The organism is Nocardioides montaniterrae, assembly GCF_054782655.1.
Window position 1 is genome coordinate 331758 of the sequence record NZ_BAAGSB010000002.1, and the last position, 109548, is coordinate 441305.

Below are 109548 nucleotides of genomic sequence, written 5' to 3' on the forward strand. Positions count from 1 at the left end.
TGACGGTGTCCGTGGACACCCTCATTGACCCTTGTCGGCGTACTTGGCCTCGGTGGCGGCCTTCGCGGGGCGCCACCAGGCCTCGTTGGCGCGGTACCACTCGACGGTCGCGGCGAGGCCGGCGTCGAAGTCGTCGTAGCGGGGAGCCCATCCGAGCTCCGAGCGCAGCTTGCCGGACTCGATGGCGTAGCGGCGGTCGTGGCCGGCGCGGTCGGTGACCCACTCGATGTCGTCCTCGGGACGACCGAAGGCCCGCAGCAGGGCGCGGACGACGTCGACGTTGGCCTTCTCGCCGTCGGCACCGATCAGGTAGGTCTCACCGATCCGACCGCGCTCGAGGACGGCCAGGACCGCGGAGGAGTGGTCCTCGGTGTGGATCCAGTCGCGCACGTTGAGGCCGTCGCCGTAGACGCGCGGCCGGCGGCCGTCGATGAGCTCGGTGATCTGACGCGGGATGAACTTCTCGACGTGCTGCCAGGGGCCGTAGTTGTTGGAGCAGTTCGAGATCGTCGCGCGTACGCCGAACGACCGGACCCAGGCGCGGACCAGGTGGTCCGAGCCGGCCTTGGAGGCCGAGTAGGGCGAGGACGGGGCGTAGGGGGTGGACTCGGTGAACCGCTTGGGGTCGTCGAGGTCGAGGTCGCCGTACACCTCGTCGGTGGAGACGTGGTGGAAGCGGACGTCGTGCTTGCGGACGGCCTCGAGCAGCACGAACGTGCCGACGATGTTGGTCTGGATGAACGGCGAGGGGTCCGAGAGGGAGTTGTCGTTGTGCGACTCGGCGGCGTAGTGGACGACCGCGTCGGAGGCAGCGACAAGGGGGTCGACGAGGGCCGCGTCAGCGATGTCGCCCTCGACCAGGGTGACCCGGTCGGCGGGCAGGCCGGCGAGCGAGTCGCGGCTCGCGGCGTACGTCATCTTGTCGAGGACGGTGACCTGCGCCGAGGTGTTCTCGACGAGGTGACCCACGAAGTTCGACCCGATGAAACCTGCCCCGCCAGTGACCAGGATGCGATTCATATGGGGCATGCTAACGAGCATGCGCGGGATCATCTTGGCCGGCGGCACGGGGAGCCGACTCCACCCCATCACGCACGCGATCAGCAAGCAGCTGATGCCTGTCTACGACAAGCCGATGATCTACTACCCGCTCTCCACGCTGATGCTCGCGGGCATCCGCGAGGTCCTGGTGATCACCACCCCGCACGACGCCGACCAGTTCAAGCGGCTCCTCGATGACGGCTCGCAGCTCGGCGTCGAGGTGACGTACGCCGAGCAGCCCAGCCCCGACGGCCTGGCCCAGGCGTTCCTGATCGGCGAGGACCACCTCCAGGGCGGCACCGCGGGCCTGGTCCTCGGCGACAACGTCTTCTACGGTGCCGGCCTGGGCGGCCACCTGCGTCGGTTCGAGAACATCGACGGGGGAGCAGTGTTCGGCTACCGCGTCGCCGACCCGACGGCGTACGGCGTGGTCGAGTTCGACGCCGACGGCGTCGCGATCTCGCTGGAGGAGAAGCCGGCCAAGCCCAAGAGCAACTACGCCGTCCCCGGCCTCTACTTCTACGGCGACGACGTGGTCGAGAAGGCCAAGTCGCTCCGGCCGAGCCCGCGTGGCGAGCTGGAGATCACCGACCTGAACCGGCTCTACCTCGAGGAGGGGCGGCTGCAGGTCGAGGTGCTCCCGCGGGGGGCCGCCTGGCTCGACACCGGGACCGTCGACGACCTCAACGACGCCTCCAACTACGTCCGCGCGATCGAGAAGCGCCAGGGCACCAAGGTGGGCTCGCCCGAGGAGGTCGCGTGGCGGATGGGCTACATCGACGACGCCCGGCTGGCCGAGCTGGCCGAGCCGCTGGTGAAGTCCGGCTACGGCAGCTACCTCCTCGATCTGCTCGAGAACCGGGACTGAAACCCCGAAGGCCTGAAACGGACCGTTTCCTCCCCGTCTAGGGTCGTGCCCATGAAGGTCCTCGTCACCGGCGGCGCCGGCTACCTCGGCTCCATCACGTCCAAGGCCCTCGAGCAGGCGGGCCACACGCCCGTCCTGGTGGACAACCTGCTGTCGGGTCCGAGGGCGTACGTCGGCGACCGGATCTTCTACGAGGGCGACATCGCCGACCGGGCACTGATCCGTCGGGTGATCGAGGAGCACCCCGACATCGAGGCGACCATCCACATGGCCGCGCGGATCGTCGTGCCGGAGTCGGTGGAGCTTCCCTACGAGTACTACCGCGACAACGTCGCCAAGTCGCTCGAGCTCTTCGACGAGCTGGCGGCGCTGGGCAAGACGCGGATCATCTTCTCCTCGACCGCCTCGCTCTACGCGCTCACGCCGGAGTTCGAGGTCCGCGAGGGCGACGCACTGGCGCCCATGTCGCCGTACGCCCGGACCAAGCGGATGATGGAGCAGGTCCTCGAGGACATGTCCGCGGCCACCGACCTGCGCGCGATCGTCCTGCGCTACTTCAACCCGATCGGCTCCGACCCCGACCTCGAGACCGGCTACCACCTCCGCGACGCCACGCACGTCGTGCCGCTGATGGCGCAGGCCGCGCTCGGCCAGCGCGACGTCTTCACCCTGACCGGCGTCGACCACCCGACCCGCGACGGCACCGGCATCCGTGACTACATCCACGTCTGGGACCTCGCCCGCGCGCACGTCGCGGCCGTGGAGAGGTTCGACTCGGTCCTGGCCACCACCGGCGAGACGACCACCTACCTCAACGTCGGGGGCGGCGACGGGGTCACCGTGCGCGAGCTGCTCGGCGCCGTCTCCGCCGTCGTCGGTCACGACGTGCCGTACGTCGAGGCGCCCGCCCGTCCCGGCGACGCCGTCGGCGCGTTCGCCAACGCCGACCGCGCCCGTGAGCTGCTCGGCTGGCAGACCGAGCTGTCCCTCGAGGAAGCCGTGCGCTCGTCGCTGGCCTGGGGCGAGAAGCGCCGCTCCATCCTCGGCTACGACTGATGCGGGTCCTCGCCGCGTGCGCGGTCGTCGTGCTGCTCACCGTCGGGTGTGACGCCACGGACCTGTCGGTCTCGGCAGGCTCGACCACCTCGGCAGGCTCGACGCCCTCGGACCCGGCAAGCTCGACCACCGCTCCGTCGCTGGTCGGGAAGGTCGTGGTGATCGATCCCGGCCACCAGCTCGGCAACCACAACTTCCCCTCCGAGATCAACCGGATGGTCGACGCGGGCGGGTTCGAGAAGGCGTGCAACACCACCGGCACGGCCACCAACGCCGGCTACCCCGAGGCCACCTTCGCGTGGCGTACCGCGCTGCAGGTACGCCGCCTGCTGCGAGACGACGGCGTGACCGTGCTGATGACCCGGCACTCCAACCGTGAGGACCGCTGGGGTCCCTGCATCGACGTACGCGGCCGGCGGGGGAACCCCGGCCGCCCCGGGCCCACGGCCGACATCAAGCTCAGCATCCACGGCGACGGCTCGTACGCCGACGGTGCCCACGGCTTCCACGTCATCGCGCCCGGTGCCGGCGGCCGGACCTCGGCCATCGCGGCGCCCTCGCTGGCGCTCGCCCGCACGGTGCGCGACCGGTTGGTGGCGGGCGGGTTCGCCACCTCGACGTACCGCGGCACGGACGGCATCGACGTGCGCAGCGACCTCGGCACCCTCAACTGGTCCGAACGGCCGGCCGTGATGCTCGAGGCCGGCAACATGCGGGCCCAGCGCGACGCCGCCTGGATGACCTCCGCCCGAGGCCGGCTGCGGCTGGCGCGGGCGCTGGTCGCCGGGCTCGAGGGCTACTTGCTGCGCCGAGCCACCTGACGCCGCCTGCTGCGGCGCAACGAGTGGCGCTCGATGTGCGGGCAGCGGTTGCCGTGCTTGAGATGGCAGCGGAGGCTGCGCCTGAACCTGCGGAACCCGGGCATGACTGACTCCAGTGAAACGGCACGTGCAAGGGGGAGGGGTGGAGCCCGAGATTCCGTCCTCAGCCTAGCCAGCGGGTCCCAAGCTGTCCGCGAGTTCTCAGGCCTCGACGTCGAAGGAGGCCATGCCGTCGAGCACCGCGCGCACCAGCGGGATCTCGTGGATGCGGTAGATGCCGGTCGCGCCGAGGTGCGCCAGGACCGTGAAGACGCCCTCGGCGCTGCGGAACTGGTCCTCGAAGATGTCGAACGCGTGCGGCATCGCGTGGCAGATGGGTACGCCGAGACGACGCAGCCGGAACGTGTGCAGCAGCGCCGTCGCCTGGTACTGCGCACGGGACCGCTGGTCGCCCAGCCGGAAGCCGAAGCCGAGGCCGGGGTCGATCGCCACGCTCCGCACACCGGCCCTGCGGGCGTCCTCGATCCGGTGGTGGAAGGTCTCGAGCATCCGGGGGATCGGGTCGGCCTCGACGTCGCTGCCGTCGAGGGCCCGCGCGTGCGGTCCGAGGACGTGGCACAGCACCAGCGACGCGTCGTACTCGGCCGCGAGGTCGAACATCTCCTGGTCGACGTGCGAGCCGGTCAGGTTGACGACCTTCGCGCCCGCCTTGAGGCCGGCCAGCACGACGACCGGGTCGTAGCCCTCGATCGAGGTGGGTACGCCGTCCGCGGCCAGCTGCTCGATGACCGGGACGATGCTGCGCGCCTGCTCCTCAGGGGTCACCGCGGCAGCCGTCGCGCGGCTCGACTCGGCGCCGATGTCGATCAGGTGCGCACCCTGCACGGCCTGGACGCGGCCCTTGCGGATCGCCGACTCGGTGGTGACCGCGATCGACTCGCGGTAGGTGGAGTCGCGCGACAGGTTCACCACGCCCATCAGCACCGGCCGGGTGTCGGTGTCGAAGGTCTGGTCGCCGATGGTGAAGGGGGCGACCGGGGTCTCCAGGTCGTCGCGGTGGCGCTCTGCGAGGCGGGCCAGGTCGAGCAGGGTGATCATGCGGGCGCCTTCACGTAGCGGTTCATCAAGAAGCCCTCGCTCATCAGCGCGTGGGCCAGGTCGAAGCGGTGCGGGGTCGCCAGCACGCTCGTGTGCGGGGTCTCGCCGGTACCGGCCATCAGCGGCGCGACGGTGATGTCGAGCTCGTCGACCAGCCCGGCCGCGGTCAGGTCGAGCAGCAGGCGCGGCCCGCCCTCGCAGACGATCCTCTGCAGACCTCGCTGGGTGAGGGCATCCAGGATCGCCTCGGGCGTGGTGGCGTCGAGGACCGCCAGGTCGGCGTACTGCTCGGCAGTGGTGCGCCGCGCCGACGGTGCGTCCCGGTCGGTGATGACCAGCGGACGCTGCGCGGACTCCTGCCAGATCGGCAGATCCCACGGCAGGTCCAGCGAGCCGCTGACGACCGCGACGACCGGGGCGTCCAGCTGACCGGCGGCGCTGCGCAGGGCGGCGTCACGCTCCTTGGCGACCATCGGCGTGTAGCGCTCCGCCCGCAGCGTCTGCGCCCCCACCAGCACCGCGTCGGCCAGCCGTCGCGCCGTGTTGAACACCCGCATGTCGGCCTCGGAGCCGAGCGACCCGCTCAGCCCGTCCGGCCCCGCCGCGGCACCGTCGAGGGTGGTCAGCATCATCGCGCGCACCCAGCGCTCGCCGTCGGGCCAGGGGTACGCCGCGAGCAGGTCGTCGTCCGTCAGGGACCGCTGCGCGACGCTCGTCTGGTGCAGGTCGGACATTCCTGCAGGTTACTGGCCGCCCGTGGAGGAGGATCATGGGAGCGGCGGTGAACCGAACGGAGTCCGCCGTCGTGTCCTCCTCGGAGGTAGGCCGATGTCCGGTGACCCGGAGCTGATGCAGGCGCTGCACGACGACCACGCGGCAGCGCTGGAGCGGTACGTCGCGCGCCTCACCGGTGACCGGGACCGGGCCGCCGACGTCGTCCAGGAGGCGCTGCTGCGGGCGTGGCTGCACGACATCGCGGACGACGGCCGACCCGTCCGGGCCTGGCTCTACACCGTCGCGCGGCACCTCGTCGTCGACGAGGCGCGCTCCGCGCGGGCACGCCACGAGTCGGCCACCGCCGAGCTGCCCGAGACCGAGCGGACCATCGAGCCCGACCGCGTCGACGCGCTGTTCGACGCGATGCTCGTCGGCGACGCGCTGGCCGGGCTCAGCACCGAGCACCGGGCCGTCGTCGTCCGCGCCTACTACCGCCGCCAGAGCATCGCGGAGATCGCCGACGAGCTGGAGATCCCGCCGGGCACCGTCAAGTCCCGCCTGCACTACGGCCTGCGCGCGCTGCGGCTGGCGCTGCAGGAGAGGGGAGTGACGCGATGAGCGACCGCTACGCCGACTGGGATGCGGCGTACGTCCTCGGCGCGCTCTCGCGCGACGAGCGCCTGGAGTACGAGGACCACGTGGACGGGTGCGCCCGCTGCGCCGCCGCCGTCGCCGAGCTCGGGATGATGCCGGGGCTGCTCCGGCTCGCGCCCGCCCCGGTGGTCGAGCCGTCGGCGGACGAGCCTGCCGAGGCCCCGGCGCCGCCACGCTCGACCACCCTCCGCCGCCGCTGGGCACTCGCCGGGCTCGCGGCCGGCGTGGTGCTGGCGGTCGGGGTCGGCGTACCCCTGCTGCGGCACGCGCCCGACGCCCCCGGCGGCCACACGGTCACCCTCGCGGCGCTCACCGACGCACCCCTCGCCGCGACCGTCACCCTCACCCCGCACGCGTGGGGCACGGAGGTGGCGATGACCTGTGCCTACACCGGCGAGTACGGCGCCCGCCGCCCCTACGCCCTGTATGTCGTCGACACCGCCGGCCACCGCCAGCTGGTGTCGCGCTGGCGCTCGGGGCCTGGCGACACGGCCCACACGTCCGGGGCCACCGACCTGCCGGTGGCGGACATCGCGCGGGTGGAGCTCCGGCGCGCAGGCGGCCCGGTGCTGCTGGCCGACGACGTCCAGTCCTGACGCACCGGCCACGGGGAGCGGGCCGGCTGAGACACTGGCGCGCGTGAGCGACCTGATCATCGACCGGGCGCGCCCCGGCGTCGTGGATGTGACCTTCAACCGGCCCGAGCGGCGCAACGCCTTCACCCAGGCGATGTACGCCGAGATGCGAGCCCTCTGGCAGGAGCTGGCCACGTCTCGCGAGGTGCGGGTGGTCGTGCTGCGCGGTGAGGGCGGCAAGGCGTTCGCGGCCGGCAACGAGATCAGCGACTTCCTCGAGGCCGACGCGGTCGAGTACGAGACCTGGATCCGGGAGATGCTCGAGGGTCTCTTCGCGCTGCCCCAGGTGACCATCGCGGCCGTCGACGGCGTCTGCGTCGGCGGCGGACTGGCCGTCGCCACCAACTGCGACCTGCGGGTCGCCACCTCGTCGTCGCGCTTCGGCTACCCGATCGCGCGCACGCTCGGCAACGCCCTCTCCACGCCGGTGCTCTACCGCTGCGCGGAGGTCTTCGGGGAGTCCCTGACCCGCGAGATGCTGCTCGCCTCGCGGCTCGTCGGCGCCGATCGCGCCCACGCCGCCGGTGCGCTGACCGCCTGCGTCGCTGATCGGGAGGCGCTCGATGCTCAGGTGTCGGAGCTCGTCGACGGGATCCTGCAGGCCTCGCCCGTCACCCTGCGGGTGACCAAGCAGCAGCTCGCCGCGCGCGCGGCCCTCGTCGAGACGGCCCCCGCCGGCGAGGAGGCGCTGCTGCGCTCCGTCTACGGCGGCCCTGACTTCGCCGAGGGCGTCCGGGCGTTCCTGGCCAAGGAGAAGCCGGCCTTCAAGGGCTGACCACTTCGACTGGAAGCTGGCGTCCAAAGACGCGGCTTCATGCCGCGTCACGTCGAGCTTGTCGTCGTAGTGGTCCGGGCCCCTGGCGGATGACGTCGATGATGGTGTCCCGGACCAGCGCGGGCTGAAGCATGATGTCCTCCCAGCAGAACCGCAGCACCACGTAGCCCGCTCGCACGAAGGCGGTGTAGCGCCGCACATCGCGGCGGTAGGCCGGTCGGCCGCCGTGGAACTCGTAGGACTCCGCCTCGATGACGAGTCGGCGGTCGTCGTCGACGAGATCCGCGCGCCCGATGTCCTGCACCCAGATCTGCGGCTCGACCGACAGCGTGGGGATGTCGAGACAGATCGCCCTGAGCACCGACTCCATCGGGTTGGCCGCCTCAGCGGTGGCCTCCGTCGCCACCCGGATCGCCCGCGCACGACCGATGCGGGGCGACCGCTCCGCCAGGTCCAGCAGCTCGCGCGGCCCGACCTCGCGACTGCGGAGCGCGGAGTCGGCGACGGCCAGCGCGTCGTCGAAGGGCAGGAAGCGGGCGCAGTCGATGACCGTCCGCGCGGGAAGGGTCAGCCGATCGGCCAGCTCGCGAGCCTCGACATCGCCCCAACGGAGGTCCACGCCCGAACGGCGCTCAGGACTCACCTTCCGGTGGCGAGGTACCCACAGCATCGGCTGGGGCGGCGGCGTCTTGACCTTCCAACCGTGCGCGAGCGCGGCGCTGGTCAGACCGAGTGCGCCGTGCAGCCGGGCCGCGGCGACCCGGTCGCGCTCGGCGTCGCCGAGGGCGTAGACCCCGTGCGCGCGGCGCTCGATCAGCCTGGCGGCAACCGCAGCTCGGACCCGGCTACGTGTGGTCGCATCCACCAGCTCCGCATGGGTCGCCACGCCACCCAGGCGGCTGAGAGCGACCACTGCATCCACGTCACCACCCTCACCCAAGCCCGGGTTCTGCGCGAATGGCTCTCCATAGGCACCAAAAACACTGGAAGCTCGCGCCGTTTCCGCCCGATGGGGCGGCCGCGGCGCGAGCTTCCAGTTGTTGTGGCGCTACTTGTTGGCCTTGCGCGCCCGGGAGGCGGTCTTGGCCCGGTCGTTCTTGTCCAGGACGACCTTGCGGATGCGGGTCATCTCCGGGGTGACCTCGACGCACTCGTCGTCGCGGCAGAACTCCAGGCACTGCTCGAGGGAGAGCTCCTTCGGCGGGGTGAGCTTCTCGAAGTTGTCGGAGGTGGCGGACCGGATGTTGGTCTGCTGCTTCTCCTTGGTGATGTTGACGTCCATGTCGTCGGCGCGGGAGTTCTCGCCGACGATCATGCCCTCGTACACCTCGGTGCCGGGCTTGACGAAGATCGTGCCGCGCTCCTGCAGGCCGGTCATCGCGTGCGCGGTGACGGCACCGGCGCGGTCGGCGACCAGCGAGCCGTTGTTGCGCGAGCGGATCTCGCCGGCCCACGGGGTGTAGCCGTCGGAGATCGAGGACGCCATGCCGGTGCCGCGGGTCTCGGTCAGGAACGCGGTCCGGAAGCCGATCAGGCCACGGGCCGGGACGACGAAGTCCATCCGGACCCAGCCGGTGCCGTGGTTGGTCATGTTGTCCATGCGGCCCTTGCGGACGGCGAGGAGCTCGGTGATCGCGCCGAGGTACTCCTCCGGCGCGTCGATGGTCAGGCGCTCGAGCGGCTCGTGCAGCTTGCCGTCGATCTCCTGGGTGACGACCTGCGGCTTGCCGACGGTCAGCTCGTAGCCCTCGCGACGCATCTGCTCGACCAGGATCGCCAGCGCCAGCTCACCACGGCCCTGGACCTCCCACGCGTCGGGACGCTCGGTGGGGAGGACCTTGAGCGAGACGTTGCCGATCAGCTCGGAGTCGAGGCGGTCCTTGACCATGCGGGCGGTGACCTTGGAGCCCTTGAGCCGGCCGACCAGCGGCGAGGTGTTGGTACCGATGGTCATCGAGATGGCCGGGTCGTCGACCTTGATGACGGGCAGCGCGACCGGGTTCTCGGGGTCGGCGATGGTCTCGCCGATCATGATGTCCGGGATGCCGGCGATGGCGACGATGTCGCCCTGGCGAGCCAGGTCGCCGGGGACCCGCTCGAGGCCCTCGGTGATGAGCAGCTCGGTGATCTTGACGTTCTTGACGGTGCCGTCGGCCTTCATCCACGCCACCTGCTGGCCCTTGCGCAGCTCACCCTGGTGGATGCGCAGCAGCGCGAGGCGACCGAGGAACGGCGAGGAGTCGAGGTTGGTGACGTGGGCCTGGAGCGGCGCGCCCTCGTCGTACGACGGAGCGGGGATCGTGTCGAGGATCGTCTTGAACAGCGGCTCGAGGTTCTCGCCGTCCGGGATCACGCCGTTCTCGGGCTTCTCGGTCGAGGCGATGCCGGCCTTGCCCGAGGCGTAGATGACCGGGAAGTCGAGCGCGGTGTCGGAGTGGCTGTCGTCGAGCAGGTCCATGAACAGCTCGTAGGTCTCGTCGACGACCTCGTCGATGCGCGCGTCGGAGCGGTCGGTCTTGTTCACGACCAGGACGACGGGCATGTCCGCGTTGAGCGCCTTGCGCAGCACGAAGCGGGTCTGGGGGAGCGGGCCCTCGGACGCGTCGACCAGCAGCACGATGCCGTCGACCATCGACAGGCCGCGCTCGACCTCGCCACCGAAGTCGGCGTGGCCGGGGGTGTCGATGATGTTGATGTGCATGCCGCCCTCGGGGGCGTGCATGCCGTTGTAGGCGATCGAGGTGTTCTTCGCGAGGATCGTGATGCCCTTCTCGCGCTCCAGGTCACCCGAGTCCATGACGCGGTCGTCGACCCCGGACTCCATGTGGTGGGCGGAGAAAGCTCCGCCCTGCTTCAGCATGGCGTCGACGAGGGTGGTCTTGCCGTGGTCAACGTGGGCCACGATGGCGACGTTGCGGAGATCGGTGCGCAGGGTCTTGGACACGAGGACTCAGCCTATCCGCGAACAGGCGTGGGGCCTGCATCGCGGAGACGGTGGTCTGGCACACTGAACGGATGCAGACCATCGGCCTCATCGGCGGGATGTCCTGGGAGAGCAGCGCGGCCTACTACGAGCTGCTCAACCGTGGGGTGGAGGAGCGCCTGGGAGGTCTCAGCTCGGCGCAGACGGTGATGGCGTCGGTCGACTTCGCCCGCGTCACCGCGCTCCAGGAGGCCGAGGACTGGGACGGCGTGGCGTCGATCCTGGCCGGGGCCGCCCAGTCGGTCGAGCGCGCCGGTGCCGACTTCCTGCTGATGTGCACCACGACCTTCCACCGCGTCGCCGAGCAGGTCCAGGACGCCGTCGCCCTGCCGCTGCTGCATCTCGGTGACGTCGTCGCCGAGGCCGCCAAGGCCGAGGGCGTGGAGGCCGTTGCGCTGCTCGGCACCAAGTTCGCGATGTCGCGCACCTTCTTCACCGACCGGATCGCGTCCCACGGACTGGTCGTCTCGACGCCCGCCGAGGAGCACTTCGACGAGCTCAACCGGATCATCTACGACGAGCTGGTGCACGGGAAGGTGCTCGACTCCTCCCGCCGGACCGTCGTCTCGATGATCGAGGAGGTCTGGGACGCCGGAGCCGGTGGCGTCATCCTCGGCTGCTCCGAGCTCGAGCTGCTGGTCAAGCAGGCCGACTCCGAGATCCCGGTCTTCCCGTGCACCTCGCTGCACGTCGCCGCGGCGCTCGACCGGGCGCTCGCCTAACCCCGGAACACCTTGTGCTGGGCCGCCTGGGCGCGCGGCTTGATGACCAGCTCGTCGATGTTGACGTGGGCCGGCCGGGTCGCGATCCAGCCGATGGCGTCGGCGACGTCCTCGGCGACGAGGGGTCCGGGCACGCCGGCGTACACCGCATCGGCCTTGGCCTGGTCGCCGCCGAACCGCACCAGCGCGAACTCCTCGGTGTGGACCATGCCGGGCGCGACCTCGCTGATCCGGACCGGCTCGCCGCAGAGCTCCAGGCGCAGCGCGTTGGTGACGGCGCGTACGCCGAACTTGGCGGCGTTGTAGCCCGCACCGTTCTCGTAGGCCACGCGGCCGGCCGTCGAGCCGATGTTGACGATCAACCCGTTGCCGCTGGCGATCAGGGCCGGCAGCAGCGCACGGGTCACCTGCATCAGGCCGACCACGTTGACGTCGTACATCTTGCGCCAGTCCTCGCTGCTCGCCGCCGCGACCGGGGCGGAGCCGAAGGCGCCGCCGGCGTTGTTGACCAGCACGCTGACCTTCTCGCCCGCGGCCTGCGCCAGGGCCGCGACGTCCTCCTCCGAGGTCACGTTGCAGACGACCGCGCGGCCGCCGATCTCCGCGGCCAGCGCCTCGATCCGGTCGGCGCGACGAGCGGTGCACAGGACGTCGTACCCCTCCGCCGCCAGGCGGCGCGCGGTGGCCGCCCCGATCCCGCTCGACGCACCCGTGACGACCGCCAGACCCATGCTCATGGCCCGAGTCTGGCATCCCGGGAATGCCGTCGGGTACACGGTGGTTGACCGAATCGGGCCGGTCCCGGCCCGCCGTCTGGAGGTGTGCATGAGCGAGATCCGCCGTGTGGCGATGATCAGCCTGCACACCTCGCCGCTCGACCAGCCCGGCACCGGCGACGCCGGCGGCATGAACGTGTACGTCGTCGAGGTGGCCCGGCGCCTGGCGCGGATGGGCGTCGAGGTCGACATCTTCACGCGCGCGACGCGGTCCTCGCTCTCTCCCCGGGTCGTCGTCGGCGACGGGCTGACCGTGCACCACGTGCACGCCGGGCCGTTCGAGGGACTCTCCAAGAACGAGCTCCCAGGTCAGCTCTGCACCTTCGCCCGTGAGGTGCTGCGCGCCGAGGCCGCGCATCCGCTGGGCCACTACGACGTCGTGCACTCGCACTACTGGCTCTCGGGCCAGGTGGGGCTCCTGGCCCGCGACCGCTGGGGCGTGCCGCTGGTCCACTCGATGCACACGATGGCCAAGGTCAAGAACGAGGCGCTCGCGCTCGGCGACACCCCCGAGCCCGCGGCCCGCGTGATCGGCGAGGAGCAGGTCGTCGCCGCCGCCGATGTGCTGCTGGCCAACACCGACCTCGAGGCCAAGCAGCTGATCAACCTGTACGACGCCGAGGCCGGCCGGGTCGAGGTCGTGCACCCGGGCGTCGACACGTCCGTGTTCCGGCCCACCTCCGCGGCGGCGGCCCGCTCCGCTCGCGGGATCCCTGCGGATGCGCTGGTCCTCCTGTTCGCCGGGCGGATCCAGCCGCTCAAGGCTCCTGACGTGCTGCTGCGCGCTGTCGCCGCCCTTCTCGACCGGCGCCCGGATCTCCGGTCCCGGCTGGTCGTCCCGGTCGTCGGTGGGCCGTCCGGGTCCGGTCTCGACCGGCCCTCCGAGCTGGCCGAGCTGGCCGCCGAGCTCGCCATCGCCGACGTCGTGCGCTTCGTGCCGCCGGTCTCCCAGGCCGACCTCGCCGGCTGGTACGCCGCCGCGACCCTGGTCGCCGTACCTTCCTACAACGAGTCCTTCGGCCTGGTCGCCGCCGAGGCGCAGGCCTGCGGCACGCCCGTCGTCGCGGCCGCGGTCGGCGGCCTGACCACCGTCGTCGCCGACGGCCGCTCCGGCCTGCTGCTCGACACCCACGACCCGGTCGCCTGGTCCCATGCCCTGGAGCGCGTGGCCGGCGACCCGGCGTACCGTGCCAGGCTTGCCGCGGGCGCCTCGGTCCAGGCCGAGGAGTTCACCTGGGAGGCCACGGCCACGCAGACGCTGGACGTCTACCGCCGGGCCCGCGAGCTGATGCGCGAGGAGGTCGTGGCGTGAGCGCCGAAGCGATCGAGGTCGTCCGTGACTACCTCAAGGCCAACGAGATCGAGTACGACGAGGAGCCCGCCGGCGTCTTCTCGTTCGCGCTCCCCGGCGAGCGCAAGCTGCAGACGCCGGTCCGCGTCGACATCGGTCCGCACGCCCTCGGCGTGCACGCGTTCGTCTGCCGCCGGCCCGACGAGGAGTTCGAGCGCGTCTACCGCTGGCTGCTCGAGCGCAACCTCAAGATGTACGCCGTCGCGTTCGGGCTCGACCACCACGGCGACATCTACCTCGACGCGCGGCTTCCGCTGTCGGCGGTGAATCCCGCGGACCTCGACCGTCTGGTCGGATCGGTGCTGACCTACGCCGACGAGTCCTTCAACTCGATCCTCGAGCTCGGCTTCGCCACCTCCATCCGCAAGGAGTGGGAGTGGCGCAAGCTGCGTGGCGAGTCCACCGCCAACCTCGAGGCCTTCCGCGGGTGGCTCGACCCGGAGTCGTCTCACTCAGAGTGACCTAGAGGTCACGGTGGGTGAGACGCGCCGCCTCCATGGTGAGGTGGTCGCGCTCCGTGGTGCTCGTCGCCCTGCTGGCTGCTCGGGCGTAGAGGTCCGCTGCCCGGGCCAGGTCGCCGGCCTTCGCGTGGAGGTACGCCGCAACCGCGTCGTGACGGGGGATCTCGGGGTCGATCCTCGCCAGCTCCTTGAGCGCCAGCAGAGGCCCGTCCACCTCCGCGAGCGCGACCGTCCGGTTGAGGGCGACCAGGGGACTGGGGTCGATCCGCGCCAGCTCGTCGTACCACTCGAGGACCTGCGGCCAGTCGGTCTCGTCGTGGCTCGGGGCGTCGTCGTGGAGGGCCGCGATCGCCGCCTGTGCCTGGTAGGGGCCGAGCGCCTCCCTCGCCAACGCGCCCTGCAGGACGTCGACGCCCTCCTGGATCATCGCCGTGTCCCACCGGGTCCGGTCCTGGCGGGTGAGCGGGACGATCGCGCCGGTCGGGGTGTGCCGGGCGGCCCGGCGAGCGTGGTGGAGCAGCATCAGCGCCAACAGCCCGTCGACCTCGGGGTCGTCGGTCGCGGCGACCAGCTGACGGGTGAGCCGGATGGCCTCCTCGGCGAGGTCGACCTCGCCGGTGAAGCCCTCGTTGAAGATCAGGTAGAGCACCTTGAGCACCGCCGCGATGTCGCCCGGCCGGTCGAACCGCTGGCCGTCGACGGTTCGCTTCGCGCGGGAGATGCGCTGCGCCATCGTGCTCTCGGGCACCAGGAACGCACGCGCGATCTGGGCCGTCGTCAGGCCGCCGACCGCGCGCAGCGTGAGCGCGATCGCGGAGGCCGGTGTCAGGGCCGGGTGGCAGCAGCGGCTCAGCAGCAGGAGCGTGTCGTCGGCGTGCTCGGTGGGCCCTTGCGCCGGCTCCAGCTTGACCTTCCGCTCACGCGCGCGACGTGCGGTCTCCGAGCGCTGTGCGTCGATCAGCTTGTTCTGCGCCACCCGGATCAGCCACGCCTTGGGGTCGTCGGGCTGCTGGCCGGGCCACCGGCGTACGGCCTCGAGGAGGGCCTCCTGGACGGCGTCCTCGGCCGCCGCGAAGTCTCCTCCGCGGCGGACCAGGACACCGAGGACCTGCGGCGACAGGTCCCGAAGCAGCTGCTCCATCAGTGGCAGTCCGGGAGGACCTCGTCAGCCGTCATGAACGGCCGCACCTCGATCCATTCCTTGATCGGCCGACCGCCGGGGCCGGGGGCCGAGGAGAGGTACGCCGCCGCCTCGTACGCCCGCTCCTGCGAGTCGACGTCGATGATCATCCAGCCCGCGACGAGCTCCTTGGTCTCCGGGAAGGGACCGTCGGTCACGGGCGGCCGGCCCTCGCCGTCGTACCGGACGAAGGTGCCCTCGGGCGCCACCGCCTCGGCACCGACGAACTCGCCGCGCTCGCGCAGGTCGTCGGCGACCCGGTGCATGAAGCTGATGTGCGCCTCGATCTCCGCGGGCGTCCAGGTGTCCATCGACGCGAGCGGCTCGGCGGCGATGTCGTGGTCGCGACGGTAGTGCTTGAGCAACAGGTACTTGGCCATCGTGTTCTCCTCAGGTCCGAGGCGGCCGGTGCCGCCTTCTGACCCTAGGACGGAGCCGGCAACGGATCCTCGACATCGGCCACCAGCTCTTTGCGTACGCCGCTGCGGCGGCTGATCAGCACACCACCGATGCAGAGCGCGCCACCCACGAACGCCAGGGCCGGAGGCACCTCGTCGAGGAAGGCCCACGCCATCAGCGCCGTCAGGAACGGGACCAGGAAGGTCGACTGGCTGAACCGACCGGCGTCGGCGTGCGAGAGGGCGAACGCCCACAGCACGAAGCCGACCGCCGAGGGGAAGATGCCGAGGTAGCCGATCCAGGCGGCGTCCTGCGCGGTGAGGTGGCCGGCGGTGTGGACGGTCTGGGCAACCCAGGGCAGGCAGCCGATGGCGCCGACGGCGGTGTACCAGAACGTCAGGTCGAGGGCCTTCATCCGCCCCAGCAGCCGCTTCTGGGTGAGCACGCCGACCGCGAAGCCCAGCGCCGCCACCAGCGCCAGCGCGACGCCGAGCAGGTCACCGCGGCTGTTGCCCGAGGCCCGCGCGATCAGCGCGACGCCGCCGAAGCCGACGAGCATCCCGACGATGATCCACCGGGTCAGCCGCTCGTCGAGGAACACGGTCGCCAGCAGCGCCACCACGATCGGTCCGACCTGCACCACGAGCGCGGCCGTTCCGGCGTCGATGCGCTGCTCGGCGGTGTTGAGCGCGAGGTTGTAGATCGTGAACCAGCCGAGGCCGCCCGCGAGCACCAGCGGCCACTCGCGTCGGCTCGGGACCTGGAGGTTCCCGCGCCTGGCCAGCAGCAGGCCGAGCGCCACGGCCATGATGGTCAGTCGGGCGAGGGACAGCGGACCCGCGGGGACCGTGTCGCCGAGCGCCCTGATCCCGACGAACGCCGACGCCCAGAGCACCAACGTCGTCGTCACCGCTGCCAGTGGCAGCGCCTGGGTCCGGCTCACGGCTTCACGCTAGAGGTCGGCGCCGACACCGTCGCGCGGATAACGGACATCGCTGCGCGACATCCGGTCAGCCGGCGTACAACGCCTCGATCGCGTCGGCGTACTTCTCGGCGATCGGCTTGCGCTTGAGCTTCATGGTCGGGGTGAGCTCGTCGCCGCCGGGGAGCCACTCGTCCGGGAGCAGGTCGTACTTCTTGATCTGCTCGACGCGGGAGAGCCGGGCGTTGGCCTGCTCGACGGCGCTCGCGACTTCGGCGGCGATCGACTCGGCCGGATAGGTCGGCGCGACATCGGGATCGAGCACCAGCAGTGCCACGTTGTAGGGCCGCGCGTTGCCGATGACCACGGCCTGGCCGATCAGCGGGTGCGCGCTCTTGAGCGCCTGCTCGATGTTGGCCGGCGACATGTTCTTGCCGGCCGCGTTGATGATCAGCTCCTTCTTGCGGTCGACGATGGTGACGTAGCCGTCCTCGTCGATCGTGGCGATGTCGCCGGTGTGCAGCCAGCCGTTGGCGTCGATCGCCTCGGCGGTCTTGGCCGGCTGGTTGCGGTAGCCCTTCATCAGCAGCTCGCCGCGGATGAGCAGCTCGCCGTCCTCGGCGAGCGAGAGCTCGACGCCGGGGATCGCCTTGCCGACGGTGCCGATCCGGATGTCGTCGCGCGGGTTGATCGTGCCGCAGCAGGAGATCTCCGACATGCCCCACAGCTCGCTGATCGGCAGGCCCAGGTCGGTGAAGAACTGCAGCACCTCGCGCGCGACGGGCGCGGCGCCCGACACGGCCCAGCGGACCTCGTCGAGCCCGAGCAGCGCCAGGACCCCGGCCCTGGTCTCGGCCGGCAGGGCGGCCGGGTCGGTGATGCCCTTGGCCTCCAGCCCGGCCTTGATCTTCTCCCAGATGCGGGGGACCCCGCCCCAGACCGTCGGCTTGGCGTCGGCGAGCGCCCCGATGATGTCCTGCGGGTTGTCGACGTAGGTGACGGTGAAGCCGGTCGCGATGGCGGTGTAGTACGACGCCCAGCGGTCCGCGACATGGGCCATCGGGAGGTAGGACGTGGAGCGGTCCTCGGAGGTCACCGGGCAGACCGCAAGCGTCCCGCGCAGCTGCGCCAGCATGCTGCGGTGGGTGATCTCCACGCCCTTCGGCGGGCCCGTCGTCCCGGAGGTGTAGATCAGGGTCAGCACGTCGTCGGGACCGACCGCCCGCCACGTGGCGTCGAAGTCGAAGTCCGGGTCGCCGGCGGCCGCGAGGTCCTCGAGGCTGATCGTTCCCTCCCCGCCGTCGACGCTGACCACCGTGTCGAGCGCGACGCCCGAGCCGCGGACTGTGTCGAGGAACGCCTGCTGGGTGACGACGACCCGGTTGCCGGCGTCGCCGAAGAGGTAGGCGACCTGCTCGGGCGAGGAGGTGTTGTAGACGCTGAACGGGATCGCGCCGAGGTGCAGCGCTGCACAGTCGACGAGCGCAGCCTCGGGTCGGTTGAGCAGCATCAGCGCGACGCTGTCGCCGCGACGGACGCCCCTCGCAGCGAGCCCGGCCGCGAGCCGGCGTACCTGCTCGGCGTACTCGCTCCAGGTGAGGGCCACCGTGCCGCCCGGCGTGCGGAGCGCGACGCGGTCGGCGCGCCGGGTGGCGGTGTGCTGGAAGGCCTCGCAGAGCGTGCCGACGTCGAGGTCCATGACGGGATGGTGTCAGTCACCGGCCCCGCGCGGAAGGGTCACACGTCGAGCTTGTAGCCCAGGCCGCGAACGGTGATCAGGTAGCGCGGCTCGGACGGCTCGGGCTCGAGCTTGGCGCGCAGGCGCTTGACGTGTACGTCGAGGGTCTTGGTGTCGCCGACGTAGTCCGACCCCCACACGCGGTCGATGAGCTGACCGCGGGTGAGCACCCGTCCGGGGTTGCGCAGGAACATCTCCAGGAGCTCGAACTCCTTGAGCGGCAGGCGCTGCTCGGTGCCGTCGACGGTGACCACGTGGCGCTCGACGTCCATCCGGACCGGGCCCGCCTCGAGCGTGTCGGGCAGCAGCTCCGGGTCCTGGCCGCGGCGCAGGACCGCGCGGATCCGGGCCACCAGCTCGCGCGGGGAGTAGGGCTTGGTGACGTAGTCGTCGGCGCCGAGCTCGAGGCCGACCACCTTGTCGACCTCGTCGTCCTTGGCGCTGACCATGATCACCGGGACGTTGGACGTCTGGCGGATGGTGCGGCAGACCTCGGTGCCGGGGATGCCGGGCAGCATGAGGTCCAGCAGCACGATGTCGGCGCCGTTGCGGTCGAACTCGGTCAGCGCGGCGTTGCCGTCGGCGGCGACGGCGACCTCGAAGCCCTCCTTCCGGAGAAGGTAGGAGAGAGCCTCGCTGTAGCTCTCCTCGTCCTCGACTACGAGCACTCGGGTCACGGTCGATCCTCACTGTCCTCGGGGGTGTGCTGCGGAAGGGTCAGGGTGAAGGTGGATCCGTGCCCCGGCGCGGACCACACTCGCACGTCTCCACCGTGGGTGGCGGCGACGTGCTTGACGATGGAGAGGCCGAGGCCGGTGCCACCGGTCGAACGGTGTCGCGCCGGGTCGACGCGGTAGAAGCGCTCGAAGATCCGCTTGACCTCGTCCTCGGGGATGCCGATGCCCTGGTCGATCACGGAGATCTCGACGCCGTCGGCGACGGACTGGCGGGTCACCACGACGCGCGAGCCCGGGTCGGAGTAGGCCACCGCGTTGGCGACCAGGTTGGAGATCGCGGCGACGACCAGCTTCTCGCGGCCCAGGACCTTGAGGCCGTGCTCGCCCTCGGCGATCAGCTCGATGTCCTTGCCGCCGGCGTTGGTCGTGCTCGCGTCGACGGCCGAGGCGATGACCTCGTCGATCGAGACGGTCTCGGGGGAGTCGACCGGATCGTCGCCCTGTAGCCGCGACAGCTCGATGATCTGCTGGATCAGCCGGGAGAGTCGATCGCCCTCGTTGATCATCCGGTGGGCGAAGTTCCGCACCGCGTCGGGATCGTCGGTCGCGTCCTGCACGGCCTCGGCCAGCAGCCGGATCGCCCCGACGGGGGTCTTCAGCTCGTGGCTGACGTTGGCGACGAAGTCGCGGCGGATCGCCTCGACCTGGCGCTCGCGGGTCCGGTCCTCGACCAGCGCCAGCACCAGGCGCGACCCGAGCGGCGCCACGCGGGCGGTCACGTGCCGGTCCGGCCCGCTGCGCCGCGGAACGAGCAGCTCGGTCTCGCGGATCTGCCCGTCCCGGCGTACCTCCCCGATCAGGTCGGCGAGCACGCCGAACTGGAGCTGGGTCCCGCTGACCAGCCCCATGGCGTACGCCGGCGCGCTGGCCTTGACCACCGCGTCGCGCTCGTCGACGAGGACCGCGCTGCTGCGCAGGACCGAGAGGACGTCGGCGACGCCGGGCGGCACGAGCGGCTCGACGGGCGGCAGGTAGCGGCGCTGCTGGCGATCACTGAGGTGCCAGGCAAGCATGGCGCTGAACGTGACGAGTGCGCCGAGAACAGCGGCGAGAGCCGTCTGCGTCGTCGTACTCACGCTTGGATCGTACGGCGCGCCGAGGTCGGCGCCGCGAATCCCCGGACCCGACGTATCAGCTGTTCATCTGTGGTTCACCGGAGCCGCCGATCTGGACACCTGGCGCCCCTAGGCTCGGCGCTCATGCGCAACGCCTTCATCGACGAGCTCGAGACCACCTTCAACGACCTGGCCCTGATGTGCCGAGCGGTCGAGGTGGCCGTCAAGGACGCCACGACCGCGCTGCTCACGGCCGATCCCCGGGTCGCCGAGAAGGTCATCTCCGACGACGCCGAGATCGACCGGATGCGGGACCGGATCGAGGAGGAGGCGTTCGACATCCTTGCCCGGCAGCAGCCGGTCGCCGGCGACCTGCGCCTGGTCGTCGCCGCGCTGCGGATGGTCAGCGAGCTGGAGCGGATGGGCGACCTCTCGGTCCACGTCGCCAAGATCGCGCGCCTGCGGGTGCCGGCCGTGGCCGTCCCCGACGAGGCACGCCCGACGACCGAGCGGATGGCCGAGGTCGCCCTCGACATGGTCCGCCGCGTCGGCGCCATCATCACCACGCGCGACGTCGAGGCCGCCATCGCGCTCGGCCGTGCCGACGAGGAGATGGACCAGCTGCGCCGCCAGAGCTTCATCGAGCTGCTCGGCGACTCGTGGTCGCACGGCGTCGAGCCGGCGGTCGACCTCGCGCTGCTGGGTCGCTACTACGAGCGCATCGCCGACCACGCCGTGTCGGTGGCGAACCGGGTCGTCTTCGTCGTCACCGGTCACACCCCCTGATCAGCGGGGCCGCGCGGGCTACTTGCCCTGGTTGGCGACCGCGGCAGCTGCTGCGGCGGCAGCCTCGGGGTCGAGGTACTCGCCACCTGCGACGAGCGGCTTGAGGTCCTCGTCGAGGCGGTAGACCAGCGGCTGGGCCGTCGGGATGTTCAGCGCCGCGATGTCCTCGTCGGAGATGCCGTCGAGGTGCTTGACCAGCGCCCGCAGCGAGTTGCCGTGGGCGGTGACGAGGACGGTCCTGCCGGCCCGGAGGTCGGGCACGATCGCCTCTTCCCAGTAGGGGACCAGGCGGGCCACGACGTCCTTGAGGCACTCGGTCCGCGGCACCTCGATGTCGGCGTAGCGCGGGTCACCGGCCTGCGAGAACTCGTCGCTGTCGTCGAGCGGCGGCGGCGGGACGTCGTACGAGCGACGCCACAGCTGGAACTGCTCCTCGCCGAACTTCTGCAGGGTGTCCTTCTTGTTCTTGCCCTGCAGCGCGCCGTAGTGGCGCTCGTTGAGGCGCCAGTCGCGCTTGACCGGGATCCAGTGGCGCTCGGCCTTGTCGAGGGCGACCGCGGCCGTGGTGATGGCGCGCCGGAGCAGGCTCGTGTGGACGACGTCGGGCAGCACGCCGGCGTCGGCCAGCAGCTGGCCGCCGTTGACGGCCTCGCCGAAGCCCTTCTCGGTGAGAGGTACGTCGACCCAGCCGGTGGAGAGGTTGAGCGCGTTCCACTCGCTCTCGCCGTGGCGGAGCAGGACCAGCGTGTAGGTCATTCGGCCGGGGCCTGGGACGGCGAGGGGTCCTCGCAGTCGAAGGCGGCGCTGCCGGACTCGGAGGACGAGGCCATCGGGGTGGCCGACCCGGTCACCTCGGACGGCGTGGTCGTGGCGGTCGCGGCCTTGGCACCCTTGGCGGCCTTGGCCGGCGCGCTGGTCGACGCAGCCGCGCTCGGGGTCGGGACGGCCGTGTAGAAGTGGCACGGCTTGACGACCGGGACGTCCATCTCGATGGTCTCGGTCTTGCCGCCACGGGTGAAGGTCAGCTGGACGTTGGTCAGCGTCGTGCCCGGCATGAAGGTGCCGGAGACCTCGATCGGGTCGCTGACGTCGGTGGCCAGGTTGATGCCGGCCATCGGGGCGACCTGGACGGGCTTGAACGCCGCGACCTTCAGGCCGTCGCCGGAGACGGCGGACAGCGAGGCGTCGCTGTTCTCCTGGTTGGAGAGCGCACCGATGAGGCGGCCCTGGTCCGGCGCGGAGGCCAGGACGCGGATGCCGAGCGCGTCGACGGAGGCGTCGCGGTTGTTCACACCGGCGCTGATGGTGTTCACGCGGTCGGTGGGGTAGTGGAACCCACAGGCGGACATGGACGCGGCGAGCAGTACGCCGAGAACGGGCGCAGCGATCGCGGACGAGCGACGGTGGAGCATTCGGACGGGCCTCCGCTGTGTGGTCACACGGGTGATACGGGCGGCCACACTCTAGCGGTCGATCAGCGCGACAGGCCGACCTGGGCGGCGAAGATGAGCAACAGCACCACGATCACGACCAGGTAGACCGCCGAGATCATCAGCAGCCGGTTGGCGCCGACCTTCATCGCCAGGCGCAGCGGCAGGGTGCGCCAGCCGTCCTCGTGGTCGGCCACCAGGCCCCAGACCGAGCGGAGGAAGTGGACGCCGATGCCGAGCAGGGCGGCGAGCACGACCATCGCCGTCTCGGGCGCCGGCCCGAGCGCACGGCCGCCCCATCCGCCGTACGACAGGTAGCAGGGGAGCAGCGCGAACGAGACCGCCCACGACCACCAGGAGAGCAGGCCGGTGCGGAGCATGACGTTGCCGAGCATGCCGACCGCGATCGAGGCGAGGTAGAGGCAGCCCGCGGTGATGCCGGTGGTGACGGCGAGCGGAACGAGGACCAGCGCGGCGACGACGATGGCGTACCAGACGGCGCCGGGCTCGAGGCGACCGTCGGCCAGCGGCTTGCCGGGCGTCTGGTGCTTCGTGTCCCGCTCGCGGTCGGTCAGGTCGTTGTGCCAGCCGAGGATGGCCGAGCCGACCAGGACGGTCACCAGGACCACGCCCACCTCGCGGGCCGAGCGGCCGGCGATCATCGCCACGGCGGCGAGGACCAGGGCGGTCGTGACGGCCTGCTTGGGGTGGGCCGCCTGGGCCAGGCTCAGGACGAGGGAGCCGCGTACGCCGCGTCGCGGCTTCTCCACCACGGGGTTCTCGTCGATGGGGAGGTCGTCGTCCTCGAGCAGGTCCTCCGGGTCGGTCCCGAGGTCGTCGTTCGCCATGCGGAGCAGTATGTCATCGGCTGGTCTGTGACCTGAGATACACAGCCATTCGCGTGTGTCAAGCCCTCGATTGCCTTGCTGACCTGCACAAACGCTTTCGGAGGTCCCGCGGTGCCGTGGTAAGATTGAGGCCTAGGAAGGGGTTTCACACATATGTCTTTCACCGTCGGCGAAACGGTCGTTTATCCGAATCACGGGGCTGCCGTCATCGAGAACATCGAGATGCGGACCATCAAGGGAGTGGAGCGCCAGTACCTCGTGCTCCGCATCGTGGCGCAGCAGGATCTGGTCGTGCGGGTTCCCGCAGACAACCTCGATCTGGTCGGCGTGCGCGACGTCGTGGACAAGGAGGGCCTGGACAAGGTCTTCGGTGTCCTGCGTGCCGAGCACGTCGAGGAGCCGACCAACTGGTCGCGTCGCTACAAGGCGAACCTCGAGAAGCTGCACAGCGGCGACGTCATGAAGGTGGCCGAGGTCGTCCGCGACCTGTGGCGCCGCGAGCGTGACCGTGGCCTGTCGGCCGGCGAGAAGCGGATGCTGGCCAAGGCGCGCCAGATCCTCGTCTCCGAGCTGGCCCTGTGCGAGAACACCAACGAGGACAAGGCCGAGACCATCCTCGACGAGGTCCTCGCGTCCTGACCTTGGACAACTGGTTCGAAGAGCAGCGTCCCGCGGCTTCCGGCGTCATCCTCGACGCCGACCGCGGGACGTTGCCATTTCTCCTGATCCACGGCGAGTCGCTGGTCGCCGCCGCCGCGTGGGCGGCCGGTGAGGCCGGGATCGAGCTGATCGACGCCACCGTGCCGCTGGAGGTGGTCGCCGAGCGCGACGAGCCGCTGGTGCTGCACGACCCGCTCTGCCCGATGACGCCGCCGTCCTTCCTCGCCGCCTGCGTGGAGCGGTCGCTGGAGACGGATGCGGTCGTCGTGGGCGTCCGTCCGGTGACCGACACCGTCAAGACCGTTGCCGACGGGGTGCTCGGTGGGACCGTCGACCGGGACTCGCTCGTCGCCGCGTGCAGCCCCGTCGTGCTGCCGGCCGAGGTCGTCGCCGACCTCGAGGAGCTGCCGACCACCGACCTCGTCGAGCTCCTGGCCCTGCTGCGCGAGCGCTACCCGGTCCAGCTGCTGGAGGCTCCCGCCGCCGCGCGACGCATCGGCTCGGAGGCCGACGTACGCGTCCTGGAGGCGCTCACACGCCCCGACGACGACCCGTCAGCAGGGCTGCTGCCGCGCTGAGGTCCTCGGCGTAGGTCACCTTGAGGTTCTCGGGTCCCGTCGGGACGGCGTGGATCGCGAGGTCGGCGTACCTCTCGACGGTGGCCGCCGTGTCGGTGCCCTCGAAGCCGTCCGCTGCGGCTCGCGAGTAGGCATCGAGCAGGTCCGGCGCCCGGAACGCCTGTGGAGTCTGTACGCCGACCAGGCCGGCCGTCCGTGGCGAGAGCCCAGGCAGGTCGACCGTCGGTACGGCGCCGCCGTGCGCGCGTGCCGTGCGGATCACCTCGTCGAAGAGCTCCGACGTGGCGAGCGGACGGGCGCCGTCGTGGATGGCGACGACGTCGATCCCTCCGGTCCTGATCCGCGCTTCCAGGGCGTTCAGGGCCGCCTGCTCGCTGGCGTGGCGGGTGCTGCCGCCCGTGGTGAGGAGGACTTCGTGCGCTCCCAGCTCGGGGGTGAGCGCTGCGCCGATCGCCGCCTCCTCGCCGGGCCGGCAGACGACGATCACGGTGGTCACCTCCTGGGCCTCCAGCGCCGCGAGCACGGACCAGGCCAGGACCGGCCGGCCGTCGAGGGGCAGCAGGATCTTGTTGCGATCCGCGCCGACGCGGGTGCCGGAGCCCGCCGCGAGGACGGCGACCGCGGCGCCCACTCAGCCGCCGATCACGAGGGCGTTCGCGATGGCGGCGACGCCCTCGCCCCGACCGGTCAGGCCGAGGCCGTCGGTCGTGGTCGCGCTCAGCGAGACCGGGGCGCCCACCACGTCGGAGAGCACCTTGATCGCCTCGTCGCGGCGGGTGCCGATGCGCGGTCGGTTGCCGATCACCTGGACCGCGACGTTGCCGATGGCGAAGCCCGCGGCGTGGACGCGCCGGACCGTCTCCTCGAGCAGGGCGGTCCCGGCGGCGCCGGACCACTCGGGCTCCGACGTACCGAAGTTGCTGCCCAGGTCGCCGAGACCCGCCGCCGAGAGCAGGGCGTCGCAGATGGCGTGCGCGGCCACGTCGGCGTCGGAGTGACCCTCCAGGCGCACGTCCTCCTCGGGCCAGGTCAGGCCAGCCAGGGCGAGCACGGGGTCGCCCCCGGCACGCAGGACGAGGCGGTGGACGTCGGTGCCGATGCCGACCCGGATGACAGGCGTCGGAGGGTTCGCAGTCACATATCGATCATGCACCAGACGGTTGTGCGCCAAGATGGGGGCGTGCTGAGGTCTCGTTGGTGGTGGTCGCTGGTCGGCGTGGTCGTCGGCATGCTCGGCCTGGGTCTCAGCTATCTCGCTGCTGCACTCCTGCGCGTGCGGGCCTCGCCGCCGGTCGCGGTCGCCGACTGGATCACCGCGCGGACGCCCGGAAGCCTCGCCCACTGGGCGATCGAGAAGTTCGGGACGCACGACAAGACGGTGCTGGTCAGCGGCATGCTCGCGGTGCTCGTCATCATCTTCGGCCTGCTCGGCTGGCTCGCCCGCAAGCGCTGGTGGGCGACCGCCGTCGGCTTCCTGGGCGTCGGCGCCGTCGGCCTGTTCGCGGTGCTCCGCGAGCGCGGCGCCGGCTTCGTCGAGGTGCTGCCCCTGATCGTCGGCGCCGGAGCCTGGCTCATCGGGTTCGCGCTGGCCTACGAGTGGCTGCGCCGCTGGGAGATCGTCGAGGAGGCCGAGGACCCCGATCACGACCCCTCGCACACCCGCCGCGCCTTCTTCATGGGTCTGGGCGGCATGGCCGTCCTCGCCGCCGCGTCCGGCGTCGCCGGCCGGTTCGCCGGCAGCGCCCGCCGCAAGGTCGAGCAGAGCCGCCGCCTGCTGCGGCTCGAGGGCGTCAGCCAGCCGCGCGTGCCGCGCGACGCCAGCGTCGGCGTATCCGGCGTCGGGCCGTGGATGACGCCGGCGCGCGACTTCTACCTGATCGACACGGCGTACATCAAGCCCACCATCGAGCCCGACGAGTGGTCGTTGCGCATCCACGGGATGGTCGAGAACGAGATCACGCTGTCGTACGCCGACCTGATCGCCCGTGGCCTGACCGAGGACTGGATCACGCTCAACTGCGTGTCCAACGAGGTCGGCGGCGACCTGATCGGCAACGCCTGGTGGAGCGGCGTCAAGCTCTCCGGCCTGCTGGCCGAGGCCGGCGTGATGCCCGGCGCCGACGCCGTGCTGCAGACCTCCGACGACGGCTGGACCTGCGGCACCCCGCTCGCCGCGCTGACCGACCACCGCAGCGCCATCCTCGCGGTCGCGATGAACGGTGCCCCGCTGCCGATCGAGCACGGCTTCCCGGTGCGGACCATCGTCCCCGGGCTCTACGGCTACGTCTCGGCGTGCAAGTGGGTGGTCGACATGGAGGTCACCACCTTCGACAAGGTCACCGGCTACTGGATCGACAAGGGCTGGTCCGAGCGCGGCCCCGTCAAGATCGCCTCCCGGGTCGACGTACCCCGCTCCGGGGAGCACGTGGCCGTCGGTCAGGTCGTCTTCGGCGGCGTCGCCTGGCACCAGCTCACCGGCATCCGCGGCGTCGAGGTGTCCCTCGACGGCGGACCCTGGACGGGCGCCACGCTCGGCGGGACCCCCGACCTCGACACCTGGGTGCAGTGGCGGGCCGAGCTGAGCGTCGACAAGGGTGACCACGAGGTCCGGGTGCGGGCCACCGGTCGCGACGGGGAGGTTCAGACCGGCGTACGCCGCGACGTGGCTCCCGACGGTGCCACCGGCTGGCACACGGTGCGGTTCTCGGCCTCCTGATCTGCGTCGTACCTGATCTTCTGGCCCTTTCTCGGGCTTATTTGGGGCCAAACGATCAGGTACGACGACAATGGGCCCGCTGTGAAGATCACCTATCCGCCGGACCTGCCGGTCAGTGCGCGCCGCGACGACATCGCGGCGGCGATCCGCGACCACCAGGTCGTGGTGATCGCGGGCGAGACCGGCTCGGGCAAGACCACCCAGCTGCCGAAGATCTGCCTCGAGCTGGGGCGTGGCCTGGACGGGAAGCTGGTCGGGCACACGCAGCCCCGGCGGATCGCGGCGCGATCGGTCGCCGAGCGGATCGCCTCCGAGCTGGGGGAGGAGATCGGGGAGACCGTCGGCTACCAGGTCCGGTTCACCGACCGGACGTCTGCCCGGGGCCGGCTCAAGGTGATGACCGACGGCATCCTGCTCGCCGAGCTGCAGCGCGACCGGATGCTCCAGCGCTACGACACGATCATCATCGACGAGGCGCACGAGCGCTCGCTCAACATCGACTTCCTGCTCGGCTACCTCAAGCAGCTGCTGCCGCGACGCCCCGACCTGAAGCTCATCATCACCTCGGCGACCATCGACACCGCGCGCTTCTCCTCCCACTTCGACGACGCCCCCGTCATCGAGGTGTCGGGGCGGACGTTCCCCGTGGAGATCCGGTACCGGCCCCTGGTGGTCTCGACAGGCTCGACCGACGATGGCCGCGACGAGGACGGGGAGGTCGTCGTACGCGACCAGACCGAGGCCATCGTCGCGGCGGTCCGCGAGCTCTCGGCCGAGGGACCGGGCGACGTGCTCGTCTTCCTGCCCGGCGAGCGGGAGATCCGCGACACCGCGGACGAGCTCTCCTCGATCTCGGACAAGCTCGAGATCCTGCCTCTCTACTCGCGGCTCTCGGCCGCCGAGCAGCACCGGGTCTTCTCTCCGTCCGGCTCGAAGCGGCGCGTCGTGCTCGCGACCAACGTCGCCGAGACGTCGCTGACCGTCCCCGGCATCAGGTACGTCGTCGACGCCGGCCTGGCCCGCATCTCGCGCTACTCCGCGCGGACCAAGGTCCAGCGGCTGCCGATCGAGCCGATCTCGCAGGCCTCGGCGAACCAGCGCTCCGGTCGATGTGGCCGCGTCGCCGAGGGCATCGCGATCCGGCTCTACTCCGAGGAGGACTTCGAGGCGCGCCCCGAGTTCACCGACCCCGAGATCCTGCGCACCAACCTCGCCTCGGTCATCCTCCAGATGACCGCCCTCGGGCTCGGGGACATCGCCCGGTTCCCGTTCGTCGAGCCGCCTGACCGGCGCAACGTCCAGGCCGGGCAGCAGCTGCTCGAGGAGCTCGGGGCGGTTGGTTTCGATACGCCCTCGCCTAGCGGCTCGGGCTACTCAACCAACGGCAGGGTGCGGCTGACCCGGCTCGGGCAGAAGCTCGCGCGGCTGCCGATCGACCCCCGCCTGGGGCGGATGCTGCTCGAGGCCGAGCGGCTCGGCTGCGTGCGCGAGGTGATCGTCATCGTCGCCGCGCTGTCGCTCCAGGACCCGCGCGAACGGCCGGCCGAGATGCAGGCCCAGGCCGACCAGCAGCACGCCCGCTTCAAGGCCGAGGGCTCGGACTTCCTCACCTGGCTCAACCTGTGGCGCTACGTCAAGGAGCAGCAGCGTGAGCTCTCCTCCAGCGCGTTCCGGCGGATGTGCAAGCGGGAGTTCCTCAACTACCTCCGGATCCGGGAGTGGCAGGAGTTCGAGTCGCAGCTGCGGCGGGTGGCCAAGGAGATGAAGCTCCAGGTCGGCGCGCCGGCCGACCTGCCTGATGCGGACGGCATCCACCAGGCGTTGCTGTCGGGACTGCTCAGCCACGTCGGGATGCTCGAGGAACGGGAGTCTCGGCCACCGGCGACCAAGGGCAAGCGTCCCGGACCACGGGAGTACCTCGGCGCACGCGGCGCGAAGTTCGCGATCTTCCCGGGCAGCGGCCTGGCGCGGAAGAACCCGGCGTACCTCATGAGCGCCGAGCTCGTCGAGACCGGCCGCCTGTGGGCCCGCCAGAACGCCGAGATCAAGCCCGAGTGGGCCGAGCGGCTCGGCGCGCACCTGGTCAAGCGCACCTACTCCGAGCCGCACTGGTCGACCAAGCGGCAGGCGGTGATGGCGCGCGAGCGCGTCACCCTGTACGGCGTACCGCTGGTGGCCGATCGCCTCGTCGACTACGGCCGGATCGAGCCGGCGGTGGCGCGCGCGCTGTTCATCCGGCACGCGCTGGTCCAGGGGGAGTGGTCGACCCGCCACCAGTTCTTCCACCAGAACCGGCGGCTGCTCGAGCAGGCCCAGGAGCTCGAGCACAAGGCCCGTCGCCGCGACCTGGTCGTGGACGAGCACACGCTCTTCGACTTCTACGACGCGCGGGTCGGCGCCGACGTCACCGGCGGCGTCCACTTCGACACCTGGTGGAAGGGCGCGAGCCGTCGTGACAGGCGACTGCTCGACCTCGATCCGGCGATGCTGGTGCGCGATGCCGCCGACGAGGTCAGCGCCGACGACTTCCCCGACCGGTGGGTGTCGCAGAGCCACGACTTCGAGGTGTCCTACAACTTCGAGCCCGGCGCGGCCGACGACGGCGTGCTGATCGACATCCCGCTCGCCACCCTCAACCGGGTCGACGACGACGACTTCTCGTGGAACGTCCCCGGCCTGCGCGAGGAGCTCGTCACCGAGCTGATCCGCGGCCTGCCCAAGGCGATCCGCGTGCAGTGCGTGCCCGCGCCGAACACGGCCCGCGAGTTCCTCGCGGCGGTGCCCCCGGGCGAGGAGTCGCTGCTGACCGCGCTGGAGCGCTACCTGCGCTCCGCCAAGGGCGTGCACGTCCCGCGCGACTCGTGGGACGTCGCCGGGCTCCCCGCGCACCTGCGGCCGACGTTCCGCGTCGTCGACGAGCGCGGCCGCGAGAAGTCGCGTGGCAAGGCGCTGGAGGACCTGAAGGCGCCGCTGACCGGTGACTTCACCCGGGCCCTGCGGGCCGTCGCGTCGGACAGCGGGCTGGCCAGGTCGGGGGAGACGACGTGGGTGTTCGACGACCTTCCCGAGGTGGTCCAGCAGAAGCGCGCCGGCCACGAGGTCTCCGCCTACCCGGCGCTCGTCGACGAGGGCTCGACCGTCGGGGCGGAGATCTTCGGGTCGGCCGCTGAGGCCGCTGCCCGGCATCGGCACGGGGTGGCGCGTCTGCTCCTGCTCGGTCTCGGCACCGCCCCGACCAAGGGCATCGTGGACGGGCTCTCGATGGCCGACAAGCTGGGGCTCGCCGGGTCGCCGTACCCCTCCGTCGACGCCCTCCTCGCCGATTGCCTGCGGTGCGTCGTGCTGGACGCGATCGGGGAGGACGCGCCCCGGACGGCCACGACGTACGACGAGCTGCTGGCCGCCCTGCGGCGCGACGCTCCGGCACGGGTCCGCGAGCTCGTCACCGGCATCGTGCTGCGGGTCCTGGAGAGCTGGCGCGAGACCGACAAGGCGCTGTCCGGCCGGGTCGACATCAACCTCCTGCACGCCCGCACCGACCTCCAGAACCAGGTCGCGCGGCTCGTCTGCGACGGGTTCATCGGGGCAGCGGGCAGTGCGCAGCTGAGTCGCTACCCGGCGTACCTCCTGGCCGTGCGGATCCGCCGCGACAAGCTCGCCGACGGCACCGCCGCGCTGTGGAAGGACCAGGAGGCGATGGGCAGGATCGGGTCGCTCCAGGACGCCTACCTGCACAAGCTCGCCGCGCTGCCCGAGGGCTGCCCGCCGGGGCCGGCCCTGGGCCGGGTGCGGTGGATGCTGGAGGAGTACCGCATCTCGTTGTGGGCACAGCAGGTCGGTACCGCCGGCCCGGTGAGCGACGTCCGGATCAGGAAGGCCCTCGATGGCGCGTGAGCACCACAAGCCCGCCCCGATGAGCGCTCGATTCTTCGAGAGCGTCGAGGGCGGTTCCGACCCCGCGCTGGTGGCCGAGGCGGGCGAGCGGGCGGCCGAGATCCTCGTGCGCGGCCCGCGCTCCGAGAGCGACGGCGCGGTCGCCGACCGCCTGGTCCACCTCGCCGACACCGAGGGCATGGAGGCCATCGCCGAGGTCTGGGCCGGTGCCCCGGCCGACTCGCTCGCGGGGTGCCTGTGGCGGCTCTACGTCCTGCGGAGCTGGGTGTACGCCGACCCGGCCGGTGTGGCGAGCGCGTTCGACCGCGGGCGGGCCAGTGACCGGTTCGCCGAGGTCGTCGCGGGTGTCGCGGACCCGCCCGGACCCGACGAGCTGCGCGCGATGATCGACGACGTGCTGCGCGGCATCGTCACCCGCGACTTCGCCGACGTGCTCCTCCGCGCGAGCGCCTTCGCCCGCATCATGGCCGCCGGACAGGCGGGAGACCCCGCGGTCGACGTACGCCGTCTGCTGGGGCTGGCCGAGCAGCTGGAGGCGGCCGGGCACGCCGAGCTGGCGGGTCCCTCACCCGGCACCCCCTAGACTTCGACTCGAGCACGCCGGGCCGCGGCAGCCCCGGGTCCCAAATCAAGCCGCTACGAGCGGCCATGCGCCGTGAGGCGCTCCCGGTCCGGCGTGCTCACCAGACGGGACCAGAAGGAAGACCAGGGGTAGATGACGGCGGAGCGCATGGGCTGGCGGACCTACCTCACCGTCGGAGTGGTCCTCGCCGCGGTCCTCACCGCGATGCTGCTGGTGCGCCCGCACCACCGCCATCACCACCACCGGAGCGCGGCCCCCGGTCCCGGCGAGCCGACCTCGTCGGTCGCCCCGACCCCGACGGACCTCACCCTGGGCGTCTACGGCTCCCCGGCCGAGCTCGCGACCTACCGCGGGCTGGCGTCGGCGTACCAGAAGGCGCACGCAGGGGTGCAGGTCGAGGTCAGGGCCTACGCCTCCCGGGCCGACCTGCTGCAGGCCGTCCACAGCGGTGCGGTGCCGGATGTCTACCTGCTCGACCGGTCCGACCTCAGCGGCGTGATCGACGCCGGCCTCAACCAGCCGCTCGGCACCATGCTGCCCGACCGTGGCGTCAGCCTGGGCGACAACTACTCGCGCGACGCGGTCGCCGCCTTCTCCGCCGACGACGACCTCCAGTGCATGCCGTTCACGGTCTCGCCGATGGTCATCTACTACAACACCGACCTGATCCACCTGCAGCGGATGCGCACCCGTGGCCTCTCGGTGCCGTCCTCGAGCGGTCTGACCTTCACGATGAACGACCTGCGCGCCGCAGCGCGGGTCGCGACCCGCGCCCGCGGCCACCACGCCGCCGGCATCGCCATCGCACCGACGTTGCAGGGGCTCGCGCCGTTCATCTACTCCGGCGGCGGACAGCTCTTCGACGACGACACCCACCCCACGCGGCTGGCCCTCGGCGACGACAGCTCAACCAACGCGCTGCGCAGCACCCTCGAGGTCCTGCGCGACCCGCAGCTCAGCCTGACCGCCGAGCAGCTCGGCAAGGACACCGCCGTCGACCGGTTCAAGGCCGGCCGCCTCGGCATGATCGCCGGCTTCCGTGGCCTCGTCCCGCAGCTCCGCGCCACCAAGGGCCTGCACTTCGACGTGCTGGCGATGCCGGTGATCGGCGACCACACCACCGTCGGGGAGTTCCGCGGGCTGTGCCTGGCCCACGGCAAGCACACCCAGGTCGAGGCCGCCGCGGACCTGCTGACCTCGCTGATCAGCGACGCCTCGATGCGCCGCGTCGCCCAGACTGGCTCGCTCGAGCCCGCCGACCTCCGGGTCGCGTACTCGAAGGCGTTCCTGCAGCCCACCCAGCAGCCCGCGAACTCGCTGGTCTTCACCCGGCTGCTGCGCTACATCGTGACCCCGCCGCTCGACGTCCCCTGGGGCCGCCTGCAGACGGCGGTCGCCGGCCAGCTCGATCAGCTGATGTCGACGCCGGTCCTCGATGACCTCGACGTACGCCTGGACAACATCGACAAGCGCTCGATGCGGATCCTGTCGCCGCCCACTCCGACGCCTTCTCCCAGCGCGTCGCCGACGAGCTAGTCGGACTCGGCTTCGAGGACCGCCCGGGCCAGGCTCGGGCCGGTCAGGCCGACCTGCCAGCCGCGGGCGCCCAGCTCACGGAGCTGGTCGATCATCGCCTCGAGCAGCGCGATCGGCTCGCGGGTCTTGGGCGGCGTCCACATCACGCGGCGCAGGTGGTCGGGGGTGAGCAGGTTCTCGAGCGGGAGGTCGTTGGTCTCGGCGATCTCCGCGATCGCGGCCTTGGCGACCTCCAGGCGGCGGGCGGCGACCGGGTCGCGGTCGGCCCAGGCGCGCGGCGGCGGCGGGCCCTCGTTGCGGCTCGCCCGGGTGGGGAGCTCGTCCTCCTCGAGGGCGGCAGCGCGGGCGATCGCCTCGAGCCAGTCGCTGGCGTGCCGGGACGCGCCCCGGCCGTGGAAGCCCTCGGTGCGCATGAGCGCGCCGCGTGAGGTCGGCATCGCGGTCGCGGCGGCGACCATCGCGGAGTCGGGGATCAGCCGCCCCGGCGTCACGTCGCGCTCACGCGCGATCTCGTCGCGGCGCTCCCAGAGCAGCTTGACGGCGGCCAGGTTGTGGCGGCCGCGAACCCGGTGCAGCCCGGACGTACGCCGCCACGCGTCCACGCGCGGCGTCGGCTCGAAGCCGCGGAGGTGGTCGAACTCCTGGGCGGCCCACTCGGCCTTGCCGGCCTCCTTGAGCTGGGCGGCCAACAGGTCGCGCAGCTCGACGAGCACCTCGACGTCGAGGGCGGCGTACTCCAGCCACGGCTCGGGCAGCGGCCGGGTCGACCAGTCGACCGCGGAGTGCTCCTTGAGCAGCTGCTGGCCCAGCAGGGTCTCGACCAGCGTCGCCAGGCCCACCCGCGGGTAGTTGAGCAGCCGGCCGGCCAGCTCGGTGTCGAACAGGGCGGTCGGTCGCAGGCCCACCTCGTTGAGGCAGGGAAGGTCCTGGGTGGCCGCGTGCAGGATCCACTCGGCGTCGCCGATGGCATCCTGGAGCAGGTCGAGGTTCTCGAACGGGATCGGGTCGATCAGGCCGATGCCCGCGCCCTCGCGCTTGACCTGGATCAGATAGGCACGGCTGGAGTAGCGGTAGCCCGACGCACGCTCGGCGTCGATCGCCACCGGTCCCGAGCCGGCCGCGATCGCGTCGCAGTACGCCGCCAGCGCCTCCTCGGTCTCGATGACCTCGGTCAGGCCGCCGGCGAGGCGGAGCAGCGGGGTCGCGACAGGCTCGACCGCCGCCTGGTCCTCGTCCATCGGATCGTCGGTCATCGGGGTGCGTCGCCTCGCTGGCCGCGTCGTGAGGGCATCACGGCGACGCCCTCGGGGACCGGCTCGAGGCCGCCGGCGGTGCACAGCAGCTCGCCCCACGCCTCGACGTGAGCGGTCAGGTCGGTCGGGTCGACGGGCGTCCAGGACGCCCGGATCTCGATCTGGGCGTTGCCGGGCTCGCCCTCCATCGTCCCGAAGCTCTCGGTCGCCACCCGGGTGACCGTGCCGGAGGCGGCGGTGTGGGCGACGCCCGCGGCGTCGAGCGCCTCCATCAGCCAGGTCCAGCCGACGTCGGCCAGCATCGGGTCGGTCGCGAGCTCGGTGTCGATCTCGGCGCGGCAGTAGGCCACGCAGCGGAAGGTGCCCTCCCAGGTGTCGTTGCCCGCCGGGTCGTGCAGCAGCACGAGGCGGCCGGTGGAGACCTCCTCGTCGTCCACCGTCACGTCCGCGGAGAGCGCCGCGGCGTACGGCGCGATGCGTTGCGGCGCGGGCATCTCCTCGCACCACACCTCGGGGCGGAAGCTCGCCGCCTGCAGGCAGGCGACGGCAGCCTCGAACTCCGGGGGGCCTCCGGCCGTGCCGGATCCCCGGTGAGTCTCCTGCGGGGCCACCATGACGCCAACACTAGGCGCTCCGGCGTACGGCGATGCGCGTCCCACGCCGTCCACCTGCGACCATGAGAGGCGTGAACGACCTGTCACAGAGTGCTTTCCTGGCGGCCGCGCGAGGCGAGAAGCCCGCGCACACCCCGGTCTGGTTCATGCGCCAGGCGGGTCGCGCGCTGCCGGAGTACCACAAGGTGCGCGAGGGCATCGCGATGCTCGAGTCCTGCATGAACGCGGACCTGATCACCGAGATCACGCTCCAGCCCGTACGCCGCTACGGCGTCGACGCGGCCATCTTCTTCTCCGACATCGTGCTGCCGCTCAAGGCGGTCGGCGTCGACCTCGAGATCAAGCCGGGCGTGGGCCCGGTCATCGCCTCCCCGGTGCGCACCCTCGCCGACGTCGAGGCGATCCCGGACATCACCCCCGAGCACCTGCCCTTCATCGCCGAGGCGGTCCAGAACCTCGTCGGCGAGCTCGGCTCGACCCCGCTCATCGGGTTCGCCGGCGCGCCGTTCACCGTGGCGTCGTACCTCGTCGAGGGCGGTCCGTCCCGCGAGTACGCCAAGACCAAGGCGATGATGTTCGGCGCCCCCGAGGTCTGGGACGCGCTGATGAGCAAGATCGCGCAGATCTCCGCCGGGTTCCTCGAGGTGCAGGTCGCGGCCGGCGCCTCCGCCGTCCAGCTCTTCGACTCGTGGGCCGGCGCCGTCAACCGCGACGACTACGTCTCGCACGTCCAGCCCTATTCCGCCCGGGTGCTGTCGCAGATCGGCGCGACCGGCGTACCCCGGATCCACTTCGGCGTGAACTCCGGTGAGCTGCTCGACCTCATGGGCGACGCCGGTGCGGACGTCGTGGGCGTCGACTGGCGGGTCAAGCTCGAGGACGGCATCCGGCGCATCGGGCCCGACCGCTGCGTCCAGGGCAACCTCGACAACACGCTGGTCTTCGCGCCGGACGAGGTGATGTTCGCGCGGGCCGCCTCGATCATCGACGCCGGTCGTGCTGCCAAGGGCCACATCTTCAACCTCGGCCACGGCGTCATCCCCTCGACGAACCCCGACCAGCTCAAGAAGCTCACGGAGTTCGTGCAGTCCTACCCGCTCGACTGACAGGCTGGTCGCCGTGCGGGTGGTCGTGGTCGGTGGGGGCATCGCCGGGCTGACCGCTGCCCATGAGCTGGTGCGTGCCGGAGCCTCGGTCGTCCTGCACGAAGGCAGCGACCGGGTCGGCGGGAAGCTGCGGGCCGGCTCCGTCGCGGGGGTGAGCGTCGACGTCGGCGCCGAGGCGATGATCAACCGGCGGCCCGAGGCCGTTGCGCTGGCTGCTTCGCTGGGGCTGCCGCTCGTGCATCCCACGTCCGCGACCTCTCGCATCTGGACCCGTGACGCGCTGCGGCCGCTGCCGCGGACGTTGCTGGGGGCGCCCGTGGACCTCGACGGTCTCGCTTCCTCCGGGATTCTCTCTCCTGCCGGCCTTGCTCGTGCTTCGGCGCAGATTCCGGTGGTGGTGTCGGACGACGTCGCGGTCGGTGCTGCCGTCGCCGAGCGGTTCGGCGACGAGGTCGCCGACCGGCTCCTCGAGCCGCTGCTGGGTGGCGTGTACGCCGGCCTGGCCCGGGACATCTCGATCCGCGCCGCCGCTCCTCAGCTGATCGGGCCGTTGGCGGCCGAGGTGTTCTCGGCCCCCACCGGGCCCGCCACGGCCGAGTCGCCGGTCTTCGCCGGCATCGAGGGCGGGATGTGGCGGCTCGCCTCCGCTCTTGCCTCTGCGATCGTCGAGGGCGGTGGGGAGATCCGGCTCGAGGCTCCGGTGACCTCCTTCGGGGACCTCTCGGCCGATGGGATCGTGCTGGCGACCCCGGCCGCTGCTTCGGCCCGGCTGCTCGGCGACATCGCGCCCGGCGCCGCCGCCGAGCTGGCCTCCATCGGCTACGCATCGACCGCCCTGGTGACGCTCGCGTTCCGTGCCTCCGAGGCCGCCGATGCGCTCGACGTCGGAGCCTCCGGCTTCCTGGTGCCGGCGGTCGACGGCCGCCGCATCAAGGCGTCGACGTACTCCTTCGCCAAGTGGGACTGGGTCCGTGCCGCCGGGGGTGACCTGCTGATCCTGCGCACGTCCCTTGGTCGCTTCGGCGAGGAGGCCTCGCTGCAGGTGCCCGATGCTGCACTGATCGAGGCGTCGCTCGCCGACCTCCGCGAGGCCACCGGTCTCACCGCCGCTCCCGTCGACGCCGTCGTCCAGCGCTGGGGCGGCGGGCTTCCCCAGTACGCCGTCGGCCATCTCGACCGCGTCGCGCGCATCCGCGCCGCCGTCGCCGAGGTCCCTGGGCTCGAGGTCTGCGGTGCGGCGTACGACGGTGTCGGGATCGCCCCGACCGTCGCATCAGCGCAGAAGGCCGTCGCGGCTCTCCTTTCCTGACCTGATCACCGTGGCGACCCCGCCGATCACGACGGCGCCGAACGTGGTGCCGATGAGTACCATGATGGCTCCCGCGACCCACATGCCGTCGTCGCTCACTGGGTCCGTCGTTGCGACGACGGTCTGCACCCACGCGGCCGTGAACGCGATCGGCATCAGCATCAGCGTGAGTGGGTGCACGCGGATCGCTCCGAGCAGTGCGACCGCGAGAAGGGTGCCGGCGCAGCCGATGACCTGCCAGGTCTCGTAGGGCCCGTGCCACTGACCGGCCGCGTTGCGCTGGTAGGTGTGGTCCCAGCCGAGCCATGCCCACCAGGATCCGGCGGCCCCCAGGCCGAGGGTGACAGCAGCGGCGATGCGGCGGGTTGGAGTTCTCATGCTCGAGGGTCCCGCTGCGCGATCGGCCGATGCGTGAGCACGGGTGCTCAGCTGCCCCGGCACAATGGGGTCATGACCGACCCGCAGGCCCACATCCAGAGCAACGCCGCCAAGATCAACGAGCTCAACGACACGATCCGCTTCACGATGTGGTCGGTCTTCAAGCTCGAGCGGGTGCTCGGTGGTGACGACGCGCAGCGCAAGGTCGAGGCGGGGGAGCTCGAGGCGTTCCTGGCCGAGCTCGCCGAGGCCGACGTGGTCGTGCGTGGCCTGTACGACGTCGCCGGCCTGCGTGCCGATGCCGACCTGATGATCTGGTGGCACGCCTCGACCTCCGACGAGCTGCAGGCGGCGTACCACCGCTTCCGTCGTACGGCGTTCGGCTCGCGTCTCGCGCCCGTCTGGTCGCAGATGGCGCTGCACCGCCCGGCGGAGTTCAACCGCAGCCACCTGCCGGCGTTCCTGGCCGACGAGCGGGCGCACGACTACGCGGCGGTCTACCCCTTCGTCCGCTCCTACGAGTGGTACCTCCTCGAGGACGCCGAGCGCCGTCGCCTGCTCGCCGAGCACGGCCAGATGGCGCGCGGCTATCCCGACGTCCGTGCCAACACGGTGCCTAGCTTCGCGCTGGGTGACTACGAGTGGATGCTCGCCTTCGAGGCGGACGACCTCACCCGCATCGTCGACCTGATGCGCCACCTGCGCGGCTCGGAGACCCGACGCCACGTGCGCGAGGAGGTCCCGTTCTACACCGGTCGCCGGGTCGAGCCGGCGGCTCTGCTGGAGCGCCTGCCCTGAGGCGCTGAGCTGTGAAGTGGGGCGAGGCTCAGAGGCCTCGCTCCACTTCACAACCTGATGCCTGTGGAGAGCGGACGCGCGATGTCGGCGCAATGCCGACACTGGTCCGATGGATGCGTGGCGGCGCGTGGCCGAGCAGCAGGCGGGGCTGATCACCCGAGCGCAGCTCAACGCGCTCGGGGTCCGTCGCTGGACCGTCGCGCAGCGGGTCAGGACCGAGCGCTGGCAGCAGGTCAGCTCTCGGGTCGTCTGCACGACGACCGGCGAGCTCACCCGCGAGCAGCGGGCGTGGCTCGGGGTGCTGCACGCCGGCGACGGGGCGCTGATCGGTGGCCTCACCACAGCTGAGGACCTGGGTCTCCGCGGGTGGCAGCGCGATGTCACCACCGTCCTGGTGCCCTACGAGCTGGGGAGGCCGACCCCCGTGGAGGGCATCCGGTTCATCCGCACGCGCAGAGATCTCGCCGCGATGCGGCTGCGGCGGTATGGCCTGCCTCGGTGCGGACTCGAGGCCGCGGTGCTGCTGTTCGCCGCGCAGGACCGATCCGAGCGGACCGCGCAGGGCGTGCTGGCTGCCTGCGTCCAACAGGGCCTGACGACTCCCGAGCGCCTGGAGGAGTGGGTGGAGCGCCTCGTGCCGCTACGGCGGAGCGCGCTGTTCCGGCGGACGTTGGCGGAGATCGCAGGCGGCGCGCAGTCGCTCGCTGAGATCGACGTGGCCCGGATGTGCCGGCGCGCGGGGCTGCGCCTGCCCGACCGGCAGGTCCGTCGCCGTGACGCCCACGGCCGGCTCCGCTACACCGACTGCGAGTGGCGGCTCGCTGACGGCCGCACGGCAGTGCTCGAGGTCGACGGCCTGTTCCACATGGACGTGGAGCAGTGGGAGGACGACATCGCCCGGCAGCGCGCGCTGACGACCCCGAGCCGTCTGGTGGTGCGCTGCACGACGCGTGAGGTGCGGGAGTGCTCGGAGGTGGTGGCCGCGGACCTCCGTCGTCTGGGAGTTCCACTCGCCGCCTGAGGGGTTGTGAAGCGGAGCGAGGCCCAGAGACCGCGCTCCGCTTCACGACCCCACCGAGAATTTAAACTTGCAAAGTCGAGTGATTTAGTGGACTATTGACCCATGTCCACCGACACCCACCCCACGCTCGACGTGGACCTCACTCGCGCGGGAGCCGCTCACGCATCGGCTCCCGCGCGAGTATCGGCACGGGCCGCGTTCCAGGAGGCCATCACCGATGGCGCGCTGCTCGTCGACATCCGGCCGGCCGAGGTGCGGTCGACGTACGGCGGCATCGCGCCCTGGATGTGCCCGTTGGTGATCGGGCCGGACGGCATCGAGCGGCTGCTCGACCCCCGCTCGGAGCAGCGGATCCCGCGGGCGGCGTACGGCCTGCGCGTGATCGTGGTCGGGCAGGCGGGTTACACCTCGTGGCTCGCGGCGCACTCGCTGCGGGCCCTCGGCGTCGAGCGGGCCACCGACCTCGACGGCGGGTTCCTCGCCTGGCGCGATGCCGGGATGCCGGTGATCGGCCCGGCACCCATCTGATTGGTCGTACGATCCGAGCATGCGCACCAAGCTCGCCGCCTTCGCCCTGACGGCCCTGGCCCTCGTCGTCACGGGTTGCGGTGCCGGGGACGACTCGGCCCGTGACAAGGCCACGGACCCGGCGCAGTCGGCGGGCCCGTACGTCGTGCTCACCCAGCCCACGTTCGCCGGCGGGCTGTTCGCCCCGCTGCACGACGGGCTGACCGGCCACATCAAGACCGCCGTCGACGGGACCGAGCTGGACGTCGACGTGCGCTACCGCGCCGGCGGCGCGATGGACATGGCCGGCCGGATGACTGAGGGCGGCGAGGTCAACGACATCGTCCTGGTCGACGGTGACTTCTTCCAGAAGGGCACCGGCGAGAAGCGCTGGAGCGAGTTCCCCCAGGACTTCGCCCGCGAGATGGTCGGTTCGCTCGACGACGCCAACCCGGCGAACGTCGCGGCCGACCTCAAGGCCGGCCTCCAGTCCGTGAAGTACGTCGGCAAGAGTGCGATCGGCAGCCAGAAGTACCACCTGTACCGGCTCACGATGAGCCGCTCGTGGGTGCTCTCCCAGGCCCGGGCCGAGGCGCAGCAGGCCGGCCGGAAGCCGCCGAAGGCCGCCGACGTGCCGGGCGTGAGCTACCGCGTCTGGCTCGACGACGACAACCTGCTCCGCCGGATCCTGGTCGACACCGGGCACAAGGCGATGCCGATGGACTTCACCGACTGGGGCGACCCGGTCAGCATCGAGGCGCCGCCCGCCAAGGACGTCGCCTCGCTCGACGGCTGATCCTGCGGACCGCTGAGTAGGCTCATGGGCATGGCCTATGACGTCGACAAGTCGGACCAGGAGTGGCGCGAGCAGCTGAGCGCCGAGGAGTACGCCGTCCTCCGCAAGGCGGGCACCGAGCGCGCGTTCACCGGTGAGTACACCGACACCGAGACCAAGGGCGTCTACCGCTGCAAGGCGTGCCAGGCCAAGCTCTTCGAGTCCGACACCAAGTTCCACTCCGGCTGTGGCTGGCCGAGCTTCTACCAGCCGCTCGACAACACCGCGGTCGAGTACATCGAGGACACCAGCCACGGCATGAAGCGGGTCGAGGTCCGCTGCGCCAGCTGTGGCTCACACCTCGGGCACGTCTTCCCCGACGGCTACGGCACCCCGACCGGCGACCGCTTCTGCATCAACTCGATCAGCCTCACCCTCGAGGCTGCGGGCGACGCCGACGCGTCATGACCTTCGAGGTCGCCGGTGACCGCTACGACAACTTCATGGGTCGCTACACCGCCGGCCTCGCCCCGCTGCTCGCCGACGCGGCCGAGGTCCGCTACGGGATGCAGCTGCTCGACGTCGGGTGCGGTCCGGGCGGCCTGACCGCCGAGCTGGCCGAGCGGGTGCGTCCCGCCGGCATCTGTGCCATCGACCCCAGCCTGCCGTTCGTCGAGGCCTGCCGCGCACGGCTGCCCGGCGTCGCCGTCGTCCACGGCACGGCCGAGGACCTGCCGTTCGACGACGACGAGTTCGACGCGAGCCTGTCCAGCCTCGTCGTCGGCTTCATGACCGACCCGCTCCAGGGCGTGCGCGAGATGGCGCGCGTGACCAAGCCCGGTGGAGCGGTGGCGATCTGCTTCTGGGACGTCTCGCGCCACCAGATGCTCTCGCTGGGCACCCGCGCGGTCCATGCTGCGCGTACGGACGCCGCACCCCACTTCGACGTGGTCGGCACCCGCGAGGGTGACATCAGCGGCCTGATGCGCGAGGCGGGGCTGGACGTCGAGCACGAGGGCGAGCTCCACGTCGAGGCGGCGTACGACGACTTCGACGACCTGTGGTCCTCGATCACCGGGGGTGCCGGGCCGCTCGTCGACGCTCTCGCGCAGCTGTCCGGCGACGAGGTGGCCCGGGCGCGCGAAGCCGCCCGCAGCGAGGTCCCGGACGGACCGTTCACGCTGACCGCCGTGGCTTGGTACGCCGTCGGCCGCGGCTGATCGCTACTTCTCGACCCGGTTGCCCTGCTCGTCCCAGTGCTCGGCGACCTTCTTGGAGGGCTGGACCCGCGGGGGCTCCCCGGGCATCTTGGGATAGTCCGGCGGGTAGTTGAGCTCGATCGGGTTCGCCTCCCAGAGCTCGAGCAGCGGCTCCAACGAGTGCGCCACCGAGTCGATGTCGGCCCAGGGGTCGCCGTCCTCCACCAGGTCGCGGACCGTGAACAGGTTCAGCTCGGCCGGGTCCGAGAGGTCGGCCAGCGCCGACCAGGACAGGGGAGTGGAGACGGGGGCGCCGGGCCGGGGGCGCAGCGACCAGGCTGAGGCGATGGTGCGGTCGCGGTTGTTCTGGTTGAAGTCCACGAAGATCCGCTCGCCGCGCTCCTCCTTCCACCACGCGGTGGTGACGCCCTGGTCGCGCTTCTCCAGCTCGCGCCCGAACGCGATCGCGGCGTGGCGGACCTCCTCGAAGGTCCAGCGCGGCTCGATGCGCACGTAGACGTGGATGCCGCGGTTCCCGCTGGTCTTGGCGTACGCCGTGATGCCCAGCGAGGCGAACGTCTCGCGGGCGACCCCGGCGACCCGCACCGCGTCGGCGAACCCCGTTCCCGGCTGCGGGTCGAGGTCGATGCGCAGCTCGTCGGGATGGTCGACGTCGTCGGCACGCACCGCCCACGGGTGGAAGGTCAGCGTGCCCATGTGGGCCGCCCACACGGCGGCGGCCGGCTCGGTGATGAGCAGCTCGTCGATCGGCCGGCCGTTGGGCGTCGAGACGCGGCAGGTCTCGACCCAGTCGGGTGCGCCCTTCGGCAGCCGCTTGGAGTAGAACCCGTCGCCCTGCTGCTGGCCCGTCGGTCCGACGGAGAGCTGCATGCCCTCGCGCCAGCCTCCCGGCCAACGCTCGAGCGCGACCGGCCGCGATCCGTTGGCGTGCATGAAGACCTCGCCGACGTCGGCGAAGTGCTGGGCCGCCATCAGCTTGGTGACCTCCGGGGTCCGCTCGGTCGCCTCGTAGATCACCCGGTCCGGGCTGGAGACCCGCACCTCCCGGTCGCCCGCAACGACGTACGCCTCCTTGGCCATGCGGGCAACGTTAGGGCCTGCACCCCAGGAATCAGCCCAGGGATCAGCCCAGAGATCAGCCCAGGGTCAGGCCGAAGGCGCGCAGCACCGAGGTGGCGTTGCGGGCCTTGCGCAGCGGCGCGGTGTGCGAGACCTGCGACAGCGAGCGGCTCAGGCCGTAGTGGTTCAGCGGGGTGCTGACCACCTTGCCGTTCAACGAGCGGTGCGCGACGACGGTCAGGATCCGGTTGCCGTCGCTGTGGTCGTCCTCGTCGGCGGTGATCACGATCGCCAGCCGGCCGCTGGTGAAGTCGGGACCTGCCAGCGCGCGGCCGACCTTGGCCTTCAGCCAGCTGTCGGCCACCGACAGCGAGCAGTCGTGCGCGTCGCTGCACAGGTTCGGGATCACGAAGCCGACGTTGGGCAGCCGGCCGTTGGTGACGTCGGCGGCGTACGCCTTGAGAGGTACGTCGAAGCGCCGGCAACCGCGCCGGGCGGCGGTGAAGTAGGCCCAGGCGTTGTGCTTGACGGCGTAGCGACCGGACGGGTCCAGGGCGCAGGTGGTCGGCATCGATTCGGCGTACACCTTGGCCCGCCGGCCGGCGGCGAGCGTGCGGCCGAAGACCGAACGCCCGGAGAGCGGGTGGCTGGCGGGCGACAGGTCGTCGCGGATGCCGAACGTCGAGCCGCCGGCCATGGCCAGGTAGTTGGGCAGCGACGGGTGGGTCACCGCGTGGTAGGCGGTCGTGTGGCCGTAGCGCTTGGCGAGTCGGTAGACCCACGGCATGCCGGCCCGCATCTCTGCCATCGAGTGGTTCTCCACGACGAAGACGAGGACCTTGGAGACCGAGCCGGCGACGCGTGGCGCGGTCGGCGCGGAGGCCTGGCGGGCCTCGCCGGAGGCGTGCGGGGCCGAGCCGCAGCCGGTCAGCAGGGTCGCCATGGCCAGGGCGATTCCGAGACGACGAACCATGTCCTCAGTGAAGCAGACCGGCCGCGCGGGCGACCTCGGCGTACGCCTCGGCGAGGCTGCTCACCGTCTCGTGGGCGTTCAGGCCGCTCGGGTTGGGCACCACCCACAGCTCGCTCGCGCCCCAGTCCTCGGGCTGGCGCCCCATGGTCGCCTTCGGCAGCCCGTACGCCGACCGGTACGCCGTGATGCCCGCGACCGCGACCACCTTCGGTCTCCGCTCGTCCACCAGTGCGCGAAGGACCGCGCCGCCCTCCTCCAGCTCGGCCCTGGTCAGCTCGGAGGCCTTCGCCGTCGCGCGGTGGACCAGGTTGGTGATGCCGATGCCGCGCGCGCGGATGCGGTCGCGGTCGGCCTCGGACATGCCGTCGGCCGGGTCGATCGGCTCGGTGATCACGCCGCCCTGGAGCAGCGCCGGGTAGAAGCGGTTGCCCGGGTGGGCGAAGTGGGTCTGCGTCGCCGCGGTCCACAGGCCGGGGTTGATGCCGACGAAGAGAAGCCGGAGGTCCTGGTCCGGACGCGGCAGGAGATCGGGCACGACGGCGTCGCGGAACGACTCGAGCTCCGCTCGGGAGAAGGTACGCCGGGCCACGGACCCAGCCTGCCGCACCGAAGGGAACCGCACGGTCCTGGGTAGCGTCGTACGACCATGACTCGGATCCTCGCCCTCGCCCTCGCCCTCCTGCTCGCGCTCACTGCCTGCGGCGCCAGGGCCACGCACGAGAAGTTGCGCTCCGACCCGCAGGTGAGGGTCGTCGGCGTCGTCAGCGCCCCCGGCGCCGGGATGACCCCCGAGCTCCGCCGGAAGGTGGCGGCGCTCGAGAGGCGGTACCGGCTGCCGGCGCACTCGCGCCTGGTCAGCCGGGTCGTCCACGTCGGCTGTCTGTCGGCGCGGGTGCAGGACGTCCACCTGACCGGTTCGGCCCGCGGGCCTGTCACCGTCAGCGCCGACGTGCACGACGCGAACCTCGACTGCATCACCGCACTCGCCAGCGCCGCGGTGATCATGGTCCCCGACGGGACGCCCGTCAGGGTCGCCGGAAGGTGATCCCGAGCCCGTTGCCGACCCGGCGAGGGGTGCCGTCGGAGGGTGCGTTGCGCACCCTCAGGTCACCCTTGTACGTCGTGACCATGGTGCTGGAGCCGCCGCCGTCGAGGTTGAGGCCGCTGGAGCAGCCGAGTGCGCGGAGCTTCCGCGCGATCTCGACCATCGTGTAGCCGTCGCTGGACTCCTGCCGGCCGTCGACGACGAGCAGGAACACCCAGTGGTGGTAGGGATCGATGCACACGGCGGTGCGGGGGTGCAGCTCGCGGTTGTCGGTCGCGGTGATCCGGCCGTCCTTCAGCACGATCTGGTTGCCGGTGATGGCCATGCGGGGGTCGTTGGCGACGGTGGGGCGCCACCAGAGGGTGTCGCCGACCGCCAGCCGGCGCAGCCGCTCGACGGCATGAGCGCCGCGGGCGACGACGTACTCACCGGTGATCGGCGTGCCCCGGGTGAAGACCTTCTTGACCTGCACGACCTTGTGGTCGACGACGTGCGCCATCGCGATGTCGGTGCGCTGTCCCTGCACCCAGGACAGGCCGGAGGTGGTGCCCCACTTGGGGGTGTAGATCCCGATCCCGCCGGGCCGCACCTGCGGTGAGTTCAGGTTGGTCAGGCCGAGGTGGGGGTACAGCGGCGCGTAGAGCTTGACCGGCTTGACGCCGATGTGCGGCACGCCCTTGCTGTTGACGAAGAACGCGTTGTTCCAGCCGTTGTCGATGCCGTGCTCGACCGAGCCGCCCCGCACCCCGAGCCCGAGCGGGGCGCCGGTCTCACCGATGTCGAAGAAGTCGCCGTTGACCGCGGCCACGACGCCACGGTCCTGCCGGGCCTGCCAGCGCACGGTCTGGACCATGTCGTGGTGCGGCGGCTCGAGGAGGCCGAAGCCGACGCCGGGCGTGCGCCAGTTGGCGCGGACGGTGTAGTAGCGGATCCGGCGTGAGCCGATCCGCTCGTCGTACGACGCGACGCGTACGCCGGGCCGCAGGTCGTAGCGGTAGCGCAGGGTGCGACGCGCGGGAGTCGAGCGCGCGAACCGCGGCATCGCGGGTACGGCGGGCCCGATCACCCGGTCGGAGGTCTGCCACGTGTGCGGGTCCGATCCGCGATCGCGCACCTGGGGTCCGGGGTGCGGTGGCTCGTCGGCCTGCACGCCGGGGGTCGCTCCGGCCACGGGGGAGAGGACGGCGACGAGGGCCAGGGTCAGCATCGAGGGGAAGAGACGCATGAATTCCAGGCTAGGCATGACACGCCTGCGGTTGGCGGACTTCCGGCGGCGTGTGCGGTGAAGATGGGCGGGTGACGGAGCCGTGGAACACCTTCGTCGAGGGCGACAACCTCGACGTGCTCGCCACGCTGCCCGCGTCGTCGTACGACCTCATCTACCTGGACCCGCCGTACAACACCGGCAACGGGTTCGCCTACCGCGACGCCTTCCGCGGCCGCCACGGCGCCGGGCTGGCCGGGCGCCACGAGGCCTGGCGGGAGTTCATCCGCCCTCGGCTGGAGGCCGCTCACCGGGTCCTGGCCGCGACCGGCGCGATCTTCGTCAGCATCGACGACCACGAGGTCGCCCACCTGCGGCTGCTGCTCGACGAGGTGTACGGCGAGGCCAACTTCCTCGCGCAGGTCGTGGTCGGCCTCAACCCGAAGGGCCGCCAGCTCGGCGCCGGCTTCGCCACCTCCCACGAGTACGTCCTGGTCTACGCCAAGGACGCGAAGGCGTGCGTGCTCGAGGCGTCCTCGACCGCGACCGTGGAGGACGCCGACTTCCCGCACGTCGCGCCCGACGGCCGCCGCTACCGTCGGCTCCCGCTGCGCAACACGAACAAGAAGTTCAACCCGCTGACCTCGCCGACGCTGCACTTCCCGGTCTGGGGCTCGCCGGAGACCGGTGAGGTGCGGGTCGACCCGTTCGAGGGTGCGGTCGAGATCAAGCCGGTCTTCGGTGACGGTTCACCCGCGGTCTGGCGGTGGTCGGCGCCACTGATCGCCGAGCGGCCCGACGACCTGATCTGCCGGGTGGTGCACGGGCAGGGCGGTGAGCGGATCGACGTCTACCAGCGCGACTGGCGCGTGCGTGAGGGTGGCCGGCGCAAGAAGCTGCGGACCATCTGGACGGCCGACGAGATCGGCTCGACCGACGTGGCGGTCAACGAGGTCAAGGCGCTGGTCGGGCCGGTGTTCGCCTCGCCCAAGCCGACCGGCCTGCTGCTGCGGATCCTCGAGACGATGCCCGCCGACGCGAAGGTGCTCGACTGCTTCGCCGGCTCGGGGACGACCGGGCACGCGGTGGTCCTCGCCAACCTCGCCGACGGCGGGTCGCGCACCTGCCTCTCGGTCAACGCCGCCGAGCCCGTCGTGGCAGGCTCGAGCGCCGACGTGGCCGGCTACCGCACCGTCTCCGAGATCACCCGCGCTCGCCTCCGAGCCGTGGATGCCCGGTACGGCGGCGGGTTTCACGACGGGTGCGCCCGGGAAGGAACGCCCGCGTGAGTGAGTACGCGACGCCGCCTGGCTGGTACCCCGACGGCGCCGGCTGGGAGCGCCGCTGGGACGGCACCAGCTGGACCGCCGACCGCCGGCCCATCGCGCCGCTCGGGCCGCCGCCGTCCTCCCCGCCGCCGTCGTCCCCGCCTCCGTCGGCTCCGCCGTCCTCTCCGCCGTCGTCCTACGGACACGTGCCGAGCGTCGGCGTACCCCAGCGTCCGGCGTACGCACCCGCGACGCCGTCGTACGCCGCCCCGCAGGGACCTCCGCCCAGCGGTCGGCGCGGCAAGGGTCCGATCGCCCTGTTCATCGCGCTCGGTGCGGTGCTGCTGCTCGTGGTGGCCGGCGCGATCGTGCTGGTCGCGGTGCACCCCTGGTCCAAGGATCCCCAGCGCCACGACACCAAGAAGGCGGACCCGAAGGGCGGCCTGGTCCGGGGCGACCTCAACGGCGACGGCCTCGGCGACGTCCGGGTCGTCATCGCCGACGACTACGACTCCTACCGCCAGGTCACCGGGACCAGCGACGGCACCCGCTTCCAGCTCGCCACCATCGGCGCGACGCCGAGCTACAACCACAACACTCCGGCGACCATCGACTTCAACGGCGACGGCACGCCCGACCAGATCGACTACACCTACGACGACGACAGCCAGCAGCTCTCGCTCTCCTCGACCTCGCCGGGATTCGGGATCGCGTCCTCGATGGCGGTGCCGTTCAGCAGCCTGCGCGAGTACGGCGACCCCGACGTGACCGTCGCCGGGGGTGACTTCGACGGCGACGGCTCGGACGACCTGGTCGTCTACGGCCAGCACAACCGCACCATCGACGCCTACGTGCTGCTCGGGCACGGTGACGGCACGTTCGACAGCCCGACCCGGTGGATCTCGATCCCCAACGCGATGACCACCGAGGGCGAGATCGCGGTCGGTGACTTCAACGGCGACGGCAAGACCGACCTGTGGGGCGTCCAGCCGATCGGCACCCTCACGGCCAAGGACTACCGCGAGGGCTACGTCGTGGGTGAGGACGGCTCGTCGATCTTCGCCTCCGACGGCAAGTCGTTCGGGCCGCCGCACCTCGTCCCGCTCCCGGAGGAGAGCCACCTCGGGTACGCCCGCAACCTCCTCACCGGTGACGTCACCGGCAAGGGCCACGACTCGCTGGTCGTCCTCGAGGGTGACAGCTACTACAAGACGCTCACGGTGACGGCGTACGACGTCAGCACGGGCGCCGCCAAGCCCGAGAGCGGCATGACCGTGGTCGACAAGTCCATCGGTGACCGCGACGTCCAGGGCGCCAGCCTCAGCGACGTGGATGGCGACGGGGACGCGGACGTCGTCTACCTCGCCAAGGGCTTGCGGCAGGCGAAGTTCTTCGGCTTCCGGGTGATCATCAGCGACGGCAACCGGCTCAACCCGTCGACCGGGTGGGGCGATGTCGCCCCGTGCACCGGCGACGCCTGCCGACTGGTGTCGATGCAGTAGCCGCCGGTGCGCGTCGGTCGGGGAAGCCTCAGACGACCTTGCTCGGCAGGACCTTCTTCGACGCCATCGCGACGACGTCCTGGTAGCGCGATCCGGTGAGCTTCGCGAACGTGTGCAGCGCGTGGGCGTCGATGCCGACGAGCACGCGGGCCTGGTTCTTGGTGATGCCCTTGACGATGATCTTCGCGGCCTTCTCCGGTGTCATCCGGGCGAGCTTCTCGTCGAACAGCTTCGCCGTCGCCGCCTGGTCCTCCTTGGCGGAGACGCGGGAGTTGCGGGCGATGCCGGTCTTGATGCCACCCGGGTGGACGACCGTGACGCCGACGTTGTCACCGGAGATGAGCAGCTCCTCGCGCAGCGCCTCGCTGAAGCCGCGGACGGCGTACTTGCTGGCGTTGTAGAGGCTCTGGCCGGGCATCGAGACCAGGCCGAAGAGCGAGGAGATGTTGACGACGTGGCCATCGCCGGACGCGATCAGGTGCGGCAGGAACTCCTTGGTGCCGTGCACGACGCCCCAGAAGTTGATGCCGATGATCCAGTCCATGTCCTTGTACTCGAGGTCGATGACGTCACCGGCGAGCGCGACGCCCGCGTTGTTGATGACGACGTTGACCTTGCCGAACTCACCGGCCACCGAGGCGGCGTACGCCGAGAACGCCTCGCGGTCGGCGACGTCGAGCTTGTCGGTGCGCACCGGCTTGCCGCCGGCCTTCTCGACGAGCTGCTTGGTCTCGGCGAGACCCGCCTCGTTCACGTCGGAGAGCGCCAGGAGCGCACCCTTGGCGCCGAGGTTCTCGGCGAGAGCGCGACCGATGCCGGAGCCGGCGCCGGTGATGACGACGACCTTGTCGTTGAGGGACTTCATGCGGTGACTACTTCCTTCTCCTGGACAGGCTGTACAAGGTACTGGTCGGCATCGAAGGCCGACAGGTGGCGCCGGAACGTGAACGTCTGTCCCGGCCAGAGGGTGGTGTTGTTGCCGAACTCGTCGAGGTACCAGGACGCGCAACCGCCGGTGGTCCACACCGTCGGCCGCATGCGGCGCAGCACCATCTCGCTCCAGGCGTCCTGCGCCTCGAGCGTCGGCTCGACCGTGGCGAGGTCGTCGCGGCGCATCGCCTTCACGGCCTCGACGACGTACCGCACCTGCGACTCGATGATGTAGATCATCGAGCTGTGGCCCAGCGCGGTGTTCGGGCCGACGAGCTGGAACAGGTTCGGGAAGCCGTGCACGGTGGTGCCCTTGTAGGCCCGCATGCCCTTCTCGGCCCAGGCCTGGGCGAGCGTCCGGCCGTCGCGGCCGGTCACGTGCTGGGCGATCGGCGGGTCGGTGACGTGGAAGCCGGTCGCGATCACCAGCACGTCGATGTCGCGGGCGGTGCCGGTCTTGTCGACGATGCCGGTCGGGGTGATCTCCTCGATGCCGTCGGTGATCAGCTCGACGTTGTCGGCCGCGAGCGCCGGGTACCACTTGTTGGAGACCAGGATCCGCTTGCAGCCGGCGCGGTACGACGGCGTGACCTTGGCGAGCAGCTCGGGGTCCTTGATCGCCTTGGCCATATGGGCCTTGCTCTGCGCCTCGATGACCTTCATCGCGGCGGGGAAGCGGGTGAACGCCGGCGCCCGACCCTCGAGGGTCGCGTAGACCAGGCCGCGGACGGCGCGCTGGACGCCGGGCACGGTCCTGAAGATCGTCTTCTCCAGCTTGCTGAAGCGCCGCTCGTTGCGGGGGATGATCCAGTTCGGGGTGCGCTGGTAGACGTCGACGTGGGCCGCGACCTTCTGCAGCTCGGGCACCAGCTGGATCGCCGAGGCGCCGGTCCCGATGACCGCGATGCGCTTGCCGGACAGCTCCACGTCGTGGTTCCAGCGGGCCGAGTGGAACGTCTCGCCGGCGTACGTCGTGATGCCCTTGATGTCGGGCAGGCTCGGCTCCGACAGGCCGCCGGCGCCGGCGATCAGGGTGCGCGCGGCGTACGTCGTCTGGCCGGTGGTCGAGCTCGTCGAGACCAGCCAGCGCTGCCGCGTCTCGTCCCAGGTCGAGCTCTCGACCGCGGTGCCGAGCACGACGCGGTCGAGGACGCCGGCCTCGGTGGCGACCTTCTTGGTGTACTCCCAGATCTCGCGCTGGGGGGAGTAGACCTTCGACCAGTCGGGGTTGAGCGCGAACGAGTAGCTGTAGAGCTGGCTCGGGACGTCGCACTCGGCGCCGGGGTAGGTGTTGATGTGCCAGGTGCCGCCGACGTCGCTGTCCTTCTCGATGACGACGAAGTCGCGCTCGCCGGCCTCGTCCAGCTTGATCGCGGCGCACAGGCCGGCGAAGCCCGCTCCCACGATCAGGTGGTCGACCAGGATCTCGTTGTTCATGACGGTGACGCTATTGCGCTTATTGAACAAGTGTCAATAGAGTCGTCTGCGTGACGACGGACACGACCAGGACCCGGCTCTCGCCGGAGGAGCGGCGCACCCAGCTGCTCGACCTCGGCGTACGCCTGTTCGCCACGCGGGACATCGAGGCCATCTCGATCGACGTGGTGATGGAGGAGGCCGGCGTCTCGCGCGGCCTGATCTATCACTACTTCGACTCCAAGGCGGGCTATCGCGAGGCGGTCGTGCGGTACGCCGCCGACGACCTGTTCCGCCAGACCGCCCCGCCCGAGGGCGGCGAGCCGCTCGAGCGACTTGCCGCCTGCATGGAGGCGTACGTCGCCTACGTCGAGGCCAATGAGCGCGGCTACCGCTCGTTGGTGGCTGCGGCCGCCGGCGGCAACGACGCGATGCGTGCGATCTACGACGCCACCTTCGAGGCGATGGGGGAGCGGTTCTTCCGCGAGGACCCCGCCTACGCCGTGCTCGAGTCCACCGCTGCCCGCATGGTGATCCGCTCCTGGCAGGCCATGGTCGAGCGGCTGGTCCTCGACTGGTGCGCCGACCGCTCCGCCATGCCGCGCGAGAAGCTGCTGGAGCTGGTCACCGAGTCCCTCGTCTCGCTCCTCGCCTTCCTCTGACCCGTCGTACCCGGACGGACCTGTGGGCTGCGGAGGCCGGTCGAGGGGGCCTCCTCAGTCTCTCCAGTCACACCCGTTCCAAGAGGTACGTCCGAGTACGAGCGGATGCATCACCAGTTGCCGTTGCTGTAGCCCGGGAGCGGGTGGGCGGCGTCGTGGATGACGTACGCCGTCCCGCCGGAGCCGTTGAGCCACGCGCGCTCGAACTGGGCGCGGTCGTAGGTGCGACGGACGCCGGCGTCGGTGCTGGCAGCGGGATCGTTGACCACCACGTCGCCGGTCCTGGTGAAGCCGGCGATGACGATCAGGTGGCCGTGGGTGGCGGAGATCGGTGCGCCGGAGAGCTCGCCGGGGCCGAACGCGACGGAGACGACGACCGGGATGCCGGCCGCGATGAACCGGCCCGCCTGCCGCAGGTTCGCCAGGCGGGTGACGAAGGCCTGGCCGGCCCGCGGACCGGCGTACGCGGTGTTGAACGGCCAGTTGCCGGTGCCGTCGTAGCGGTGGTCGTAGGTGCCGCGCGCGGCGTGGTCGACCCAGCGGTCGGGGTAGGTCTGCGGCACCCAGTCGTAGGCGCCGGCGTGCGGGAGCTTGCCGTAGTAGGCCAGCACCATCGAGGTCGACGTCGGCGAGCACCACGCCTCGCCGCCGCCGCCCCACTTCGGGAACTCGCCCCGGTGCGTCATCTGCGAGAACTGCGGCACCGGCAGGACGCGTCCGTCGCCCGGGCCCGGCCGTGACGTCGCGCCGGCGCTGGCGGGCAGCCGCGATGCCATGCCGGCGACGAGGTCGACGGCGGGGGTGGCGGTGGTCCCTGTGCGGCGCATCAGCGACACCCTCAGCTGGTACGCCGAGAGCCCGCCGGTCTTCCAGGTGTCGACGTCCACGGTGGTGCCGTCGTCGGGCTGCGCGCCGAACGACGTACGCCGGACGTGGGCGTCGCCCATCGCCCAGTCGGCCAGCATGTCCCAGCTCGTGACGGTGCGGGACGCGCTGCGGCCGCGGACCTCGACGCGCAGCCAGGTGTCGCCGGGGGTCGTCGCGGTCCACGACGCCACGAGGTTGGTGAAGGAGAAGCCCGGCGTCTTCCACGGCGAGACCCAGGTGGCGGCGTCGTAGGTGTGCCCGCCCCTGGTGCGGTGGCCGGTGACCCGGTCGAGGACCAGCTTGCCGTCGTGGACGGCGGTGCCCGACCGCGTGCCGCTGCGGAACGAGTCGGCGGTGTCCCACTTGTGCAGGTCGATCTGCCGGGTTCCCGAGGAGGCCAGCGTGACCGCGTCGTCCGACGGGCTCTGGGCCGTGGTCGCGGTCAGGGCTCCGAGAGCCAGGAGGGACGTGGCGGCGTACGAGATGGCTCGGCGCATCACTCGAGGTTACGTCACATCCGTCACTCCAGTCCCAACCCGGGTGGCTAGGCGTGGCGCTCGTGATGAGGGCCCCCGCGCGCGGAGTCAATAGACTCGCCCGGTGACATTCCGGCTCTACGACACCGCGACCCGCGAAGTGCGTGACTTCGTGCCCTTGCAGCCCGGCAAGGCGTCGCTCTATGTCTGTGGCCTGACCGTCCAGAGCGAGCCGCACGTCGGCCACGTGCGCTCCGGCGTCAACTTCGACGTGCTCCAGCGCTGGCTGCGCGCGTCGGGCTACGAGACCACGTTCATCCGCAACATCACCGACATCGACGACAAGATCATCGCGAAGGCCGAGGCCGCCGGGCGCCCCTGGTACGCCCATGCGCAGGTCATGCACCGCGAGCTCTCCTCGGCGTACGCCGCCCTCAACGTGGCGCCGCCGACGTACGAGCCGGCCGCCACCGGGCACATCCCCGAGATGGTCGAGCTGATCTCCACGCTGATCGAGCGCGGGCACGCGTACGCCGCTCCCGACGGCTCGGGCGACGTCTACTTCGACGTACGTTCCTGGAAGCAGTACGGCGAGCTCACCCACCAGGGCATCGACGACATGTCCGCCGCTGAGGACGCCGACCCGCGCGGCAAGCGCGACTCCCGCGACTTCGCCCTCTGGAAGGGCCGCAAGGACTCCGAGCCCGAGACCGCCAGCTGGCCGAGCCCGTGGGGCCGTGGCCGCCCCGGCTGGCACATCGAGTGCTCGGCGATGGCCGGCAAGTACCTCGGCCCGGCCTTCGACATCCACGGCGGCGGCCTCGACCTCCGCTTCCCCCACCACGAGAACGAGCAGGCCCAGTCGCGCGCCGCGGGCGGCGACTTCGCGAGCTACTGGATGCACAACGCCTGGATCACCACCGCCGGCGAGAAGATGAGCAAGTCGCTCGGCAACTCGCTGACCATCCCGGCCGTGCTCGACCGGTTCCGCGGCATCGAGCTGCGCTACTACCTGGTCGCCGCGCACTACCGCTCGCACGTCGAGTTCAGCTTCGAGGCGCTGGAGGAGGCCGCCGTCGGCTTCCGCCGCATCGAGGCGTTCCTCGAGCGCGCTGCGGTGGTCGAGCCGGCCGCGATCCCGGCGGCATTCCGCGCCGCGATGGACGAGGACCTTGGTACGCCGGGCGCGATCGCTGTCCTGCACGACACCGTGCGCGAGGGCAACCGCCAGCTGGCCGCGAACGAGGACGTCACGGCCACGGCGGGCGCCGTCGTCGCGATGCTCGACGTGCTCGGCCTCGACCCCGCCGACCCGGCCTGGGGCCCGGCGACGAGCTCCGACGAAGCCCTCACCAACGCCGTGGACGCCCTCGTCCGCGGCCTTCTCGACCAGCGCGCCGCGGCGCGTGCGGCCAAGGACTGGGCCGCGGCGGACGCCGTACGCGACCAGCTCAAGGCCGCCGGCATCGAGATCACCGACACCCCCGATGGACCGAAGTGGAGCCTCTCTGATGGCCGGTAACTCCTCGCGCCGAGGCGCGATTCGCAAGACCAGCAAGAAGGACAGCGCCGGCTCCGGCGGCCAGGTCCGTCGCGGCCTCGAGGGCCGTGGCCCGACGCCGAAGGCGGTCGACCGGCCCTACCACAAGGCCCACAAGATGGCCGCCGCCAAGGAGCGGGCGCAGGGCAAGAAGCCCCAGCGCCGCCGCAACACCGGTGACGCGGAGTGGATCGTGGGTCGCAACCCCGTCGTCGAGGCGCTGCGTGAGGGTGTCCCGGTCACGGCTGTGTACGTCGCCGAGGGCATCGAGCGGGATGGTCGGACCCGCGAGGCGTTCCGCCTGTGCGCCGAGATGGGCGTCGGCCTGATGGAGACCTCGCGTCGCGAGCTCGACCGGATCACCTCCGAGGCGGTCCACCAGGGCATCGCGGCCAAGGTGCCGGCGTACGAGTACGCCCACCCGGACGACCTGATCGAGCGGGCCGAGCTGGCCGGCGAGCGGCCGTTGATCGTGGTCCTCGACCACGTCACCGACCCCCGCAACCTCGGTGCGGTGGTCCGTTCGGCCGCCGGTTTCGGCGCCCACGGCGTGGTCATCCCCGAGCGCCGTGCGGCCTCGATGACCGCGTCCGCGTGGAAGACCTCGGCCGGCGCCGCCGCGCGCATCCCGGTCGCCCAGGCCGTCAACGTCACCCGTCAGCTGCAGGCGTTCCAGGAGGCCGGCTGCTTCGTGATCGGCCTGGCCGCCGGCGGCGACCTCACGCTGCCCGAGCTCGTCGCCGACGTCGAGCTGACCACGGGTCCGCTCGTGGTCGTCGTGGGCTCCGAGGGCGACGGCCTCTCGCGCCTGGTCGCCGAGACCTGCGACCGACTGGTGTCGATCCCGATGGCGGGTGTCCTCGAGTCGCTCAACGCCGGTGTCGCGGCCTCGGTCGTCCTGTACGCCGTCTCCGACGTCCGCTCGCGATGAAGCTCGCTGTTCCCTCGCTCGGCACCGTCACGCTGGCCGCGCGCGTCACCGTCGCCGCGCTGAGGCCCGTCGTCACCCGCGCCGACCTGACCGCCCTGCAGCACCTGCCGTTCGTGCTCACCCACCTCGACGACGCCGCGGTGGTCGCGGCGGCCGTCGGGGACCCGGTCGGTACGACGGTCCGCGCCCCCGGCGCGGCGCTGCGGCTCGGTGTCATGGGCGCGCGGGTGCCCGGCCGAGTGGTCGGCCGGGCACTCCACCGCTGACGCGGTCCGCGCTCAGCTCGAGGGGAAGCCGGGGTTCACCGCTCCGCGCCAGGCACCGGTCGCGACGCCGCGCTCCTCGATGAACTCCTTGAAGCGCTTGAGGTCGCCGCTCGTCCGGGTCTCGACGACCTTCAGCGCATCGCCCGCCTTCTCGACGATGCCCTCGGGCTCGAACTCCATCCGCAGGGTCACCTGCGTGGTGCCGTCGGGGATGTTGGGCCGGAACGAGACGGTGCCGTCGTTCGTCGTACCGTCCAGGGCGCGCCAGGTGATCCGCTCGTCCGGCGTCTGGTCGACGATCTCGGCGTCCCACTCGCGCGTCACGCCGGCGATGCTCGCCTTCCAGTGCAGGTGGGTGTCGTCGAGCTGACGCACCTCCTCGACGCCCTCCATGAACTCGGGGAACGTCTCGAACTGCGTCCACTGGTCGTACGCCTCGCGAACCGGTACGTCGACCGTCACGGACTTCTCGATCGTGCTCATGCGAGCTCTCCTCCTGTTGTCGGGTGCGATGTCCTGACCAGGCGGTACCCGACAGTGGCGGAGCATGCGGGGAGTGGCTCCCCGGGTAGGAATCGAACCTACGAGAACTGGATTCAAAGTCCAGGTGGCCGTGCCAGCAGACCAACCGGGGAACGCCGCCGGAGCGGCAGGGATGACTCTAGTGACTGACGGACGTTCCTCAGTCGTCGGTGCTCGGCGCGCGCCCCGGCGAGGCGGATCGACGAGGGCTCAGGCGCCCTGCGAGGCCGCCCACTTCTTCTGGGCCCGCTCGGCGGAGCCGGGGATCAGCTTGAACAGCATCTTGGGCACGGCCGCCTTGAAGACGTAGGTCTTCCCGTCGACCGTCAGCGTGTGCTTCGGGTTGCCGTCGGGAGCCTTCTCGGCAGGGGCGCCGGCGGACAGCGCGAACGCGCACTTGCCGCCGAACTCGGGCTGGGGAGAGGTCTGCTCGCTCATGTCGCCCAGCGTAGGGACGTCGGCTCCGACCAGGGGCCTACGCTTGAGGGGTGAGCGAGCAGCTGACCGTCATCGTCCTGGCCGCCGGCGGCGGCACCCGGATGAAGTCCAAGACCCCGAAGGTGCTGCACCGCATCGGTGGTCGCTCGATGATCGGCCACGTGCTGCACGCGGTCGCGGGCCTCGAGCCGCACGGCGTCGTCGCCGTCGTCGGTCACCAGCGCGAGCTGGTCGCGCCGCACGTCAGCGAGGCATTGCCGGGCGTCGTGCTCGCCGTCCAGGAGGAGCAGCTCGGCACCGGCCACGCGGTCCGGATCGCGCTGCAGGAGATCGGTGGTGTCGGGCCCGAGGGCACCGTCCTCATCGCGTACGGCGACACGCCCCTCCTCGAGGGTGACACCCTGCGTGAGTTCGTGGCGGCCCACAGGGGCGCGCAGGCCGCGGTCAGCATCCTGTCCGGCATCGTCGAGGACCCGCACGGCTACGGCCGGATCGTCCGCTCCGAGGACGGCACGGTCCAGGCGATCGTCGAGGAGAAGGACGCCTCCGACGAGCAGCGCGCGATCACCGAGATCAACTCCGGCATCCTCGCCTTCGAGGCCCGCTTCCTGCTCGACGCGATCGGTCGGATCGGCAACGCCAACGCCAACGGCGAGTACTACCTGACCGACGCCATCGGCCTGGCCCGTCAGGCCGGCCTCCCGGTCGCCGCGCACGCGATCGCGGACACCTGGCAGACCGAGGGCGCCAACGACCGCGCCCAGCTCGCCGCGCTCGTCGCCGAGCTCAACCGCCGCATCGTGACCCGATGGATGAAGGCCGGCGTCACGGTCACCGACCCCGCGACGACCTGGATCGACGCCGACGTCGACCTCGCCGCCGACGTCACGCTGCTGCCCGGCGTACAGCTCCTCGGGACCACCAAGGTCGAGGAGGACGCGATCATCGGCCCCGACTGCACCCTCGAGGACTGCGAGATCGGCGCCGGCGCCCGCGTCGTACGCACGCATGCGCAGCTCGCGGTGATCGGCATGGAGGCGACCGTCGGACCGTTCTCCTACCTCCGCCCCGGAACGATCCTCGGTGCCGCCGGCAAGATCGGCGCCTTCGTCGAGACCAAGAACGCGCAGATCGGCAACCGCGCCAAGGTCCCGCACCTCTCGTACGTCGGCGACGCCGAGATCGGCGAGGACACCAACATCGGCGCGGGCACGATCTTCGCCAACTACGACGGCGTGAACAAGCACCGCACGACCGTCGGCCGGGCCGCCAAGACCGGCTCCAACAACACCTTCGTCGCGCCGGTGAGCATCGGTGACGGCGCCGGCACGGGGGCCGGGACCGTCGTGCGCCAGGACGTCCCGGCCGGTGCCCTCGCGGTCAGCGCCGGACCCCAGCGCAACCTCGCCGGATGGGCCGAGCGCAAGCGTCCCGGGACCGCCCAGGCCGCCGCCGCTGCGGCGCAGGGTGGCGACGGTCACGGTGAACCGGACGAAAACGGACGGGGGCTTGGGGGAGACCCCGGCCAACCGGCACAATCCTGAACAGCACCTTCCACAAGGCGACACTGGCACGGCGACACTGGGGAGCCCACGCGTGAGCGGACTGAAGAAGACCACCGAGAAGAACCTGATGGTCTTCTCCGGACGGGCACACACCGCTCTCGCCGAGGAGGTCGCCGCGATCCTCGGGACCCACGTCGTCCCGACCGAGGCACGCGACTTCGCCAACGGCGAGACCTACATCCGCTACGAGGAGAGCGTCCGCGGTTGCGACGCCTTCGTGATCCAGAGCCACACCAGCCCGATCAACAACTGGATCATGGAGCACCTGATCATGGTCGACGCGCTCAAGCGCGCCTCGGCCAAGCGGATCACGGTCGTCATGCCGTTCTGGGGCTACTCGCGCCAGGACAAGAAGCACCGCGGCCGCGAGCCGATCTCCGCCCGGCTCATCGCCGACCTCTTCAAGACCGCCGGCGCCGACCGGATCATGTCCGTCGACCTGCACGCCGACCAGCTCCAGGGCTACTTCGACGGTCCCGTCGACCACCTGATGGCGCTGCCCGTCCTCACCGCGTACATCAAGGACAAGTACGGCGACCAGGAGCTCGCCGTCGTCTCCCCGGACGCCGGCCGGATCAAGGTCGCCGAGAAGTGGGCGAACAAGCTGGGCGACGTACCCCTCGCCTTCATCCACAAGACCCGTCGCATCGACATCGCCAACGAGGTCGTCGCCAACCGCGTCGTCGGTGACGTCAAGGGCAAGATGTGCGTCCTGACCGACGACATGATCGACACCGGTGGCACGATCGTGAAGGCCGCCGAGGCGCTGATGAACGAGGGCGCGGCCGGCGTGATCATCGCCGCGACCCACGCCATCCTCTCCGACCCGGCCGTCGACCGGCTCAAGAACAGCACCGCCACCGAGATCGTCATCACCGACACGATCCCGGTGCCGCCCGAGAAGCAGTTCGACAAGCTGACCACGCTCTCGATCGCCCCGCTCGTCGCGCGCGCGATCCGCGAGGTCTTCGAGGACGGCTCCGTTACCTCCATGTTCGACGGCCACGCCTGAGCGCCACAGGACCACTCGGCACGCACGTCTGCTGCGTTGGCGCCGCTCGACGGCCCGCTCCGCTCAAAGGCCGCCTTCGCGGCGCCGCCTTGCATCCGCACGCACCGAGCGGCCCTGTGACGCTCAGGTGGTTCCCAATGCGCGGTCGAGGTCGTCGAGCAGGTCGTTCCACGTCCTGGCCAGCACCGTCGGCACGTCGCGGTGGAGCACCTCCGCCAGCCGGTCGCGCAGCTGGCGGCGCCGCTCGGTCGGCAGCGCGAGCACCGGGAACGCGCGGCCGATGATCCGGCTCATCGCCTGACCCGAGGTCCGGGCCAGCGCCAGCCCCTCGTCGAGGTAGCGCTCGAGGTAGGGGTCGACCAGCTCGGCCGAGGTCCAGAACCCGTTCGCGACGGCGGTGAGCTCGTGGTTGCCGAGCTCTCCCGACATGAGCTTCTGCCAGGCTTCGGCCTTGGCCTGCGGCGTGGCGATCGCAGCCCGCGCCGTCAGCTCGGCGAGGTGCCCGGACACGGTCCGGTCGCGTGCCGTCTCGTCCTCGATCGGCTCGGGGTGGCCCAGCTCCGCGAGGCGGCGTACGACGATCCAGCGCACCTCCTGGTCGACGTACGCCGGACCGCCGGCCAGCCAGGAGCGCAGCAGGTCCACGTCGAGGCTGGTGCTCGCCAGCGTCCGGGCCGCGACGGGGTGCAGCACCTCGTCGGCGGTCAGCGCCGACTCGGCGACCGCCGCCAGGCTCGCGCCCAGTGACGCCGCGGACTCCGGGTCGGCGTACAGCTTGGCGATGCGGGCGGACATGCCGAGCACGGCCTCGAGGATCACGGGGTGCCGCTCACGGGTCAGGTGGCGGTCCAGGAGCGCGCCGAGCCGGCTCAGGTCGCTGGCACGCGACTCGACCCGCTCCAGCAGCTGCCACCACAGCAGCGCGCGGGTCAGCGGCGTGGCGAACTCGGACAGGTGCGCCTCGACGAGGGCCAGCGACTGCTCGTCGAGCCGGACCGCCGCGAACGTCTCGTCGCCGGCGTTGACCACGACCGCGTGCCCGGCGAGGTCGTCGAGCCGGACCGGCTCGTCGGCCAGGTCGACGCGGACGCGAGCGACCTCGGCCGCCGCTTCGTCGTACGCCACCACGGTGAAGGTGTGCGGCCGTGAGCCGATCCGCGTCAGCACCGGGACGTCGCCGTCCCGCGACACCGCGATGGTGTCGAAGCCGGTGCTGCGCAGCCACTGCTCCGCCCAGCCGCGGACGTCCCGGGAGGTCGAGGCGTCCAGCGAGTCGAGGAAGTCGGCGAGCGTGGCGTTGCCGAACGCGTGCGCCGAGAGGTGCCGGTTGACGCCGGCGAGGAAGTCGTCGCCCAGCCAGGTGCCGAGCTGGCGGAGCACCGCGTTGCCCTTGGCGTAGGTGATCATGTCGAAGTTGGCGAAGGCGGTGTCGGCGTCGGGCATCGCCTCGGTGTCCTCGGCGACGGGGTGGGTCGACCGCCGCAGGTCCGCGCGGTAGCCGGTCGGCTTGCGGGTGAGTGCGGCACCGGTCCAGGCGTCGTCGTAGCCGGCGGCGACCGCGGCGACGTCGTAGCCCATGAAGTCGGCGAACGACTCGTTGAGCCAGGAGTCCTCCCACCACCGCATCGTGACCAGATCGCCGAACCACATGTGCGCCATCTCGTGCGCGATGGTCGTCGCCATCTCCTGGCGCTCCAGGGCGGTCGGCACGCCTTCGACGAGGTACTCGTCGCGGAACGCCACGCAGCCCGGGAACTCCATCGCGCCCCAGTTCAGGCCGGGCGTGAAGACCTGCTGGTAGTCGTCGAAGGCGTACGGCGCCTCGAAGACGCTGGTGTAGTGCTGGAAGCAGGTGCTGGTGATCCGGCGCAGCTCGGCGGCGTCGCGGCGCAGCGCCGGCTCCTGCGAGGCGCGCGCCCACCAGCCGAACGGAATGGTCCCGCCGGGCGCGCCGGCGTACGGCTCGTCCCAGATCTCCCCGACCCACGGGCCGGCCGCGACGAAGAAGAGGTACGTCGCCACCGGGGGAGTCGTGCCGAACCGCCAGGTGGTGGTCCCAGCGGTGGTCGCGACCGAGCCCGCGGACGGGCCGTTGGCCAGCACCGTCCAGTGGCTGGGTCCGCTCACCGCGACCGTGAAGGTGGTCTTGAGGTCGGGCTGGTCGAAGCAGGGCAGCACCCGGTGCGCGATGTCCATCGCGGTGAACGCGCAGACGTAGCGCTCACCGTCGGCCGGGTCGACGGTCACCGTCATCCCGTCGCCGTCGGTGACGTAGGGCATCGTCGCGTTGACGCGCACCGTGTTCTGGGCGGCCAGGCCGGACAGGGTGATCCGCTCCCCGTCGTACGCCGCCTCGCGCCCGTCGACCAGCACGTCGCTGGCGCCGGACAGCTCGAGGAACGTCGTCGCTCCCGGCGTCCTGCAGGCGAACGCGATCTCGGCCTCGACCGTGTACTGCTCGGTGGAGGTGAGGTCGAGGCGGACGGTGGTGTGGACGTCGGTGATCAGCGTGGCGCGCTCGCGCGCCTCGGTCAGGTTCAGCGGCACACCGCCACCCTAGGGAGCCACCGGTGGTCGAGCCCGCCGAGACCCGGTGCGGATTCGCGTTGATCCCCGCTGGTTGCCTATTCTTTGCAGGTTGCCTCGGCGAGGGAGCATCGATGATGACTCCGTGATCGACAGGGCCCGTTGATCGGGACTGTCGTGTCTCGCCGGGCCCGCGATCCACAACTTTCCCCCGAGGAGCACCATGAGCACCGAGATCATCAAGGCCGACCTGCGCACCGAGTTCGGCAAGGGCGCCGCCCGCCGCACCCGCCGCGAGGGCAAGATCCCCGCCGTCCTCTACGGCCACGGCAACGACCCGGTCCACCTGGCGATGCCGGGCCACGACACGATGATGGCGCTCCGCCACGGTGGCGCCAACGCGGTCATCGAGATCGAGGTCGACGGCTCGACCCAGCTCGCGCTGACCAAGGCCATCCAGGTCGACCCGGTCCGCCGCATCCTCGAGCACGTCGACTTCATCGCGGTCAAGCGCGGCGAGAAGGTCACCGTCGACGTCCAGGTCCTCACCGTCGGTGACGCCGAGCGCGGCACGATGGTCCAGATCGAGAACAACACCGTCCAGCTCGAGGCCGAGGCCACGCACATCCCCGAGTCGGTCGAGGTCGACATCGAGGGCCTGCCGGCCGGTACCCAGATCCTCGCCGGTGCGCTGACCCTGCCGAAGGGCTCGACGCTGCTGACCGACGCCGAGGTCCTGATGGTCAACATCACCGAGGCCCAGGAGGCCGACACCGGTGAGGAGGCCGCCGAGGCCGAGGGCGACGCCGAGGGTGAGGCCGCGTCCGCCGAGGGTGGCGACTCGGAGTGATCTCCTTCGGTCGACTCCGGTGGTTCCTGGGTCGGCTGATCTCCCCGGTGCGACACGTCGCACCGGGGAGTTTCCCTTCCCAGGTGGACGAGCCTGCCGAGACCTCGGCGGTCGAGCCCGCCGAGACCTCTGACGACGACCAGGAGCCCGAGTGACCGAGACCGAGGTCTGGCTCGTCGTCGGCCTGGGCAACCCGGGCCCGACGTACGCCGGACACCGGCACAACATCGGCTACCTGGTCACCGACGAGCTCGCCGCGCGCATGGGCGGCTCGTTCAAGCGCCACAAGGTCGGTCGCGCCGACGTCGTCGAGGGCCGCCTCCAGCCCGGCGGTCCGCGGGTGGTGCTGGCGCGCCCGCACACCTACATGAACGAGTCCGGCGGCCCGGTCAAGGCGCTGTGCACCTTCTACAAGATCGCGCCCGACCACGTCATCGCGATCCACGACGAGCTGGACATCGACTTCGGCACCCTGCGCTCCAAGCTCGGCGGCGGCGACAACGGCCACAACGGCCTGAAGTCGATGCGCTCCTCGCTCGGCACCGGCGACTTCTACCGCGTGCGGGCCGGCATCGGCCGCCCGCCGGGTCGCCAGGAGGTCGCCGACTTCGTGCTGTCGAACTACTCGACGGTCGAGCGCAAGGAGCTGCCGTTCCAGATCGACACCGCCGCCGACGCGGTCGAGTCGATCATCACCGAGGGCCTCGAGAAGGCCCAGCAGCGCTTCAACTCCTGATCTCAGCGGCTGCGAGGCCCGCCGCCACCGAGGCGGACGCACGCTCGGCGTCATCGCCGAGCCCGGCGAACAGAGTGACGAGCAGCTCGGCGAGGATGCGCTGCCGACCGGTCTCGGGGCGGACGTGACCGCTGGTCTCCAGCAGGGTGTACCCGTGGACGCTGCTCCACCACAGGAACGACGGGTTCGCCTCCGGGCGTCGGGAGATCCGGCCCAGGTCGGCGGCGCGTGCCAGATCGGCCCCGATCCGGTCCAGGGTGCCCTCGCGCCCGGCGCGCAGCTGGTCGGGAGAGGTACGCCGGTAGCGCCCCAGGGGGGTGGTGCCGAACATGACGCCGTACAGGTCGCGGTGCTCGGCGGCGAACCCGACGTACGCCATCGTCCGCTCGGCGACGTCGCGCAGCGGGTCCTCGGTGGGCGCGACCGCGGTGAAGCGCTCCTCCAGCAGCCGGAACCCCTCGTCGACGACTGCCTCCAACAGCGTCTCCATGGAGCCGAAGGTGCTGTAGACCGCCATCGTCGAGGTCCCGGCGACTGCCGTCACGCGGCGCGCGGAGAAGCCGGCGGGCCCCTGGTCGGCCAGCACCCGAGCGGCAGCGGCGACGAGGGACTGGCGCCGGTCGACTTGGCCGCCGGCGGACGCCATGGGATCCTTGCTCATAACGACCGTTATACAGGAGGCTCCCCTTGACCCGAGATCGGCTCGCGAGGATCGGCTGGATCGCCGTCGCCTGCTGGGTGGTGCTCTACGCGCCGATGGCACTGGAGTACATGGCGCGGTTCTTCGGCCCGGGCCCGCAGCTGTGGGACCACGTCTACTCAGGGATCGCCGGCAGCGGCCAAGCGTTGGGAGCGGGATCGATCCACGCGGTGCAGGACCAGCACTATCGGCAGCACGCCGCGGTGATGGTGATGCACACGACCCTCGGAGCGCTCGCGATCCTCGTCGCCGTGTTCCAGATCAGCGCGCGCAGCCGCCGGCGGATCGTGGTCCACCGCTGGCTGGGCCGGGTCCAGGTCACGCTCGTCGTGGTGGCGATGTCCGCGGCGATGGCCTTCCTCGTGGCGGTCGGACCGTCGGGGACCTTCGACGGTCCAGCCTTCAACGCGCAGCTGTGGGCCCTCGCCGTCGGGACGCTCATCGGCACGGTCCTGGGATGGATCGCGATCCGTCGACGGCAGGTCGGGCCGCACCGGATCCTGATGACCTACGCCTTCGCGCTGCTGTGCACTGCACCCTTCCTCCGGCTCGGCTACCTGGTGTTCGGCGTCGTGTGGCCGCACGGCACCCAGGAGGTCAGCAACCTGGCCGGGGCCGGGATCCTCGCCTTCCTCGCACCCTCGTCCGGAATCGTGGTGGCCCGCTTCGTCCCGGCGCCACGGTCTCCACGGCTGGCTGCTCGAGAGCTCTCGCCGGTGGCACGGGCCGGTTTCGCGGCCCTCTGCGTCATCGGCGTCGCTGCGCTCGGCTGGCAGTACGCCGAACACTTCTCTGGCCTCGACCGGGTGAGCTGCTGCTGGTGGGTCGCCGCGGCGATCGTGACGCTCGTGTCGCTCCGTTGCCGAAGGGCGGCGGCCGACCTGAGCGCGCGCCGGGACTGGGGTGTCTACCTGGGCTGCCTCCAGCTCGCCTTTCCGGTCACTGCGGCACTGTGGGCGGTCTTCGGTGCGGCCTGGGGAGTCGAGCGCGGCTACTACGCCGCCCTGCTCACCGGACCAGCGCTGGCCATCAGCGTCGGGGTCCTCGTGGTCGCCGCCAGCCGTTGGCGGCTCCGCCCCGCCGAGGCGAAATCCGCGGTCCGGGCACCGGTCCGCGCGACCCCGGACGTCGCGACGCCCTAGGCTGACGCCGTGACTTTCGACGCCGGTACGCCGTCCCCCGAGGTCGTCGCTGACGACCACCAGCTCGCCGCCTGGCTGGCCGAGGCCGCCGGGCAGCGCCTGCTCGAGGTCCGCCAGGAGGGTCTGCAGGGCAAGGAGCTCAAGGACGCCGGCGACCTCGCCGCGCACAACCTGCTGATGGAGCTGCTCGCGACGTACCGTCCCGACGATGCCGTCCTCTCCGAGGAGGGCAAGGACGACAAGGCCCGCCTGAGTGCCTCGCGGGTGTGGATCGTCGACCCGCTCGACGGCACGCGCGAGTTCTCCGAGCCGCCGCGTGACGACTGGGCTGTGCACGTCGCCCTCTGGGAGAACGGCGAGCTGACCGTCGGCGCCGTCGCCCAGCCGGTCATCGGCGAGACCTTCAACACCGGCACCCCGCCGGTCGTCCCGGCGGGCACCGCCGAACGCCCGCGCATCGCCGTCTCCCGCAGCCGTCCGCCGGCCTTCGTCGCCGCGCTGGCCGCCGAGCTGGACGCCGAGCTGGTCCCGATGGGCTCGGCCGGCGTGAAGATGATGTCCGTGGTGCGTGACGTCGCGGACGCCTACGTCCACGCCGGTGGCCAGTACGAGTGGGACTCCGCGGCCCCGGTCGCCGTCGCCCGCGCGGCCGGGCTGTTCACCAGCCGCGTCGACGGCAGCGAGCTGCGCTACAACCAGGACGACGTCTACCTCCCCGACGTGATCGTCTGCCGTCCCGAGCTCTCCGAGCAGATCCTGGCCTTCATCAAGGCCCACGGAACCGAAGCCTGAGTTGAGCAGGCACCCCGGCGAGCGCAAGGGCGCGATCGACTGGCCCCTGGTCTTCGCCGGGGCCGGTGCGGCCGTCACGGTCGCGGTCGTGCTGTCGTCGTTGGGTGCGGCCGGGACCCTGGTCGGGGCGGCCCTCGGCAGCGTCACCGCCACGGTCACGACCGCGCTCTACAAGCGCGGCATCGAGACCAGCCACCGCAAGGCGGCCGCTCAGGCGGCCGCACTGTTCCGGGCCGGGTTCGCCCAGCAGGCCGCTGAGGCCGGCGACGTCGCCGCCGACTCCGTCGACCTGATGGTGCCCGCGCCCTCGCCCGAGGCTCCGCAGCGCTGGGCGCTGCCGTGGGGCCGGCTGCTGGTCATGGCGGCCGCGGTCTTCCTGTTCGCGCTCGTCACGATCAGCGCCGTCGAGCTCCTCGCCGGGCGGAGCATCTCGGCGATGTTCGGTGGTGACAACACGCGGGGTACGACGGTCGTGGAGGTGTTCCACAAGGGCGGGCACCAGCCGGCTCCCGCGCCGCCCACGGTCACCACGACCGTGACCGTCCAGCCGACGCCGACCCTGTCCACACCGGTGTCCACGCCCAAGCCGTCGACGACCCTGACGCCGTCCGAGCCGCCCAGCCCGACGACCGGCAGCCCGACGACCTCAACGGCCGCGGCGAGCCCGACGTCGCAGGCGACGCCCTAGAAGACGTTCAGCGGCCGGAACTGGACCGAGATCCGCGGGCCGGCCGAGGCGACCTTGGGGACGGCGTGCTCCCACGTGCGCTGGCAGCTGCCGCCCATGACGACCAGGTCGCCGTGGCCCATCTCGACGGCGATGCTCTCGCCGCCCGAGCGTGGCCGGAGGCAGAGGCGACGCGGGTCCCCGAGCGAGACGATCGCGACCATCGTGTCCTGGGTGCTGCCACGACCGATGGTGTCGCCGTGCCAGGCGACGCTGTCGCGGCCGTCGCGGTAGTAGCAGCAGCCTGCCGTGCGGAACGGCTCGCCGAGCTCGTCGGCGTAGTGGGCGGAGAGCGCCTCGCGGGCCTGCGTCAAGGCGTCGTGGGGGAGGTCCTCGCCGATCATGTAGGTGTGCACCAGGCGCGGTACGTCGACGACGCGGTCGTACATCTGGCGCCGCTCCGCGCGCCAGGGGACGTCGGTGACCATTCGTGCGAAGACGTCGTCAGCGCCCGGGAGCCAGTCGCGTGCGACGTCGATCCAGGCCCCGTCGGTGAGCGGCATCCGCTCGATCGCCTCGCACCCGGGACCGGCGTCCGCCTCCGGGGCGAAGAGGGCCGTCTGGAAGTCCATGCTCGGACGCTAGCACGAGATCGAACAGGTGTTCGGGAGCGGCCGCGTGCCGCTGGCGGGTAAATCTTTTCCGTTTTGCGACGGGGCCGGTGCTCCCGCCCCTAATCTCTGGCCGAGGAACTGTCCAGGGGGATCAGGTTGAAGACGACGGCGCTCAAGCACGTGGCGATCCGCGAATACGTCCGTGCTCTCGTCGCGGACAGCGCGCCCGGTGCCGCCGCACCGTCCGAGCGCGACCTGGTCGACCGCTTCGGCGTGGCTCGCATGACCGTCCGTCACGCCCTGGACGCCCTCGTGTCCGAGGGTGTCCTGGAGCGGTTCCCCGGCCGCGGCACGTTCGTCGCGCGCCGCCAGCGCGTCCGCACCCGGGTCACCGGTCTCAGCGAGGAGCTCGAGCGTCGCGGCCAGGTCGCCGAGTCACGCAGCATCATGGCCGTGCGGTGCCCCGCGCCGCTGCGCATCGCCCAGGCGCTCGAGGTCGAGCCGGGAAGCCAGGTCATCCGGTGGCGTCGGCTCCGGCTCGCCGACGGCCGGCCGCTGTGCCTGACCGACACGTTCCTCAACGAGGTGCTGGTGCCGGACTTCCTCGACGGGGACCTCCCCAGCAGCCTGTACGCCGACCTGCAGCGACGCGGTCGCCGCCCGAGCTGGGTCGAGGACGCGATCAGTGCGGCCGGTGCGTCCGCGGACGACGCCAGGCTGCTCGAGCTCGACGAGGGGGCGGCGGTCCTGCGCCAGTCGCGGCGCGCGCTCTGGGGCGAGCGACCGATCGAGCTGTCGCGCACGATCTACCGCGCCGACGCGCACGTCTTGTCGCTCCAGCTGGAAGCCTGATCGATCCGGCGCCGCGCGTGCGGCAGGATTGACCCATGACCGCCGACGCCGCACGTGCCGAGCTGCTCCGACTCCGGTCGAGCATCGACAACCTCGACGCCGCACTCGTCCACCTCCTCGCCGAGCGCTTCAAGTGCACCGAGCAGGTCGGGCGCCTGAAGGCGACCGCCGGCATGCCGCCGGCCGACCCGGCCCGCGAGGCCGTGCAGATCGCCCGCCTGCGCACGATGGCCGAGACCTCCGGCCTCGACCCGCACTTCGCCGAGCAGATCCTGGGCGTGATCATCGCCGAGGTGATCCGCAACCACGAGCAGTTCGCCGGCGAGACCGACTGACCGGTCGGTTCAGTCCAGCCCGCAGGTGTGCAGGCCGTCGGCGATCAGCGCCCGCTTGCCCGCCTCGCTCATAGGCAGCTCGAAGCTGCCGGTGACGCCCTCCGCGCGCAGGGTCAGCCGGAACGTCGCGGCGGTGCCGCCCTCGGAGAACGCGTGGCCGTCGCAGCGGACCGGCTCGACGGGAAGACGCACGTCGTCGTTGCCGAGGGTGGTCCGCGGTGCCCAGGCGCCGCCGTGCTCGGGCCCGAACAGGTATGTGCCGTTGACGGCGAGGAGCCGCACGCGGCCGGGTACGCCGGTCCGGCGTACGTCGAGCGTGAGGTTGCCACCGGTCACGGCCGGTGACCACGCGAGGCGGACCATCCGGGTCACCGCGAGCCGGAAGCACTCGGCGGCGACGTACCGTCCGAGATCGGCGTTGACATCGGTCACGGGTCGGTCGGTGACGCGGCCCGCGGCGGTGATCGTGAGGGTTCCGGAGCCCCCTGTGCGGGCCGGGCGCGGGCCGTCGCAGCGGGGTGCGGGCAGGGGCAGGGGGAACTGGCGATGCGAGGTCGGCGGCATCGCGCGGAGCCGCTCGGCGGTGATCGGCGAGGTCAGCCGGGCGTCGCGGTAGACCATCCGCTGCGGGTGGACCGTGCGTGCCGTGCCGTTGGTGATGAGGACCTGCACCTGGTCGTGGGCGCGGTCGTGGGACGACTGGGTCATCGCGACGTCGAGGCGGCCGCTCGGCGGCAGGGTCGGCGTCGCGATCATCGTGATCGACGGCGACGCGCTCGGGCGCGCGTCCGGCGAGGAGCCGCAGGCGGCCAGGAGCGCCCCGGCCGCGGCCAGGGTCGCCGCGATGGCGGTCCTAGACCGACAGGTCGTCCGCATCGACGATCCGGTAGGCGTAGCCCTGCTCGGCGAGGAACCGCTGGCGGTTCTGGGCGAACTCGGCGTCGACGGTGTCGCGGGCGACGACGGTGTAGAACCGCGCGACCTTGCGCTCGCCGTCGGGTCCGGGAGCACCGGGGCGCAGGAGCCGACCGAGCCGTTGCGCCTCCTCCTGGCGTGACCCGAACGAGCCAGAGACCTGGATGGCCACCTCGGCCGACGGCAGGTCGATGGAGAAGTTCGCGACCTTGGAGACGACCAGCAGCGAGATCTCGCCGGTGCGGAAGCCCTCGAAGAGCCGCTGGCGCTCCTTGACCGACGTCTCGCCGGTGATCACCGGGGCGTCGAGCTTGTCGGCGAGCTCGTGGAGCTGGTCGATGTACTGCCCGATCACCAGCGTCGGCTGGCCGGCGTGCTGGGCGAGCAGCGAGCGCACGACGCCGATCTTCTCCGGCGTGCACGCGGCGAGGCGGTAGCGCTCCTCGGCCTCGGAGGTCGCATAGACCAGCCGTGCGCTCTCCGGCAGGGTCACGCGCACCTCGACGCAGTCGGCCGGGGCGATCCAGCCCTGCGCCTCGATGTCCTTCCACGGGGCGTCGTACCGCTTGGGGCCGATCAGGGAGAACACGTCGCCCTCGCGGCCGTCCTCGCGCACCAGCGTCGCGGTCAGGCCGATCCGGCGGCGTGCCTGGAGGTCGGCGGTCATCCGGAAGATCGGCGCCGGCAGCAGGTGGACCTCGTCGTAGATGATCAGGCCCCAGTCGCGGGCGTCGAGCAGCTCGAGGTGCGGGAACACGCCCTTCCGCTTGTGCGTGAGCACCTGGTACGTCGCGATGGTGACCGGGCGGATCTCCTTGACCGAGCCGGAGTACTCGCCGATCTCGTCGGCGGTCAGGCTCGTGCGCTTGACCAGCTCGTCCTTCCACTGTCGCGCGGAGACGGTGTTGGTGACCAGGATCAGCGTGGTCGCCTGGGCGTGCGCCATCGCCGCCGCGCCGACGATCGTCTTGCCGGCGCCACACGGGAGCACGACGACCCCGGAACCGCCGTGCCAGAACGACTCGGCCGCCTCGGCCTGGTAGGAGCGCAGCTCCCAGCCGTCCTGGGCGAGCTCGATCGCATGGGCCTCGCCGTCGACGTACCCGGCGAAGTCCTCGGCCGGCCAGCCCAGCTTGAGCAGGGCCTGCTTGAGGTTGCCGCGCTCGGAGGGGTGGACCGCGACGGTCATCTCGTCGAGGCGCTCGCCGAGCATGCCCTGCACCCGCTTGGCGCGCAGGACCTCCTCGAGCACCGGCTTGTCGGTGGTGCGCAGCGTGAGCCCGTGGACCGGGTCCTTCTCCAGCGTGAGCCGGCCGTAGCGCGCCATCGTCTCGGCGACGTCGACCAGCAGCGCGTGCGGCACCGGGTAGCGGCTGTAGGTCAGCAGCGTGTCGACGACCTGCTCGGCGTCGTGCCCGGCCGCGCGGGCGTTCCACAGGCCCAGCGGGGTGAGCCGGTAGGTGTGGATGTGCTCGGGCGACCGCTCGAGCTCGGCGAACGGCGCGATCGCCTTGCGGCACTCCTGGGCCTGCTCGTGGTCCACCTCGAGCAGCAGGGACTTGTCGCTCTGCACGATGAGGGGTCCGGCGGTCACCCACCCAGCGTACGGTCCTGCAGGTTTCCCAAGGGATGCAGGGAAGCCTGCGCATCCCCGTGGTTGCAACGCTGGGGGAGTGCAGGTTCGGCTGCATCCCTTGGGAAACCTGCAGCCCTCAGGAGACGGGCTCGACCTTCGTCACCCGGTGGATCGGGAAGTGCCGCTCGATGTCGGCCTCGTCGACGTCGTACGCCGTCAGCTGGCCACCCTCGACCGAGACGGGCCGGACCTCGCGCTCGATGACCAGGCCACGGTTGTCGAGGTGCCCGATCCGGACCGTCGCGCCGCGCTCGATCGCGTCGCGCAGGGCGGAGAGCGCGGTGGCGGGGGAGCCCGAGGTGGCCGGCCGGGCCGCGGCCTCGGCGTCGCCCTCGCGCAGGTGGCGCAGTGCGACCGCGACCTGCGCCGCTCGGCGTGCGTCGCCCGCGGCTGCGGTGGGGCCGCTCGACTTCGGGGTCCGGGCGCGCAGCGAGTCGGCCGCGCCCACGCGGACGACCCCGTCGGCGCCCTCGACGACGGGGGAGAGGCCGAGCTCGCGCAGCCGCGGCAGGAGTACGTCGACCGGGGTGGTGGTGACGACGACGGTCGGCGCGATCCGGCGCAGCCCCAGGGCCGGGGCCTTCGGGTGGCGCAGCAGCTCGGCCAGCGCCACCTCGTCGTCGGATCGGATGAAGCCCGTGGCGACGCCGACGCGCAGCCGCCCGAAGGAGCGGACGGTGTCGTCGACGAGGTACGACAGCGGCTGCGGGACCTCGGTGCGCGACGAGGTGGCCAGGAACGCGTGGATCTCGGCGCCGCTCCAGCCGATGTCGAGGGCGCGACGGACCGAGTCGCGGGTGAAGCGGTAGACGGTGGCCGAGCCGTGCGACTCGAGGTCGGCCAGCTGCTGGAGCTGGCGCTCGAGCGGCGACTCGAGGGGACCGGGCGCCACCGCGGTCAGGTCGGCCTGGATCAGGACGTGGTCGACGGGCGGGGGGAGCAGCGCGTCGAGCCGCTCGGCGGGGTCCTCGCCCGCGGCGAGGAGGCGGCCGAAGCTCGACAGCGCCTCTGCCCCGGTGATGCCCAGCAGGGCGGCCTCGGCGACGGCCCAGCCGATCAGCTCGGGACGCGTCCGGGGGCGCCGTGGCCGCAGCCAGGTGAGGCGGGCGATCAAGGAGGGGAGACCGGTGCCGGCGGCGAGCGCCTGCGCTTCGGGCAGCCCGGCGAGCTCGGTGAGCGCCATCGACTTGGCCTCCGGCATGCCGATCGCCGACAGCTCGGGGACCAGGGCGTTCCAGGTCTTCCCGTCCGGCCCGCGCTCACCGACGAGCGAGGGCAGCCGGGTCGAGGCCAGCCAGGCCTTGGCGAGCCGGGTCCAGCGCTCGGCGAGCGTTCCGTCGCGCCACCGGTCGTAGGCGTCGGACGGCACCCAGACCGGGTTGCCGTCGCTGTCGGCCCTCGTCGCCGCGAGGCCGGCCGCGACCGCGACCTCGATCAGCACCGCCGCCTCACGCTCGGTGATGCCGAGGTGGCCGGCCGTCGCCTTGAGCTCGCGCGCGGTCAGCCCGGTCGTGCGCAGCGCCGCCCCGGGACGGAGGCCCCACCAGTCGAGCAGCAGCTCGGTCCGGCGTACGACGTCCGTGGCGGAGCCGAGCGCCGCGTTGTCGACGAGCCGGGCCATGACCGGCGCGGTCGCGATCTCGGGCACCACGTCGATCGGGCCCTCCCGTCCGTCCCGCAGCGACGGGGTCGCCGCCAGGAGGTCGGCGGCGCCGCGGACGGCGCGCAGCCCCTCGGGCGAGTCCCAGGCGAGCGCGAGGCCGCGCAGGCGCGCCATCACGCCGTCGACGTACGCCGCCTCCGCGTCCAGCCGGTCTCGCAGTTCGGCATCGGTGGTTTGACCCGCCGACACGAGGGCATCAAGCACCAAGAGCTCGCCACGCGTCAGGATGTCGAGTGCGCGCGAGATCGAGTTCTGAGCGGTCGCTCGCGAAGCCAGGTGACCGAAGTCGGAAGGAGCGGGAGTGGCGAGGTCGGGTCGGTCCGCAAGCAGGCGGGCGACGTCCGCGTCGGCCCACGAGCGCAGCTGGTCTGCCAGCGATCGGTGCCGTTCGGTCTCCACGGGAGCAACGCTATCCGCCCCGCTGGGAGCCACCCGATGAGCACCGTCGAGCTGCACCACGGAGCGGCCACGGACGTCGGCCTGGTCCGCAAGGTCAACGAGGACTCCTACCTCGCCGTGCCCCCGGTCTTCGTCGTCGCCGATGGCATGGGCGGCCACCAGCACGGTGATGTCGCGAGCCGGTTCGTCATCGAGGAGTTCGAGCGACTTGCCGAGCGCGGGGTCAGCGACCTCGACGACCCCGCCGCCGCCCAGGCCGTCGCGACCATCCTGGCGATGGTGCAGCAGCGCATCGCGGCGTACGACGCCTCCTCGGGGACCACCGCGGTCATCGCCGTGCTCCTCGAGGGCTCCGGTGTGCCCCGCTGGCTGCTCGCCAACGTCGGTGACAGCCGCGTCTACCGCTACGACGAGGGGGAGCTCCAGCAGGTCAGCGTCGACCACTCGGTGGTGCAGGAGATGGTCGACTCCGGGCGGCTCACCGCCCAGCAGGCGCACACCCACCCCAACCGCAACGTGATCACCCGCGCGCTCGGCGGTGCCGACAACCACGAGCCCGACTTCTTCCTGCTGCCGCTGGTCACCGCGGAGCGCATCATGCTCTGCAGCGACGGCGTCCACGGCATGATCGACGACGTCCGGATGGCCGAGATCCTGAAGGACTCCCACGACCCGCGCAACGCCGCGGAGAGGCTCGTGGAGGCCGCGGTGGCTGCCGGTGGACGTGACAACGCGACCGCGGTCGTCATCGATGTGGTGGGATTGGCCCACGACACGACGTACGACTCGGATGCGGAGCGTCTGAGTCTGGAGGAGAAGCTGGGAGCACTCCCATGACCGAGATGAACACGAACAACACCGACGAGCAGCAGGTCGAGGGGTCCGACCGCCAGCTCTGGTCCTTCCGGTCCGGCTCCTGGTACTCCGTCCTCGGCGACGAGGTCGCCGTCCTCCTCCCCGCCGAGCAGAAGGAGTACGTCGGCGCGCTCTGGTCGCTCGTCGACGGCGGCGGATCCTTCGACGAGGTCCTCGACGCCCTGCTGGCCTCCGGCCTGAGCAAGCTGCCCGGCTTCGCGCTCGTCTCCACCAGTGCCGGCCCGGTCCGGGTCCTGGTGCGCGGTGAGGGCGTCCGGGTCACCGTCGCCGGCGCCCAGGGTGAGGTCGTCGTCGACGGCGCAGCCGGTGGCACCTGGACCGAGCGCACCATCGAGGGCGTCACCGCGGTCTCCGTCGTCGTCGACGATGCTGCCGGCGCGGACTTCACCGTTCCCTCCGGACTGTTCCGGGCCTCCCGCCTGGACCGCCCCGCGGTGGCTCCGGCGGCCGAGCCCGCCCCGGTGGCCGAGCCCGCCCGGCTGGCCGAGCCCGCCCCGCTGGCCGAGCCCGCCCCCGTAGCCGAGGCCGCCCGCGTGGTGGAGCCGGCCGAGACCCCCGAGTCCGCCCCGGTGGCCGAGCCTGCCGAGACCCCCGCGCCCGTCCCGACCTTCGGCGCCGCGCCGGCGTTCGCGCTGGCGCCGGTCGACGAGCCCGCCGAGCCGCCGGCTCCCGTCGAGGAGCCGGAGACCGAGCTGATGGACCTGCCGGCGGAGCAGGCACCCGCTGAGTTCTCGCCGCTGGAGAACGACGGATGGACCGAGCCCACCTTCGCCGGCGACCCGCTGTCCGGGCCGATCTCGCAGCCGGGCCTCCCGCCGGCCGCGCCGGTGCCGTCGCTCGACGCCGACACCCTGACCCCGCCGCCGCTCCCGCCGCCGCCGATCGGTACGCCGACCGGCGCGCACGCCATGCCGGTGACCCCGCCGCCCCCGCCGCCGCTCCCGCCGGGCGCGGGCCCGGTCGCCAAGCTGCAGGTGTCCGACGGTCAGACGATCCTGGTCGACAAGGTCGTGCTGATCGGCCGTGCGCCCGAGGCCCGTCGGTTCAGCATCACCGAGCAGCCCCAGCTGGTCACGGTCCCGAGTCGCCTGCACGAGATCTCCTCGACCCACATCGAGGTCCGTCCCGGCACCGGCGCCGACCAGGGCACCGCGGTCGTGACGGACATGGGCTCGACCAACGGCACGGTCCTCGCCCAGCCCGGCATGCCCCCGGAGGACCTCAAGCCCGGCATCGCCGTACCCCTCCTTCCCGGCGCCATCGTCAACCTCGGCGACGGGATCACCATCCAGGTCAGCCGCCCCTGACCTTCGCATCTCGGGAGCGAATCGATGTCACACGCGGCTCTGCCGTCCTCGACCACCGGCGCGGTGCCGGCGGGTCTCGAGCCGCGCCTGCTCGCCTTCGCCGTCGACCGCGCGATCGGGTGGGGGCTCTCGGCCGGCGTCGCGGTGCTGGTCTGGAAGCTCGCGGACACCTCGGTCCTGGTCGCGGTGCTGGTCTTCGTCGGCACGCTGGTCGTCCTCGGGGCGATCGCGGCCGTGGTGACCGGCACGCTCGGCACGTCCGTGGGCAAGGCGGCCTTCGGCCTTCGCGTCGTACGCCGCACCGACGGCCGGCCGATCGGGGCCGGGCCGGCGCTGGTGCGGGGTGCCGTGCTCGGTCTCGGTGGTCTGCCCACCCTCGGCCTCGGTTGCGCGGCGCTGGCGCTGACCGCGGTCGGTGACCCGCAGGGCGAGCGACGCTCGGCCCACGACCGGATCGGCGACGCGATGGTCGTCGACGCACGCCCGCGCCGCGAGGTGGTGGTGGCGCCCCAGCAGGGCCCGCAGAAGGTCGTCAACCTCACCGCGATGCGGCTGCTTCCCGACCCGACGCCCGCGTCGATCGCCCACCTCTCGGTACCGACCGCCGAGCCGACCCCGCAGCCCGCCCACCCGAGCGCGGCCGCGCGCTCGGCGGTCCCGGCGCCGACCACGGCCGCCGCCGACCTCCCGCCGCGGCGCATCGCGACCGAGCGTCGCTGGCGGGTCAGCTTCGACACGGGGGAGTCCTTCGCCGTCGAGGGCCTGGCCGTCGTCGGGCGCCGTCCTGAGCCCCGCACCGGTGAGACCGTGCGCCACCTGGTCACGCTGCCGTCCGACGACATGTCGGTCTCCAAGACCCACGCCCAGTTCCAGGTCGCCGCCGACGGCGCGCTCGTGGTGATGGACCGCGGCTCGACCAACGGCTCCTTCGTCGTACGCCGCGGTCATGCGCGCCCGCTCAACCCGGGCCGCCCGAGCACGCTGATCGACGGCGACGAGGTCCGTTTCGGTGACCGGGTGATGAAGGTCGTCCAGGAGTCCTGACCCGCCCGCACTAGGCTGATCAGAAGTTCCGGCGGGTCCACCGCCGACCCGCGTGTGAAGGAAGGTCGAGCCGTGCCCAGTGGCAAGGTGAAGTGGTACGACGCCGAGAAGGGCTTCGGCTTCCTGTCCCAGACCGAGGGTCCCGACGTCTACGTCCACGCCGAGGCGCTGCCCGACGGCGTCACCAACCTCAAGCCGGGAACGCGTGTCGAGTTCGGCATCGCGCAGGGCCGCCGTGGTGAGCAGGCCCTCCAGGTCACCGTGCTCGACGCCCCGCCGTCGGTGAGCCGCAACCGCGCCGAGTCCAAGCGCCGCAAGCCCGAGGAGATGGTCCCGATCGTCGAGGACCTGATCCGGCTGCTCGACGGCGTCGGCGAGGCCTACCGTCACGGCCGCCACCCCGACCGCAGCCACGCGGCGCCCGTCGCCAAGCTGCTGCGCGCGTTGGCCGCCGAGCTCGAGGCCTGAGCAGCTAGCCGACCGGCGGCTGCTCCGGCTGCGCGTCCAGCCGCGGCATCACCACGGTGACGACCGCCCACGCGAGCAGCACGGCAGCGGCGATCCCGAGCCCGAGGTGCGGCTTCATCGGCATCACGATGCCGACGAAGCCCCCGATCACCCACGCGAACTGGAGCGTGGTGTCGCCGCGCGCGAACGCGCTGGCGTGCGCCTCGGGAGGTACGCCGGTCTGGATCGTCGAGTCCAGGGACACCTTCGCGAGGTACTGCGCGAGGCCGGCGGTCACACCGAGCACGAGCAGCGCCGGCAGGTTGTAGAAGAACGCCGCCACGATCACCACGGCCACATCGGCCAGCAGCGCCGCGACCACCGTCGCGGCGGGGCGGATCTTCTTGGCGAGCGAGGCGACGACGATGCCGATCGTGTTGCCGACGCCGGCCGAACCGATCACCAGCGCGATCAGCAGCGCCGCACCGTGGGTCCATCCCGGCACCGGGTGGAAGCGCAGCAGGAACGCGAAGTACATCGTCAGGAAGCCGGAGAGGAAGCGCGGGCCGCAGTTGACCCGCAGCGCGAACGCCACTGCCGGAGGTACGCCGCGGCGCGTCCGCCGGCCGGTCCGCTCCGAGCGCGGGACCACCTGCGAGACGCCCGTCTCGCCGGCGCTCGAGTCGACCCGCTGCGGCAGCCGGATCGCGAGCACCGTGCCGATCGCGAACACCACGAACGCGTAGCGCAGCACCCACTCCGGCCCGAAGATCGCGGCCAGCCCGGCCAACGGTGCACCGATCGCCGCACCGACCAGGCCCGCGAGCGCGACCCGGCCGTTGGCCTTGACCAGCGTGATCTCCGTGGGGAGCAGCCGGGGGACGGCCGATGCCCGGGTCACGCCGTACGCCTTGGAGGAGACGAGCACGCCGAGCGCGGCGGGGTAGAACCACGCCGACTCGTTGGCGATCGCGCCGGCGAGCACCCAGCAGAGGAACGCCCGGACGGCGAACGTGGTGCCGATCGCCCAGCGGCGACCGTGGTTGAAGCGGTCGAGGAACGGCCCGATCAGCGGCGCGACGATCGCGAACGGAAGCATCGTCAGGCCCAGGAAGAGCGCGACCTGGCCGCGCGCGTCGCTGGTGGCGCCCGCGAAGAAGACCGTGCCGGCCAGGGCGATGGTCACGGCCGCGTCGCCGGCGGCGTTGGCCGAGTGGAGCTCCAGGAGGCGGTTCAGGCCGGACTGGCCGGCGCCTTGCGCATCGGCGGCCCGGCGGGCCTGCATGCCGGCGTACCGACCGAAGCGGCCGGTGGTGCGGGCGACCGCGCGCAGCCCACGGCCCGTCGCGCGTGCGCCGGTGCCGAGGCCGTGGCCCACGGCGGCGGCGCGCTGATGGCCCTCGCCCGTCTCGGGCGGCAGGTCGACGTCGTGCTCCACGGTCCTATCTTGCCCGTCCCGGGGTCGCCACCCCGACGTGACGTGCGAACGCGCGATGGGGGATGCTGTGCCCGTGGCCATCCTCGAGCGCAAGGCGGACAAGCCCGACGCAGCGACCGTCGCAGCCGTCGACGTCGCACGCGACGCGCTGCTCGAGCACATCCCCGCCACTGACATCGGCGAGCACCTCGGGCACCTCCTCGACGGTCCGCGCGTGACCACCCACCTGTTCGCCTGCACCCGCAAGGGGTACGTCGGCTGGCAGTGGGCCGCCACGGTCACCCGCGCGAGTCGCCAGAAGAAGATCACCGTCGTCGAGACGGTGCTGCTCCCCGGGGAGGAGGCGATCACCGCGCCGGCGTGGGTCCCCTACCGCGAGCGCATCCGCCCCGGCGACCTCGGTCCCGGCGACCTGCTGCCGGTCGACGACGACGACCCGCGCCTCGTGCCGACGTACTCCTTCGGCGACGACGACCTCGACACCGACGCCAAGGCCCAGATCCGTGCCGTCGCCAAGGACCTCGGCCTCGGCCGTGTCCGCACGCTCTCCCCGGAGGGCCGCGACGCTGCCGCCGAGCGCTGGTACGACGGCGATGGCGGCCCCGACTCCCCGCTGGCCAAGGTGGCTCCCGAGACCTGCTGGTCCTGCGGCTTCCTCGTCCGTCTGCGCGGTCCGCTCTCCCGCGACTTCGGCGTCTGCGCCAACGGCGACGCCAACGACGACGGCAAGGTCGTCGCGTTCGGTCACGGCTGCGGCGCCCACTCCGAGGTCCGCCTCAGCAAGAAGCAGCAGCCGCTCCCGCCGGCGCCCCCGGTCCTCGACACCATCGGTGTCGACGACATCGAGATCCTCTAGCCCGATTCCGCTCGATGGAGTCGCCGGGTGGTGGGTTCCTGGGCGTGAGCTCCGTAGTCAGGCACCTGCCGCCGCCGCTACGGACTATGGGTCACTTGGCCCATAGTCCCTACGTCCTCGCCGGCAGGGTCGGGGAATCGTGCGAGTGGTCATCGGGACTATGGGCCAAGTGACCCATAGTCCGTTCATGCGGCTGCGGCAGGTGCCCGCCTAGGAGCTCACGCCCAGGAACCCACCATCAGAGGTGGACGGGTTCAGGCGGCGCCCGCGAGAACCCAGACGGCGTAGTCGTCGTTCGCGGGCTCGAGGGCGTAGCCACCGAACCGGTGCTGGACGACCAGCCCCGCGCTCTCCACGTCGGCGACGAAGTCGGTCGGCGCGTAGACGCGCGCGGTCGAGGGGCCCTGGCGCAGGTGGAAGCCGACCAGGATGCGTCCGCCCGGCGCGAGCAGCTCGCGGAGGCGGGTGAGGCAGGCGACCTCGGTGTCCTCGCCGACGTAGACCATCACGTTGCCGACGACGACCAGCAGGTCGAACGTCCCGACGGCCGCGGGGGAGAGGCCGAGGATCTCGTGCGGCAGGACCTCGACGTCGGGATACGTACGGCGGGACTGCTCGGCCAGAGCCGGGTCGGGCTCGGTGGCGAGGACGTCGTGCCCGCAGGCGCGGAGGTACGCCGAGATGCGGCCCATGCCCGAGCCGACGTCGAGGATCCGGGCCTCGCGGCGTACGAGCGCGTCGGCGAGGCGACCCTCGCCGACGATGTCGGCACCGTCGGCCGCCAGCTGGGCGAACCGGGTCGAGTAGCCGCTGTTGGCCTTGCCGCCCGCGGCCCAGCGCGTCGGCGGCAGGCGGTCAGCCACGGGTGCGCGCGCGCTGGATGCGGCGGCGCTTGCAGTACTCCAGCCCGAGCAGGCCGAGGCCGACGCCGGCCAGGCACATCCACAGCAGCCAGGTGCGTCCGCTCGTCTCCAGTCCGTCGTAGAACGGCAGGAGTGCAATGAACGCGAGCGCGAAGAGCGCCGTGCCGACCTGGACGGTGCGGACGCCGTCGACGTCCAGCGGCTCGACCGGGGCGATCAGGTAGGTGCGGTTGCCGATCTCGTGCTGCGTCGGCTGTTCGTCGCGGAGCTCCACGTCACGAACGTTACCTCTCCGCAACCCGCAGGCCCTCGCCGCGAGACGTCGGGCCTGACATGCTGCGGTTCCGTGAGCTACCAGTCCAACAGCTACGACGCCAGCCCGAGCACGGGCGTCCTCGAGCGCCTCTTCCAGATCCAGCAGCGCGGCTCGACCATCGGTCGTGAGGTGCGCGGCGGTGTCGTCACGTTCTTCACGATGGCCTACATCGTCGCGCTCAACCCGCTGATCCTCGGCTTCGCTTCCGACCACGGCGGTCACTTCCTCGGTGGTGGCGCCGGCCACGGCGAGAACATCCCCGCGATCGCCGCGGGCACCGCCCTCGTCGCGGGTGTCATGTCGATCCTGATGGGCGCGGTCGCGAACATGCCGCTCGCCATCGCGACCGGCCTGGGCCTCAACGCCTTCCTGGCGTTCTCGGTCGCCAGCCAGATGACGTGGGCCGACGCGATGGGCCTGGTCGTCATCGAGGGACTGATCATCCTGGTGCTCGTGCTGACCGGCTTCCGGACGGCCGTGTTCCGGGCGGTCCCGGCGGAGCTGAAGGTCGCGATCTCGGTCGGCATCGGCCTGTTCATCGCCTTCATCGGCTTTGTCGACGCGGGCTTCGTCCGCCCGGGTGCGGGTGGACCCGTCCAGCTCGGCGCGACCGGCGAGCTCTCGGGCTGGCCGGTCTTCACGTTCCTGATGGGCCTCGCGCTCGTCGTGGTCCTGTGGGTCCGCAAGGTCAAGGGCGCGATCCTCATCTCCATCATCGCCACCACGATCCTGGCGATCGTCATCGAGGCCCTGGCCGGCGTCGGCGCCCGCGGCGACAAGAACCCCGGCGGCTGGGGCCTCAACGTGCCGAAGCTCCCGCACGACGTCGTCGGTACGCCGGACCTGGGCACGGTCGGTCACTTCAGCCTGCTCGGCTCCTTCCAGCATGCCGGCGTCGTCACCGCGCTGCTGCTGCTGTTCACTCTCGTCCTGGCCGACTTCTTCGACCTGCTCGGCACGATGACCGCGATCAGTGCCGAGGCAGGGCTGCTCGACGAGAACGGCATGCCGCCTCGGACGGGCCGGATCCTGGTCGTCGACGCCCTGGCCGCCTCGGCCGGCGGCATCGGCGGCGTCTCCTCCAACACCGCCTACATCGAGTCGGCCTCCGGTGTCGGCGAGGGTGCGCGCACCGGCCTGGCCTCCGTCGTGACGGGCCTGCTGTTCCTGGTTGCGATGCCGTTCACCGCGGTGGTCGAGGTGATCCCGAGCGAGGCCGCCGTGCCCGCGCTGGTCCTGGTCGGCTTCCTGATGATGCAGCAGGTCAAGGGCATCGCCTGGGACGACCTGGAGATCGCCATCCCGGCGTTCCTGACGATCGTGCTGATGCCGTTCACCTACTCGATCACGGTCGGCATCGGCGCCGGGTTCATCTCCTACGCGCTGATCAAGCTGGTCAAGGGCAAGGCGCGCGACGTCCACCCGCTGCTGTGGGCGGTGGCCGCGCTGTTCGTCGTCTACTTCGCGATCCACCCCATCACCGCCTGGCTCACCTGAGCCGTCGGGGTAGGGGAGAGGCCGCGTCCGCTCGGGCGCGGCCGCTCTCGGCAGCTTTAGTTAGCAAAGGTAATGAGCTAGGCTAAAGACATGCCTGACACCGGCCTGGTCCCCGAGCTCCGCAGCGGCGTGATGCGGCTGCGTCGCCGCCTGCTCGCCGAGCGCGATCCCGCCAACGAGCTCAGCTTCGGCGCGATGGCCGTGCTGGGCGCCCTGTACCGCCTGGGCGAGCTGACCGTCGGCGCGCTCGCCGCGCACGAGCGCGTGCAGCCGCCGAGCATGACCCGCACGGTCAACTGCCTGGTCGACGGCGGGTACGCCGCGCGCGCCGCCCATCCGACGGACGGGCGCCAGGTCGTGGTGAGCCTGACCGCGAAGGGCCGCGAGGCGCTGCTGGCCGACCGTGCGCGCCGCGACGAGTGGCTCGCCGTACGCCTCGCCGCCCTCGATCCCGACGACCTGGAGGTCCTGCGCCGCGCGGCGCCGCTCCTGCAGTCCCTCGCCGCCTCCGACTGAACCCCGCTGCCGAACCGAGCCCCTGAGGAGCAATCACGAGCCCCACGTTCCGATCCCTGTCCCACCCGAACTACCGCCTCTACCTGGCGGGCAGCGTGGTGTCGAACACCGGCACCTGGATGCAGCGCGTCGCCCAGGACTGGCTGGTCCTCTCGCTCCCGGGCAACGGCGGCACCGAGCTGGGCATCACGACCGGCCTGCAGTTCCTGCCGATCCTCCTGCTCAGCCCGTACGCCGGCGTGGTCGCCGACCGCTTCCCCAAGCGCCGCCTGCTGCAGCTCACCCAGGCCACCATGGCGCTCGCCGCGCTCGCTCTCGGCACCACCGCGGCCGCCGGTGCCGCGCAGACCTGGCTGGTCTACCTGCTGGCGTTCGCGCTCGGGCTGGGAGCGGCCTTCGACGCCCCGGCCCGTCAGGCCTTCGTCTCGGAGATGGTCGGCCCGGAGGACGTCTCCAACGCCGTCGGCCTGAACTCGGCCTCGTTCAACACCGCGCGCATCATCGGACCGGCGCTGGCCGGTCTGCTGATCGGCGCTCTCGGCGGAGGGGCCACGGCGACGGGCTGGGTGATCCTGCTCAACGCCGTCTCCTTCATCGCGGTGATCGTGCAGCTGCAGCGGATGGACGAGCGCTCGCTGCACAGCCCGCGTCGTGTGGCGCGCGGTCCCGGCATGCTGCGCGAGGGCGTCGCGTACCTCTGGGGCCAGCCCAAGCTCCTGATGGTGCTGGTCGTGGTCGGGTTCGTGGGCATGTTCGGCATGAACTTCCAGATGACGTCGGCGTTGATGGCGACCCAGGCGTTCGGCAAGGGCGCGGGGGAGTACGGCCTGCTCGGCTCGGCGATGGCGGTCGGGTCCCTGTCCGGCGCCCTGATGGCGGCGGGCCGCGTCCGGATCCGGCTGCGCCTGATCCTCGGCGCCGCGGTCGCGTTCGGGGTGGCCGAGATCGTCGCTGGCCTGATGCCGGGGTACGTCGCCTTCGCGCTCTGGTGCCCGGTCCTGGGCCTGAGTGCGATCACGCTGCTCAACTCCGCGAACGCCACGATGCAGCTCGACTCGGCCCCTGCCGTGCGCGGCCGGGTGATGGCGCTCTACTTCACCGTCCTGGCCGGCGGCACCCCGATCGGCTCCCCGGTGATCGGCTGGATCGGGGCCCATCTCGGGCCGCGCTGGACCCTCCTGGTGGGCGGCTCGATGGTGCTGGTCGGGGTCGCTCTGGCCCTGCTGGTCAAGAGGTACGCCGAGGCGCGGGTCGGCCGCGTGGAAGAGGCGGCGGAACGGGTGGTGGAACAGGTGGTGGATCAGGCGGAGATCGAGCCGATTCACGCGGGAACGGGCGATTTGGCAGTTGTTCCGGCGCCCGACTAATCTCGTACCTCGTGTCTGGTCACCCGGATACTTCGCGCCTGCCCTCTCCGGCCCCTGCCGGGCGAGCGCCTGTGCGGCACGAGCAAGAAGCAGCATTCCGAGCCGAGCAAGTCGCTCGGCCGAGATGAGCAACAGGAAAGGGAACCACCAAGGTGCCCACTATCAACCAGCTGGTCCGCAAGGGCCGCCAGGACAAGGTGTCGAAGACCAAGACGCCTGCCCTGAAGGGGTCTCCGCAGCGCCGTGGCGTCTGCACCCGCGTCTACACCACCACCCCCAAGAAGCCGAACTCCGCCCTCCGGAAGGTCGCCCGTGTGCGCCTCTCCTCCGGCGTCGAGGTCACCGCTTACATCCCGGGTGAGGGTCACAACCTCCAGGAGCACTCGATCGTGCTCGTTCGCGGCGGTCGTGTGAAGGACCTGCCCGGTGTCCGCTACAAGGTCATCCGCGGCGCCCTGGACACCCAGGCCGTGAAGAACCGCAAGCAGGCGCGCAGCCGCTACGGCGCGAAGAAGGAGAAGTAGAATGCCTCGTAAGGGCCCCGCTCCTAAGCGCCCCCTCGACGTCGACCCGGTCTACGGCTCGCAGCTGGTCACCCAGCTCGTGTCCAAGGTCCTCAAGGACGGCAAGAAGCAGACCGCTCAGCGGATCGTGTACTCGGCTCTCGAGGGCACTCGCGAGAAGACCGGCACCGACCCGGTCGTGACCCTGAAGCGCGCGATGGACAACGTCCGCCCCGCCATCGAGGTCAAGTCCCGTCGTGTCGGTGGCGCGACCTACCAGGTCCCGATCGAGGTCAAGGGCACGCGTGGCACCACGCTCGCGCTGCGCTGGCTCGTCGGCTACGCCGCCGACCGTCGTGAGAAGACCATGGCCGAGCGCCTGATGAACGAGATCCTCGACGCGAGCAACGGCCTCGGTGCCGCTGTGAAGAAGCGCGAGGACACCCACAAGATGGCCGAGTCGAACAAGGCCTTCGCGCACTACCGCTGGTGATCGTCCCGGTCGGGTACGCCGAATCGGCGTACCCGACCGGTCACCGCATCCCGACCAAGCACCACCTGCTCCACCCACCAACCTAAGGAACGCTGACTCACGTGGCAGTCGAAATCACGACGGACCTGAACCAGGTCCGCAACATCGGCATCATGGCGCACATCGACGCCGGCAAGACCACCACCACCGAGCGCATCCTCTTCTACACCGGTATCTCCTACAAGATCGGTGAGGTCCACGACGGCGCAGCCACGATGGACTGGATGGAGCAGGAGCAGGAGCGCGGCATCACGATCACGTCGGCCGCGACGACCTGCTGGTGGAAGAAGCACCAGATCAACATCATCGACACCCCCGGTCACGTCGACTTCACCGTCGAGGTGGAGCGCGCCCTCCGCGTCCTCGACGGCGCCGTCGCCGTCTTCGACGGTGTGGCCGGTGTCGAGCCCCAGTCCCAGACCGTGTGGCGCCAGGCCAACAAGTACGCCGTCCCGCGGATGTGCTTCGTCAACAAGCTCGACCGCACCGGTGCGGACTTCTACCGCGTCGTCGACTCGATCATCGAGCGCCTCAACGCGACCCCGCTCGTGCTCCAGATCCCGATCGGTGCCGAGGCCGACTTCATCGGCGTCGTCGACCTGGTCGAGATGCACGCGAAGGTGTGGCGCGGCGAGACCCAGATGGGTGAGGACTACACGGTCGAGGAGATCCCGGCCGACCTCGCCGACAAGGCCGCCGAGTACCGCGAGAAGCTCGTCGAGACCCTCGCCGAGGCCGACGACGACATCATGGAGGTCTACCTCGAGGACGGTGACGTCTTCGACGTCCCGACCCTGAAGGCCGCCATCCGTCGCGCGACGCTCGCCGACAAGCTCAACCCGATCCTCACCGGCACCGCGTTCAAGAACAAGGGCGTCCAGCCCCTGCTCGACGCCGTCATCGACTACCTGCCGTCCCCGATGGACGTCGAGGCGATCGTCGGTCACAAGCCGAACGACGAGAACGTCGAGATCTCGCGCCAGCCCAGCGACAGCGAGCCGTTCTCCGGCCTGGCGTTCAAGATCGCCTCCGACCCGCACCTCGGCAAGCTGATCTACGTCCGCGTCTACTCCGGCAAGCTGGAGGCCGGCGCGACCGTCGTCAACGCCTCCAACGGCCGCAAGGAGCGGATCGGCAAGGTCTACCAGATGCACGCCAACAAGCGTGAGGAGATCGCGTCGGTCGGCGCCGGCCAGATCGTGGCCGTCATGGGTCTGAAGGACACCAAGACCGGTCACACGCTCGCCGACCCGCAGAACCCGGTCGTGCTCGAGTCGATGACCTTCCCGGCCCCGGTGATCGAGGTCGCCATCGAGCCCAAGACCAAGTCCGACCAGGAGAAGCTCGGCGTCGCCATCCAGCGCCTCGCCGAGGAGGACCCGACCTTCGTCGTCAAGACCGACGAGGAGACGGGCCAGACCATCATCGCCGGCATGGGCGAGCTCCACCTGGAGATCCTGGTCGACCGCATGAAGCGCGAGTTCAAGGTCGAGGCCACCGTCGGCAAGCCGCAGGTCGCCTACCGCGAGACCATCCGCAACAAGGTCTCCAACCACAGCTACACCCACAAGAAGCAGACCGGTGGTTCGGGTCAGTTCGCCAAGGTGGTCGTCTCCCTCGAGCCGAACATCGACCCCGAGACCGGCCTGGGTGCTGGCTACGAGTTCTGCAACAACGTCTCTGGTGGTCGTGTCCCGCGGGAGTACATCCCCTCGGTCGACAACGGCGGCCAGGAGGCCATGGAGTTCGGTGTTCTCGCCGGCTACCCCATGACGGACGTGAAGTTCTCGCTCGAGGACGGCGCCTACCACGACGTCGACTCGTCCGAGCTCGCGTTCAAGATCGCTGGTCTGCAGGCGTTCAAGGAGGCCGCTCGCCAGGCGAAGCCGGTCCTCCTCGAGCCGATGTTCGCCGTGGAGGTGACCACCCCCGAGAGCTTCCTCGGCACGGTCATCGGTGACATCAACAGCCGTCGCGGCCAGATCCGCGCGCAGGAGGAGCGTCACGGCGACATCGTCGTGGCAGCCCTCGTGCCGCTGTCCGAGATGTTCGGGTACGTTGGCGACCTGAGGTCCAAGACCTCTGGTCAGGCGTCGTACTCGATGGAGTTCGACTCGTACGCCGAGGTTCCCACGAACGTCGCCGACGAGATCATCAAGAAGGCTCGTGGCGAGTGACCTTCGGGTCATCCACCGCGTGCCCTCGGCGCACCACCCCTTTCAGTACGAGTCAAGTAACAATCCCAGGAGGAGCCAGCAATGGCTAAGGCCAAGTTCGAGCGCACCAAGCCGCACGTCAACATCGGCACGATCGGTCACATCGACCACGGCAAGACCACGCTGACCGCGGCGATCTCGAAGGTCCTGCACGACAAGTACCCGGACCTCAACGAGGCTTCGCCGTTCGACCAGATCGACAAGGCTCCCGAGGAGCGCCAGCGCGGTATCACGATCTCGATCGCTCACATCGAGTACCAGACCGAGGCGCGCCACTACGCCCACGTCGACTGCCCCGGTCACGCCGACTACATCAAGAACATGATCACCGGTGCTGCCCAGATGGACGGCGCGATCCTGGTCGTGGCCGCCACCGACGGCCCGATGCCGCAGACCCGCGAGCACGTCCTGCTCGCCCGCCAGGTCGGCGTCCCCGCCCTGGTCGTCGCCCTGAACAAGTGCGACATGGTCGACGACGAGGAGCTCATCGAGCTCGTCGAGATGGAGGTGCGCGAGCTCCTCTCCGAGTACGAGTTCCCGGGCGACGACGTTCCGGTCGTTCGCGTTGCGGCCTTCCCGGCCCTCAACGGCGACGCCAAGTGGGGCGAGTCGGTTGCCGAGCTCATGGCTGCGGTCGACGAGTACATCCCCCAGCCCGAGCGTGACACGGACAAGCCGTTCCTCATGCCCGTCGAGGACGTCTTCACGATCACCGGTCGTGGCACCGTCATCACCGGTCGTATCGAGCGCGGCATCGTCAAGGTCGGCGAGGACGTCGAGATCATCGGCATCCGCGAGGTCGCCCAGAAGTCGACCGTCACCGGCGTCGAGATGTTCCGCAAGCTGCTCGACGAGGGCCAGGCGGGCGAGAACGTCGGTCTGCTCCTCCGTGGCACCAAGCGCGAGGACATCGAGCGCGGCATGGTCGTCATCAAGCCGGGCACCACGACCCCGCACACCAACTTCGAGGCCTCGGTCTACATCCTCTCGAAGGAGGAGGGCGGCCGCCACACGCCGTTCTTCAACAACTACCGTCCGCAGTTCTACTTCCGTACGACTGACGTGACCGGCGTTGTGACCCTGCCCGAGGGCACCGAGATGGTCATGCCGGGTGACAACACCGAGATGTCGGTGGAGCTCATCCAGCCCATCGCCATGGACGAGGGTCTGCGCTTCGCGATCCGCGAGGGTGGCCGCACCGTCGGCGCCGGCCGGGTCACCAAGATCACCAAGTGATCGACTGATTCACCGGGGAGGCCCCGCTCAGCTTCGGCTGGGCGGGGCCTCCTGCATTTCGGCGTACGTCGCCGCTGCCGGGAGAATGGGGCCGTGTCGTCGCATCAGCTTCCGCCCGCTCGTCCGCACCACAAGAAGACGCCGGACGGCCGACCGGTCCGCGAGGTGCTGACCTACAGCCGACGCGGGTCGCGGCTCTCGACGACGCAGCAGCAGGCCTGGGACGCGTACGCCGACGCGTGGGTCATCCCCGACGCGGCCGTGGACGCCGACGACTTCACCTGGTCGGACTGGTTCGGCCGCGAGGCGCCGCTGGTCATCGAGATCGGCGGGGGCATCGGCGAGGCGACCGCGGCCCTGGCCGCGACCCGTCCCGACTGCAACTTCCTCGCGCTCGAGGTCTGGGCGCCCGGCGTGGCCGAAGGGCTGGGCCGGGTCGGCAAGGCCGGCCTGGACAACGTGCGGTTCTGCTCCGTCGATGCGGTGTGGCTCTTCGAGCGCCACCTCGCCGAGCAGTCGGTGCACGAGCTGATGACGTTCTTCCCGGATCCGTGGCACAAGACGCGTCACCACAAGCGGCGGCTGGTCACCCCGCCCCATGCCGCCCTGCTCGCCTCGCGCCTGGTGGTCGGGGCGACCTGGCACCTGGCCACGGACTGGCCGGAGTACGCCGAGCAGATGGTGGAGGTGCTCGACGCGGAGCCGCTCCTCGAGGGCGGTGTCGTCGAGCGCTGGGCCGAGCGGCCGCTGACCAAGTTCGAGCGCAAGGGCATCCGCGCCGAGCGGGTCATCACCGACCTGGCCTACCGCCGGGTCTGACCTCCGGCGACGTCCGGCCGATCCCTGCGTTCACCCCCGGGATCGGGCGTGTCGCGGACTTGGGTTGCCGTGCCGGCGTACTTTCGAAGCAACGGCGGGTGGGGAAGCCCGCCTCATCTGGAGGCCCGAACGTGACTGATCACGGCTTGATCGCCCTGAGGGCGGTGAGGCGCCGGCACCCCGGCGTTCGGGTTTTCTCCCGGTCCATCTGCGAGGAATAGGGCCGGGCGCGGGTGCGCGCGCATGGCCGGTGAGGTGAACGTCGTGGCAACCACGAAGGCACAGACCGCAGCGCGCAAGCCCCGCACCGCCAAGACCTCCGCTGGCAAGGCTGCGGGCAGCCGTACGCCGCAGCGGCGTACCTATGTCATCGACACGAGCGTGCTGCTCGCCGACCCGGGCTCGTTGCGCCGGTTCGCCGAGCACGAGGTCGTGCTGCCGGTGGTCGTGATCACCGAGCTCGAGGGCAAGCGGCACCACCCCGAGCTCGGGTTCTTCGCCCGCGGGGCGCTGCGGATCCTGGACGAGCTGCGCATCGAGCACGGTCGCCTCGACACCGCCGTACCGATCGGCGACGAGGGCGGCACCCTGCGCGTCGAGCTCAACCACACCGACCCGACCACGTTGCCGTCCGGCTTCCGCCTCGGCGACAACGACACCCGCATCCTCGCGGTCGCGCGCAACCTCGCCAACGAGGGCAACGACGTCGTCCTGGTCTCCAAGGACCTGCCGCTGCGGATCAAGGCGTCCGCGGTCGGCCTGGCGGCCGAGGAGTACCGTGCCGAGGCTGTCTCCGCCTCCGACACCGGCTACAGCGGGATGGCCGAGCTCGAGGTCTCCGGCTCCGAGATCGACGAGCTCTACACCGACGGCACCCTCGACATCGACGCCGCGCGCGACCTGCCGTGCAACAGCGGTCTGGTCCTGCTCTCCGAGCGCGGTACGGCGCTGGGCCGGGTCGGCGCCGACAAGCAGGTCCACCTGGTGCGTGGCGACCGGGAGGCGTTCGGCATCCACGGCCGCTCGGCCGAGCAGCGGATCGCGCTGGAGATGCTGCTCGACCCGGAGGTCGGCATCGTGTCCCTGGGCGGGCGGGCCGGTACCGGCAAGTCCGCGATGGCGTTGTGTGCCGGCCTCGAGGCCGTGATGGAGCGCCAGCAGCACAAGAAGGTCATCATCTTCCGGCCGCTGTTCGCGGTCGGCGGCCAGGAGCTCGGCTACCTGCCGGGCAGTGCCGAGGAGAAGATGGGCCCGTGGGGCCAGGCCGTCTTCGACACCCTGGGCGCGCTGACCTCCACCGAGGTCGTCGAGGAGATCATGGCGCGCGGCATGCTCGAGGTGCTGCCGCTGACCCACATCCGCGGCCGCTCGCTGCACGACGCGTTCGTGATCGTCGACGAGGCGCAGTCGCTGGAACGCAACGTCCTGCTGACCGTGCTCTCCCGCATCGGCGCCAACTCCAAGGTCGTCCTGACCCACGACGTGGCCCAGCGCGACAACCTCCGGGTGGGCCGCCACGACGGCATCGTCGCGGTCGTGGAGAAGCTCAAGGGGCACCCGCTGTTCGCCCACGTCACGCTCACCCGCTCCGAGCGCTCGCCGATCGCAGCCCTGGTCACCGAGATGCTGGAGAACGTCGTCTGACGGCGCGTCGGAGGGTCGCTTGTGACCCGTGAGGCGGGTGTGTCCAGAGTCGTTGTGGACACACCCGTCGCCGACTTGATCCCTGTCCCCGGGTCAGGCATGGTGAACCGGTCGCTCGGGCTCCGGCTGGGATGCCGGACATTCTCGGACGAGCTGACAGCCCCTTTGTCGCCCACCCAGGACGAGACCTCTTGTCGAACAGCCATCGGCCCGCGCCCAAGCACCGCGGAGTCCCTCGACATGCCCACATCGCAGAAGCCCCGAAGCGCGCCGTACGCAACACGGTGCTCCTCTCCTCCGTCGCCGCCGCCGTCACCGGTGTCTCGGTCGGCGCCGGGCTGCTCGGCAAGGACGCCGGCGCCGGCACCGCCGACCTGAGCAGCTCGCTGGTCGCCGAGGGCTCGCCGCTGAGCGGCTCGAGCTCCGCCACCGCACCCACCCGCGAGGCCGTGGTCTCCCGTGGCGACGCGCGCCCCGCCGTCGATCCGGCCAAGCTCGGCACGGCCGTCGACGACCAGCCGTCGGCCGTCACCGGGACCCGCACGCTGTCCCAGTCCGACCCCAAGGACGTCGCCCGCGCGCTGCTGAGCGACTACGGCTTCAGCATCGGCCAGTTCGGCTGCCTGGAGTCCCTGTGGAACCGCGAGTCCGGCTGGCGCACCACTGCCGCCAACCCCTCCGGCGCCTACGGCATCCCGCAGGCCCTGCCCGGCTCGAAGATGTCCTCCGCCGGCCCCGACTGGCAGCACAACGCCGAGACCCAGATCCGCTGGGGCCTGGGCTACATCCGCGACCGCTACGGCTCCCCGTGCGGCGCCTGGGGCCACTCCGAGTCCCACGGCTGGTACTAGGCGACTGAGCGCAGGTCGCCCGTCCGCCCAGGAACCCACCGCGCGCGCTCGCCGGGTCGCCGACGCCGCGGCCGATCCGCTCGGCACGGTGCGCGCGATGTGCGCTGAACAGGGGGCGACACGCTGAGCGGGGGCTGCTCCTTCCGCTGCGGAGCGTCCGAGGGGCATGATCGAGGAAATTCTCCTGCGCTCTCGGCGCATCAGCGGAAGGGAATCTCCAATGGATCTCGTGTGGACCATCATCGTCACCCTCGTGGGTGGCCTCATCCTGGGCATCCTGGGCAAGTTCCTCGCTCCCGGCGGCAAGGACAACATCCCGCTCGGCCTCACGGTCGTCTGCGGCATCATCGGCATGCTCGCCGGCAGCTTCATCTACTGGGGCCTCTTCGGCCACAACAACCCGAACTTCGACGGCCATCCGGCCAGGTGGGACAACGCGACGAACCAGATCGACTGGATCCGTCACCTGTGGCAGGTCGGCACGGCCGCCGTCGCGGTCATGGTCGCGTCCGCGGTCACCGGACGCAGCAAGGCCTGATCCAGGTCTAGAGCATCGTGCGTACGTCGAGCGCGGCGTCCAGCTCCTCCGAGCTGATCTCGCCGCGCTCGACGTACCCCATCTCCAGGACGGTCTCGCGGATGGTCGCGCCGTCCGCCACCGCCTTCTTGGCGATCTTGGCCGCCGCCTCGTAGCCGATCAGCTTGTTCAGCGGCGTCACGACCGAAGGGGAGCCCTCGGCGTACTTGCGCATCCTGGCCTCGTCGGCCGTGATGCCGTCGATGCAGCGGGTCGCGAGCGTGCGGCTCGTGGCGGCGAGCAGGCGGATCGACTCCAGCACGTTGCGGGCGAGCACCGGCATGGCGACGTTCAGCTCGAAGCTGCCGCTGGCGCCGGCGGCGGTCACCGTGGCGTCGTTGCCGATCACCTGCATGCAGACCATCACCGTCGCCTCCGGAAGGACCGGGTTCACCTTGCCGGGCATGATGCTCGAGCCGGGCTGGAGGTCGGGCAGGTGGATCTCGGCCAGCCCGGTGGTCGGCCCCGAGCCCATCCAACGCAGGTCGTTGCAGATCTTGGTCAGGCCGACGGCGTACGTCTTGAGGACGCCGGAGAGCTCGACCAGGGAGTCGCGGGTGCCCTGGGCCTCGAAGTGGTTGCGGGCCTCGGTGAAGCTCTGGTGGGTCGCGGCGTTGAGCGCGTCGATGGCGGCCTGGGCGAAGCCGCGCGGGGTGTTGATGCCGGTGCCGACGGCGGTGCCGCCGAGGGGGAGCTCACGTACCCGGGGGAGCACGCCGACCAGCCGCTCGGTCGCCAGCTCGACCGTGGCGGCGTACCCGCCGAACTCCTGACCGAGGGTGACCGGGGTGGCGTCCATCAGGTGCGTGCGACCTGACTTCACCACGTCGTGGAACGCGGCGGCCTTGCGCTCGAGCGCGCCGGAGAGGGTGGCGATCGACGGGAGCAGGTCACGGGTGACGGCGAGCGAGGCGGCCACGTGGATCGCGGTCGGGAAGACGTCGTTGCTGGACTGGCTGGCGTTGACGTGGTCGTTGGGGTGGACCTCCACGCCGTCCCTGGCGGCCAACGATGCGATGACCTCGTTGGCGTTCATGTTGGAGCTGGTGCCGGAGCCGGTCTGGAAGACGTCGATCGGGAAGTGGGCGTCGTGCTTGCCCTGGGCGACCTCGCGAGCCGCGGCCCTGATGGCGCCGGCCTGCTCCTCGGTGAGGACCTCGAGGCCCGCGTTGGCGACCGCTGCGGCGGCCTTGACCTCGCCCAGCGCGTGGATCAGGGCCGGCTCGATCGGCGTACCGCTGATCGGGAAGTTCTCGACCGCCCGCTGGGTCTGCGCCCGCCACAGCGCGTCGACCGGGACCTGGACCTCACCCATCGAGTCGTGCTCGATCCTGAACTCCGCGTTCTGCTCGCTCATGATCGCGACGTTACCCGCGCACGCATCGGGTACGGGACCCCATGAGCGAGAACCAGGAGCATTCCGAGGGACAAGTGTCCGAGATGGCCGACCTGGCCGATGAGGGTCAGGAGCCGATCCCACCGGAGGACGGCGGCGCCCCCGGGCCGGGTGCGGCCCCGCCGGAGAACGCCCGGGAGAACGAGTACGACAAGGACTGACCCCGTCGGCGTCGCTACTCGGCCGAGCGCACCCGCAGGCCGGAGATCGGGACGGTGACGGCCCCACTCGGGTCGGTGAAGAAGTCGTTGCCCTTGTCGTCGACCACGATGAAGGCCGGGAAGTCCTCGACGTCGATCTTCCACACGGCCTCCATGCCGAGCTCGGGGTACTCCAGCACCTCCTGGCTCTTGATGCAGTCCTGCGCCAGGCGGGCGGCGGGGCCACCGATGGAGCCGAGGTAGAAGCCGCCGTACTGGTCGCACGCCTCGGTGACCTGCTTGGAGCGGTTGCCCTTGGCGAGCATGACCATCGAGCCGCCGGCGGCCTGGAAGGACTTCACGTAGGAGTCCATCCGGCCGGCCGTGGTGGGGCCGAACGAGCCCGACGCCATGCCCTCGGGGGTCTTGGCCGGGCCGGCGTAGTAGACGGGGTGGTTCTTCAGGTAGTCGGGCATCTCCTCGCCGGCGTCCAGGCGCTCCTGGATCTTGGCGTGGGCGATGTCGCGGGCCACGACCAGCGGACCCGTCAGCGAGAGCCGGGTCTTGACGGGGTGCTTCGAGAGCTCGGCGAGGATCTCGCTCATCGGCTGCGTCAGGTCGATCTTGACGACCTCGCCGCCCTGGATGAGGTGCTGCTCCTCGGGGTCGGGGAGGTACTGCGCCGGGTCGGTCTCGAGCTGCTCGAGGAAGACACCGTCGGCGGTGATCTTGCCGAGCGCCTGGCGGTCGGCCGAGCAGGACACCGCGATCGCGATCGGGCAGCTGGCGCCGTGGCGGGGGAGGCGGACGACGCGGACGTCGTGGCAGAAGTACTTGCCGCCGAACTGCGCACCGATGCCGAAGGACTGGGTCAGCTTGAAGACCTCCTCCTCCAGCTCGAGGTCGCGGAAGCCGTGGGCGTCCATGCTGCCCTCGGTGGGGAGGTTGTCGAGGTAGTGCGCGCTGGCGTACTTGGCCGTCTTGAGCGCGAACTCCGCGCTCGTGCCGCCGATGACGACGGCGAGGTGGTACGGCGGGCACGCGGCCGTGCCGAGCGACTTGAGCTTCTCGTCGAGGAACTCCAGCAGGCGCTTGGGGTTCAGGACCGCCTTCGTCTCCTGGTAGAGGAATGACTTGTTGGCCGAGCCGCCGCCCTTGGCCATGAAGAGGAACTTGTACTCCGGGCCCTTCTCGCCCTGCTGGGTGGAGTAGAGCTCGATCTGTGCCGGCAGGTTGGTGCCGGTGTTCTTCTCGTCGTACGTCGTCAGCGGTGCCAGCTGGGAGTAGCGCAGGTTGAGCTTGGTGTAGGCGTCGTACACGCCCTTGCTGACCCACTCGGCGTCGTCGGCGCCGGTCAGGACGCCCTCGGACTTCTTGCCCATCACGATCGCGGTGCCGGTGTCCTGGCACATCGGCAGCACGCCGCCGGCGGAGATGTTGACGTTCTTGAGCAGGTCGAGCGCGACGAAGCGGTCGTTGCCCGAGGCCTCGGGGTCGTCGATGATCTTGCGCAGCTGCTTGAGGTGCGCGGGGCGCAGGTAGTGGCTGATGTCGTGCATCGCCTCGGCGGTCAGCTGCTGGATGACCGCAGGGTCGACCTTGAGGAACGTCTGGCCGTCGACCTCGAAGGTCTCGACACCCTCCTCGGTGATCAGGCGGTAAGGAGTGTCGTCCTTGCCGATGGGGAGGAGGTCGGAGTACCGGAACTCTGCGTCAGCCACGGCAACCGAGGATATCGGGAGATGGTGTCGCCCCTCGTCCCGACCGGAGAACGGACCGATCGGGGCCGCTGCCGACAAGCTGCGGCGCCGACGGCACGTGCGCGTGCTCGATCGGTCCGCCTTCCGGCAGCCCTGTGGATGACGAACGGCACGCCGCGCGCGCAGAGGGTAGGAAGGTGGCGTGCCCGAGCCCGACCTGACCACCGCCGAAGCGCTGTTGCGCCTCGGCGGTGTCGCGGCCCGGCGGGAGGTCCTCGCCGTGGTCTCGCGGGCGTCCCTCGAGCGCGCGGTCGAGCTCGGCGAGGTGGTGCGCGTCGCGCGCGGGCGCTACGCCCTGCCCGGGGTGGATGGCGCGATCCGGGCGGCTCACGCTGTCCGCGGCGTGCTCTGTCTCGAGTCCGCGGCGCTCGCCCTCGGGTGGGCGGTCAAGACGCCGCCTCCGCGGCCTCGGGTCGCCGTCCCCAAGCACCGCCGCGTGCCCGCCCGCGGCGACATCGACCTCCACTGGGTCGATCTGCTGCCCGAGGAGCACGTCGACGGACGCACGACCACGGACCGCACCCTCGTCGACTGCCTGCGCTTGCTGGACTTTCCCGATGCGCTGGCTGTGGCGGACTCCGCGCTCCGCTCGGGCTACTCGGCCACTCGGCTGCGTGCGATCTGCCGCGACCTCCGGGGGCCGGGGAGCAAGCAGGCGCGTCGGGTCGCCGCGGTGGCTGACGGCCGCGCTGCCAACCCTTTCGAGTCGGCGCTGCGGGCGATCGCCCTCGACGTCCCGGGCCTTGCCGTCGTGCCTCAGGTGGGCATCCGTCAGCCGCACTTCCTCGGCCGTCCCGACCTCGTCGACGAAGCGCTGGGGATGGCGCTGGAGGCCGATTCGTTCGAGTGGCATGGCGATCGCGCCGCACTCGCCAGGGACGCCCGGCGCTACGACGAGCTGGTGGTCAACGGCTGGCTCGTGCTGCGCTTCGCCTGGGAGGACGTCATGTTCGATCCCGACTGGGTCGCGTCTGTCCTGCGGCGGGCGACCGCAGAACGGACCGATCAGCTCTGTCCGGGCTGCCGTCACGCTCGGCAGGTCGCATAGGGAGCACGATTGGTCCGTTCTGCGGTGTCACAACGGGGAGCCGACCGGTGTCTGGATGTTCATCACCCCACCGACACCGCAGGAGCAGTCATGACCACCCGCATCACCCCCGCCCCCATCACCGGCCCCTACGGCGCCGTCATGAAGCGGTTCGCCACCAAGATGTTCGGCAAGGTGCCCGAGCCGCTGGGGATCTACTGGCACAACCGCAAGGTGCTCGGCACCTACTTCAAGGTCAGCACGGGCGCGAACAAGTGGGACGCGTGCGACCCCAACCTCAAGTCCTTCGCGCACATGGCGACCTCGGCCCTCACCGGCTGCAGCTGGTGCCTGGACTTCGGCTACTTCCACGCCTTCAACGACAAGCTCGACGTCGACAAGGCGCGTGAGGTGCCGCGCTGGCGCGAGTCGACGCTCTTCACGCCGCTCGAGCGCGACGTCCTGGAGTACGCCGAGGCGATGACCCTCACGCCGCCCACCGTCACCGACGCGATGGCCAACAACCTGCGCGAGCAGCTCGGCGAGCCGGCGTACGTCGAGCTCACCGCGTGGATCGCGGTGGCCAACTTCTACAACCGCTCGAACATCGCCTTCGGCGTCGAGTCCGAGGGGTACGCCGACGCGTGCGAGCTCAAGCCGCTGACCGCCCGCGCCGCCGTACGCTCGGACGCATGAGCGAGGCCGATCCGTTCGTCACCCACCGCAGCCTGCTCTTCACCGTCGCCTACGAGATGCTCGGCTCCGCCGCCGACGCCGAGGACGTCGTGCAGGAGACGTGGCTGGCGTGGGACCGCCTCGGCGAGGAGGCGCGCGCGGACGTCCGCGACCCACGCGCCTACCTCGTCCGGGCGACGACGCGGCAGGCGCTCAACCGGCTGCGGACGATGGCGCGGCGACGCGAGGAGTACGTCGGCGAGTGGCTGCCCGAGCCGCTGCTGGTCACCCCGGACGTGGCCGAGGACGTCGAGCTCGCCGAGAGCGTCTCGATGGCGATGCTCACGGTCTTGGAGACCTTGACGCCGACCGAGCGGGCGGTCTTCGTGCTGCGCGAGGTCTTCGACGTGCCGTACGACGAGATCGCCGGGGCCGTGGACAAGTCGGCGGCCGCCGTACGCCAGATCGCGCACCGGGCGCGCTCGCACGTCGCCGCACGCCGGCCGCGGGTCGAGGTCGACCGCGGCGACCAGCAGCGGATCCTGGAGCGCTGCATGGAGGCGATGCGGACGGCCGACATCCAGGGCCTGATCGACGTGATGGCGCCCGACGTCGTGCTCGTCACCGACGGCGGCGGCATCAAGAAGGCCGCGCTGCGCCCGATCATCGGCGCCGAGAAGGTGCTGCGCTTCCTGGCGGCCGTTGCGCCGCCGGCCGGGGCGACGGTGACCCAACGGATCCTGGTCAACGGCGAGCCCGGGCTGCGCTTCGACGTCGACGACGAGCTCGACACCGTCCTGTCGGCCGACGTCGTGGACGGCCTGGTCGTGCGGATCTACGTCGTCCGCAACCCGCACAAGCTCGGGCGGCTCGGCGAGGCGATCACGCTCAGTCGGTGAGGGTCGGGTGCCGATGGCCTAGCATCGGGTCGCGTGAGCGCCGCTCGGAAACGACTCGCCCTGCTCGGCGTGCTGCTGGCGCTGGTGGCGGTGCTCGGTGGGACCGCCCTCCTCGGCGGCTTCCGGACCGTCGCGTCCGCACCCGTGACCGAGCGTGTCGCCGGGGAGCAGTTCACGGTCGGGCCCTACCGCATCGCGCTCGGCACGGCGGTGAGCACGCCCGACCTCGACGCGTACCTCGACAAGGGCGAGGTACGACCCCGGCTGCTGCTGATCCCGGTGAAGGTGTCGACGACCGCGACGAGCTTCACCGACTCCAGCCAGCTGGCGTCGGTGCTCACCCCGATCGGTGCGGGCGCCGCGACCGATCCCGATGGCGAGGTCACGACGGGCACGCTCCGGATGGCCGCGGACAGCACGTCGGTCTACGACCTCAACCCGGGCCTCACCTACGACCTGGTGCTGAAGTTCGAGCAGGATCCGAAGTGGACCGGCGACCGGATCACCGTCGACGTCGAGCGCCTGAAGTGGCTGCAGGACGATCCGACCGGCGTGAACCCGCAGCGCTGGCTCTACACGGGCAGGACGGCCAGCCGGGTCGAGCTGCCGGTGACGTTGCTGGGTGGTGCCTCGTGAGGGCGCGCCTGCTCGCGGTGCTGGTGACGGTGGTCGCGATCGGGGCCGCGGCCCTGGTCGTGTGGGTCGCCCCGCCCGAAGGCGCGGCCGAGGCGCCCTTCTTCGAGCACGGCAAGCTGCGCGAGACGGTCCGGCTGGAGTACGCCGACGTCACGGCCACCCAGGTCGCGACCGCCGACCAGCTCGACGACTCCGGCGATGCCGTTATCCCGGCCGGCACCTTCCTGGTCGTCGACGTCGAGGTCGTCGCACGGCACCAGGCCGCTGACCTCGAAGGCGTGTACCTGCGTGATGCGGGCGGCCGGCTGTACGCCGCCGCGCAGGACGCCGGCTGCACCGAGCCCGGTGTGGACAACTACCCGACGGCGGTCCGGTTCTACGCCCGCTTCTGCTTCGACGTGCCCCAGCGCGCGCTGCCGGGCGTCGAGCTGCTGGTCGCGCGCAGCAAGGGTGAGCGCGCGAACCCGGACTGGCGTCGCGACGACGTCGCGGCGATCGACCTGGGCATCTCCTCCTCGGAGGCCTCCGCGCTCTGGGACGCCGACGACGTGCTCCCTGCCGAGGACGGCGGGATCGAGGAGCCCGATGCCGACATCCACCGTCCGACCGAGCCCGGCGAGGCCGACCCGATGATCCCGAGCGGACAGGGGGCGGCCTCGTGAAGCGATGGTGGCGGCGCAACCGCCTGTGGCTGGCCGTGCTGCCGGTCGCCGGCGGCGCTCTCGCGGTCGCCGGTTCGCAGCGGGTGCACGACTACTACGACCAGCAGCCGTTCCACCACCGCGTGGCACAGGGCGAGATCGGCGACGACGTCAAGGTCGCGCAGTCGTGGGACGGTCCCGGGGACAAGACGGTGTGGCGGCGCTTCGACGTACGCCTGGTCGGGGTGGATCCGATCGGCGGGATCCCGCAGGACTACGGCAACCCCGAGCCGCTGCCGAGGGGCGCCGCGGCGTACGCCGTGCACCTGGCCTTCGACGCCCAGCGCGCGTACGACCTCGGCGACTGCGACATCGTGCTCGTGGACGCCGACGGCAACCGCTACGGCGTCGGGTCGGACCCCACGTCGCAGTTCGACCCGTGCGAGCGCACCGACGACTCCGATGTCCCCGACGACCAGCTGCCCGAGCAGTGGGAGGTGACGGCGAACGTGCTGACCGCCGCGGGTGCCGACATCAGGCAGGTGTGGCTGACGTTCCGGACGCCGCGTCCCGACTACGTCGTGCTTCGTCTGCGATAGCCGTCGCGGCCGGCAGCACCAGCCACTCGGTCGCCGCCGCCAGCAGCGGCGCGATCAGCACGGCGCTGAGCGCGAGACCGACGGCCTGCTCGTAGGTCGAGAAGCTGAGGTAGGTCCACTTCTCGGTCGGGCCGACGACCCAGCGCACCAGGTGCGAGAACCAGAAGGGCATCCGGGCGGCGACCAGGAAGATCGCGCTGAACACCGCGATCGTCGCGAAGCCCGTGCGGAAGACCATGGTCACGCCGTGCCAGAAGACCGCCCAGCGATCCATGATGTCGTCGAAGAGGGTGTCGCCGATCTCCTGGATGACGTGGCCGGCACGCTTGAGCGGCAGGTCGGCCGGTGCGGGCGCCGGGATCAGCTTGTGGCCGAGGACGACCGCGGAGACCGCGAGCCAGGCGGCCGGCACGATCAGGACCAGCTCGAACTGGCTGAACACGAACATGACGGCCGAGACCACGCCATCGACCGGGCCGGCGATGAAGCCCAGGGAGTCGATGAAGCGCTCGTAGCCGTCGTGGATGCCGACCCACACCCGGCGCTGCGACAGCCAGCCGCTGAAGTCCGCGAAGCCGCTCTTGACCTGGTTGACCAGCTGCGCGGTGTAGTAGGTCTCGACGAGCGCGCCCAGGATGGCCAGCGCGAAGAAGCCGGTGCGGCTCTCGATCATGCCGAGCAGCCAGCGCACGACCCACGACACGATCACGATCACGATGACGGTGCGGAGCGGGTACCAGCCGAGGCGGCTCTCGATGTCGTAGTGGCCGCTGAAGATGTTGCTCAGCTCGTCGAAGGCGGCGCTGTTGAAGAAGCGGTTGAAGTCCTCGTCGTGCAGGCCGAGCGCGGCGTAGACGGTGAGGAACGGGATGAGCACACCCACCGCGACGTCGACCAGGCGTCGCTCGCGGTGGACGTTCGGGGCGTCGGGCGCGTGCACCGCGTCGGCGGCGCTGGCGCGCGGGAGCGAGCCGCGGCAGATGTCCAGCATGCCGATGACCGGCAGCAGGTAGCCGAGCGGCGCCGCGATGAGCAGCAGCTGGGCGACGAAGGAGTTCCAGTCGCTGACCTTGACCGCCGCCCAGAGGGAAGCCTCACGCATCGCCATGCCGAACAGGGCCAGGGCGAGCAGGGCGGGCCAGTGGGCGCGCAGCAGTCGCCCGGTCGTCACCAGGATCCGTGGAATGGCCCCGAGGTTGGTCACGGACGACACCCTAGGTGGTGCTCAGGCCTCGGCGGCGGCTGCGGCGGCGCGCTCGACCCACCTCGGGGGCGTGCCGTAGCGCTGGCTGGGGATCATCCGGCCGTTCGCGCAGTCGTCGATCAGCTGCTGGATCCGGCGCTCGCGGGTCGCCTCCTGCTTGGCGGTGACCACCCAGCTCGCGCAGAGCGCGCGGTAGGACGGGGTGGCGATCTGCCAGAAGGCCGTCGCCTTGGCGTTCGCGGCCAGGCGTTCGGCGTACGCCGGCGGGAGCTGGGGCTTGTCCTTCTGCTCGTAGGCGTGGACGGTGGACTCGCGTCGCTGCTCCCAGATCGCCAGGCCGGGCGGACGGATCCGGCCCTCGGCGCGGAGCTTGTCGAACAGGGCGAGGTTGACCTTGGACCAGTTGCTCGTCCGCTTGCGCGGGGTCCAGCGCTGGCGGATCGCGTCGTCGTCGATGCGCTCGATCTTGGAGTCGATCCAGCCCCAGCACAGCGCCTCGGGGACGGCCTGCTCCCAGGTGAGGCCGCGGTCGGCGACGTGCTTCTTGTTCAGGCCCATCCACAGCTCGGTGGCCGTGTCGTGGTGGCGCTCGAGCCACGCCGCGAACTCACCGGCATCGCGGAAGAATCGGGCGGGGCGGTCCGTCGTACCTCCGAGCGTGCCGGGCTCGTCGTCGTGCATGGAGGCAGCGTGCCACGCGGGACCGACAGCCATCTCCTACGCTGGCGGCGTGACGGACAGCCTGACCGACGGGTGGCAGGTCGACGAGCTCGACCTGGACGCCTATCTCGCGCGGCTCGGCATCGAGGCGCAGGAGCCCAGCGTGGTCGCGCTCGGCGAGCTGCACGAGGCGCACGTGCGGGCCTTCACGTTCGACAACATCGACGTGCTGCTCGACCAGCACCGCGGCGTCGCGCTGCCGGCGGTGGCGGAGAAGTTCCTCGGCCGCGGCCGCGGCGGCTACTGCTTCGAGCACTCCACGCTGATGGCGGCGGCGCTCGAGCGGCTGGGCTACGTCGTACGCCGCCAGCTCGGCCGGGTCGACCTGCCGCACGCCACCGGCGCGCGCACGCACCTCACGGTGGGGGTGCTGCTGGGGGAGCGGTGGTGGCTGTGCGACCCGGGCTTCGGGATGAGCCTGATCCGGCCGATCCCGCTGGAGGACGGTCGCGAGGCAGACCACTACGGCTGGCGGAGCCGGGTCGTCGCGGCGCCCGCGGTCGGCGGCTTCGAGCTGCACCGTGAGCGCGACGGCGGCTGGCAGCGGCTGCACACGATCGACCTGCTGTCGGTCGTGCCGATGGATGTCGTCGCCGGCCACCACTTCACCAGCACCTTCCCGACCTCCCACTTCCGCGCACGGCTGATGGTCGCCAAGTACGTCGGCGATCGGCACGTGACGCTGACCCCCGACGCGCTCACGATCCGACGGGCGGGTGAGTCGACCGAGCACCGGCCGCTCTCGCCGGTCGAGGTGGCGGAGGGGCTCGACGAGCTCGGCGTACCGCTGACCCACGACGAGCACGAGCGGGTCATGGAGAAGGTGCACGCCTACGTCCGGGCCTGACGGCTCGGCGGCTCGCCGCTCGGTCGGCTGCTAAGGTCGGACCCATCCACACGGGAGTCCGCGGCAGCGGGCTGAGAGGGAGCTATCGCCGCTCCGACCGTTGAACCTGATCCGGCTCATACCGGCGAAGGAACGTGAAGGAGCTTGGCCTTGTTGCCGAGGTTGATGTGCTTGGTGTCGTCCGCGGACGACCTCACGCTGCTGCCCTCGCTGGTGTCCGCGGGCGTCGACTGCTTCCAGGTGCGGGACAAGTCGCTGTCCGGCCGGGCGCTGGTCGCGCTGACGACGCGGGTCCTCGCTGCGGGCGCGACCGTCGTGGTGAACGACCGCGCCGACGTGGCGTTGGCCGCCGGAGCGCACGGCGTGCACCTGGGGGCCGCTGACGTCGACCCCCGCTCGGTGCGCCGGTTCGCGGCGTCGCTGATGGTGGGGGTGACCTGCCGGGACGAGAACGCGGTCCGGGCCGCGCGGGCGGCCGGTGCGGACTACGCCGGGGTCGGGCCGGTCTTCTCGTCGTCGTCGAAGGCGGGCCTTCCGGCGGCCCTCGGCCTGAGCGGGCTCGGCTCGGCCGTCGCGGGTGGCCTGCCGGTGATCGGGATCGGCGGGATCACGGCTGCCTCGGCGGGAGACGTGGTGGCCGCGGGTGCTCGTGGGGTGGCGGTGATCGGGGGTATCTGGGGGACTCCGGATCCGGTCGCGTCCGCCCGGTCGCTGGCGGCCGCCCTGGAAGGGGTGGGCTCGTGAGGGTGCGGGTGCTCGGCGCGGGGATCATCGGGCTGGCGTGTGCGTGGGAGCTCCAGGGCCGCGGCCACTCGGTGACGGTGGTCGATCCGGCGCCCGGGTCGGGGGCGTCGTACGCCGCCGCCGGGATGCTCTCGCCCGCCGGCGAGCTGTGGCACGGCGAGGCCGCGATGTTCCGGCTGGGGCTGGCGTCCGCCGCTTCGTGGCCTTCGTTCGCGTCGGCGTTGGGGGTGCCGCTGCTCGCGTCGGGGACGGTGCTCGCTGCTGCGGACCACGGCGACCTGCAGGAGATCGACCGGCAGGTCGGGCTGCTGGCTGCGTCCGGTGTCGCGGTCGAGTCGTGTGGTCGGCGGGAGCTGTTGGCCCGCGAGCCCGGCCTGGGGCGGGTCGTCGGTGGGGCATTGCTTCCGGACGACCACTCGGTCGATCCGCGGGCTGTGGTCGCCGCGCTGCTGGAGCGGGTGGAGGCTGTCGGTTTGGATACGTCGCTCGCCAGCGCTCGCTCCTACTCAACCAACGGTGGGTTCGACGTGACGGTCGTGGCGACGGGCGCGCGGCTGCCGGCGCCGTACGACGACCTGGTGCGTCCGGTGCGCGGGGAGATCGTCCGCGTGGGGCTGTCCGCGGGACGGCCCGCGGGGACCGTGCGGGCGCTGGTCCACGGCGAGCCGGTCTACCTGGTGCCGAGGGCGGACTCCGACGAGGTCGTCATCGGGGCGACGTCGGAGGAGCACGACGGGCCTCCGGTCGCGACCGTGGAGGGCGTGGCCCGGTTGCTCACCGCGGCCCGCGAGCTGTTCCCCGGGCTGGATCGGGCCGAGGTGCGGGAGGCGATCGCGCGGGACCGGCCCGGTACGCCGGACAACCTGCCGCTGATCGGTCAGGTCTCGACCGGGCCGACCACCGACGAGCGGGTCGTGCTGGCTGCCGGCCACTTCCGGCACGGCGTGCTCCTGGCGCCGCTGACCGCCCGCCTGGTGGCGGATGCCGTCGAGGGTGCGGACGTGGATCCCGCGGTGGATCCGCGGCGCTTCGAGCTCGAGGGGAGTGCGGTGTGAACGTGGTCGTCAACGGTGAGGAGCGCTCGGTGGCTGCGGGTGCGGTGGTCGCTGACGTCCTTCCGAAGGAGTGCCGCGGGATCGCGGTCGCGCTCAACTGGACCGTCGTGCCGCGCGCCGAGCACCGCTCGACAGCGCTGCGCGACGGGGACCGGGTCGAGATCGTGACGGCGGTGCAGGGTGGCTGACCTGGTGATCGCGGGCGAGACGCTCGTGTCTCGGTTGTTCCTCGGGACCGGTGGGTTGCCGCGGCCCGAGCTGGTCGAGCCGGTCGTCGCGGCGGCCGCCCCGGGGCTGGTGACGGTGTCGATGCGGCGTACGTCCGGAACGTCGGCCGGCGGGCTCCTCGGCACGCTGACGCGGCTCGGGGTGAGGGTGCTGCCGAACACGGCCGGCTGCCGGTCGGCGCAGGAGGCGGTGCTGACCGCCGAGCTGGCGCGCGAGGCCCTCGGGACGTCGTGGGTCAAGCTCGAGGTGATCGGCGACGAGGTGTCGCTGATGCCGGACGCGGTCGAGCTGCTCGAGGCCGCCTCGATGCTGGTACGCCGCGGCTTCGTGGTGCTGCCCTACACGACCGACGACCCGGTGCTCGCCCGGCGACTGGCGGATGTCGGATGTGCCGCGGTGATGCCGCTGGGGTCGCCGATCGGATCCGGGCTCGGCGTGCTGAACCCGCATGCGATCGCCGCGGTGCGGGCGGCGGTGTCGGTGCCGGTCGTCCTGGACGCGGGTGTCGGGACGGCCTCGGACGCGGTCCTGGCGATGGAGCTGGGCTGTGACGCGGTGCTGGCCGCCTCTGCCGTGACGCGCGCCGAGGACCCGGTGATGATGGCGCGGGCGCTCCGGCTGGGTGTGGAGGCGGGCGCGGCCGCGCGAGCTGCGGGACGGATCCCGCGGCGGGCCGTGGCCCGGGCGTCCTCGCCGACGACGGGGCTGGTCTCGTGAGCCTCGGCGACCTCGGCGACCTCGACGACCTCGGCGACCTCGGCGACCTCGGCGACCTCGACGACCGGTGGCCCCGGCTGATGGTGCTGACCGACCGCTCCCAGCTCGCCCTGGGCCGCGGCCTGGTGCGCACGATCGCCGAGTGCGTGTCGGTCGGGTTGACCCACGTGGTGGTGCGCGAGCTGGATGAGCCGGAGACCGCGCGAGCGTCCCTCGTCGAGGCGCTCGTCGGCGTCGGCGCGACCGTCATCTCGGCCCGGACCCCGTTGCCGGGTGGGACCGCGGTCCACCTACCTGCTTGCATGCCTGCAAGGAGCGACCGTGACGACCTTGCTTGCATGCATGCAAGGAACCACCGCGACGACCTTGCATGCATGCAAGCAAGGAGCCACCACGACGACCTTGCATGCATGCAAGCAAGGAGCCCGCACCCCTGGGGCCGCTCGTGCCACTCCGTCGACCAGTTGCGGGCAGCGGCGGGGGAGGGGGCGGCGTACGCCTTCCTCAGCCCGTACGCCGACGGCGGCTCCAAGCCCGGCCGGACCCCGCTGCCGGCGGCCGCCTTCGCCGGCCACGCGATCCCGGTCTACGCCCTCGGCGGCATCACCCCGGCCAACGCCCGCGCGGCCCGCGAGGCGGGCGCGCACGGCGTCGCGGTGATGGGCGCCGTCATGGCCGCCGGCGACCCGGCACGGGTGGTCGAGCAGCTCCTGGAGGCCACCGCATGACCCCGCCCGTCGTCCTCGCCATCGCGGCGACCGACCCGAGCGGAGGCGCCGGGCTCGCGGCCGACCTCACGACGTTCGCCGCCGTCGGCGTGCACGGGACCTGCGTCGTCACGGCGGTCACCGTCCAGGACACGACGGCGGTCCACGCGATCCACCGGGTCCCGATCGAGATCGTCGAGCAGCAGCTCGATGCCGTCCTCGCCGACCTGCGCCCCCAGGTCGTCAAGACCGGGATGCTCGGGTCCGCCGAGGTCGTGCGCCTCGTCGCCGAGCGCTGCAAGGACCTCACCCTCGTCGTCGACCCCGTCCTCAGCGCCACCACCGGCGTGAGCTTCGCCGACGACGAGGTCGTCGCCGCCTACCGCGACCACCTCATCCCGGTCGCCACCGTCGCGACCCCCAACGCAGAGGAGCACGCACGCCTCGGCCACCCGGTCGGCCCGCACATCCACGTCACCCGCGGCGGACCGATCGACACCACCAATGACCACGGCACGGGCTGCACGTTCGGCTCGGCGCTCGCAGCGCACCTCGCGCACGGCGCCGACCTCCCCACGGCGGCAGCCCGTGCCGCGGCGTACGTCTCGCAGCAGCTGGACGTCGGCCGCACCTGGCGGATCGGTCGCGGTCGCGGCCCGGTTGCCCACCTGACCTCGACCAGCCCGTCCACCGATGGAGGAACCCCATGACCCAGCAAGTCCACCCCGCCCACACCCGCGTGCTGATCGGCGACCTGCAGGTCCCCGTCACGCGCGTCGCGCTGACCAACAGCGAGACCTTCGACCGCTACACGACCTCAGGCCCCGGCTCCGAGCCGGAGGTCGGCCTCCCGCTCCTGCGCCAGCAGTGGATCGAGGAGCGCGGCGACACCGAGGAGTACGACGGCCGCGAGGTACAGCTGCTCGACAACGGCCGCCAGGCGCTGCGGTCGGGCACGCACCGCGAGCAGTGGCAGGGCCGCGCCTACAAGCCCCGCCGTGCCCTCCCCGGCAAGAACCTGAGCCAGATGCACTACGCCAAGCAGGGCATCGTCACCCCGGAGATGGCGTACGTCGCCCAGCGTGAGGGCTGCCCCGAGGAGCTCGTCCGCAGCGAGGTCGCCGCTGGCCGCGCGATCATCCCGAACAACGTCAACCACCCCGAGTCCGAGCCGATGATCATCGGCCGCCGGTTCCTGGTGAAGGTCAACGCCAACATCGGCAACTCCGCCGTCACCAGCTCCATCGCCGAGGAGGTCGACAAGCTCACCCACGCGATCACCTGGGGCGCCGACACCGTCATGGACCTCAGCACCGGTGACGACATCCACACCACGCGCGAGTGGATCATCCGCAACAGCCCGGTCCCGATCGGCACGGTCCCGATCTACCAGGCGCTGGAGAAGGTCAACGGTGAGGCCGACAAGCTGACCTGGGAGATCTTCCGCGACACCGTCATCGAGCAGGCGGAGCAGGGCGTCGACTACATGACGATCCACGCCGGCGTGCTCCTGCGCTACGTCCCGCTGACCGCCAACCGGGTGACCGGCATCGTCTCCCGCGGCGGCTCGATCATGGCCGGCTGGTGCCTCGCCCACCACGAGGAGAACTTCCTCTACACGCACTTCGACGAGATCTGCGAGATCTTCCAGAAGTACGACGTGGCCTTCAGCCTCGGCGACGGCCTGCGCCCCGGCGCCACCGCCGACGCCAACGACGAGGCCCAGCTCGGCGAGCTGCGCACCCTCGCCGAGCTCACGAAGCGGGCCTGGGAGCACGACGTCCAGGTGATGGTCGAGGGCCCCGGCCACGTCCCGCTCAACCTGGTCCAGGAGAACGTCGAGATGCAGCAGGACTGGTGCCACGGCGCGCCGTTCTACACGCTCGGCCCGCTCGTCACCGACATCGCGCCCGGCTACGACCACATCACCAGCGCCATCGGTGCCGCGACGATCGCGATGCACGGAACGGCGATGCTCTGCTACGTCACCCCCAAGGAGCACCTCGGTCTCCCGAACAAGGACGACGTGAAGACCGGCGTGATCACCTACAAGCTCAGCGCCCACGCCGCTGACGTCGCCAAGGGCCACCCCAACGCCCGCGACTGGGACGACGCCCTGTCCAAGGCCCGCTTCGAGTTCCGCTGGCACGACCAGTTCGCGCTGAGCCTCGACCCTGTCACGGCCATGGCGTTCCACGACGAGACGCTGCCCGCGGAGAACGCCAAGACCGCGCACTTCTGCTCCATGTGCGGCCCGAAGTTCTGCTCGATGCGGATCAGCCAGGACGTCCGCGATCGCTTCGGTGCCGAGATGTCGGAGGAGGACGCCGCCCTCGGGATGAAGCAGAAGTCCGAGGAGTTCGTCGAGCTCGGCGCCAGCGTCTACGTCGAGGGCTGAACGCGACGCGAGGTCGCCCGGTCCGCCGTACGCCGGATCGCGCGGGCGAACGTCGTGTGCAGCTCGACGGGGAGGTCGTGGCCCATGCCGGCGATCAGGTGCAGCTCGGCACCGGGGACCGCCGCGGCCGTCGTACGTCCGCCGGAGATGTGGACCATCTTGTCGTCCATGCCGTGGAGCACCGAGACGGGCATGGTGAGCCGGCCGAGGTCGGCGGTGCGGTCGGGCTGGGTGAGCACGGCGAGCATCTGGCGCAGCACGCCGGCCTGGGAGACGCCGCGGTCGTGGGTGTCGGCGGCGCGTTTGGCCAGCTGCTCGTCGGTCGTCGGGTAGCCCGGGGAGCCGATCAGGTTCCACACCTTCACCGCGCCCTTGATGTAGGCCTCGCGGCTGGGGCCGCGGTTGATCAGCAGCGTCGGGATCAGCGACGGGTGCTGCCAGCCGGCCGAGCGGCGGCCCGTCGAGGACATGATCGAGGTCAGGCTGAGCACGCGCTGCGGCGCCTCGATCGCCATCGTCTGCGCGATCATGCCGCCCATCGATACGCCTGCGAGGTGCGCGGCGTCGATGCCGAGGTGGTCGAGTAGCCCGAAGGCGTCGGCGGCGAGGTCGGAGAGGGAGTACGGCGCCTTCACCCGTCGGCACAGGAACGCCCGCACGAGGTGGCTGGGCCCGACCTTGCCCTTGCTGCGCGTGGACTTGCCGGTGTCGCGGTTGTCGAAGCGGATCACGAAGAAGCCGAGCCG

Annotated in this window: 114 protein-coding genes, 1 tRNA gene, 1 pseudogene and 1 riboswitch (2 of these 117 running past the window's edge); of the genes and pseudogenes, 71 read left to right on the plus strand and 45 right to left on the minus strand. The window is 71.3% G+C overall.

Annotated features, from left to right (window positions below; genetic code table 11):
* Both ACYVJ3_RS05045 and rfbB read right to left on the minus strand, forming a co-directional pair.
* Positions 1-25, minus strand: partial view of a sugar nucleotide-binding protein gene (locus ACYVJ3_RS05045; protein WP_460851422.1) — the beginning only. The gene continues 1364 nt to the left of window position 1, outside the view; 25 of the gene's 1389 nt are visible here — the first part of the coding sequence; the start codon lies at positions 23-25; the stop codon falls past the left edge of the window.
* Complete coding sequence (gene rfbB, locus ACYVJ3_RS05050) at positions 22-1020, minus strand: dTDP-glucose 4,6-dehydratase (RefSeq protein ID WP_460851423.1); 999 nt, start codon at positions 1018-1020, stop codon at positions 22-24. Before rfbB ends, ACYVJ3_RS05045 begins: the two co-directional genes overlap by 4 nt.
* 19 nt (positions 1021-1039) lie before the next feature.
* On the opposite strand from rfbB, the gene rfbA reads away from it, so the two are divergent.
* Genes rfbA through ACYVJ3_RS05065 form a run of 3 tightly spaced genes read left to right on the plus strand, consistent with a single transcriptional unit; the run spans position 1040 to position 3786 of the window.
* Complete coding sequence (gene rfbA, locus ACYVJ3_RS05055) at positions 1040-1909, plus strand: glucose-1-phosphate thymidylyltransferase RfbA (RefSeq protein ID WP_460851424.1); 870 nt, start codon at positions 1040-1042, stop codon at positions 1907-1909.
* Positions 1910-1960: 51 nt separating this feature from the next.
* Complete coding sequence (gene galE / locus ACYVJ3_RS05060) at positions 1961-2965, plus strand: UDP-glucose 4-epimerase GalE (protein WP_460851425.1); 1005 nt, start codon at positions 1961-1963, stop codon at positions 2963-2965.
* Positions 2965-3786 carry an N-acetylmuramoyl-L-alanine amidase family protein gene (locus tag ACYVJ3_RS05065; RefSeq protein WP_460851426.1) on the plus strand — a complete coding sequence of 274 codons (822 nt, stop codon included), beginning with the start codon at positions 2965-2967 and terminating at the stop codon, positions 3784-3786. Before galE ends, ACYVJ3_RS05065 begins: the two co-directional genes overlap by 1 nt.
* A gap of 201 nt (positions 3787-3987) precedes the next feature.
* Here ACYVJ3_RS05065 and ACYVJ3_RS05070 read toward each other — a convergent pair whose 3' ends face one another.
* Both ACYVJ3_RS05070 and ACYVJ3_RS05075 read right to left on the minus strand, forming a co-directional pair.
* Positions 3988-4884, minus strand: a complete 897-nt coding sequence (locus ACYVJ3_RS05070; RefSeq protein WP_460851427.1) for a dihydropteroate synthase — start codon at positions 4882-4884, stop codon at positions 3988-3990.
* Entirely contained in the window at positions 4881-5618 is a 738-nt protein-coding gene (locus ACYVJ3_RS05075) for a dihydrofolate reductase family protein (protein WP_460851428.1), read from the minus strand. The genes ACYVJ3_RS05070 and ACYVJ3_RS05075 overlap by 4 nt, the downstream gene beginning before the upstream one ends.
* A 94-nt stretch (positions 5619-5712) precedes the next feature.
* On the opposite strand from ACYVJ3_RS05075, the gene ACYVJ3_RS05080 reads away from it, so the two are divergent.
* Genes ACYVJ3_RS05080 through ACYVJ3_RS05090 form a run of 3 tightly spaced genes read left to right on the plus strand, consistent with a single transcriptional unit; the run spans position 5713 to position 7665 of the window.
* On the plus strand, positions 5713-6219 hold the full coding sequence (locus ACYVJ3_RS05080) for a sigma-70 family RNA polymerase sigma factor (protein WP_460851429.1): 507 nt from the start codon (positions 5713-5715) through the stop codon (positions 6217-6219).
* A complete protein-coding gene (locus ACYVJ3_RS05085) occupies positions 6216-6851 on the plus strand; it encodes an anti-sigma factor family protein (protein WP_460851430.1) in 636 nt (211 codons plus the stop codon). The genes ACYVJ3_RS05080 and ACYVJ3_RS05085 overlap by 4 nt, the downstream gene beginning before the upstream one ends.
* Before the next feature lie 43 nt (positions 6852-6894).
* A complete protein-coding gene (locus ACYVJ3_RS05090) occupies positions 6895-7665 on the plus strand; it encodes an enoyl-CoA hydratase-related protein (protein ID WP_460851431.1) in 771 nt (256 codons plus the stop codon).
* A gap of 37 nt (positions 7666-7702) precedes the next feature.
* On the opposite strand, the gene ACYVJ3_RS05095 is transcribed toward ACYVJ3_RS05090, so the two are convergent.
* Together ACYVJ3_RS05095 and typA are read right to left on the minus strand one after the other, a co-directional pair.
* Positions 7703-8587, minus strand: coding sequence for a hypothetical protein (locus ACYVJ3_RS05095; RefSeq protein ID WP_460851432.1), 885 nt, complete (start codon positions 8585-8587; stop codon positions 7703-7705).
* Positions 8588-8713: 126 nt separating this feature from the next.
* Entirely contained in the window at positions 8714-10609 is a 1896-nt protein-coding gene (typA, locus tag ACYVJ3_RS05100; protein WP_460851433.1) for a translational GTPase TypA, read from the minus strand.
* Between the two features lie 71 nt (positions 10610-10680).
* On the opposite strand from typA, the gene ACYVJ3_RS05105 reads away from it, so the two are divergent.
* Complete coding sequence (locus ACYVJ3_RS05105) at positions 10681-11370, plus strand: aspartate/glutamate racemase family protein (protein WP_460851434.1); 690 nt, start codon at positions 10681-10683, stop codon at positions 11368-11370.
* Here ACYVJ3_RS05105 and ACYVJ3_RS05110 read toward each other — a convergent pair.
* Positions 11367-12101, minus strand: a complete 735-nt coding sequence (locus ACYVJ3_RS05110) for an SDR family NAD(P)-dependent oxidoreductase (RefSeq protein ID WP_460851710.1) — start codon at positions 12099-12101, stop codon at positions 11367-11369. The two genes, ACYVJ3_RS05105 and ACYVJ3_RS05110, sit on opposite strands and share 4 nt — an antisense overlap.
* A 94-nt stretch (positions 12102-12195) precedes the next feature.
* Here ACYVJ3_RS05110 and mshA point away from each other — a divergent pair, with 94 nt between their 5' ends.
* On the plus strand, positions 12196-13458 hold the full coding sequence (gene mshA / locus ACYVJ3_RS05115; RefSeq protein WP_460851435.1) for a D-inositol-3-phosphate glycosyltransferase: 1263 nt from the start codon (positions 12196-12198) through the stop codon (positions 13456-13458).
* A complete protein-coding gene (locus ACYVJ3_RS05120; protein WP_460851436.1) occupies positions 13455-13958 on the plus strand; it encodes a type III secretion system chaperone family protein in 504 nt (167 codons plus the stop codon). Before mshA ends, ACYVJ3_RS05120 begins: the two co-directional genes overlap by 4 nt.
* Before the next feature lies 1 nt (position 13959).
* On the opposite strand, the gene ACYVJ3_RS05125 is transcribed toward ACYVJ3_RS05120, so the two are convergent.
* The 6 genes from ACYVJ3_RS05125 to ACYVJ3_RS05150 all read right to left on the minus strand — a co-directional run bounded on the left by ACYVJ3_RS05125 (position 13960) and on the right by ACYVJ3_RS05150 (position 20010).
* Complete coding sequence (locus tag ACYVJ3_RS05125) at positions 13960-15099, minus strand: RNA polymerase sigma factor (protein ID WP_460851437.1); 1140 nt, start codon at positions 15097-15099, stop codon at positions 13960-13962.
* Positions 15099-15518, minus strand: a complete 420-nt coding sequence (locus tag ACYVJ3_RS05130) for a YciI family protein (RefSeq protein ID WP_460851438.1) — start codon at positions 15516-15518, stop codon at positions 15099-15101. Before ACYVJ3_RS05130 ends, ACYVJ3_RS05125 begins: the two co-directional genes overlap by 1 nt.
* Before the next feature lie 44 nt (positions 15519-15562).
* A complete protein-coding gene (locus ACYVJ3_RS05135) occupies positions 15563-16480 on the minus strand; it encodes a DMT family transporter (protein ID WP_460851439.1) in 918 nt (305 codons plus the stop codon).
* A 67-nt stretch (positions 16481-16547) separates the two neighbouring features.
* Entirely contained in the window at positions 16548-18158 is a 1611-nt protein-coding gene (locus tag ACYVJ3_RS05140; RefSeq protein WP_460851440.1) for an AMP-binding protein, read from the minus strand.
* A 38-nt stretch (positions 18159-18196) separates the two neighbouring features.
* The gene (locus tag ACYVJ3_RS05145; RefSeq protein WP_460851441.1) at positions 18197-18874 is read right to left on the minus strand and encodes a response regulator; all 678 of its coding nucleotides are present in this window, start codon (positions 18872-18874) and stop codon (positions 18197-18199) included.
* Complete coding sequence (locus ACYVJ3_RS05150) at positions 18871-20010, minus strand: sensor histidine kinase (RefSeq protein ID WP_460851442.1); 1140 nt, start codon at positions 20008-20010, stop codon at positions 18871-18873. The genes ACYVJ3_RS05145 and ACYVJ3_RS05150 overlap by 4 nt, the downstream gene beginning before the upstream one ends.
* A gap of 123 nt (positions 20011-20133) precedes the next feature.
* Between ACYVJ3_RS05150 and phoU the strand changes: the two genes are divergently transcribed.
* The gene (phoU, locus tag ACYVJ3_RS05155; RefSeq protein WP_460851443.1) at positions 20134-20775 is read left to right on the plus strand and encodes a phosphate signaling complex protein PhoU; all 642 of its coding nucleotides are present in this window, start codon (positions 20134-20136) and stop codon (positions 20773-20775) included.
* Positions 20776-20793: 18 nt separating this feature from the next.
* On the opposite strand, the gene ACYVJ3_RS05160 is transcribed toward phoU, so the two are convergent.
* From ACYVJ3_RS05160 to ACYVJ3_RS05170, 3 genes are all read right to left on the minus strand, one after another.
* Positions 20794-21531, minus strand: coding sequence for a phosphoglyceromutase (locus ACYVJ3_RS05160; protein ID WP_460851444.1), 738 nt, complete (start codon positions 21529-21531; stop codon positions 20794-20796).
* A complete protein-coding gene (locus ACYVJ3_RS05165) occupies positions 21528-22187 on the minus strand; it encodes a hypothetical protein (RefSeq protein WP_460851445.1) in 660 nt (219 codons plus the stop codon). The genes ACYVJ3_RS05160 and ACYVJ3_RS05165 overlap by 4 nt, the downstream gene beginning before the upstream one ends.
* Before the next feature lie 62 nt (positions 22188-22249).
* Positions 22250-23053 carry a UbiA family prenyltransferase gene (locus tag ACYVJ3_RS05170; RefSeq protein WP_460851446.1) on the minus strand — a complete coding sequence of 268 codons (804 nt, stop codon included), beginning with the start codon at positions 23051-23053 and terminating at the stop codon, positions 22250-22252.
* 153 nt (positions 23054-23206) lie between these two features.
* Between ACYVJ3_RS05170 and ACYVJ3_RS05175 the strand changes: the two genes are divergently transcribed.
* Together ACYVJ3_RS05175 and ACYVJ3_RS05180 are read left to right on the plus strand one after the other, a co-directional pair.
* Positions 23207-23692 carry a CarD family transcriptional regulator gene (locus tag ACYVJ3_RS05175; RefSeq protein ID WP_460851447.1) on the plus strand — a complete coding sequence of 162 codons (486 nt, stop codon included), beginning with the start codon at positions 23207-23209 and terminating at the stop codon, positions 23690-23692.
* 2 nt (positions 23693-23694) lie between these two features.
* The gene (locus ACYVJ3_RS05180) at positions 23695-24291 is read left to right on the plus strand and encodes a 2-C-methyl-D-erythritol 4-phosphate cytidylyltransferase (RefSeq protein WP_460851448.1); all 597 of its coding nucleotides are present in this window, start codon (positions 23695-23697) and stop codon (positions 24289-24291) included.
* Here the strand turns inward: ACYVJ3_RS05180 and ACYVJ3_RS05185 are convergent.
* Together ACYVJ3_RS05185 and ispF are read right to left on the minus strand one after the other, a co-directional pair.
* Positions 24245-24922, minus strand: coding sequence for an IspD/TarI family cytidylyltransferase (locus tag ACYVJ3_RS05185; RefSeq protein ID WP_460851449.1), 678 nt, complete (start codon positions 24920-24922; stop codon positions 24245-24247). The genes ACYVJ3_RS05180 and ACYVJ3_RS05185 overlap by 47 nt on opposite strands.
* Complete coding sequence (gene ispF / locus ACYVJ3_RS05190) at positions 24923-25429, minus strand: 2-C-methyl-D-erythritol 2,4-cyclodiphosphate synthase (RefSeq protein WP_460851450.1); 507 nt, start codon at positions 25427-25429, stop codon at positions 24923-24925. It abuts the gene before it with no gap.
* Positions 25430-25471: 42 nt separating this feature from the next.
* On the opposite strand from ispF, the gene ACYVJ3_RS05195 reads away from it, so the two are divergent.
* The 4 genes from ACYVJ3_RS05195 (at position 25472) to ACYVJ3_RS05210 (ending at position 33020) form a co-directional block, all read left to right on the plus strand.
* Positions 25472-27007 (plus strand): molybdopterin-dependent oxidoreductase, encoded by a 1536-nt coding sequence (locus ACYVJ3_RS05195; RefSeq protein ID WP_460851451.1) that lies wholly within the window; start codon positions 25472-25474, stop codon positions 27005-27007.
* Positions 27008-27088: 81 nt separating this feature from the next.
* The gene (hrpA, locus tag ACYVJ3_RS05200) at positions 27089-30901 is read left to right on the plus strand and encodes an ATP-dependent RNA helicase HrpA (protein WP_460851452.1); all 3813 of its coding nucleotides are present in this window, start codon (positions 27089-27091) and stop codon (positions 30899-30901) included.
* Positions 30891-31484: a hypothetical protein gene (locus ACYVJ3_RS05205; RefSeq protein WP_460851453.1), complete on the plus strand. Its 594-nt coding sequence runs from the start codon at positions 30891-30893 to the stop codon at positions 31482-31484. The genes hrpA and ACYVJ3_RS05205 overlap by 11 nt, the downstream gene beginning before the upstream one ends.
* Positions 31485-31616: 132 nt before the next feature.
* Positions 31617-33020 (plus strand): ABC transporter substrate-binding protein, encoded by a 1404-nt coding sequence (locus tag ACYVJ3_RS05210; RefSeq protein ID WP_460851454.1) that lies wholly within the window; start codon positions 31617-31619, stop codon positions 33018-33020.
* On the opposite strand, the gene ACYVJ3_RS05215 is transcribed toward ACYVJ3_RS05210, so the two are convergent.
* Both ACYVJ3_RS05215 and ACYVJ3_RS05220 read right to left on the minus strand, forming a co-directional pair.
* Positions 33017-34273, minus strand: coding sequence for an HRDC domain-containing protein (locus ACYVJ3_RS05215; protein ID WP_460851455.1), 1257 nt, complete (start codon positions 34271-34273; stop codon positions 33017-33019). The two genes, ACYVJ3_RS05210 and ACYVJ3_RS05215, sit on opposite strands and share 4 nt — an antisense overlap.
* Positions 34270-34887 (minus strand): DUF3000 domain-containing protein, encoded by a 618-nt coding sequence (locus ACYVJ3_RS05220; RefSeq protein WP_460851456.1) that lies wholly within the window; start codon positions 34885-34887, stop codon positions 34270-34272. The genes ACYVJ3_RS05215 and ACYVJ3_RS05220 overlap by 4 nt, the downstream gene beginning before the upstream one ends.
* Positions 34888-34949: 62 nt before the next feature.
* Between ACYVJ3_RS05220 and hemE the strand changes: the two genes are divergently transcribed.
* Both hemE and ACYVJ3_RS05230 read left to right on the plus strand, forming a co-directional pair.
* Positions 34950-35993, plus strand: a complete 1044-nt coding sequence (gene hemE / locus ACYVJ3_RS05225; protein ID WP_460851457.1) for a uroporphyrinogen decarboxylase — start codon at positions 34950-34952, stop codon at positions 35991-35993.
* A 13-nt stretch (positions 35994-36006) separates the two neighbouring features.
* Positions 36007-37302, plus strand: a complete 1296-nt coding sequence (locus ACYVJ3_RS05230; protein ID WP_460851458.1) for a protoporphyrinogen/coproporphyrinogen oxidase — start codon at positions 36007-36009, stop codon at positions 37300-37302.
* On the opposite strand, the gene ACYVJ3_RS05235 is transcribed toward ACYVJ3_RS05230, so the two are convergent.
* Positions 37267-37680 carry a hypothetical protein gene (locus ACYVJ3_RS05235; protein ID WP_460851459.1) on the minus strand — a complete coding sequence of 138 codons (414 nt, stop codon included), beginning with the start codon at positions 37678-37680 and terminating at the stop codon, positions 37267-37269. The genes ACYVJ3_RS05230 and ACYVJ3_RS05235 overlap by 36 nt on opposite strands.
* A 72-nt stretch (positions 37681-37752) precedes the next feature.
* Here ACYVJ3_RS05235 and hemQ point away from each other — a divergent pair, with 72 nt between their 5' ends.
* The 6 genes from hemQ (at position 37753) to ACYVJ3_RS05265 (ending at position 42001) form a co-directional block, all read left to right on the plus strand.
* Positions 37753-38478 (plus strand): hydrogen peroxide-dependent heme synthase, encoded by a 726-nt coding sequence (gene hemQ, locus ACYVJ3_RS05240; protein WP_460851460.1) that lies wholly within the window; start codon positions 37753-37755, stop codon positions 38476-38478.
* A gap of 109 nt (positions 38479-38587) precedes the next feature.
* Positions 38588-39499 carry a hypothetical protein gene (locus tag ACYVJ3_RS05245; RefSeq protein ID WP_460851461.1) on the plus strand — a complete coding sequence of 304 codons (912 nt, stop codon included), beginning with the start codon at positions 38588-38590 and terminating at the stop codon, positions 39497-39499.
* 102 nt (positions 39500-39601) lie between these two features.
* Complete coding sequence (locus tag ACYVJ3_RS05250; protein ID WP_460851462.1) at positions 39602-40027, plus strand: rhodanese-like domain-containing protein; 426 nt, start codon at positions 39602-39604, stop codon at positions 40025-40027.
* 19 nt (positions 40028-40046) lie between these two features.
* On the plus strand, positions 40047-40802 hold the full coding sequence (locus ACYVJ3_RS05255) for a hypothetical protein (RefSeq protein ID WP_460851463.1): 756 nt from the start codon (positions 40047-40049) through the stop codon (positions 40800-40802).
* 30 nt (positions 40803-40832) lie between these two features.
* The gene (gene msrB, locus ACYVJ3_RS05260) at positions 40833-41249 is read left to right on the plus strand and encodes a peptide-methionine (R)-S-oxide reductase MsrB (RefSeq protein WP_460851464.1); all 417 of its coding nucleotides are present in this window, start codon (positions 40833-40835) and stop codon (positions 41247-41249) included.
* Complete coding sequence (locus tag ACYVJ3_RS05265) at positions 41246-42001, plus strand: class I SAM-dependent methyltransferase (protein WP_460851465.1); 756 nt, start codon at positions 41246-41248, stop codon at positions 41999-42001. The genes msrB and ACYVJ3_RS05265 overlap by 4 nt, the downstream gene beginning before the upstream one ends.
* 3 nt (positions 42002-42004) lie before the next feature.
* On the opposite strand, the gene ACYVJ3_RS05270 is transcribed toward ACYVJ3_RS05265, so the two are convergent.
* Genes ACYVJ3_RS05270 through ACYVJ3_RS05280 form a run of 3 tightly spaced genes read right to left on the minus strand, consistent with a single transcriptional unit; the run spans position 42005 to position 44622 of the window.
* Positions 42005-43081, minus strand: coding sequence for a DNA polymerase domain-containing protein (locus tag ACYVJ3_RS05270; RefSeq protein ID WP_460851466.1), 1077 nt, complete (start codon positions 43079-43081; stop codon positions 42005-42007).
* Positions 43082-43136: 55 nt separating this feature from the next.
* Entirely contained in the window at positions 43137-44033 is an 897-nt protein-coding gene (locus ACYVJ3_RS05275; protein ID WP_460851467.1) for an alkaline phosphatase family protein, read from the minus strand.
* A 4-nt stretch (positions 44034-44037) separates the two neighbouring features.
* Positions 44038-44622, minus strand: coding sequence for a mismatch-specific DNA-glycosylase (locus tag ACYVJ3_RS05280; protein ID WP_460851468.1), 585 nt, complete (start codon positions 44620-44622; stop codon positions 44038-44040).
* 57 nt (positions 44623-44679) lie between these two features.
* Here ACYVJ3_RS05280 and ACYVJ3_RS05285 point away from each other — a divergent pair, with 57 nt between their 5' ends.
* Positions 44680-45078 (plus strand): hypothetical protein, encoded by a 399-nt coding sequence (locus ACYVJ3_RS05285; protein ID WP_460851469.1) that lies wholly within the window; start codon positions 44680-44682, stop codon positions 45076-45078.
* On the opposite strand, the gene ACYVJ3_RS05290 is transcribed toward ACYVJ3_RS05285, so the two are convergent.
* On the minus strand, positions 45059-46303 hold the full coding sequence (locus ACYVJ3_RS05290; protein ID WP_460851470.1) for a phosphodiester glycosidase family protein: 1245 nt from the start codon (positions 46301-46303) through the stop codon (positions 45059-45061). The two genes, ACYVJ3_RS05285 and ACYVJ3_RS05290, sit on opposite strands and share 20 nt — an antisense overlap.
* Positions 46304-46374: 71 nt before the next feature.
* Here ACYVJ3_RS05290 and ACYVJ3_RS05295 point away from each other — a divergent pair, with 71 nt between their 5' ends.
* Both ACYVJ3_RS05295 and ACYVJ3_RS05300 read left to right on the plus strand, forming a co-directional pair.
* A complete protein-coding gene (locus tag ACYVJ3_RS05295; RefSeq protein ID WP_460851471.1) occupies positions 46375-47571 on the plus strand; it encodes a site-specific DNA-methyltransferase in 1197 nt (398 codons plus the stop codon).
* Complete coding sequence (locus tag ACYVJ3_RS05300; RefSeq protein WP_460851472.1) at positions 47568-49052, plus strand: FG-GAP-like repeat-containing protein; 1485 nt, start codon at positions 47568-47570, stop codon at positions 49050-49052. The genes ACYVJ3_RS05295 and ACYVJ3_RS05300 overlap by 4 nt, the downstream gene beginning before the upstream one ends.
* Before the next feature lie 28 nt (positions 49053-49080).
* On the opposite strand, the gene ACYVJ3_RS05305 is transcribed toward ACYVJ3_RS05300, so the two are convergent.
* A complete protein-coding gene (locus ACYVJ3_RS05305) occupies positions 49081-49917 on the minus strand; it encodes an SDR family NAD(P)-dependent oxidoreductase (protein WP_460851473.1) in 837 nt (278 codons plus the stop codon).
* Positions 49914-51419 (minus strand): flavin-containing monooxygenase, encoded by a 1506-nt coding sequence (locus tag ACYVJ3_RS05310; protein WP_460851474.1) that lies wholly within the window; start codon positions 51417-51419, stop codon positions 49914-49916. Before ACYVJ3_RS05310 ends, ACYVJ3_RS05305 begins: the two co-directional genes overlap by 4 nt.
* 50 nt (positions 51420-51469) lie before the next feature.
* Here ACYVJ3_RS05310 and ACYVJ3_RS05315 point away from each other — a divergent pair, with 50 nt between their 5' ends.
* Positions 51470-52060 carry a TetR/AcrR family transcriptional regulator gene (locus ACYVJ3_RS05315; protein ID WP_460851475.1) on the plus strand — a complete coding sequence of 197 codons (591 nt, stop codon included), beginning with the start codon at positions 51470-51472 and terminating at the stop codon, positions 52058-52060.
* A gap of 110 nt (positions 52061-52170) precedes the next feature.
* Here the strand turns inward: ACYVJ3_RS05315 and ACYVJ3_RS05320 are convergent, their stop codons facing one another.
* Positions 52171-53424 (minus strand): peptidase C39 family protein, encoded by a 1254-nt coding sequence (locus ACYVJ3_RS05320; RefSeq protein WP_460851476.1) that lies wholly within the window; start codon positions 53422-53424, stop codon positions 52171-52173.
* A gap of 103 nt (positions 53425-53527) precedes the next feature.
* Here ACYVJ3_RS05320 and cysS point away from each other — a divergent pair, with 103 nt between their 5' ends.
* From cysS to ACYVJ3_RS05335, 3 genes are read left to right on the plus strand one after another with little or no spacing between them, the layout of a single operon-like run.
* On the plus strand, positions 53528-54925 hold the full coding sequence (cysS, locus tag ACYVJ3_RS05325; protein WP_460851477.1) for a cysteine--tRNA ligase: 1398 nt from the start codon (positions 53528-53530) through the stop codon (positions 54923-54925).
* Positions 54915-55874 carry a 23S rRNA (guanosine(2251)-2'-O)-methyltransferase RlmB gene (gene rlmB, locus ACYVJ3_RS05330; protein WP_460851478.1) on the plus strand — a complete coding sequence of 320 codons (960 nt, stop codon included), beginning with the start codon at positions 54915-54917 and terminating at the stop codon, positions 55872-55874. Before cysS ends, rlmB begins: the two co-directional genes overlap by 11 nt.
* Positions 55871-56140, plus strand: a complete 270-nt coding sequence (locus ACYVJ3_RS05335) for a hypothetical protein (protein ID WP_460851479.1) — start codon at positions 55871-55873, stop codon at positions 56138-56140. The genes rlmB and ACYVJ3_RS05335 overlap by 4 nt, the downstream gene beginning before the upstream one ends.
* Before the next feature lie 12 nt (positions 56141-56152).
* On the opposite strand, the gene ACYVJ3_RS05340 is transcribed toward ACYVJ3_RS05335, so the two are convergent.
* The 3 genes from ACYVJ3_RS05340 to ACYVJ3_RS05350 form a co-directional block, all read right to left on the minus strand.
* Complete coding sequence (locus ACYVJ3_RS05340) at positions 56153-56623, minus strand: SRPBCC family protein (protein ID WP_460851480.1); 471 nt, start codon at positions 56621-56623, stop codon at positions 56153-56155.
* 74 nt (positions 56624-56697) lie between these two features.
* Positions 56698-56775, minus strand: a tRNA-Gln gene (locus ACYVJ3_RS05345).
* Positions 56776-56872: 97 nt separating this feature from the next.
* Positions 56873-57100: a hypothetical protein gene (locus ACYVJ3_RS05350; RefSeq protein ID WP_460851481.1), complete on the minus strand. Its 228-nt coding sequence runs from the start codon at positions 57098-57100 to the stop codon at positions 56873-56875.
* 50 nt (positions 57101-57150) lie between these two features.
* Here ACYVJ3_RS05350 and glmU point away from each other — a divergent pair, with 50 nt between their 5' ends.
* Together glmU and ACYVJ3_RS05360 are read left to right on the plus strand one after the other, a co-directional pair.
* Positions 57151-58644 carry a bifunctional UDP-N-acetylglucosamine diphosphorylase/glucosamine-1-phosphate N-acetyltransferase GlmU gene (gene glmU, locus ACYVJ3_RS05355; protein WP_460851482.1) on the plus strand — a complete coding sequence of 498 codons (1494 nt, stop codon included), beginning with the start codon at positions 57151-57153 and terminating at the stop codon, positions 58642-58644.
* Positions 58645-58696: 52 nt separating this feature from the next.
* Positions 58697-59677, plus strand: a complete 981-nt coding sequence (locus tag ACYVJ3_RS05360) for a ribose-phosphate diphosphokinase (protein ID WP_460851483.1) — start codon at positions 58697-58699, stop codon at positions 59675-59677.
* A gap of 123 nt (positions 59678-59800) precedes the next feature.
* Here the strand turns inward: ACYVJ3_RS05360 and pepN are convergent, their stop codons facing one another.
* Complete coding sequence (pepN, locus tag ACYVJ3_RS05365; protein WP_460851484.1) at positions 59801-62224, minus strand: aminopeptidase N; 2424 nt, start codon at positions 62222-62224, stop codon at positions 59801-59803.
* Between the two features lie 202 nt (positions 62225-62426).
* Between pepN and ACYVJ3_RS05370 the strand changes: the two genes are divergently transcribed.
* Both ACYVJ3_RS05370 and pth read left to right on the plus strand, forming a co-directional pair.
* Positions 62427-63053 carry a 50S ribosomal protein L25/general stress protein Ctc gene (locus tag ACYVJ3_RS05370; RefSeq protein ID WP_460851485.1) on the plus strand — a complete coding sequence of 209 codons (627 nt, stop codon included), beginning with the start codon at positions 62427-62429 and terminating at the stop codon, positions 63051-63053.
* Positions 63054-63204: 151 nt separating this feature from the next.
* Positions 63205-63789: an aminoacyl-tRNA hydrolase gene (gene pth / locus ACYVJ3_RS05375; RefSeq protein WP_460851486.1), complete on the plus strand. Its 585-nt coding sequence runs from the start codon at positions 63205-63207 to the stop codon at positions 63787-63789.
* Here the strand turns inward: pth and ACYVJ3_RS05380 are convergent.
* A complete protein-coding gene (locus tag ACYVJ3_RS05380) occupies positions 63779-64450 on the minus strand; it encodes a TetR/AcrR family transcriptional regulator (RefSeq protein WP_460851487.1) in 672 nt (223 codons plus the stop codon). The two genes, pth and ACYVJ3_RS05380, sit on opposite strands and share 11 nt — an antisense overlap.
* Positions 64451-64476: 26 nt before the next feature.
* Here ACYVJ3_RS05380 and ACYVJ3_RS05385 point away from each other — a divergent pair, with 26 nt between their 5' ends.
* From ACYVJ3_RS05385 to ACYVJ3_RS05395, 3 genes are read left to right on the plus strand one after another with little or no spacing between them, the layout of a single operon-like run.
* Complete coding sequence (locus ACYVJ3_RS05385; RefSeq protein ID WP_460851488.1) at positions 64477-65631, plus strand: DUF2306 domain-containing protein; 1155 nt, start codon at positions 64477-64479, stop codon at positions 65629-65631.
* Between the two features lie 9 nt (positions 65632-65640).
* Positions 65641-66423, plus strand: coding sequence for a 3'(2'),5'-bisphosphate nucleotidase CysQ (locus tag ACYVJ3_RS05390; RefSeq protein ID WP_460851489.1), 783 nt, complete (start codon positions 65641-65643; stop codon positions 66421-66423).
* Between the two features lies 1 nt (position 66424).
* Positions 66425-67111 (plus strand): hypothetical protein, encoded by a 687-nt coding sequence (locus tag ACYVJ3_RS05395; protein ID WP_460851490.1) that lies wholly within the window; start codon positions 66425-66427, stop codon positions 67109-67111.
* Here ACYVJ3_RS05395 and ACYVJ3_RS05400 read toward each other — a convergent pair.
* Positions 67108-67722 carry an alpha-ketoglutarate-dependent dioxygenase AlkB gene (locus ACYVJ3_RS05400; protein ID WP_460851491.1) on the minus strand — a complete coding sequence of 205 codons (615 nt, stop codon included), beginning with the start codon at positions 67720-67722 and terminating at the stop codon, positions 67108-67110. The genes ACYVJ3_RS05395 and ACYVJ3_RS05400 overlap by 4 nt on opposite strands.
* A 138-nt stretch (positions 67723-67860) precedes the next feature.
* Here ACYVJ3_RS05400 and ACYVJ3_RS05405 point away from each other — a divergent pair, with 138 nt between their 5' ends.
* Positions 67861-68556: a GntR family transcriptional regulator gene (locus ACYVJ3_RS05405; protein WP_460851492.1), complete on the plus strand. Its 696-nt coding sequence runs from the start codon at positions 67861-67863 to the stop codon at positions 68554-68556.
* A 35-nt stretch (positions 68557-68591) separates the two neighbouring features.
* Positions 68592-68891: a chorismate mutase gene (locus ACYVJ3_RS05410; protein WP_460851493.1), complete on the plus strand. Its 300-nt coding sequence runs from the start codon at positions 68592-68594 to the stop codon at positions 68889-68891.
* 9 nt (positions 68892-68900) lie between these two features.
* Here the strand turns inward: ACYVJ3_RS05410 and ACYVJ3_RS05415 are convergent, their stop codons facing one another.
* From ACYVJ3_RS05415 to ACYVJ3_RS05425, 3 genes are all read right to left on the minus strand, one after another.
* Positions 68901-69767 carry a hypothetical protein gene (locus ACYVJ3_RS05415; RefSeq protein WP_460851494.1) on the minus strand — a complete coding sequence of 289 codons (867 nt, stop codon included), beginning with the start codon at positions 69765-69767 and terminating at the stop codon, positions 68901-68903.
* Positions 69745-71400 carry a DNA repair helicase XPB gene (locus ACYVJ3_RS05420; protein WP_460851495.1) on the minus strand — a complete coding sequence of 552 codons (1656 nt, stop codon included), beginning with the start codon at positions 71398-71400 and terminating at the stop codon, positions 69745-69747. The genes ACYVJ3_RS05415 and ACYVJ3_RS05420 overlap by 23 nt, the downstream gene beginning before the upstream one ends.
* A gap of 118 nt (positions 71401-71518) precedes the next feature.
* A complete protein-coding gene (locus tag ACYVJ3_RS05425; RefSeq protein ID WP_460851496.1) occupies positions 71519-73504 on the minus strand; it encodes a helicase-associated domain-containing protein in 1986 nt (661 codons plus the stop codon).
* Positions 73505-73540: 36 nt separating this feature from the next.
* On the opposite strand from ACYVJ3_RS05425, the gene ACYVJ3_RS05430 reads away from it, so the two are divergent.
* The 4 genes from ACYVJ3_RS05430 (at position 73541) to ACYVJ3_RS05445 (ending at position 77199) form a co-directional block, all read left to right on the plus strand.
* Entirely contained in the window at positions 73541-74341 is an 801-nt protein-coding gene (locus ACYVJ3_RS05430; protein WP_460851497.1) for a PP2C family protein-serine/threonine phosphatase, read from the plus strand.
* The gene (locus ACYVJ3_RS05435; protein ID WP_460851498.1) at positions 74338-75687 is read left to right on the plus strand and encodes an FHA domain-containing protein; all 1350 of its coding nucleotides are present in this window, start codon (positions 74338-74340) and stop codon (positions 75685-75687) included. The genes ACYVJ3_RS05430 and ACYVJ3_RS05435 overlap by 4 nt, the downstream gene beginning before the upstream one ends.
* Before the next feature lie 24 nt (positions 75688-75711).
* On the plus strand, positions 75712-76731 hold the full coding sequence (locus ACYVJ3_RS05440; protein WP_460851499.1) for an RDD family protein: 1020 nt from the start codon (positions 75712-75714) through the stop codon (positions 76729-76731).
* Between the two features lie 72 nt (positions 76732-76803).
* On the plus strand, positions 76804-77199 hold the full coding sequence (locus ACYVJ3_RS05445) for a cold-shock protein (protein WP_460851500.1): 396 nt from the start codon (positions 76804-76806) through the stop codon (positions 77197-77199).
* Positions 77200-77203: 4 nt separating this feature from the next.
* Here the strand turns inward: ACYVJ3_RS05445 and ACYVJ3_RS05450 are convergent, their stop codons facing one another.
* A complete protein-coding gene (locus ACYVJ3_RS05450) occupies positions 77204-78616 on the minus strand; it encodes an MFS transporter (RefSeq protein WP_460851501.1) in 1413 nt (470 codons plus the stop codon).
* 73 nt (positions 78617-78689) lie between these two features.
* Here ACYVJ3_RS05450 and ACYVJ3_RS05455 point away from each other — a divergent pair, with 73 nt between their 5' ends.
* Positions 78690-79472, plus strand: a complete 783-nt coding sequence (locus ACYVJ3_RS05455; RefSeq protein ID WP_460851502.1) for a DUF3027 domain-containing protein — start codon at positions 78690-78692, stop codon at positions 79470-79472.
* A 254-nt stretch (positions 79473-79726) separates the two neighbouring features.
* On the opposite strand, the gene ACYVJ3_RS05460 is transcribed toward ACYVJ3_RS05455, so the two are convergent.
* Together ACYVJ3_RS05460 and ACYVJ3_RS05465 are read right to left on the minus strand one after the other, a co-directional pair.
* Positions 79727-80335: a class I SAM-dependent methyltransferase gene (locus ACYVJ3_RS05460; protein WP_460851503.1), complete on the minus strand. Its 609-nt coding sequence runs from the start codon at positions 80333-80335 to the stop codon at positions 79727-79729.
* Positions 80328-80609, minus strand: coding sequence for a DUF2530 domain-containing protein (locus tag ACYVJ3_RS05465; protein WP_460851504.1), 282 nt, complete (start codon positions 80607-80609; stop codon positions 80328-80330). Before ACYVJ3_RS05465 ends, ACYVJ3_RS05460 begins: the two co-directional genes overlap by 8 nt.
* 72 nt (positions 80610-80681) lie before the next feature.
* On the opposite strand from ACYVJ3_RS05465, the gene ACYVJ3_RS05470 reads away from it, so the two are divergent.
* From ACYVJ3_RS05470 to ACYVJ3_RS05520, 11 genes are all read left to right on the plus strand, one after another.
* On the plus strand, positions 80682-82148 hold the full coding sequence (locus ACYVJ3_RS05470; protein WP_460851505.1) for an NCS2 family permease: 1467 nt from the start codon (positions 80682-80684) through the stop codon (positions 82146-82148).
* A 90-nt stretch (positions 82149-82238) separates the two neighbouring features.
* Positions 82239-82664: a MarR family winged helix-turn-helix transcriptional regulator gene (locus ACYVJ3_RS05475; protein ID WP_460851506.1), complete on the plus strand. Its 426-nt coding sequence runs from the start codon at positions 82239-82241 to the stop codon at positions 82662-82664.
* A gap of 95 nt (positions 82665-82759) precedes the next feature.
* The gene (locus ACYVJ3_RS05480; protein WP_460851507.1) at positions 82760-84031 is read left to right on the plus strand and encodes an MFS transporter; all 1272 of its coding nucleotides are present in this window, start codon (positions 82760-82762) and stop codon (positions 84029-84031) included.
* A 152-nt stretch (positions 84032-84183) separates the two neighbouring features.
* Positions 84184-84555: a 30S ribosomal protein S12 gene (gene rpsL / locus ACYVJ3_RS05485; protein WP_460851508.1), complete on the plus strand. Its 372-nt coding sequence runs from the start codon at positions 84184-84186 to the stop codon at positions 84553-84555.
* Between the two features lies 1 nt (position 84556).
* Positions 84557-85027: a 30S ribosomal protein S7 gene (gene rpsG / locus ACYVJ3_RS05490; protein ID WP_460851509.1), complete on the plus strand. Its 471-nt coding sequence runs from the start codon at positions 84557-84559 to the stop codon at positions 85025-85027.
* Between the two features lie 101 nt (positions 85028-85128).
* Complete coding sequence (gene fusA, locus ACYVJ3_RS05495; RefSeq protein WP_460851510.1) at positions 85129-87243, plus strand: elongation factor G; 2115 nt, start codon at positions 85129-85131, stop codon at positions 87241-87243.
* An 81-nt stretch (positions 87244-87324) separates the two neighbouring features.
* Positions 87325-88518 carry an elongation factor Tu gene (gene tuf, locus ACYVJ3_RS05500; RefSeq protein WP_460851511.1) on the plus strand — a complete coding sequence of 398 codons (1194 nt, stop codon included), beginning with the start codon at positions 87325-87327 and terminating at the stop codon, positions 88516-88518.
* A 93-nt stretch (positions 88519-88611) separates the two neighbouring features.
* Positions 88612-89337, plus strand: coding sequence for a tRNA (guanosine(46)-N7)-methyltransferase TrmB (gene trmB / locus ACYVJ3_RS05505; RefSeq protein WP_460851512.1), 726 nt, complete (start codon positions 88612-88614; stop codon positions 89335-89337).
* A gap of 264 nt (positions 89338-89601) precedes the next feature.
* Positions 89602-90981 carry a PhoH family protein gene (locus ACYVJ3_RS05510; protein ID WP_460851514.1) on the plus strand — a complete coding sequence of 460 codons (1380 nt, stop codon included), beginning with the start codon at positions 89602-89604 and terminating at the stop codon, positions 90979-90981.
* A gap of 284 nt (positions 90982-91265) precedes the next feature.
* Positions 91266-91832, plus strand: coding sequence for an aggregation-promoting factor C-terminal-like domain-containing protein (locus tag ACYVJ3_RS05515; protein ID WP_460851515.1), 567 nt, complete (start codon positions 91266-91268; stop codon positions 91830-91832).
* 220 nt (positions 91833-92052) lie between these two features.
* Positions 92053-92370: a hypothetical protein gene (locus tag ACYVJ3_RS05520; RefSeq protein ID WP_460851516.1), complete on the plus strand. Its 318-nt coding sequence runs from the start codon at positions 92053-92055 to the stop codon at positions 92368-92370.
* 7 nt (positions 92371-92377) lie between these two features.
* Here the strand turns inward: ACYVJ3_RS05520 and ACYVJ3_RS05525 are convergent, their stop codons facing one another.
* Complete coding sequence (locus ACYVJ3_RS05525) at positions 92378-93766, minus strand: class II fumarate hydratase (RefSeq protein ID WP_460851517.1); 1389 nt, start codon at positions 93764-93766, stop codon at positions 92378-92380.
* A 41-nt stretch (positions 93767-93807) separates the two neighbouring features.
* Here ACYVJ3_RS05525 and ACYVJ3_RS05530 point away from each other — a divergent pair, with 41 nt between their 5' ends.
* Entirely contained in the window at positions 93808-93966 is a 159-nt protein-coding gene (locus ACYVJ3_RS05530) for a hypothetical protein (RefSeq protein WP_460851519.1), read from the plus strand.
* A gap of 14 nt (positions 93967-93980) precedes the next feature.
* Here the strand turns inward: ACYVJ3_RS05530 and ACYVJ3_RS05535 are convergent, their stop codons facing one another.
* On the minus strand, positions 93981-95666 hold the full coding sequence (locus tag ACYVJ3_RS05535) for a fumarate hydratase (RefSeq protein ID WP_460851521.1): 1686 nt from the start codon (positions 95664-95666) through the stop codon (positions 93981-93983).
* 181 nt (positions 95667-95847) lie between these two features.
* Here ACYVJ3_RS05535 and ACYVJ3_RS05540 point away from each other — a divergent pair, with 181 nt between their 5' ends.
* From ACYVJ3_RS05540 to ACYVJ3_RS05565, 6 genes are all read left to right on the plus strand, one after another.
* Positions 95848-96753, plus strand: coding sequence for a hypothetical protein (locus tag ACYVJ3_RS05540; protein WP_460851523.1), 906 nt, complete (start codon positions 95848-95850; stop codon positions 96751-96753).
* Between the two features lie 90 nt (positions 96754-96843).
* On the plus strand, positions 96844-97428 hold the full coding sequence (locus ACYVJ3_RS05545; protein WP_460851524.1) for a carboxymuconolactone decarboxylase family protein: 585 nt from the start codon (positions 96844-96846) through the stop codon (positions 97426-97428).
* Positions 97425-98306, plus strand: coding sequence for an RNA polymerase sigma-70 factor (locus ACYVJ3_RS05550; protein WP_460851525.1), 882 nt, complete (start codon positions 97425-97427; stop codon positions 98304-98306). The genes ACYVJ3_RS05545 and ACYVJ3_RS05550 overlap by 4 nt, the downstream gene beginning before the upstream one ends.
* Before the next feature lie 33 nt (positions 98307-98339).
* The gene (locus tag ACYVJ3_RS05555) at positions 98340-98942 is read left to right on the plus strand and encodes a hypothetical protein (protein ID WP_460851526.1); all 603 of its coding nucleotides are present in this window, start codon (positions 98340-98342) and stop codon (positions 98940-98942) included.
* Positions 98939-99604, plus strand: a complete 666-nt coding sequence (locus ACYVJ3_RS05560; RefSeq protein ID WP_460851527.1) for a hypothetical protein — start codon at positions 98939-98941, stop codon at positions 99602-99604. The genes ACYVJ3_RS05555 and ACYVJ3_RS05560 overlap by 4 nt, the downstream gene beginning before the upstream one ends.
* Complete coding sequence (locus tag ACYVJ3_RS05565; protein ID WP_460851528.1) at positions 99601-100182, plus strand: hypothetical protein; 582 nt, start codon at positions 99601-99603, stop codon at positions 100180-100182. The genes ACYVJ3_RS05560 and ACYVJ3_RS05565 overlap by 4 nt, the downstream gene beginning before the upstream one ends.
* Here ACYVJ3_RS05565 and ACYVJ3_RS05570 read toward each other — a convergent pair.
* Together ACYVJ3_RS05570 and ACYVJ3_RS05575 are read right to left on the minus strand one after the other, a co-directional pair.
* Positions 100118-101386 carry a hypothetical protein gene (locus tag ACYVJ3_RS05570; protein WP_460851529.1) on the minus strand — a complete coding sequence of 423 codons (1269 nt, stop codon included), beginning with the start codon at positions 101384-101386 and terminating at the stop codon, positions 100118-100120. The two genes, ACYVJ3_RS05565 and ACYVJ3_RS05570, sit on opposite strands and share 65 nt — an antisense overlap.
* A gap of 21 nt (positions 101387-101407) precedes the next feature.
* The gene (locus ACYVJ3_RS05575; RefSeq protein ID WP_460851531.1) at positions 101408-102067 is read right to left on the minus strand and encodes a YdeI/OmpD-associated family protein; all 660 of its coding nucleotides are present in this window, start codon (positions 102065-102067) and stop codon (positions 101408-101410) included.
* 49 nt (positions 102068-102116) lie between these two features.
* On the opposite strand from ACYVJ3_RS05575, the gene ACYVJ3_RS05580 reads away from it, so the two are divergent.
* The 8 genes and pseudogenes from ACYVJ3_RS05580 (at position 102117) to thiC (ending at position 108802) form a co-directional block, all read left to right on the plus strand.
* Positions 102117-102953: an arylamine N-acetyltransferase family protein gene (locus tag ACYVJ3_RS05580; RefSeq protein ID WP_460851532.1), complete on the plus strand. Its 837-nt coding sequence runs from the start codon at positions 102117-102119 to the stop codon at positions 102951-102953.
* A gap of 40 nt (positions 102954-102993) precedes the next feature.
* Positions 102994-103104, plus strand: a riboswitch (TPP riboswitch).
* A 23-nt stretch (positions 103105-103127) separates the two neighbouring features.
* On the plus strand, positions 103128-103697 hold the full coding sequence (locus ACYVJ3_RS05585) for a thiamine phosphate synthase (RefSeq protein WP_460851711.1): 570 nt from the start codon (positions 103128-103130) through the stop codon (positions 103695-103697).
* Positions 103698-103705: 8 nt separating this feature from the next.
* A pseudogene (locus ACYVJ3_RS05590) lies at positions 103706-104632 on the plus strand (FAD-dependent oxidoreductase); the annotation flags it as partial.
* 116 nt (positions 104633-104748) lie between these two features.
* Positions 104749-104940, plus strand: a complete 192-nt coding sequence (thiS, locus tag ACYVJ3_RS05595) for a sulfur carrier protein ThiS (RefSeq protein ID WP_460851534.1) — start codon at positions 104749-104751, stop codon at positions 104938-104940.
* A 1-nt stretch (position 104941) separates the two neighbouring features.
* A complete protein-coding gene (locus ACYVJ3_RS05600) occupies positions 104942-105697 on the plus strand; it encodes a thiazole synthase (RefSeq protein ID WP_460851712.1) in 756 nt (251 codons plus the stop codon).
* Positions 105694-106425, plus strand: a complete 732-nt coding sequence (locus ACYVJ3_RS05605) for a thiamine phosphate synthase (protein WP_460851535.1) — start codon at positions 105694-105696, stop codon at positions 106423-106425. Before ACYVJ3_RS05600 ends, ACYVJ3_RS05605 begins: the two co-directional genes overlap by 4 nt.
* Positions 106422-107114 carry a bifunctional hydroxymethylpyrimidine kinase/phosphomethylpyrimidine kinase gene (gene thiD, locus ACYVJ3_RS05610; RefSeq protein WP_460851537.1) on the plus strand — a complete coding sequence of 231 codons (693 nt, stop codon included), beginning with the start codon at positions 106422-106424 and terminating at the stop codon, positions 107112-107114. Before ACYVJ3_RS05605 ends, thiD begins: the two co-directional genes overlap by 4 nt.
* Complete coding sequence (gene thiC, locus ACYVJ3_RS05615) at positions 107111-108802, plus strand: phosphomethylpyrimidine synthase ThiC (RefSeq protein ID WP_460851538.1); 1692 nt, start codon at positions 107111-107113, stop codon at positions 108800-108802. The genes thiD and thiC overlap by 4 nt, the downstream gene beginning before the upstream one ends.
* On the opposite strand, the gene ACYVJ3_RS05620 is transcribed toward thiC, so the two are convergent.
* A protein-coding gene (locus tag ACYVJ3_RS05620) for an alpha/beta fold hydrolase (protein ID WP_460851539.1) crosses the window boundary here: on the minus strand, positions 108787-109548 show its 3' portion. The gene runs 180 nt beyond the window's last position; only the last 762 of its 942 coding nucleotides appear in the window; the start codon falls outside the window, past its right edge — the gene reads right to left on this strand; its stop codon occupies positions 108787-108789. The genes thiC and ACYVJ3_RS05620 overlap by 16 nt on opposite strands.

What these genes read in the sequence shown, in the direction of transcription:
- rfbB (WP_460851423.1), bottom strand. Translation starts at nt 1,020, where the DNA reads ATGAATCGCATCCTGGTCACTGGCGGGGCAGGTTTCATCGGGTCGAAC.
- rfbA (WP_460851424.1), top strand. Translation starts at nt 1,040, where the DNA reads ATGCGCGGGATCATCTTGGCCGGCGGCACGGGGAGCCGACTCCACCCC.
- galE (WP_460851425.1), top strand. Translation starts at nt 1,961, where the DNA reads ATGAAGGTCCTCGTCACCGGCGGCGCCGGCTACCTCGGCTCCATCACG.
- ACYVJ3_RS05065 (WP_460851426.1), top strand. Translation starts at nt 2,965, where the DNA reads ATGCGGGTCCTCGCCGCGTGCGCGGTCGTCGTGCTGCTCACCGTCGGG.
- ACYVJ3_RS05070 (WP_460851427.1), bottom strand. Translation starts at nt 4,884, where the DNA reads ATGATCACCCTGCTCGACCTGGCCCGCCTCGCAGAGCGCCACCGCGAC.
- ACYVJ3_RS05075 (WP_460851428.1), bottom strand. Translation starts at nt 5,618, where the DNA reads ATGTCCGACCTGCACCAGACGAGCGTCGCGCAGCGGTCCCTGACGGAC.
- ACYVJ3_RS05080 (WP_460851429.1), top strand. Translation starts at nt 5,713, where the DNA reads ATGTCCGGTGACCCGGAGCTGATGCAGGCGCTGCACGACGACCACGCG.
- ACYVJ3_RS05085 (WP_460851430.1), top strand. Translation starts at nt 6,216, where the DNA reads ATGAGCGACCGCTACGCCGACTGGGATGCGGCGTACGTCCTCGGCGCG.
- ACYVJ3_RS05105 (WP_460851434.1), top strand. Translation starts at nt 10,681, where the DNA reads ATGCAGACCATCGGCCTCATCGGCGGGATGTCCTGGGAGAGCAGCGCG.
- ACYVJ3_RS05110 (WP_460851710.1), bottom strand. Translation starts at nt 12,101, where the DNA reads ATGGGTCTGGCGGTCGTCACGGGTGCGTCGAGCGGGATCGGGGCGGCC.
- mshA (WP_460851435.1), top strand. Translation starts at nt 12,196, where the DNA reads ATGAGCGAGATCCGCCGTGTGGCGATGATCAGCCTGCACACCTCGCCG.
- ACYVJ3_RS05125 (WP_460851437.1), bottom strand. Translation starts at nt 15,099, where the DNA reads ATGGAGCAGCTGCTTCGGGACCTGTCGCCGCAGGTCCTCGGTGTCCTG.
- ACYVJ3_RS05130 (WP_460851438.1), bottom strand. Translation starts at nt 15,518, where the DNA reads ATGGCCAAGTACCTGTTGCTCAAGCACTACCGTCGCGACCACGACATC.
- ACYVJ3_RS05140 (WP_460851440.1), bottom strand. Translation starts at nt 18,158, where the DNA reads ATGGACCTCGACGTCGGCACGCTCTGCGAGGCCTTCCAGCACACCGCC.
- phoU (WP_460851443.1), top strand. Translation starts at nt 20,134, where the DNA reads ATGCGCAACGCCTTCATCGACGAGCTCGAGACCACCTTCAACGACCTG.
- ACYVJ3_RS05160 (WP_460851444.1), bottom strand. Translation starts at nt 21,531, where the DNA reads ATGACCTACACGCTGGTCCTGCTCCGCCACGGCGAGAGCGAGTGGAAC.
- ACYVJ3_RS05165 (WP_460851445.1), bottom strand. Translation starts at nt 22,187, where the DNA reads ATGCTCCACCGTCGCTCGTCCGCGATCGCTGCGCCCGTTCTCGGCGTA.
- ACYVJ3_RS05170 (WP_460851446.1), bottom strand. Translation starts at nt 23,053, where the DNA reads ATGGCGAACGACGACCTCGGGACCGACCCGGAGGACCTGCTCGAGGAC.
- ACYVJ3_RS05175 (WP_460851447.1), top strand. Translation starts at nt 23,207, where the DNA reads ATGTCTTTCACCGTCGGCGAAACGGTCGTTTATCCGAATCACGGGGCT.
- ACYVJ3_RS05205 (WP_460851453.1), top strand. Translation starts at nt 30,891, where the DNA reads ATGGCGCGTGAGCACCACAAGCCCGCCCCGATGAGCGCTCGATTCTTC.
- ACYVJ3_RS05210 (WP_460851454.1), top strand. Translation starts at nt 31,617, where the DNA reads ATGACGGCGGAGCGCATGGGCTGGCGGACCTACCTCACCGTCGGAGTG.
- ACYVJ3_RS05215 (WP_460851455.1), bottom strand. Translation starts at nt 34,273, where the DNA reads ATGACCGACGATCCGATGGACGAGGACCAGGCGGCGGTCGAGCCTGTC.
- ACYVJ3_RS05220 (WP_460851456.1), bottom strand. Translation starts at nt 34,887, where the DNA reads ATGGTGGCCCCGCAGGAGACTCACCGGGGATCCGGCACGGCCGGAGGC.
- hemE (WP_460851457.1), top strand. Translation starts at nt 34,950, where the DNA reads ATGAGAGGCGTGAACGACCTGTCACAGAGTGCTTTCCTGGCGGCCGCG.
- ACYVJ3_RS05235 (WP_460851459.1), bottom strand. Translation starts at nt 37,680, where the DNA reads ATGAGAACTCCAACCCGCCGCATCGCCGCTGCTGTCACCCTCGGCCTG.
- hemQ (WP_460851460.1), top strand. Translation starts at nt 37,753, where the DNA reads ATGACCGACCCGCAGGCCCACATCCAGAGCAACGCCGCCAAGATCAAC.
- ACYVJ3_RS05245 (WP_460851461.1), top strand. Translation starts at nt 38,588, where the DNA reads ATGGATGCGTGGCGGCGCGTGGCCGAGCAGCAGGCGGGGCTGATCACC.
- ACYVJ3_RS05250 (WP_460851462.1), top strand. Translation starts at nt 39,602, where the DNA reads ATGTCCACCGACACCCACCCCACGCTCGACGTGGACCTCACTCGCGCG.
- ACYVJ3_RS05255 (WP_460851463.1), top strand. Translation starts at nt 40,047, where the DNA reads ATGCGCACCAAGCTCGCCGCCTTCGCCCTGACGGCCCTGGCCCTCGTC.
- msrB (WP_460851464.1), top strand. Translation starts at nt 40,833, where the DNA reads ATGGCCTATGACGTCGACAAGTCGGACCAGGAGTGGCGCGAGCAGCTG.
- ACYVJ3_RS05265 (WP_460851465.1), top strand. Translation starts at nt 41,246, where the DNA reads ATGACCTTCGAGGTCGCCGGTGACCGCTACGACAACTTCATGGGTCGC.
- ACYVJ3_RS05270 (WP_460851466.1), bottom strand. Translation starts at nt 43,081, where the DNA reads ATGGCCAAGGAGGCGTACGTCGTTGCGGGCGACCGGGAGGTGCGGGTC.
- ACYVJ3_RS05275 (WP_460851467.1), bottom strand. Translation starts at nt 44,033, where the DNA reads ATGGTTCGTCGTCTCGGAATCGCCCTGGCCATGGCGACCCTGCTGACC.
- ACYVJ3_RS05285 (WP_460851469.1), top strand. Translation starts at nt 44,680, where the DNA reads ATGACTCGGATCCTCGCCCTCGCCCTCGCCCTCCTGCTCGCGCTCACT.
- ACYVJ3_RS05290 (WP_460851470.1), bottom strand. Translation starts at nt 46,303, where the DNA reads ATGCGTCTCTTCCCCTCGATGCTGACCCTGGCCCTCGTCGCCGTCCTC.
- ACYVJ3_RS05305 (WP_460851473.1), bottom strand. Translation starts at nt 49,917, where the DNA reads ATGAAGTCCCTCAACGACAAGGTCGTCGTCATCACCGGCGCCGGCTCC.
- ACYVJ3_RS05310 (WP_460851474.1), bottom strand. Translation starts at nt 51,419, where the DNA reads ATGAACAACGAGATCCTGGTCGACCACCTGATCGTGGGAGCGGGCTTC.
- ACYVJ3_RS05320 (WP_460851476.1), bottom strand. Translation starts at nt 53,424, where the DNA reads ATGCGCCGAGCCATCTCGTACGCCGCCACGTCCCTCCTGGCTCTCGGA.
- rlmB (WP_460851478.1), top strand. Translation starts at nt 54,915, where the DNA reads ATGGCCGGTAACTCCTCGCGCCGAGGCGCGATTCGCAAGACCAGCAAG.
- ACYVJ3_RS05335 (WP_460851479.1), top strand. Translation starts at nt 55,871, where the DNA reads ATGAAGCTCGCTGTTCCCTCGCTCGGCACCGTCACGCTGGCCGCGCGC.
- ACYVJ3_RS05340 (WP_460851480.1), bottom strand. Translation starts at nt 56,623, where the DNA reads ATGAGCACGATCGAGAAGTCCGTGACGGTCGACGTACCGGTTCGCGAG.
- ACYVJ3_RS05350 (WP_460851481.1), bottom strand. Translation starts at nt 57,100, where the DNA reads ATGAGCGAGCAGACCTCTCCCCAGCCCGAGTTCGGCGGCAAGTGCGCG.
- ACYVJ3_RS05370 (WP_460851485.1), top strand. Translation starts at nt 62,427, where the DNA reads ATGAGCACCGAGATCATCAAGGCCGACCTGCGCACCGAGTTCGGCAAG.
- ACYVJ3_RS05380 (WP_460851487.1), bottom strand. Translation starts at nt 64,450, where the DNA reads ATGAGCAAGGATCCCATGGCGTCCGCCGGCGGCCAAGTCGACCGGCGC.
- ACYVJ3_RS05400 (WP_460851491.1), bottom strand. Translation starts at nt 67,722, where the DNA reads ATGGACTTCCAGACGGCCCTCTTCGCCCCGGAGGCGGACGCCGGTCCC.
- ACYVJ3_RS05410 (WP_460851493.1), top strand. Translation starts at nt 68,592, where the DNA reads ATGACCGCCGACGCCGCACGTGCCGAGCTGCTCCGACTCCGGTCGAGC.
- ACYVJ3_RS05415 (WP_460851494.1), bottom strand. Translation starts at nt 69,767, where the DNA reads ATGCGGACGACCTGTCGGTCTAGGACCGCCATCGCGGCGACCCTGGCC.
- ACYVJ3_RS05430 (WP_460851497.1), top strand. Translation starts at nt 73,541, where the DNA reads ATGAGCACCGTCGAGCTGCACCACGGAGCGGCCACGGACGTCGGCCTG.
- ACYVJ3_RS05435 (WP_460851498.1), top strand. Translation starts at nt 74,338, where the DNA reads ATGACCGAGATGAACACGAACAACACCGACGAGCAGCAGGTCGAGGGG.
- ACYVJ3_RS05440 (WP_460851499.1), top strand. Translation starts at nt 75,712, where the DNA reads ATGTCACACGCGGCTCTGCCGTCCTCGACCACCGGCGCGGTGCCGGCG.
- ACYVJ3_RS05475 (WP_460851506.1), top strand. Translation starts at nt 82,239, where the DNA reads ATGCCTGACACCGGCCTGGTCCCCGAGCTCCGCAGCGGCGTGATGCGG.
- rpsG (WP_460851509.1), top strand. Translation starts at nt 84,557, where the DNA reads ATGCCTCGTAAGGGCCCCGCTCCTAAGCGCCCCCTCGACGTCGACCCG.
- tuf (WP_460851511.1), top strand. Translation starts at nt 87,325, where the DNA reads ATGGCTAAGGCCAAGTTCGAGCGCACCAAGCCGCACGTCAACATCGGC.
- ACYVJ3_RS05520 (WP_460851516.1), top strand. Translation starts at nt 92,053, where the DNA reads ATGGATCTCGTGTGGACCATCATCGTCACCCTCGTGGGTGGCCTCATC.
- ACYVJ3_RS05525 (WP_460851517.1), bottom strand. Translation starts at nt 93,766, where the DNA reads ATGAGCGAGCAGAACGCGGAGTTCAGGATCGAGCACGACTCGATGGGT.
- ACYVJ3_RS05530 (WP_460851519.1), top strand. Translation starts at nt 93,808, where the DNA reads ATGAGCGAGAACCAGGAGCATTCCGAGGGACAAGTGTCCGAGATGGCC.
- ACYVJ3_RS05545 (WP_460851524.1), top strand. Translation starts at nt 96,844, where the DNA reads ATGACCACCCGCATCACCCCCGCCCCCATCACCGGCCCCTACGGCGCC.
- ACYVJ3_RS05550 (WP_460851525.1), top strand. Translation starts at nt 97,425, where the DNA reads ATGAGCGAGGCCGATCCGTTCGTCACCCACCGCAGCCTGCTCTTCACC.
- ACYVJ3_RS05575 (WP_460851531.1), bottom strand. Translation starts at nt 102,067, where the DNA reads ATGCACGACGACGAGCCCGGCACGCTCGGAGGTACGACGGACCGCCCC.
- thiD (WP_460851537.1), top strand. Translation starts at nt 106,422, where the DNA reads ATGACCCCGCCCGTCGTCCTCGCCATCGCGGCGACCGACCCGAGCGGA.
- thiC (WP_460851538.1), top strand. Translation starts at nt 107,111, where the DNA reads ATGACCCAGCAAGTCCACCCCGCCCACACCCGCGTGCTGATCGGCGAC.